Source organism: Sphingobacterium zeae (genome assembly GCF_030818895.1).
Lineage (GTDB): Bacteria > Bacteroidota > Bacteroidia > Sphingobacteriales > Sphingobacteriaceae > Sphingobacterium > Sphingobacterium zeae.
Window position 1 is genome coordinate 1,326,444 of the sequence record NZ_JAUTBA010000001.1, and the last position, 115,343, is coordinate 1,441,786.

At 39.9% G+C, this 115,343-nt stretch carries 98 protein-coding genes, 5 tRNA genes and 1 pseudogene (2 of these 104 cut by a window edge); 50 read left to right on the forward strand and 54 right to left on the reverse strand.

What is annotated here, in order from left to right; translation table 11 throughout:
- The 5 genes from thrA to QE382_RS05445 all read left to right on the forward strand — a co-directional run.
- Positions 1-385, forward strand: partial view of a bifunctional aspartate kinase/homoserine dehydrogenase I gene (gene thrA / locus QE382_RS05425; protein ID WP_307184998.1) — the 3' end only. The gene continues 2,063 nt to the left of window position 1, outside the view; the window shows 385 of its 2,448 coding nt (coding positions 2,064-2,448); its start codon lies beyond the left edge, outside the window; it ends in the stop codon at positions 383-385.
- 87 nt (positions 386-472) lie between these two features.
- Positions 473-1,429 (forward strand): homoserine kinase, encoded by a 957-nt coding sequence (locus QE382_RS05430; RefSeq protein ID WP_307188014.1) that lies wholly within the window; start codon positions 473-475, stop codon positions 1,427-1,429.
- Between the two features lie 131 nt (positions 1,430-1,560).
- The gene (gene thrC / locus QE382_RS05435; RefSeq protein ID WP_307184999.1) at positions 1,561-2,868 is read left to right on the forward strand and encodes a threonine synthase; all 1,308 of its coding nucleotides are present in this window, start codon (positions 1,561-1,563) and stop codon (positions 2,866-2,868) included.
- A 167-nt stretch (positions 2,869-3,035) separates the two neighbouring features.
- Positions 3,036-4,223, forward strand: a complete 1,188-nt coding sequence (locus tag QE382_RS05440) for a class I SAM-dependent rRNA methyltransferase (RefSeq protein WP_307185000.1) — start codon at positions 3,036-3,038, stop codon at positions 4,221-4,223.
- Between the two features lie 66 nt (positions 4,224-4,289).
- Positions 4,290-5,486, forward strand: a complete 1,197-nt coding sequence (locus QE382_RS05445) for an MFS transporter (RefSeq protein ID WP_307185001.1) — start codon at positions 4,290-4,292, stop codon at positions 5,484-5,486.
- Positions 5,487-5,570: 84 nt separating this feature from the next.
- Here the strand turns inward: QE382_RS05445 and QE382_RS05450 are convergent, their stop codons facing one another.
- The 12 genes from QE382_RS05450 to QE382_RS05505 form a co-directional block, all read right to left on the reverse strand.
- A complete protein-coding gene (locus tag QE382_RS05450) occupies positions 5,571-6,332 on the reverse strand; it encodes an SGNH/GDSL hydrolase family protein (RefSeq protein ID WP_307185002.1) in 762 nt (253 codons plus the stop codon).
- A 52-nt stretch (positions 6,333-6,384) separates the two neighbouring features.
- Positions 6,385-7,086 (reverse strand): aspartate aminotransferase family protein, encoded by a 702-nt coding sequence (locus QE382_RS05455; RefSeq protein WP_307188015.1) that lies wholly within the window; start codon positions 7,084-7,086, stop codon positions 6,385-6,387.
- A complete protein-coding gene (locus QE382_RS05460) occupies positions 7,070-7,573 on the reverse strand; it encodes an aminotransferase class III-fold pyridoxal phosphate-dependent enzyme (protein ID WP_307185003.1) in 504 nt (167 codons plus the stop codon). The genes QE382_RS05455 and QE382_RS05460 overlap by 17 nt, the downstream gene beginning before the upstream one ends.
- Before the next feature lie 62 nt (positions 7,574-7,635).
- Positions 7,636-8,055, reverse strand: a complete 420-nt coding sequence (locus QE382_RS05465) for a hypothetical protein (protein ID WP_307185004.1) — start codon at positions 8,053-8,055, stop codon at positions 7,636-7,638.
- Positions 8,055-9,008, reverse strand: a complete 954-nt coding sequence (locus tag QE382_RS05470) for a hypothetical protein (protein ID WP_307185005.1) — start codon at positions 9,006-9,008, stop codon at positions 8,055-8,057. Before QE382_RS05470 ends, QE382_RS05465 begins: the two co-directional genes overlap by 1 nt.
- A gap of 58 nt (positions 9,009-9,066) precedes the next feature.
- Positions 9,067-9,588: an RNA polymerase sigma factor gene (locus QE382_RS05475; RefSeq protein WP_307185006.1), complete on the reverse strand. Its 522-nt coding sequence runs from the start codon at positions 9,586-9,588 to the stop codon at positions 9,067-9,069.
- A 21-nt stretch (positions 9,589-9,609) separates the two neighbouring features.
- On the reverse strand, positions 9,610-10,563 hold the full coding sequence (locus QE382_RS05480) for a transketolase family protein (protein WP_307185007.1): 954 nt from the start codon (positions 10,561-10,563) through the stop codon (positions 9,610-9,612).
- 1 nt (position 10,564) lies between these two features.
- Entirely contained in the window at positions 10,565-11,413 is an 849-nt protein-coding gene (locus QE382_RS05485) for a transketolase (RefSeq protein WP_293888839.1), read from the reverse strand.
- Positions 11,414-11,696: 283 nt separating this feature from the next.
- Positions 11,697-12,251: a NifU family protein gene (locus QE382_RS05490; protein WP_209581510.1), complete on the reverse strand. Its 555-nt coding sequence runs from the start codon at positions 12,249-12,251 to the stop codon at positions 11,697-11,699.
- A 74-nt stretch (positions 12,252-12,325) separates the two neighbouring features.
- Complete coding sequence (purB, locus tag QE382_RS05495; protein ID WP_307185008.1) at positions 12,326-13,675, reverse strand: adenylosuccinate lyase; 1,350 nt, start codon at positions 13,673-13,675, stop codon at positions 12,326-12,328.
- A 128-nt stretch (positions 13,676-13,803) separates the two neighbouring features.
- A complete protein-coding gene (locus QE382_RS05500) occupies positions 13,804-14,028 on the reverse strand; it encodes a hypothetical protein (RefSeq protein ID WP_293881943.1) in 225 nt (74 codons plus the stop codon).
- A gap of 145 nt (positions 14,029-14,173) precedes the next feature.
- Positions 14,174-14,398 (reverse strand): PG1828 family lipoprotein, encoded by a 225-nt coding sequence (locus QE382_RS05505; RefSeq protein WP_307185009.1) that lies wholly within the window; start codon positions 14,396-14,398, stop codon positions 14,174-14,176.
- Between the two features lie 353 nt (positions 14,399-14,751).
- Here QE382_RS05505 and QE382_RS05510 point away from each other — a divergent pair, with 353 nt between their 5' ends.
- Positions 14,752-16,101, forward strand: a complete 1,350-nt coding sequence (locus tag QE382_RS05510) for an acyl-CoA dehydrogenase family protein (protein ID WP_307185010.1) — start codon at positions 14,752-14,754, stop codon at positions 16,099-16,101.
- Positions 16,102-16,207: 106 nt separating this feature from the next.
- Here QE382_RS05510 and QE382_RS05515 read toward each other — a convergent pair whose 3' ends face one another.
- The 6 genes from QE382_RS05515 to rplS form a co-directional block, all read right to left on the reverse strand.
- A complete protein-coding gene (locus QE382_RS05515; RefSeq protein ID WP_307185011.1) occupies positions 16,208-16,561 on the reverse strand; it encodes an META domain-containing protein in 354 nt (117 codons plus the stop codon).
- Entirely contained in the window at positions 16,558-16,992 is a 435-nt protein-coding gene (locus QE382_RS05520) for an META domain-containing protein (protein ID WP_307185012.1), read from the reverse strand. The genes QE382_RS05515 and QE382_RS05520 overlap by 4 nt, the downstream gene beginning before the upstream one ends.
- Before the next feature lie 121 nt (positions 16,993-17,113).
- Positions 17,114-18,937, reverse strand: coding sequence for a membrane protein insertase YidC (gene yidC, locus QE382_RS05525; protein WP_307185013.1), 1,824 nt, complete (start codon positions 18,935-18,937; stop codon positions 17,114-17,116).
- A gap of 39 nt (positions 18,938-18,976) precedes the next feature.
- A complete protein-coding gene (gene pyrG / locus QE382_RS05530; protein ID WP_307185014.1) occupies positions 18,977-20,587 on the reverse strand; it encodes a CTP synthase in 1,611 nt (536 codons plus the stop codon).
- Between the two features lie 123 nt (positions 20,588-20,710).
- Positions 20,711-21,796, reverse strand: a complete 1,086-nt coding sequence (locus QE382_RS05535; protein WP_307185015.1) for a carbohydrate-binding family 9-like protein — start codon at positions 21,794-21,796, stop codon at positions 20,711-20,713.
- A gap of 244 nt (positions 21,797-22,040) precedes the next feature.
- Positions 22,041-22,388 carry a 50S ribosomal protein L19 gene (gene rplS / locus QE382_RS05540; protein ID WP_209581561.1) on the reverse strand — a complete coding sequence of 116 codons (348 nt, stop codon included), beginning with the start codon at positions 22,386-22,388 and terminating at the stop codon, positions 22,041-22,043.
- 342 nt (positions 22,389-22,730) lie between these two features.
- Here rplS and QE382_RS05545 point away from each other — a divergent pair.
- A tRNA-Pro gene (locus tag QE382_RS05545) sits at positions 22,731-22,804 on the forward strand.
- Between the two features lie 104 nt (positions 22,805-22,908).
- Here QE382_RS05545 and QE382_RS05550 read toward each other — a convergent pair.
- The 3 genes from QE382_RS05550 to QE382_RS05560 form a co-directional block, all read right to left on the reverse strand.
- On the reverse strand, positions 22,909-23,754 hold the full coding sequence (locus QE382_RS05550) for an ISAon1 family transposase (protein WP_307185016.1): 846 nt from the start codon (positions 23,752-23,754) through the stop codon (positions 22,909-22,911).
- A gap of 131 nt (positions 23,755-23,885) precedes the next feature.
- Positions 23,886-24,239, reverse strand: a complete 354-nt coding sequence (locus QE382_RS05555) for an ISAon1 family transposase N-terminal region protein (protein ID WP_307184523.1) — start codon at positions 24,237-24,239, stop codon at positions 23,886-23,888.
- Positions 24,240-25,081: 842 nt separating this feature from the next.
- Positions 25,082-25,789 carry a hypothetical protein gene (locus QE382_RS05560; protein WP_307185017.1) on the reverse strand — a complete coding sequence of 236 codons (708 nt, stop codon included), beginning with the start codon at positions 25,787-25,789 and terminating at the stop codon, positions 25,082-25,084.
- A 451-nt stretch (positions 25,790-26,240) separates the two neighbouring features.
- Here QE382_RS05560 and QE382_RS05565 point away from each other — a divergent pair.
- A tRNA-Pro gene (locus tag QE382_RS05565) sits at positions 26,241-26,314 on the forward strand.
- Between the two features lie 335 nt (positions 26,315-26,649).
- Positions 26,650-26,723: transfer RNA gene (locus tag QE382_RS05570), tRNA-Pro, on the forward strand.
- 422 nt (positions 26,724-27,145) lie between these two features.
- Here QE382_RS05570 and QE382_RS05575 read toward each other — a convergent pair.
- From QE382_RS05575 to QE382_RS05585, 3 genes are all read right to left on the reverse strand, one after another.
- Complete coding sequence (locus QE382_RS05575; protein WP_307185018.1) at positions 27,146-27,478, reverse strand: 2Fe-2S iron-sulfur cluster-binding protein; 333 nt, start codon at positions 27,476-27,478, stop codon at positions 27,146-27,148.
- Positions 27,479-27,549: 71 nt separating this feature from the next.
- Positions 27,550-27,780: a thioredoxin domain-containing protein gene (locus tag QE382_RS05580; protein WP_307185019.1), complete on the reverse strand. Its 231-nt coding sequence runs from the start codon at positions 27,778-27,780 to the stop codon at positions 27,550-27,552.
- Between the two features lie 183 nt (positions 27,781-27,963).
- A complete protein-coding gene (locus tag QE382_RS05585; RefSeq protein ID WP_307185020.1) occupies positions 27,964-28,464 on the reverse strand; it encodes a cupin domain-containing protein in 501 nt (166 codons plus the stop codon).
- A 462-nt stretch (positions 28,465-28,926) separates the two neighbouring features.
- On the opposite strand from QE382_RS05585, the gene glyA reads away from it, so the two are divergent.
- From glyA to QE382_RS05635, 10 genes are all read left to right on the forward strand, one after another.
- Positions 28,927-30,186 carry a serine hydroxymethyltransferase gene (gene glyA, locus QE382_RS05590; protein WP_307185021.1) on the forward strand — a complete coding sequence of 420 codons (1,260 nt, stop codon included), beginning with the start codon at positions 28,927-28,929 and terminating at the stop codon, positions 30,184-30,186.
- A 108-nt stretch (positions 30,187-30,294) separates the two neighbouring features.
- Positions 30,295-31,191 carry a pyridoxal kinase gene (pdxY, locus tag QE382_RS05595; protein ID WP_307185022.1) on the forward strand — a complete coding sequence of 299 codons (897 nt, stop codon included), beginning with the start codon at positions 30,295-30,297 and terminating at the stop codon, positions 31,189-31,191.
- A 188-nt stretch (positions 31,192-31,379) separates the two neighbouring features.
- Positions 31,380-32,033, forward strand: a complete 654-nt coding sequence (locus tag QE382_RS05600; protein ID WP_307185023.1) for a phosphatidylserine decarboxylase family protein — start codon at positions 31,380-31,382, stop codon at positions 32,031-32,033.
- 228 nt (positions 32,034-32,261) lie between these two features.
- A tRNA-Cys gene (locus QE382_RS05605) sits at positions 32,262-32,332 on the forward strand.
- Positions 32,333-32,811: 479 nt separating this feature from the next.
- Positions 32,812-34,908, forward strand: coding sequence for a cbb3-type cytochrome c oxidase subunit I (locus tag QE382_RS05610; protein WP_307185024.1), 2,097 nt, complete (start codon positions 32,812-32,814; stop codon positions 34,906-34,908).
- Positions 34,909-34,923: 15 nt separating this feature from the next.
- Positions 34,924-35,919, forward strand: a complete 996-nt coding sequence (locus tag QE382_RS05615) for a cytochrome c (protein ID WP_307185025.1) — start codon at positions 34,924-34,926, stop codon at positions 35,917-35,919.
- A gap of 8 nt (positions 35,920-35,927) precedes the next feature.
- Complete coding sequence (locus QE382_RS05620; protein WP_307185026.1) at positions 35,928-36,191, forward strand: hypothetical protein; 264 nt, start codon at positions 35,928-35,930, stop codon at positions 36,189-36,191.
- A 1-nt stretch (position 36,192) separates the two neighbouring features.
- The gene (locus QE382_RS05625; RefSeq protein ID WP_307185027.1) at positions 36,193-36,612 is read left to right on the forward strand and encodes a cytochrome C; all 420 of its coding nucleotides are present in this window, start codon (positions 36,193-36,195) and stop codon (positions 36,610-36,612) included.
- 194 nt (positions 36,613-36,806) lie between these two features.
- Positions 36,807-37,094: a hypothetical protein gene (locus tag QE382_RS05630; protein WP_307185028.1), complete on the forward strand. Its 288-nt coding sequence runs from the start codon at positions 36,807-36,809 to the stop codon at positions 37,092-37,094.
- The gene (locus QE382_RS05635) at positions 37,066-37,788 is read left to right on the forward strand and encodes a 3-keto-disaccharide hydrolase (protein WP_307185029.1); all 723 of its coding nucleotides are present in this window, start codon (positions 37,066-37,068) and stop codon (positions 37,786-37,788) included. The genes QE382_RS05630 and QE382_RS05635 overlap by 29 nt, the downstream gene beginning before the upstream one ends.
- A gap of 69 nt (positions 37,789-37,857) precedes the next feature.
- Here QE382_RS05635 and QE382_RS05640 read toward each other — a convergent pair whose 3' ends face one another.
- Together QE382_RS05640 and QE382_RS05645 are read right to left on the reverse strand one after the other, a co-directional pair.
- Positions 37,858-38,151 (reverse strand): Smr/MutS family protein, encoded by a 294-nt coding sequence (locus QE382_RS05640; protein ID WP_307185030.1) that lies wholly within the window; start codon positions 38,149-38,151, stop codon positions 37,858-37,860.
- Between the two features lie 45 nt (positions 38,152-38,196).
- On the reverse strand, positions 38,197-38,616 hold the full coding sequence (locus QE382_RS05645) for a hypothetical protein (RefSeq protein WP_307185031.1): 420 nt from the start codon (positions 38,614-38,616) through the stop codon (positions 38,197-38,199).
- 236 nt (positions 38,617-38,852) lie between these two features.
- Between QE382_RS05645 and QE382_RS05650 the strand changes: the two genes are divergently transcribed.
- Positions 38,853-39,599: a copper homeostasis protein CutC gene (locus QE382_RS05650; RefSeq protein ID WP_307185032.1), complete on the forward strand. Its 747-nt coding sequence runs from the start codon at positions 38,853-38,855 to the stop codon at positions 39,597-39,599.
- A gap of 34 nt (positions 39,600-39,633) precedes the next feature.
- Here QE382_RS05650 and QE382_RS05655 read toward each other — a convergent pair whose 3' ends face one another.
- A complete protein-coding gene (locus tag QE382_RS05655; protein WP_307185033.1) occupies positions 39,634-39,813 on the reverse strand; it encodes a spore protein in 180 nt (59 codons plus the stop codon).
- 33 nt (positions 39,814-39,846) lie between these two features.
- Positions 39,847-39,917, reverse strand: a tRNA-Cys gene (locus tag QE382_RS05660).
- Between the two features lie 448 nt (positions 39,918-40,365).
- Between QE382_RS05660 and QE382_RS05665 the strand changes: the two genes are divergently transcribed.
- Positions 40,366-40,995 (forward strand): porin family protein, encoded by a 630-nt coding sequence (locus QE382_RS05665; protein ID WP_307185034.1) that lies wholly within the window; start codon positions 40,366-40,368, stop codon positions 40,993-40,995.
- A 116-nt stretch (positions 40,996-41,111) separates the two neighbouring features.
- Positions 41,112-42,245, forward strand: coding sequence for an AI-2E family transporter (locus tag QE382_RS05670; RefSeq protein WP_307185035.1), 1,134 nt, complete (start codon positions 41,112-41,114; stop codon positions 42,243-42,245).
- A gap of 241 nt (positions 42,246-42,486) precedes the next feature.
- On the opposite strand, the gene QE382_RS05675 is transcribed toward QE382_RS05670, so the two are convergent.
- From QE382_RS05675 to QE382_RS05685, 3 genes are all read right to left on the reverse strand, one after another.
- Positions 42,487-43,335: a hypothetical protein gene (locus tag QE382_RS05675; RefSeq protein WP_307185036.1), complete on the reverse strand. Its 849-nt coding sequence runs from the start codon at positions 43,333-43,335 to the stop codon at positions 42,487-42,489.
- A complete protein-coding gene (locus tag QE382_RS05680; protein WP_307185037.1) occupies positions 43,332-43,949 on the reverse strand; it encodes a hypothetical protein in 618 nt (205 codons plus the stop codon). Before QE382_RS05680 ends, QE382_RS05675 begins: the two co-directional genes overlap by 4 nt.
- Before the next feature lie 424 nt (positions 43,950-44,373).
- Positions 44,374-45,594 (reverse strand): ROK family transcriptional regulator, encoded by a 1,221-nt coding sequence (locus tag QE382_RS05685; RefSeq protein WP_293881979.1) that lies wholly within the window; start codon positions 45,592-45,594, stop codon positions 44,374-44,376.
- A gap of 230 nt (positions 45,595-45,824) precedes the next feature.
- Between QE382_RS05685 and QE382_RS05690 the strand changes: the two genes are divergently transcribed.
- The 14 genes from QE382_RS05690 (at position 45,825) to QE382_RS05755 (ending at position 65,811) form a co-directional block, all read left to right on the forward strand.
- The gene (locus QE382_RS05690; RefSeq protein ID WP_307185038.1) at positions 45,825-46,934 is read left to right on the forward strand and encodes a DUF4434 domain-containing protein; all 1,110 of its coding nucleotides are present in this window, start codon (positions 45,825-45,827) and stop codon (positions 46,932-46,934) included.
- Positions 46,935-46,973: 39 nt separating this feature from the next.
- Positions 46,974-48,377 carry a sugar porter family MFS transporter gene (locus tag QE382_RS05695; RefSeq protein WP_293888856.1) on the forward strand — a complete coding sequence of 468 codons (1,404 nt, stop codon included), beginning with the start codon at positions 46,974-46,976 and terminating at the stop codon, positions 48,375-48,377.
- Between the two features lie 44 nt (positions 48,378-48,421).
- Entirely contained in the window at positions 48,422-49,615 is a 1,194-nt protein-coding gene (locus tag QE382_RS05700; RefSeq protein ID WP_307185039.1) for a n-acyl-d-glucosamine 2-epimerase, read from the forward strand.
- 58 nt (positions 49,616-49,673) lie between these two features.
- On the forward strand, positions 49,674-51,239 hold the full coding sequence (locus QE382_RS05705; RefSeq protein WP_307185040.1) for an ADP-ribosylglycohydrolase family protein: 1,566 nt from the start codon (positions 49,674-49,676) through the stop codon (positions 51,237-51,239).
- Positions 51,232-52,680, forward strand: a complete 1,449-nt coding sequence (locus QE382_RS05710) for a calcineurin-like phosphoesterase C-terminal domain-containing protein (protein ID WP_307185041.1) — start codon at positions 51,232-51,234, stop codon at positions 52,678-52,680. The genes QE382_RS05705 and QE382_RS05710 overlap by 8 nt, the downstream gene beginning before the upstream one ends.
- Positions 52,655-53,731: a glycerophosphodiester phosphodiesterase gene (locus QE382_RS05715; RefSeq protein WP_307185042.1), complete on the forward strand. Its 1,077-nt coding sequence runs from the start codon at positions 52,655-52,657 to the stop codon at positions 53,729-53,731. The genes QE382_RS05710 and QE382_RS05715 overlap by 26 nt, the downstream gene beginning before the upstream one ends.
- Positions 53,728-55,140, forward strand: coding sequence for a DUF4434 domain-containing protein (locus QE382_RS05720; RefSeq protein ID WP_307185043.1), 1,413 nt, complete (start codon positions 53,728-53,730; stop codon positions 55,138-55,140). Before QE382_RS05715 ends, QE382_RS05720 begins: the two co-directional genes overlap by 4 nt.
- Positions 55,141-55,300: 160 nt before the next feature.
- Positions 55,301-58,468, forward strand: coding sequence for a SusC/RagA family TonB-linked outer membrane protein (locus QE382_RS05725; RefSeq protein WP_307185044.1), 3,168 nt, complete (start codon positions 55,301-55,303; stop codon positions 58,466-58,468).
- An 11-nt stretch (positions 58,469-58,479) separates the two neighbouring features.
- Positions 58,480-60,063 carry a RagB/SusD family nutrient uptake outer membrane protein gene (locus tag QE382_RS05730; RefSeq protein ID WP_307185045.1) on the forward strand — a complete coding sequence of 528 codons (1,584 nt, stop codon included), beginning with the start codon at positions 58,480-58,482 and terminating at the stop codon, positions 60,061-60,063.
- A gap of 16 nt (positions 60,064-60,079) precedes the next feature.
- Positions 60,080-61,477 carry a DUF5018 domain-containing protein gene (locus QE382_RS05735; protein WP_293881999.1) on the forward strand — a complete coding sequence of 466 codons (1,398 nt, stop codon included), beginning with the start codon at positions 60,080-60,082 and terminating at the stop codon, positions 61,475-61,477.
- 67 nt (positions 61,478-61,544) lie between these two features.
- On the forward strand, positions 61,545-62,648 hold the full coding sequence (locus tag QE382_RS05740) for an SGNH/GDSL hydrolase family protein (protein WP_307185046.1): 1,104 nt from the start codon (positions 61,545-61,547) through the stop codon (positions 62,646-62,648).
- Positions 62,649-62,652: 4 nt separating this feature from the next.
- Complete coding sequence (locus QE382_RS05745) at positions 62,653-64,020, forward strand: hypothetical protein (protein WP_307185047.1); 1,368 nt, start codon at positions 62,653-62,655, stop codon at positions 64,018-64,020.
- 34 nt (positions 64,021-64,054) lie between these two features.
- Positions 64,055-65,596, forward strand: a complete 1,542-nt coding sequence (locus tag QE382_RS05750) for a DUF4434 domain-containing protein (RefSeq protein WP_307185048.1) — start codon at positions 64,055-64,057, stop codon at positions 65,594-65,596.
- 11 nt (positions 65,597-65,607) lie between these two features.
- A complete protein-coding gene (locus QE382_RS05755) occupies positions 65,608-65,811 on the forward strand; it encodes a hypothetical protein (RefSeq protein WP_307185049.1) in 204 nt (67 codons plus the stop codon).
- Positions 65,812-65,884: 73 nt separating this feature from the next.
- Here the strand turns inward: QE382_RS05755 and QE382_RS05760 are convergent.
- Positions 65,885-66,031, reverse strand: a pseudogene (locus QE382_RS05760) (30S ribosomal protein S10); the annotation flags it as partial.
- Between the two features lie 106 nt (positions 66,032-66,137).
- Here QE382_RS05760 and QE382_RS05765 point away from each other — a divergent pair.
- On the forward strand, positions 66,138-66,731 hold the full coding sequence (locus QE382_RS05765) for a porin family protein (protein ID WP_307185050.1): 594 nt from the start codon (positions 66,138-66,140) through the stop codon (positions 66,729-66,731).
- A gap of 70 nt (positions 66,732-66,801) precedes the next feature.
- Here the strand turns inward: QE382_RS05765 and rpsJ are convergent, their stop codons facing one another.
- The 4 genes from rpsJ to rpsL form a co-directional block, all read right to left on the reverse strand.
- Positions 66,802-67,107 carry a 30S ribosomal protein S10 gene (gene rpsJ / locus QE382_RS05770; RefSeq protein ID WP_028070501.1) on the reverse strand — a complete coding sequence of 102 codons (306 nt, stop codon included), beginning with the start codon at positions 67,105-67,107 and terminating at the stop codon, positions 66,802-66,804.
- 132 nt (positions 67,108-67,239) lie between these two features.
- On the reverse strand, positions 67,240-69,363 hold the full coding sequence (gene fusA / locus QE382_RS05775) for an elongation factor G (RefSeq protein WP_293888883.1): 2,124 nt from the start codon (positions 69,361-69,363) through the stop codon (positions 67,240-67,242).
- Between the two features lie 135 nt (positions 69,364-69,498).
- Positions 69,499-69,966, reverse strand: a complete 468-nt coding sequence (gene rpsG / locus QE382_RS05780; RefSeq protein ID WP_046671863.1) for a 30S ribosomal protein S7 — start codon at positions 69,964-69,966, stop codon at positions 69,499-69,501.
- A 19-nt stretch (positions 69,967-69,985) separates the two neighbouring features.
- Positions 69,986-70,399, reverse strand: a complete 414-nt coding sequence (rpsL, locus tag QE382_RS05785; protein WP_002993550.1) for a 30S ribosomal protein S12 — start codon at positions 70,397-70,399, stop codon at positions 69,986-69,988.
- Positions 70,400-70,815: 416 nt separating this feature from the next.
- Here rpsL and QE382_RS05790 point away from each other — a divergent pair, with 416 nt between their 5' ends.
- Positions 70,816-71,229 carry a hypothetical protein gene (locus QE382_RS05790; RefSeq protein ID WP_307185052.1) on the forward strand — a complete coding sequence of 138 codons (414 nt, stop codon included), beginning with the start codon at positions 70,816-70,818 and terminating at the stop codon, positions 71,227-71,229.
- A gap of 95 nt (positions 71,230-71,324) precedes the next feature.
- On the opposite strand, the gene rnr is transcribed toward QE382_RS05790, so the two are convergent.
- From rnr to fsa, 3 genes are all read right to left on the reverse strand, one after another.
- Positions 71,325-73,457, reverse strand: a complete 2,133-nt coding sequence (rnr, locus tag QE382_RS05795; RefSeq protein ID WP_307185053.1) for a ribonuclease R — start codon at positions 73,455-73,457, stop codon at positions 71,325-71,327.
- 265 nt (positions 73,458-73,722) lie between these two features.
- Positions 73,723-74,151, reverse strand: a complete 429-nt coding sequence (locus QE382_RS05800; RefSeq protein WP_209581612.1) for a Fur family transcriptional regulator — start codon at positions 74,149-74,151, stop codon at positions 73,723-73,725.
- Between the two features lie 271 nt (positions 74,152-74,422).
- Positions 74,423-75,082, reverse strand: a complete 660-nt coding sequence (gene fsa, locus QE382_RS05805; protein ID WP_307185054.1) for a fructose-6-phosphate aldolase — start codon at positions 75,080-75,082, stop codon at positions 74,423-74,425.
- A 182-nt stretch (positions 75,083-75,264) separates the two neighbouring features.
- On the opposite strand from fsa, the gene QE382_RS05810 reads away from it, so the two are divergent.
- Positions 75,265-76,485 carry an MFS transporter gene (locus tag QE382_RS05810; RefSeq protein ID WP_307185055.1) on the forward strand — a complete coding sequence of 407 codons (1,221 nt, stop codon included), beginning with the start codon at positions 75,265-75,267 and terminating at the stop codon, positions 76,483-76,485.
- Here QE382_RS05810 and QE382_RS05815 read toward each other — a convergent pair.
- The 7 genes from QE382_RS05815 to QE382_RS05845 all read right to left on the reverse strand — a co-directional run bounded on the left by QE382_RS05815 (position 76,471) and on the right by QE382_RS05845 (position 89,999).
- A complete protein-coding gene (locus tag QE382_RS05815; RefSeq protein WP_307185056.1) occupies positions 76,471-77,022 on the reverse strand; it encodes an aspartyl protease family protein in 552 nt (183 codons plus the stop codon). The genes QE382_RS05810 and QE382_RS05815 overlap by 15 nt on opposite strands.
- A gap of 125 nt (positions 77,023-77,147) precedes the next feature.
- Positions 77,148-78,086, reverse strand: coding sequence for a malate dehydrogenase (locus QE382_RS05820; RefSeq protein ID WP_307185057.1), 939 nt, complete (start codon positions 78,084-78,086; stop codon positions 77,148-77,150).
- A 373-nt stretch (positions 78,087-78,459) separates the two neighbouring features.
- A complete protein-coding gene (tamL, locus tag QE382_RS05825; RefSeq protein WP_307185058.1) occupies positions 78,460-80,790 on the reverse strand; it encodes a translocation and assembly module lipoprotein TamL in 2,331 nt (776 codons plus the stop codon).
- Positions 80,756-86,041: a translocation/assembly module TamB domain-containing protein gene (locus QE382_RS05830; RefSeq protein ID WP_307185059.1), complete on the reverse strand. Its 5,286-nt coding sequence runs from the start codon at positions 86,039-86,041 to the stop codon at positions 80,756-80,758. The genes tamL and QE382_RS05830 overlap by 35 nt, the downstream gene beginning before the upstream one ends.
- Before the next feature lie 216 nt (positions 86,042-86,257).
- On the reverse strand, positions 86,258-86,632 hold the full coding sequence (locus QE382_RS05835) for a MauE/DoxX family redox-associated membrane protein (protein ID WP_307185060.1): 375 nt from the start codon (positions 86,630-86,632) through the stop codon (positions 86,258-86,260).
- 19 nt (positions 86,633-86,651) lie between these two features.
- Positions 86,652-86,954 carry a DUF4342 domain-containing protein gene (locus tag QE382_RS05840; protein ID WP_307185061.1) on the reverse strand — a complete coding sequence of 101 codons (303 nt, stop codon included), beginning with the start codon at positions 86,952-86,954 and terminating at the stop codon, positions 86,652-86,654.
- Positions 86,955-87,362: 408 nt separating this feature from the next.
- Positions 87,363-89,999, reverse strand: a complete 2,637-nt coding sequence (locus QE382_RS05845; protein ID WP_307185063.1) for a valine--tRNA ligase — start codon at positions 89,997-89,999, stop codon at positions 87,363-87,365.
- A 549-nt stretch (positions 90,000-90,548) separates the two neighbouring features.
- Between QE382_RS05845 and QE382_RS05850 the strand changes: the two genes are divergently transcribed.
- Both QE382_RS05850 and QE382_RS05855 read left to right on the forward strand, forming a co-directional pair.
- On the forward strand, positions 90,549-92,168 hold the full coding sequence (locus QE382_RS05850) for an LTA synthase family protein (protein WP_307185064.1): 1,620 nt from the start codon (positions 90,549-90,551) through the stop codon (positions 92,166-92,168).
- A gap of 4 nt (positions 92,169-92,172) precedes the next feature.
- Positions 92,173-94,098, forward strand: coding sequence for an LTA synthase family protein (locus QE382_RS05855; protein WP_307185065.1), 1,926 nt, complete (start codon positions 92,173-92,175; stop codon positions 94,096-94,098).
- A gap of 271 nt (positions 94,099-94,369) precedes the next feature.
- On the opposite strand, the gene odhB is transcribed toward QE382_RS05855, so the two are convergent.
- The 3 genes from odhB to QE382_RS05870 all read right to left on the reverse strand — a co-directional run bounded on the left by odhB (position 94,370) and on the right by QE382_RS05870 (position 99,868).
- Positions 94,370-95,608, reverse strand: a complete 1,239-nt coding sequence (odhB, locus tag QE382_RS05860) for a 2-oxoglutarate dehydrogenase complex dihydrolipoyllysine-residue succinyltransferase (RefSeq protein WP_307185066.1) — start codon at positions 95,606-95,608, stop codon at positions 94,370-94,372.
- Between the two features lie 63 nt (positions 95,609-95,671).
- Positions 95,672-98,413: a 2-oxoglutarate dehydrogenase E1 component gene (locus tag QE382_RS05865; RefSeq protein ID WP_307185067.1), complete on the reverse strand. Its 2,742-nt coding sequence runs from the start codon at positions 98,411-98,413 to the stop codon at positions 95,672-95,674.
- A 180-nt stretch (positions 98,414-98,593) separates the two neighbouring features.
- Positions 98,594-99,868 carry a deoxyribodipyrimidine photo-lyase gene (locus tag QE382_RS05870; RefSeq protein WP_307185068.1) on the reverse strand — a complete coding sequence of 425 codons (1,275 nt, stop codon included), beginning with the start codon at positions 99,866-99,868 and terminating at the stop codon, positions 98,594-98,596.
- A 311-nt stretch (positions 99,869-100,179) separates the two neighbouring features.
- Between QE382_RS05870 and QE382_RS05875 the strand changes: the two genes are divergently transcribed.
- The 3 genes from QE382_RS05875 to QE382_RS05885 all read left to right on the forward strand — a co-directional run bounded on the left by QE382_RS05875 (position 100,180) and on the right by QE382_RS05885 (position 103,445).
- The gene (locus QE382_RS05875) at positions 100,180-101,049 is read left to right on the forward strand and encodes a hypothetical protein (RefSeq protein WP_307185069.1); all 870 of its coding nucleotides are present in this window, start codon (positions 100,180-100,182) and stop codon (positions 101,047-101,049) included.
- Positions 101,050-101,192: 143 nt separating this feature from the next.
- Positions 101,193-103,031, forward strand: a complete 1,839-nt coding sequence (locus QE382_RS05880; RefSeq protein WP_307185070.1) for a UbiD family decarboxylase — start codon at positions 101,193-101,195, stop codon at positions 103,029-103,031.
- Positions 103,032-103,109: 78 nt separating this feature from the next.
- The gene (locus tag QE382_RS05885) at positions 103,110-103,445 is read left to right on the forward strand and encodes a HopJ type III effector protein (RefSeq protein WP_307185071.1); all 336 of its coding nucleotides are present in this window, start codon (positions 103,110-103,112) and stop codon (positions 103,443-103,445) included.
- A gap of 199 nt (positions 103,446-103,644) precedes the next feature.
- On the opposite strand, the gene QE382_RS05890 is transcribed toward QE382_RS05885, so the two are convergent.
- Entirely contained in the window at positions 103,645-104,106 is a 462-nt protein-coding gene (locus QE382_RS05890; protein WP_307185072.1) for a VOC family protein, read from the reverse strand.
- A gap of 176 nt (positions 104,107-104,282) precedes the next feature.
- Positions 104,283-104,858: a Crp/Fnr family transcriptional regulator gene (locus QE382_RS05895; protein ID WP_307185073.1), complete on the reverse strand. Its 576-nt coding sequence runs from the start codon at positions 104,856-104,858 to the stop codon at positions 104,283-104,285.
- A 235-nt stretch (positions 104,859-105,093) separates the two neighbouring features.
- On the opposite strand from QE382_RS05895, the gene asnB reads away from it, so the two are divergent.
- The 3 genes from asnB (at position 105,094) to QE382_RS05910 (ending at position 109,645) form a co-directional block, all read left to right on the forward strand.
- Positions 105,094-106,578: an asparagine synthase B gene (gene asnB, locus QE382_RS05900; protein WP_307185074.1), complete on the forward strand. Its 1,485-nt coding sequence runs from the start codon at positions 105,094-105,096 to the stop codon at positions 106,576-106,578.
- A gap of 527 nt (positions 106,579-107,105) precedes the next feature.
- Complete coding sequence (locus tag QE382_RS05905) at positions 107,106-108,674, forward strand: M20/M25/M40 family metallo-hydrolase (protein ID WP_307185075.1); 1,569 nt, start codon at positions 107,106-107,108, stop codon at positions 108,672-108,674.
- A gap of 2 nt (positions 108,675-108,676) precedes the next feature.
- Positions 108,677-109,645: a polysaccharide deacetylase family protein gene (locus tag QE382_RS05910; RefSeq protein ID WP_307185076.1), complete on the forward strand. Its 969-nt coding sequence runs from the start codon at positions 108,677-108,679 to the stop codon at positions 109,643-109,645.
- Here the strand turns inward: QE382_RS05910 and QE382_RS05915 are convergent.
- The 3 genes from QE382_RS05915 to QE382_RS05925 all read right to left on the reverse strand — a co-directional run bounded on the left by QE382_RS05915 (position 109,642) and on the right by QE382_RS05925 (position 113,554).
- Positions 109,642-110,253, reverse strand: a complete 612-nt coding sequence (locus QE382_RS05915) for a CDP-alcohol phosphatidyltransferase family protein (RefSeq protein ID WP_307185077.1) — start codon at positions 110,251-110,253, stop codon at positions 109,642-109,644. The two genes, QE382_RS05910 and QE382_RS05915, sit on opposite strands and share 4 nt — an antisense overlap.
- A gap of 124 nt (positions 110,254-110,377) precedes the next feature.
- Positions 110,378-112,561 (reverse strand): S9 family peptidase, encoded by a 2,184-nt coding sequence (locus tag QE382_RS05920; RefSeq protein WP_307185078.1) that lies wholly within the window; start codon positions 112,559-112,561, stop codon positions 110,378-110,380.
- Positions 112,562-112,825: 264 nt separating this feature from the next.
- Positions 112,826-113,554 (reverse strand): 3-keto-disaccharide hydrolase, encoded by a 729-nt coding sequence (locus tag QE382_RS05925; protein WP_307185079.1) that lies wholly within the window; start codon positions 113,552-113,554, stop codon positions 112,826-112,828.
- A gap of 73 nt (positions 113,555-113,627) precedes the next feature.
- On the opposite strand from QE382_RS05925, the gene QE382_RS05930 reads away from it, so the two are divergent.
- The 3 genes from QE382_RS05930 to QE382_RS05940 all read left to right on the forward strand — a co-directional run.
- Complete coding sequence (locus QE382_RS05930) at positions 113,628-113,996, forward strand: dihydroneopterin aldolase (protein WP_307185080.1); 369 nt, start codon at positions 113,628-113,630, stop codon at positions 113,994-113,996.
- Between the two features lie 78 nt (positions 113,997-114,074).
- A complete protein-coding gene (locus QE382_RS05935; protein WP_307185081.1) occupies positions 114,075-114,785 on the forward strand; it encodes an AAA family ATPase in 711 nt (236 codons plus the stop codon).
- Positions 114,786-115,011: 226 nt separating this feature from the next.
- Positions 115,012-115,343 carry the 5' portion of an Hsp20/alpha crystallin family protein gene (locus tag QE382_RS05940; RefSeq protein WP_209578952.1) on the forward strand. It continues 112 nt past the right edge of the window, so the window shows 332 of its 444 coding nt (coding positions 1-332); the start codon lies at positions 115,012-115,014; its stop codon lies beyond the right edge, outside the window.

Consider the following 115,343-nt stretch of genomic DNA (forward strand, 5'->3'; position numbering starts at 1 on the left):
TAGGGATGCCGGATATCCTGTCGAAGCCGAGGACGTAGACCTGGGTTCAATACTTCCGCCGGCATGTTTGAAAGCTGAATCCGTAGATGCGTTTTACGCAGAATTGCAGCGCGAAAATGATTATTTCGAAGCCATGAAGAAGAAAGCTGAAGATGAAAATAAAGTAATACGCTACATCGGAAAATTGGAAAGTGGAAAAGTATCGATTGCGATTCAGTTTGTTGATGAAAACCATCCTTTCTATGCCTTATCGGGTAGTGACAATATTATATCATTTACAACAGAGCGCTATAAAGAACGTCCTTTAGTAGTAAAAGGCCCGGGGGCTGGGGCTGAAGTAACAGCTGCGGGTGTATTTGCCGATTTAGTAAATGTTGGAGCATAAAAACGATTCAAGGAACATAAAAATTACATGATGGCTAATAATTTAAATGTAGAGTATCTGAAAGATAAGATTATAAATTTAGACAGCATGCTGTCCGAAGTTCGTGTCTTTGCACCTGCAACTGTCGCCAATATGATCTGTGGTTTTGACATACTGGGCTTTGCAGTTGAGGCGCCAGGCGACGAGGTGGTTATGCGACGCACAACACAACCCGGGGTAACTATTCGTAAAATAACAGGCGACGATGGAAGATTGCCGCTCGATCCAGGTAAAAATACCGTTTCTGCCTGCGTTCAGTATTTATTACAGGCTCTGAATATTTCTTCAAAGGTCGGTGTGGAAATTGAATTACATAAACATATGCCTATCGGATCGGGATTAGGTTCTAGCGCAGCCAGCACCGTGGCAGGGCTTTTTGCCATCAATACCATGCTGGGTAACCCCTTGACAAAAGAAGAATTATTGCCATTCTGTGTCGAAGGTGAGCGCTTGGCCTGTGGTACGGGGCATGCTGATAATGTGGCACCAGCACTCTATGGAGGCATAACGTTAATTCGGGGAAATGAACCTTTGGATGTGATTTCCATTCCTTCGCCTAAAGAACTCGTTGCTGCAGTCGTTTTTCCACAGGTCGATGTTCCCACACGCGACGCTAGGCAACTTATTAAAGATAAAGTACTGTTAAAAGACGCCGTCACCCAGTGGGGTAATATCGCAGGATTGGTAGCTGCTTTGTTCAAAGAAGATTATGATCTCATTGCGCGAAGCATGAAAGACGTTCTTATCGAACCGACGCGCGCTATTTTAATCCCTCAATTTTATGAAATGAAAGAGATTGCTCTGAAACACGGTGCCTTAAGTTTCGGTATTTCTGGCTCTGGACCATCAGTTGTGACAATAACACGAGACGAAAAAATAGCAGAGGATATCGCAGACAAGATTCAAACTCATCTCAAAGAAAATGAAATTGATAGTTTTGGATACGTTTCCCGTGTTAATGTAGAAGGTCCACGCATATTAGATCAGAAGTTCTTTAAAGCATAGCGGTCTATCGAATCTAAGGTTAATCCATATTTACCTCTTAAAAAGATAACAAAGTGAAATGTCCATGTGAACCTATCAATTCTAATTAAAACGGGATGTTTCATATGGCATTTAAAAAAAGAATATTACATATGAAATTTTATAGCACAAATAATAAAACATTAAAAGTTTCCTTTAAAGATGCGGTATTCAACTCGCTACCAGCAGACAAAGGGTTGTATATGCCGGAAGCGATCCCTCAATTGGATCCATTATTTATAAAGAATATTCAGCAGCATTCTTTACAGGAGATTGCATTTGAAGTCGCTTATACGCTCTTGGGGGATGATATTCCCAAAGAAGATTTAAAGCAAATCGTGAACGACGCGATTAACTTTGATGCTCCCGTAAAATTTTTGACCGACAACACAGCTGTGCTCGAACTTTTCCATGGGCCTTCTTACGCCTTTAAGGATTTTGGTGCTCGGTTTATGAGCAGAGTAATGGGGTATTTTTCGCAGACGGATGACAAATTACTGGATGTGCTTGTTGCGACATCTGGTGATACTGGTGGCGCTGTTGCCTTGGGATTTTTGGGTGTTGAGGGAACGCGCGTAACCATCTTATACCCCAAAGGTAAAGTGTCCGAGGTTCAGGAATTGCAATTGACTACAAATGGACAAAACATTCGTGCAATTGAAGTCGAAGGTACATTTGACGACTGCCAGGCATTAGTGAAACAGGCTTTTAATGATTCCGAACTAAATGCCGTCTTACGGTTGACTTCAGCCAATTCAATTAATATAGCACGATTAATCCCCCAGACATTCTATTACTTCTATGCGTACGCGCAATTGAAGTCGCAAGGAATTAATGAGGTCGTATTTACAGTGCCGAGCGGTAATTTTGGTAATATTGGGGCAGGCCTATTAGCTTATAAAATGGGGTTGCCTGTTAAACATTTTGTTGCGGCAACAAATGTTAATGATACCGTACCTAGATTTCTTTCATCAGGTTTATATGAACCCCTGCCTTCTGTACAAACATTGAGTAACGCAATGGATGTTGGAAACCCGAGCAACTGGATTCGTATACAGGATATCTTTGGAGGAGATGTGGACGAATTAAAAAGTATGTTATCTTCTTATACTTTTACAGACGAAGAAACAGAAAGAGGAATGCAGAAGTTATTTGAAGAATCGAACTATATCGCCTGTCCACATACAGCAATCGCATGGCTTGGCGCTCGTGCTTATGCAAATGAGTATCCTGGTCACTATGCTTCGGTTTTCTTATCTACTGCTCACCCCTGCAAATTCCCTGATGCAATCGCTGCAGATGTGTTTGAAAAGATAGTTCTGCCTAAAGGAGCAGAAGATTTGCAAGGAAGGGAAAAGTTAGCTGAACCTTTAAAAGTCGATTTTGAAGCATTTAAAAAATATCTAATCAACCATAATTAAATGATGGGGGCTCCTTTAGGAGCCCTTCTTGTTTTCATTCACAAATAGCGGTTCTTTTACACGGAAGAAATAATTTAAAAAAAAGTATGACGTGGTGTTGAGAAAGAGCGATGTTTTATCCAGAAAGTTTCGTTATGATGTGGAATTAATACGTTAATTTTGCAGTAATGAAATCAGTTTATTTGAATAAGGGTAAGGATAAAGCTGCGTGGCAATTGCATCCTTGGGTATTTTCTGGAGCAATTAAATCATTGTCCGATAAAATTGAAGATGGCGAAGTTGTTGGTGTTTACAATGCTGAACGTGAATTTATTGCCTATGGGTTATTTCACAATAGCTCGCGCGTAGCCATTCGTTTATTAGAATGGAATCCTCAAACGCAGATTGATGCAGCGTGGTGGCGTTCACGCGTCCAAAAGGCTATTGCGGCGCGACAGCATCTATTGCAGAAAGATGAGACGAATACTGTTCGTCTAATCTTTGCTGAAGCAGATTTTCTTCCTGGACTTATTGCAGATAAATATGCAGATTTTATATCTATCCAAGTTCACTCGGTTGGGCTTGAGAAAGTTAAATCAATTATTATCGATGAATTGAATGCTCTGCTGCAGCCGAAGGGAATTTATGAACGTAGCGATCTGAAATCCCGTGAACATGAGGGACTACCCGATACCAATGGGCTTTTGTATGGAGAACTTCCACCAGAATTTGTTGACGTTGTCGAAAATGGTATCCATTTTAAGGTGAACATTATTGATGGACAAAAATCCGGATTCTATTGCGACCAACGAGAAAACCGTCAGCTCACAGCCAACTACGTTTCTAATAAGCGAGTTCTGGATTGTTTTTGCTATTCTGGTGGCTTTACATTGAATAGCCTGAAAAACGGGGCATCAGAAGTCATTTCCGTAGATAGTTCTGCGCTGGCTATTGAAACCCTGGAAAAGAATATCATTGAAAATGGTTTTGAACCTAGTCGACATAGCGCAATATTGTCTGATGTAAACAAGCAATTGCGTAAATTCATTGATGAAGGGGAAAAATTTGATCTTATTGTCTTGGATCCACCGAAATATGCACCCTCTCGATCTGCATTGGAAAGAGCGTCAAGGGCGTATAAAGACCTCAATCGCCGCGGTTTGATGTTGTTAAATAGTGGTGGTTTGTTAGCAACATTTTCTTGTTCAGGTGCGATGGATATGGATACCTTCAAACAAGTGCTTGCTTGGGCAGCGTTGGACGCAGGTAAGGAAATTCAGTTCATCAGACAGTTTCATCAACCTGAAGACCATCCTGTGCGCGCCTCTTTTCCCGAAGGAGAATATCTGAAAGGATTATTGGTCCGCGTATTATAATTTATTACATGGAGATCATTTGGGTTGGTTTGCGAAAACCAACCTTTTTAATTTTTAAACAACGTCATGATACAAGAAAAATCGAGTAGACCTATCTTTTCAATTTTATTTGCCGTAAGCATGGTGCACCTTTTGAATGACATGATTCAGGGAGTGATACCAGCAACATATCCCTTGCTCAAAGAAGAACATCATCTGAGCTTTTCGCAGGTTGGGATGATCACAATGGTCTATCAGATAGCAGCATCAATATTCCAGCCTGTTGTGGGCTCATTTACAGACAAACGTCCTGTTCCATATTCGCAGATTATCGGAATGTCTTTTTCCCTTCTTGGTATGCTTTTATTTTCAAAAGCAAACAGTTATGAATGGATCTTATGTTCAGTCTTTCTCGTTGGGGTTGGATCCTCAATTTTTCATCCCGAATCGTCTCGCGTAGCTTACATGGCGTCAGGTGGAAGAAGGAGTATGGCGCAATCTATTTTTCAGATCGGCGGAAATGCGGGGACCGCTATGGCCCCAATTATTGTCGCTTTTTTGATTTTACCGAGAGGGCAACAAGCAATCGCATGGATGTGCCTATTCACAATCATTGGCCAATTTATATCTTATTATATCGGGAGCTGGTATAAAGAAAAGCTTCGAAATACAGCTAAATCGACCAAGCGAGCGATACGCGTGCCAGATTTACCTAATGGGCGGATCGTTATGACTGTGATTATCCTCCTACTGTTGATCGTATCAAAATATTTTTATATCGCAAGTATCACAAATTACTTTCAGTTTTATACCATTAAAAAATTTGGAATTAGTGAAGTAGAAGCTCAGGTTTATCTCTTTTATTTTCTTATTGCAGTTGCTGTCGGAACCCTATTAGGAGGAGCATTTGGTGATCGATTTGGCCGAAAATATGTTATCTGGTTTTCTGTATTGGGCGTTGCACCATTTGCATTGGCATTACCGTATGTCGGACTTACTATGACGGGAATATTGATCGTCATAATCGGTTTAATTTTATCATCAGCTTTTCCAGCGATTATTGTTTATGCACAGGAGCTATTGCCGAAAAAACTAGGTATGGTTTCAGGTCTATTTTATGGCTTTGCATTTGGAATGGGCGGAATAGGATCAGCTGTACTAGGTTGGCAGGCAGATCACACTTCTGTCGAGTTTATTTATCACTTATGTTCTTATCTTCCCTTGATCGGTATCGTAGCTTATTTTCTTCCCGATCTGCAAAAAACGCAATACAAAGAGATTTAAATTTGAAAATAAACAATAGGCAATTGTGTCGTCTGTTAAAAATTGCGAGCGAATGTCTGGTACGATATCATCCGCTCGCCATTTTTATTTAATGCATTCCATCCATGCCGATGCCATCATCTGTGCGCCAGCAAGTGTGGGGTGAACTCCATCTGCTGCCCAGTACGCACCAGGAGCACTCTTTTGAGCATTATCAAATATTTTCTGATAGGGAATTAAGATTCCCCCAAATTCTTTTGCTATATCACGGGCAGATTCTTGATAAGCCAAGAATTTTGGATACCAAGCATCAGTAATGTGGCCCACCCCTTTGACCGCAAAGGGTTCTCCAATGATCAGTTTGACATTTGGGAGCTTTTGTAGCGTCTCATGCAATAACTGTTGATATTGGGATTTATATTCATCAACTGTAGTTTGTGCTCCCCGATCAATCGTGCGCCAAAAGTCGTTTACACCAATCAGAATGCTTAATACTGTTGGTTTAATGGCCAATGTGTCTTCCTGCCAACGCTTTTGTAGGTCTGGTACACGGTTGCCACTGATACCTGTGTTATAAACTTTGAGGTTCTTTGCTGGATATTTATTTAAAAGTTGACTAGCGGCCAATAAAGCGTAACCGTGACCCAACGCACCAGTGTCATTGGCATTTCTGTTATTCCTATCCCGACCCACATCTGTAATGGAGTCGCCCTGAAATAAAATAATGTCGTCGTTATTTAAACTTATTTTTGAGGCACTGGATGTTGATTCATGGGCGAAAACTTCGTTTCCTAGTAAACTGGCGCCACTTAAAAGCCCGGTGCCAATGATACTTTTCTTGATAAATGATCTGCGGTTCGTATTCATTATTAGGTTCTTGTTTATTATGAGGATTTATTATGTTTAAAGTTACATACTTTTAAGCATACTTTTCCAAACCTTTTACAAGGATGTTACACGCTTTTTCGATTTCAAGTTCTGTAATCGTCAATGGCGGAGCTACACGCAGGGCCGTTTCACAATGCAGATACCAATCAATCATTACCCCATTCTCAGCACAGTACCTGCTCACATTGTAAACCTGATCAAAAGAGTGCAGTTGAAGACACATCATAAGACCTAATCCGCGAATTTCTTTGATCGCAGGGTGCTTGAGCCTTTCTTTGAATAAAAGAGCTTTTCTCTCTACTTGCTCAACTAAATTTTCTGTTTTGATCACCGCTAAAGAAGCGCGAGCGGCGGCACAGCTCACAGGGTGGCCACCAAAAGTGGTGATGTGCCCCAGCATAGGATTATCTTTAATAACATCCATCACTTCCTTTGCTGCAACAAATGCACCCAAAGGCATACCGCCACCGATGCCTTTGGCGAGCATCAAGATATCGGGGACAATATCAAAATGTTCAAAAGCGAAAAGACGGCCTGTCCGGCCGAAGCCAGTTTGGATCTCATCAAAGATGAGCAAGGTACCAGTTTCATCACAGCGTTTTCTGACGGCTTGCATGTAAGCGATGTCTGGTACCCGAACACCAGCTTCCCCCTGAATAGCTTCGAGTATAATAGCAGCAGTTTTTTCGGTAATCTTTGTTAGGTCTTCCAGCTCATTAAATCTCGATAAAATCTATCTCGGGTAGGAGAGGAGCATACGCTTGACGATACGCGTCGTTTCCAATCAGACTGAGTGCACCCTGTGTGCTGCCATGATAGGCTTTTTTTGCAGCTATAATCTGCCTCCGGCCAGTGTATTTCTTTGCTATTTTCATGGAACCCTCTACCGCTTCAGTCCCGCTGTTAGTGAAGTAAACAGATTGAAAATGAGCAGGGAGTTCAGCAAGTAATTCTGTTGCAAACTGCACTTGAGGAACCTGTACAAATTCACCATAAACGGTAACATGTAAGTATTTATCTAATTGTGAATTTATGGCCTCTAACACTTTTGGATGACGATGGCCTATATTACTGACATTAAATCCGGAGACTAAATCCATGTATTCTTCTCCATTGGGGCCATAAAGGTAAACACCTTCAGCCTTTACCACTTCAACCAATCTAGGGGAGCTAGATGTTTGAGCAGTATTCATTAAAAATAATTCTCTGTTGCTTAACATGATTTTACAAATGTCCGAAAATAAAAAAGAAGTCTTAAAGACTTCTTTTTTATTTTTCAAGATTATTTTCTTCTATTCTGCAGGGATTTGTAAAGATGTTCCCTAAACTCTTGCTCAACTTCGAAAAATTGCGATGCCCGCGCGTTGCCAATCACTTTGGCAAATTTAGCCCGGTATTCCTTTTTGACCTCCACTTCCTTCGCATCGTACTGTAGTATATCTCTCGAACCATTTCTAAAGCTATTTTTAGGAGTACCATTTAACTTTTCTTTTCTGATATCCCAAAGTGTTTGACTATACTCATTATAGAGTGGGAAGAATTGCTGAGCCTCTCTTGGCGTTAAACCTAGTTCTTTAGTAATGTAAGCTATTTTTTCATTTTCTATAGCTTGAAAACGATTTTTGTCTTGCGCAAAGCTCAAGGCAATAGAAAATATACTAAAGAACAATGTTATCCATATGTATTTTTTCTTGAACATCATTATAAGGTATAATTTAGATAATCTTCTATTTCTTGTTTAGATAAATTGCTGCCAAATCCTTTAGTAGGGAGATTAGCTTCATCAGTATATTGGGACATATATATCATATCATCACCAGATGCTGACGCCGCAAGGTAATTAATGATTTCTTGCTTAGGAATTTCAGATAAATGCTGGCTCAGTTGCTCCTCTGTGATACCCTCTGCAGCAACAGCATCTTGTTGTAGATATTGATATCCCCAGTATCCCCCGATACTCAACATGGCTGCAAAAGATGCAGCAACAGCATAACGCGCGTACCATTTTTTCGGCCTGCCTATGCGGTGGACAGGTGTAAAATCTTTTTCAACTTCCTGTACAGCGTTAATAATTCTACCTGAAAGATTCTCAAAATAGTGTTGCGGTACATCAAAATTGGTAGTACCAACAGTTTCTTTTAATTTTTCTTCAGCAATACGCGATAAAATGGTCAATTCTAAGGTTTTCTCATAGTCTACTGGTGCGACGAATCCATCTGTAAGAACTGCATCCTTCAATTCTTGTTCAGCTATCCGTGAGAAAATAGAATTTTCAAGGATGCGGTTGAAATCAGAAGGCACAGCAAAACCATCAGATGAAACTTTTTCTTTCAATTTTTCTTCTGAAATTTGGCTGAGAATAGATGCTGATAGTTCCGAACTATAATTTTCAGGAATTTCGAAACCGTCCACAATGACGTGACTTTTTAAATTATCTTCCGAGATTTTACACATAATGGTCTCCGGAAGGTTGTCAAAATACCCCTCTGGAACCTCAAAGACGGTGTCTTTGCTTTCAACCAATTTGACTTGCGTAATTATTTTTGATTCTAGATCATTGAAATAATTTTCTGGTAAGCCAAATGGATTTTTACGCAACGATGCTGGAAGATTGTTAGGCTCCAGCCCATCATGATATGTGCCATTTTCCTTCATAGTATCTTTTAGAGCCCAATTTAGCCAAAAGGTTTAATCGTTGTTGTTAAAAAAAGCTTCAATTTTTGTTGACGGCCAAATGATAGGAAGCTTTAAGTGCTCCAACACTTGTTCCGAGAACTTCCGAAATCTCTTCATATTTCATGTCTTCAAAATACTTCATATTGAAAACCAATTTCTGTTTCTCCGGCAAGGTCAACAGTGCCTGTTGTAATTTCATTTGAGCCTTGTCGCCGTTGAAGTAGTTTCCATCTGCAAGTGTTTCAGCCAAATAAGCAGTCGTGTCGTCATCCAACGACACGTTCTGCTTTTGTTTTTTCTTATTTAAGAAGGTGATACATTCATTTGTTGCAATGCGATAAAGCCAAGTATATAGTTGCGAGTCTTCTCGAAAGTTTCCAAGATTCCTCCATACTTTCACAAAGATATCCTGCACAACATCGTCCGCATCGTCATGATCGATGACCATTCTTCGCACATGCCAATAAATCTTCTGTTGATATTTCTTCAACAATAAACGGAAAGCTTCTTCTCGCGTACTCTCTTCAGCGAATTTTGCTATAATTAAAGCGTCATCCATATATTGACCTGCGTAGTATTTTTATTTTCTTTTGATTACTTTTTGAGCGGCAGCAACAATAGCCGCTGCATTCAAACCGTATTTCTCCATCAACTGAGCAGGAGTACCTGATTCCCCAAAACTATCATTGACAGCAACATATTCTTGTGGAGTAGGTAACTCCCTTGTTAGCACCTGAGCCACGCTATCACCTAAACCACCAAGACGATTATGCTCTTCTGCCGTCACGACACATTTGGTTTTCGCAACAGATTTCAAAATAGCCTCCTCATCCAAAGGTTTGATGGTATGGATATTGATAATCTCAGCGTTGATACCCAATTCAGCTAATTTCTCACCAGCTTGGATAGCTTCCCATACTAAATGACCTGTAGCAATAATCGTAACATCCGTTCCTTCATTTAATAATACCGCCTTACCAATCACAAATTCCTGATCAGCAGGAGTGAAGTTAGGGACAACAGGACGGCCAAAACGCAAATAAACTGGACCTTCATATTTTGCTGCTGCAATAGTAGCCGCTTTTGTTTGATTAAAATCGCAAGGATTGATTACCGTCATTCCTGGTAGCATTTTCATCAAACCGATATCTTCTAAGATTTGGTGAGTTGCACCATCTTCACCCAATGTCAAACCCGCGTGCGATGCAGCAATTTTTACATTTTTGTCCGAGTATGCAATCGATTGGCGAATTTGATCGTAAACACGGCCAGTAGAAAAATTCGCGAACGTACCCGTGAATGGAATTTTACCGCCAATAGTCAACCCGGCAGCAATACCCATCATATTTGCTTCCGCAATACCAATTTGGAAAAAGCGCTCCGGAAACTCTTTAATAAAATCGTTCATTTTTAACGAACCGATCAAATCGGCACATAATGCAACCACATTTTCATCTTGCTTTCCCGCTTCCAATAAGCCCGCTCCGAATCCTGAACGCGTATCTTTTGACTCTGTATAAGTATATTTTTTCATTCTAGTAATCTCCTAAAGTTTCTGTAAGCTGATTCAACGCCGACGCCAATTGTTCGTCACTTGGAGCAACACCATGCCATTTGTGAGAACCCATCATAAAATCAACACCACTACCCATCTCGGTATGCATTAGGATGATGACAGGTTTACCTTTTCCTGTACGTGATTTAGCTTCCGCCAAACCAGCTACAACAGCGTTCATATCGTTGCCTTTCGCAATTTCCATTACATCCCAGCCGAACGCTTCCCATTTTGCACGAAGATCACCAAGAGATAATACTTGATCCGTAGATCCGTCAATTTGCGCTTTGTTGTAGTCAACAGTAGCGATCAGATTGTCTATTTTGTTGTGTGGTGCATACATTGCAGCTTCCCAGACTTGGCCCTCCTGCAATTCACCATCACCCATTAATACATAAACTAGATTATTGTCTTTATTCAATTTTTTTGCCTGTGCGGCACCAATTGCAACAGATAATCCTTGGCCCAAAGATCCCGAAGCAATACGAATGCCCGGAAGGCCCTCGTGTGTTGTTGGGTGACCCTGAAGTCTGGAATTGATTTTTCTGAACGTTGCTAATTCGCTCACTTCAAAATATCCCGCATGTGCCAATGTACTATAAAATACAGGAGAGATGTGTCCATTTGACAGGAAGAATAGATCTTCTCCTTTTCCATCCATGTCAAAGGAAGGATTGCGTTTCATTGCATTGAAATAAAGCGCCACAAAGTAATCTGTACAACCTAACGAACCACCTGGGTGTCCTGATTGACAAGCGTGTACCATACGTACGATATCACGTCTTACCTGTGATGCAATTTGTTCTAGTTTGATAATATCTGCACTCATTTTTTTTGTTGGTTTCACAATTGGTCGTAAAGTTAACTATTTTTAAGCTAGATGCTTGTTAAAAAATGAATTTATATTGACTTATAACCGAATCTCAAGCCGCTTTAGAAGTATGTTCGCCGGATACCACTCAAAATGCTATTGGAGCCAGGGAGTTTTGCCTACCTGACCAGTATATCGATACGCTGGATATTTTCATGCCTTTTACATGACCGGACATAAAAAAAAGGATTCGGCCATTAGTAGTGCTGAATCCTTTTTTATTATAAATGTGAAGCTAAGATTACATGGCTTCAGCAACAACTTCGGTCACTTCCGGAACCATGCGCTTCAACAATCCTTCAATGCCTGCTTTTAAAGTAATTGTCGATGATGGACAACCACTACAAGAACCCTTTAGTTCAACCGTTACTACACCTTCATTAAATGATTTATAATGTATGGCACCCCCATCTTGTTCAACAGCAGGTCGTACATAGTCGTGTAAAACTTGTTGTATCTTTACTTCAGTTTCGGTACCCTCAAAATTCACTTCTGTGTCGTGGTGTACCGTTTTTACAGCAAGTTCAGACTCTACAGCACCTTTTACAAAATCTTTCAACAAAGCTTCGATGTCTTCCCATTCCGCATCTTCCGTTTTGGTAATAGTGACGAAGTTACTCGCGAAAAATACGCCATTTACAAAATTAAATTTGAACAATTCAAGTGCAAACGGTGAATCTTGTGCTGCCTCTTTATTTGGAAAATCCACACTACCGTTGATCAATAACTTATTGACCAAGAATTTCATGGTAGAAGGGTTGGGTGTAGATTCTGTATATACGTTAATCGTAGCCATGTATTATCTATTTTTTTATTCCAAGCAAATATATATCAAAAGGAGCTTTATTAAGGTCATTTATAAGTAAAAGCTTATAAAGTGACCCCCGTATAGTTAGCAGGACTGATCGCTTTCAGTTCTGCTTTAACTTTATCGGAAACATGGAGCTGATCGACAAACGTCGCTATTGTTTCTTTCGTTACCCGCGTGTTTGTACGTGTAAGATCTTTCAGCGCTTCGTACGGTTTTGGATAGCCTTCTCTTCGTAATATGGTTTGCAATGCTTCGGCAACAACAGCCCAGTTATTTTCAAGGTCATCAGCCAACGCCTGTTCGTTTAATATCAATTTTCGTAAACCTCTCAATGTCGATTTAACGGCAATGAGTGTGTGTGCAAATGGAACACCAATATTACGTAAAACTGTCGAATCTGTTAAATCACGCTGAAGACGTGAAATCGGTAATTTAGCGGAGAGATGCTCGAAAATAGCATTTGCAATGCCCAAATTTCCTTCTGCATTTTCAAAGTCAATGGGGTTGACCTTATGGGGCATAGCAGATGAACCGATCTGTCCGGCAGTGATTTTTTGTTTAAAATAATCCATCGAAATATAAGTCCAGATATCGCGGCATAAGTCGATCAGGATATTGTTTATGCGTTTTAAAGCATCACAGCTCGCCGCAAAGTTATCGTAATGTTCAATTTGCGTTGTGGTTTGTGACCGGTCCAAACCCAAGACATTGTTGACGAAATTATTTCCAAAATTGATCCAATTGGTTTCTGGATAAGCAACCTGATGCGCATTGAAATTACCTGTTGCGCCACCAAATTTGGCAGAATATGGTACTTGATTGAGTAGTTGTAACTGTCGCTCTATTCGTTCAATAAAAACATAAAATTCTTTGCCCAATCGAGTTGGAGATGCAGGCTGTCCATGGGTACGGGCCAGCATCGGAATGCCTGACCATGACGTCGCTAATGATTTTAATTCATGAAGCAACTCCTCAATCGCTGGCGAGTAGCTCTCTTTTATAGCTTCTTTCCAAGAAAGCGGAATAGCTGTGTTATTGATATCTTGGGATGTTAAACCAAAATGAATAAATTCAAGGTAGTCTTGTAATCCTAATTTTTCAAATTGGTCTTTCAGAAAATATTCAACGGCTTTAACATCATGGTTCGTAACTTTCTCTGTGTTTTTGATCCAAACAGCATCTTCCTCAGAAAAATTTCTATAAATATCACGCAATTTCTCATTTAGACTTTTGTCAAATTGTTGCAATTGTGCAATACCTGATTCACCTAATGCAATAAAATATTCCACTTCCACGCGTACGCGATATTTTATTAAAGCAAATTCAGAAAAAAATGCTGAAAGTTCATGAGTGTTATTGTAATAGCGTCCGTCGATAGGAGTAACTGCTGTTAAAGATGATAAAGCCATAGATTGAATGATTTTTTGGCAAAGGTAAAAAAATGCTTGGAGCTTAGCAATTTAATTGGCGCAGATATAAAAAAAGCCTCCTTGGTGAAGGAAGCTTTTTTATCAAGTCTAAATTCTATTTCAGAAAATTAGTGAGCAGCTTTAGTTGAATCAACTTTAGACTCAGCTGAATCTACAGCTGATTTTGCTGAATCTACAGCAGTTTTTGCTGAATCCAATTGTGTGTTAGCTGAATCTAAAGCAACATTAGCTGAATCAGTAGCAGCGTCAGTTGTTTTACCAGTTTCACCACATGATGCGAAAGCTAATGTTAAAGCTAAACCTAAGAAACCGAATTTGAATGCGTTTTTCATTTTATTAAAATTAAATATTTTTAAATCTTGTTATTTAGGGGTTAATACCGATAAATTAAAAAGGTAACCCCAGATTTTTCTCTTTTTGAAAAAAGAAAGACCTTTTGTTAAAAAAGGCCTTCCAAAAGCGTTATTCAGTCCTAAATTATTTTTTAGTAGCAGCTGAATCAACTTTAGCAGCAGCAGAATCAACTTTAACAGCAGCTGAATCTACGTGGTTAGCAGCTGAATCTAAAGTGTTAGCAGCTGAATCAACTAAAGCAGAAGCTGAATCTGCAGAACCTTCAGCTTTTTTCTCTGAATTGTTACAAGATGCAAAAGCTACAGTTAAAGCTAAACCTAAGAAACCGAATTTTAATGCGTTTTTCATTTTCTAATTTTCTAATTTAAATTGAAATAATTTTCTTTTTCATCTGTTAATACACGTAACCAAAAAAGGTAACCCAAAAAATACATTTTTTTAAAAAATTTATATAATAGATTGTTTTTCAGTTGTTTAATTTATTTAAAATAAAATGTTATCCCACAAGTCTCGGCTTGTGTCATCCTTTAGCTTAACAAGGGCTAAGAAAGGGTGATCGTTGTGCCGTTCTTGTGTGTTTGTTGTGCTGAGCTTGTGTGAACTTATTTTTAGCCAATCTGGGGATAAGATGGTACTGATAACAAACAATTTTCGATTATTTTGCTTATTTTAAGAAGTAAACGCTTTAAAGAAATTGCAATATGTTTGATAAAGTAAAGAATATAATGGATTTGGCAAAATCAATAGACTTTGGCAAATTGGAAGAAATATCGAAAAAAGTGGATTTGGGCGCAGTAATGGATGCTGTATCAAAAATGGATGATAAGCAGCTTCATGGTTTGATGAAAATGCTGAATGCTGGAAAGCAAAAGCGAGAATTGCCTCCTATCAATGGTGATTTCTATGCGATGGACAGTAAATTAAACGATACTGACCGCGCTTTACAATTGAAGGTGAGAGAATTTATGGAGACCGAAGTCAAACCAATAGTCAATAAATATTGGTTGAGAGATGAATTTCCTTTTGAAATCGTACCCAAACTTGCGGCTTTAAATATTTGTGGCTATACATACAATGGATATGGATGTATGGGCGGAAGTTCCTTGATGGAAGGAATTATAGCGGCTGAGATAGCACGTGTGGATGCTTCAGTAGCAACTTTCTTTGGCGTACAAAGTGGTTTGGCAATGGGGTCAATCTATCTTTGCGGATCTGAAGAACAAAAGCAAGAGTGGTTGCCCAAGATGCAACAGATGCAGGTGATAGGTGCGTTTGGATTAACAGAACCTGAAGTGGGCTCGGGAGCTGCAGGCGGACTGACGACAACTTGTAGAAAAACAACAGAAGGTTGGATTTTGAATGGTCAGAAAAAATGGATCGGAAATTCTACTTTTTCCGATATTACAATTATATGGGCTAGGGATCTCGAGGATGGAGAAGTCAAAGGTTTTATTGTAAGGAAGGATAACCCAGGTTTTTCTGTCGAAAAGATCAAAGATAAGATGGCATTGCGTATTGTGCAGAATGGCCTCATTACTTTAAATCATTGTATCATTCCTGAAAGTGACCGTTTACAAAAGGCAGACTCCTTTAAAGATACAGGTAAGGTTCTTCAGATGACGCGGGCCGGGGTCGCCTGGATGGCTGTGGGCTGTGCTAGAGGAGCCTATGAAAATGCATTGGATTATACCCGAAAAAGGAAGCAGTTTGGTAAGCCAATCGCCTCTTTTCAGCTTATTCAGAATCACCTGGTTGAAATGTTGTCCAATTTGACCGCTATGCAAACGCTAGTCTTTAGGCTATCTGAACTTCAGGATAAAGGTGAGCTAAGAGATGAACATGCTTCGCTGGCAAAAGTGTTCTGCTCTTTGCGTACGAGAGATATTGTTTCCAAAGCCCGTGAAGTGATGGGGGGCAATGGCATTTTGTTAGAGTATAATGTCGCGCGATTTCTGGCGGATGCAGAAGCAATTTATTCCTATGAGGGTACAAAGGAGATTAATTCCCTCATTGTTGGTCGAAGTATAACTGGATTTAGTGCTTTCGTGTAGCTGCTTTCCGGCTAACTTTTCGTTTCTTGATGTCGAGAATTACTAAAAAGGACTTTGTTAAACAACAAAGCCCTTTTTAGCTGAATTAAACGCAAACCGAACTTGACTATTTGCGTTTAAACCGCATCATGGCGATATCGCCCATGATAAATGTTAGGGTATTCTCGCTGATACTGTATGTGTTCACCTTTTCTAAGGTAGAGAAAAAAGTTGCTTCGCCATTCCCTTCGCAAGCCATTTTTGTTGACATAATTGGGCCGAAATTAATACTATTACCATTGGTTTTAAACGTCATATTATAGTTGTTACAGCTACTATTGCCATTTACCTTTCTGCTGACCGCGTCAAATATCATTGTTGGTTTACGGTCGGGATATAGACCATCGAAAGCAATGCGTGCGCCCGATATATAATCAAGCTCCCAAGTTCCAGAAAGCTGCTGCTTGTCGTCCTGGATCAACTTAAATTTGCCAATGGAGCCATTTTAGCTTTGTTCAGACTAAGAATACCATTGTTGACAGTGTAATTATCTGCAGCGATCAAGTTTTTTGACAGCGCTTGTTCGATAGACATATCCGGACAGGCCATCATAGTTGACATTCCCTGAGCAAATTTAATTTTTCCATTTTTTGATATTACCAAATCTCCTCCGATACCATTGCAGCCCCCACTTGCACTGTAGCGTTTTTCTTCCAGTTGCAGGTAGGGCATTTTACCGTTGATTTGATCCGCTACGGCCTGACCATTGATTTCAATTAATTGCCACTTTTTTCCAACGACAGCTGATGTCGAACTGTTTTCACTTTGATCAGTCGACTTCTTGTTGACGACAGAACAACTACCAAGACCAATACTTAAGATGGCCAATATTGCGAAGTTTTTAAAGTTCATATTTTAAATTTTAACCTATTAACATCCCTTTTAACGTTTGGTTTGGCAAAGTGCTACAAAAGTTTACAAACAAATAAGGCTTCCAATCTGGAAGCCTTATTTATCAATCGAATAAATGTTACTATTTATTTTTATTTTGTTGTGCCTGCTGTTGAGCACGCATCATTTCTTCCATTTTAGCCTGGAAACTTGATTTTTTTTCTGCTTTTGGATTCTTTTTGTTCTCCTCCAATTTAGCTAGTATTTTCTCATCGTTCACCATGGTGCGGATTACCAATTGCGTCAAGAATGTAAATAAAGCACTCAAGAAGTAATAGTAATTCAAACCAGCAGGGAAGCTGTTCAACACAAAGAAGAAAATCAACGGCATGATATAGCCCATGTATTTCATTTGACCTGTAGCGCCTGATGTAGCATTGTTATACCAAGTGGTCAACAACGTTGTTAACGTCATCAAGATACACATCAAAGAAATGTGGTTAAACGATCCAAAGATGGGAGCAAATGTGAATAATGTATCATAGGTTGACATGTCCTTCATAAACAAGAAACTCTGTCCTCTCAATTCAAACAAATTTGGGAAGAAATAGAAGAATGCAATTGTAAAAGGCATTTGTAATACGAGGGGAAGGCATCCACCAAGAGGATTGACACCGACCTGTTTGTACAATTTCATTTGCTCCTGTTGCATCAACATTTGGTTGTCTTCGCCGACTTTTGCTTTGATCTCGTCCAGCTGCGGTTTTAATACGCGCATTTTGGCCATAGAAACATAAGATTTGTAGGTCATTGGCGAAAGGATCAATTTCAACATCAGTGTCAATAAGAGTATAACGATACCGTAGCTCATATGGAAACCATCCAGGAAGTTGAATACCGGTACCGTAATCCATTGGTTGATCCAACGCATAGGGCCCCAGCCCATATTGATGATCGATTGATAATCATTACCCTCCGCTTTCAGCACATTGTATTGGTTGGGACCAAAGAAGAAGTTCAACGAATAGCTATTGTCCTTATGGTTATCAAATGCTAATTCCGCGTTCGTATTGTAAAACTTGATGACATCCGATTCAGTCGCATGTTTTACATCCACTTTAGCATTCACAAAACCATCTTTGGCGTTCAAGATACTAGAAAAGTAATGTTGCTTAAAAGCAATCCATTCCACTTTTTTCTCCAATGCTTCATCAGCGTCTTTTGATTCTGAAAGATGATCTACCTTATTGTCTTCTTTATAGTAAAGAGTAGATTTTTGTCTTTCAGACTCTATATTTTGTTCCTTCTGTCTTAACGTGGTATTCCAGTTAAGGGTCAACGTTTTTTGACTTTGTGGAACTAAATTCTGTATCCCTTTTGTATGGATGTCCAGCGCTACATTATAACCTTTGCCGGCAATAGAGTATATATATTCAATGTATTGGTCGTCATTGTAATTTAGTCTGAATTTTACCGATTGTTTTCCTTCACCAGAAATTTGAATATCCGAAGATTCTGTATTGAAGTACAAATCGTTTGTTGCCACGTTTTGACCCGCTGCATTAAACAGAAAACCAAATTTATTGTCCTCACCTTCAAAAAGCATCAACGGTTTTCCATTGAAATTCTTTTCACCTTTTAGTTCGACAGATTTAACTTTGCCGCCTTTCGTGCTGATCTTGGCAATGATTTTCTCATTTTCAATCGTGATGACTTTTTCGGTTCCAAATTTTGTGGCACCAAAAGGCTTTCTCAGTTCCGCCGAATCAGCAATCACTGCTGTTTGTGCTGTTTTGGCTTTCGCGGTAGAGTCACTTTCAGCAGGAAGTCCTTTTTCTGCACGCGCTTTAGCCTCTTGTCGCGCTTGTTCTTGTTTGATTTCTGATTCTGAAGGCTTCATCAGGTAAAATGAACCAGTGATGATAGCAAACATCAGGACCAAACCAATTAGGGTATTTCTATCCATTTTTAATAATTAAACTTAATTAATTGTATCCTTCTATTACTACTTTGATTTCTTGTTTGCCAAAGCAGCGGCTACAAAGCTAACAAAAAGTGGGTGAGGATTTGCAACTGTTGACTTTAATTCTGGATGAAATTGTCCGGCAACGAAAAATGGATGGTTTTTCAGTTCCACAATTTCTACCAATCCAGTCTCTGGATTGAAGCCTGAAGCAATCATTCCGGCCGCTTCATATTGCTTCAAATAGTCGTTGTTAAATTCATAACGGTGACGGTGTCTTTCAGAAATTTTTGTTTTGCCATAGATTGCAAAGGCTTTCGTTCCTTTTTTAATTTCACAATCGTAAGCGCCCAAACGCATGGTACCACCCATATCGGTGATGTTTTTTTGCTCCTCCATCAGATTGATAACCGGATTAGTCGTGTTGGCATCCATCTCAAAACTGTTGGCATCTTTCAGTCCCAATACATTTCTTCCGAATTCAATTACCGAACATTGCATCCCTAAACAGATCCCAAAGAAAGGAATATTATTTTCACGAACGTATTGGATAGCATTTAACTTACCATCCAGACCACGTTCACCGAATCCTGGAGCAACCAAAACGCCGTCCATTCCTTTTAGCTTTTCAGCAACATTTTCTTTTGTAACACTTTCGGCGGCAATGTAACTCACCTTTACTTTACACTCATTTGTAGCGCCTGCATGGATAAACCCTTCGGTAATGGATTTATACGCATCTGGAAGTTCAACATATTTACCAATCAATGCAATATTAATTTCATTTGTCGGGTTTTTAAGCTTACCTAAAAAGTTTTTCCAGTTGTCTAGATCAGGCTCATTTTTGTTGGAAAGTTTCAGTTTTGTTAATGCTGTTTTATCCAAGTTTTCCTTCAGCATCAGTAAAGGCACATCGTAAATTGTTGAGGCATCGATGGATTCGACTACTGCATTGATATTGACATTACAGAATTGTGCTAATTTTTTACGGATTTCCTGAGATAATTTATGTTCTGTGCGACAAACCAGGATATCAGGTTGTACCCCATATTCCAATAAAGTTTTAACAGAATGTTGAGTAGGTTTTGTTTTCAGCTCGCCAGCAGCAGCCAGGTATGGAACCAAAGTCAAATGGATAACCAACGAATTATTGGCTCCCAATTCCCAACGGAGTTGTCTTACTGCTTCCACGAAGGGTAAAGACTCAATATCACCAACTGTACCACCTAATTCGGTGATCACAATATCATATTGACCAGACTCTCCCAGCAACTGCATTCTGCGTTTTATCTCATCTGTGATATGCGGAATGACTTGAACGGTTTTTCCTAAATATGCACCTTCACGTTCCTGTTGGATAACGTGTTGATAGATGCGGCCTGTTGTGACATTGTTTGCTTGTGAGGTAGGGACATTCAAGAAACGCTCGTAATGACCCAAATCAAGGTCAGTTTCGGCGCCATCTTCAGTCACATAACATTCACCATGTTCATATGGATTTAGTGTTCCTGGATCAATGTTAATGTAAGGGTCAAATTTTTGAATGGTAACTTTATAGCCACGCGCTTGGAGAAGTTTAGCAAGGGAGGCAGCAATAATACCTTTCCCCAACGACGAAGTAACGCCGCCCGTAACAAAAATATATTTAGTCATAACAATTAAAGGATTTTCAATTTTATGTGGTCAAAATGACCAATAATAGTTGCTTTATGTACGGGATACAAAGGTAGCAATTATTATTAAAAATTAGCATTGAAGATTGCTCTAATAATTAAATTAAAAATAAATATTACCTCGGCTATCTATAGTTGTCTTTAATGTAGGCTTTGTTTTTGACTTGATTTCAACACGATAGAAATTATTACTATTTGAAAATATGATGTCATATTTTTTCCGCTCACTCAAAATTTCAGGATATAGTTTGCTCAATTCCAAAATAGACGTCGCATAGCGTTTTTTATCGTTTCTAAAGATTTGTTGTAAATAAGAAATATTCCAGGCCATTTTTTCAAGAGATAAGAATTGCTCATCGATAAATAGCTGATTGGAACTATCGATAAATTTGATATGTCCCCATCGTTCAGGATAATGCATATTAACAAGCCCAATAGGAGACCATACCCAGTTCTCCTCGGCAAGAGTCTTTCCAGTATCGTCTTTTTTCTTGCTATAAGTTGTTCCCGTATTCTCATAAAGCCATTGAACGCGGGAGAAATTTATCTTCCAGATCTCATTGGCCTTAATCTGATCTCCTTCGCCAAAGTATTTCAGACTCTTAACCGGTATTTTCATTTCCACTGTCCAATATTCATCTTTATCTTTTGGGTTGTTGATTGTTCCTGAATGATAAACGGCACTTTCAATATCTTTTGTGTCCCAATTTAGATTAGCCCTACCACCAAAGCGATACGGTTTAGTCATCAAAAGATCCATGACCGTATTTAAAGCATTTACTTCAATCTCTATATATTCCGGAGATAGTAAATTTGGTTTAATAAAAACCTCAAAGTCATTGTCATGATAAATGATGGTGTCCTTTTGTTTTAAATATCCTTTAATATGAGGCTCTTCAAGCTTAGCAAATAAATATAGGTTTTCTTTGTCCCAAAGCATCTTGACTTTTGTTTCCAATATGGGATGAGGTTTTTGCGCTCCCTCAATATCCTTGAATGAATCTGTCCATACGGCCTTAGACCACGAATCTTCACTGTCTTTGCCATCTATAATAATAGCATCTGTTATTGGCTGCACATAATACACTTGAGGCTGCGGCTGTAGTTGAAGAAATTCTTTCATATTCCGCTGTGCGAAAGCAAAGTTCGGATAGATAATAAAAATAAGGATAAAAGCGATAGTTCTCATCGATATATAGTTTAATTATATTCGTGCCAAAAATAAAGTGGAGATAATACGGTATTAAAAGTAAGTAAAATGTTTTAGCGCGGCAAAAAGAGCAGGCTATTTTAAAGAGCAAGCTATAATTATCCTAAATTTATTACAGAAGGAAGTTGGTAATGTGGCTTGGGGATTAAAAAGGAAATCTATAGTCCATAAAAAAAGGCTTTGAATGATTTCAAAGCCTTTTTTTATGCCGTGGTAGTCGTAATTAGATTCTTTTCGATTTAATACGAGCAGCTTTACCAGTAAGGCCGCGTAAATAGAATAATTTCGCGCGACGAACTTTACCGTAGCTGTTTACTACAATTTTTTCAATGTTTGGTGAGTTTACAGGGAAAATACGTTCAACACCTACACCGTTTGAGATTTTACGAACGGTAAAAGTAGCGTTAGCACCTTCGCTGTTTAATTGAATTACTACACCTTGGTACACCTGTACACGCTCTTTATTTCCTTCGCGAATTTTATAATGAACGCTGATGGTATCTCCAGCTTTAAAAGCGGGAATTTCATTCTTTACTACCGCTTGTTCTTCTACAAATTTTACTAAATCCATGATTTCGAGTAATTATTAACGATTTATATCCTGTAAAAATCGGAATGCAATATTACGACTTATTTTCTGAATATAAAAATACTTTTTTAAAAAACTATTGACTGATATTCAAATCGGATGCAAAGATATGAAAATGAATTGGATAATTTAAAGATATTTTGAATATTCCTTTGTCAGTTATTTAGGCGGGGTTTTCGACAAGGAAAGGCTAGAGAATATATTATTCCTGTAAAAATAGTATGCAATTAATCAGTTGGTTAGTGATTATTTTTTGGTTGACTGTTGACAAAGTCAAAAAATGATTAGATATTTGTGGCACACAAAACAAAGGTGATACCTTTTCGGGGTGTAGCGTAGCCCGGTATCGCGCCACATTTGGGATGTGGAGGTCGTAGGTTCGAATCCTGCCACCCCGACTTAAAAGCTCGACATTCGTCGAGCTTTTTTTGTTTTGTCTATTATTCGTCTCGTAAACTATTTACAGGATGGATCATACCGAAAGTTTGGGGGGGAATCATTTTTAAGCATACAATTTCATTACCCTGTATAGGAAAAATGTGGTGTCTCTTACGCCGCGGAATACGCTCCTGAAAGCTTTGAGTTTTGCATTGAAGGACTCTGCGGGTGCATTGGTGCTTCTGTTGTCGAAGTAGTGGAGAATGTATTGATGATGCGCTGCAATGGATCTTGCGACACTCTCGAATGAAGCAATACCCGCGTTCTCAACCTGGTTGTGCCACAATCCTAACTTTGTGAAAGCAACTTTTTTATCGCTGCATTTATTGAAGATATCACCTAAGGCAATTCCAAGATCATAAGCCTGTTTTAACTTGGGGAACCTGATAAACAGCAGTTCTGCACGGCGTTTTTGGCTTTCTGACCATCGGCTTGAATGCTGGAACAGCAGGTATCTCGATCTAGCTAATAGCTGTTTGAGCGTATCACCATTAGGTAACAACTCGGGCTCATATGGAATACCTCGTTTTCGCAATTCCATTATTTTCTTGCTTTCTGCATCCAAGACTTCCCATCGATATTTGATACGGAGTTCCTGCACGGCATCATATGCAAGCTTTTGGACATGGAAGCGATCGACTACACGTCTAGCATTCCTGAAACATCTACGGATTGCCTTAGCCATGTTCGGCGCCATATCCATGGTCACTTCTTTTACCTTATTCCTTGAGCGCAGGGGAATCCGTTCAAGAACAGTGATAATATCTTCGGCCTTTGTTCCCTTGATAGTTGCCAGAATAGTCCCTTTTCGGCCTTTAGCCGACTTACCGCTTATGATCGTGTAAAGTTCACCGTTACTAAAGCTGGTCTCATCAATGCTTAGCTGTTCGGAGATGTTTTCTGCAAACAATGTTCAGCTCTCGGCATGCGCCTTCTGGTTCCAGTCATGGAAATCACTGAGATGGTTCCTTGTATTGATCCTGTAGCTGCTTACCGTCCATCTGGAAGAATAATCCTACCAGTTGGGCACTTACAGGATGGTTATCCAAATATCTTCTTTAAAAAAAGCCCGAATTCCGTAGTCATTCGAGCACCCTCACGTACTAGGTTCCAATTTCTTGTGATGATCTCTCCGGTATCAAGGACTGTCCATCGACGGCGGCGGATATGTAGCGTAACTTTCTGACCTCGAATGGGAAAGTCTGAAATCTCAGTGGAAGGAATGAAGCCCTTTGACTCCAACTTGCTGTTCTCATAGCCTGTCGGTGCAATATTAAGCTCATCTAAATAAATGTGGAGCTGGTTGTCAACCTGATCGACTGCTAAAATCTGAAAGTATTCCAAAAGCCCTTCGGGCATCAATAGAGACAGTAATTTACGTTCCGCTTCTTCCAAGAGATATCTGTATTAAAAGTGCTAAACTAAGAAATTTTTGACATTCCCCCCAAACTTTCAACTTGATCCGATATGACAATTTGCAAATATTGTATGATAATCTAATTTAGCTTTACAAATCCGTGGTTAAATCTTATGCTATCTTCAGGGGGGATTGAGAACAGTGACGATGCATCGTTCTATTTTCCTTTACTTTTTCCGCTGTTTGTTAAGAGATGGATTATAGTGGCTCGGTAAACTGTAAAATATCATTAGGTTATTTCTAAAGGTAGTTTTGAACGTTCTTTATCAAGTTAATAAATTTGAAAAAAGGAATAACATTCTCAAGCTTTTGCTACTTTGTAATTAGCCTAAAAAAAGTAATTCCCCATGAACTTTATATCTGTAGGTCGTTAGGTTAAGCTGTTATTGAAATTCTCTAAACTTCTAATAATGAATGAGTCTCAATCTACATAAATCCAATATATAACCGTGTTTTAAATTCGATGTGTACATTTCAGACTTCCATCTACAGGTGTAAGCTGTAAATAGAAGGTCGAAAATGTTTAGAAATTTGGAAGATTTATTCAAACAATAGCTCTATTGGAATAAACGCCTATTATTATAAGTCTTAATTGCATCCTTAGAACTACGTCTTTTTCAAAAACGGTACTATTAAACCCAACAGAATGAGTATAGCTAATGAAGAAAATGATACAAATAGCAATGTGGTTCCTGCAAAGTATAACTTGTGCGCTGCACGGAGAAATAGCCCACTAATGAGCCCTGTGACCGCAAGAATTAGTAGGACGTTTTTAATTCTTTTTAATTTTTTTTTCAGTATTAAGATCATCGTGATAAAATCAATTAAGTGGTGTGAAAGTGACTTGTGCGGTTGCTATTTTTGTATAGTGTAAATATTTTACGTTAACTTTAGCAAGCCATGTTTTAGAATAAACGACAACACTTCCTACAGTCACCCGTTCAATAAAAATATAAAAACCATAAATAGTAAATTGCTGTCTAAGCCCTGATATGTAAGCGTTTTTTGGTTCTACCGAATAATCAAGTCCAGGAAAATATTCTTCGCCAAAAGTTAGGTCCATTGAGCCTAATAGGGGGGTACCTGTGCCCTGAAAAGCCACATTTACGGTAAGCAAATACGGAAAATATCTTCCCTCTGCAAGGCCTGGAAATTTCAAATACCAGGTTCTAAAACCATCTTCGCCGCCAAATCGATCGTGCCAAGTATCTGTAAGTTCTGACTTATTTCCAGTTGTCATTTTCAGCTGTTTGTTTTCAATCTTCGATGTAGCAAGCTTTAAAGTGTCAACAAAGGTTGAAGCCTTTAAAGTGTCAGCAAAGGTTGAAGCAGTAGCAATATATCTTTGAGCTTCTTGAATTGTATTAAAATTCCTTGTTATTACTGGTATATTTTTTTCTTCAGGTTGGAGATTTTTTTCGAGAGAAGTCTCTTTGGAACAGCTACTAAAAACAGCCACCGAAAGGGCTAATAAATTGACAACTACACAAGCGTGCAGCTTTAAAGTTGAAAGTGTTATAAATTTCATGTGTTATTGATTTAGGGTAAATATAGTAATTTTATTATACGGTAAATATAGTAATTTTATTATAAATCATAGCAACTATGAAATTTCTATTTATCAAATATAGATAATACTGGTTAAGCTATGAATAATATTTTAATCTACAGACTTTTAAAGATATTGATTTCGGTCAGTTCCAAAAAAATGCCAAATGAATAAATATCTAGTAGTGAATAAATTACATTTTTTTTATAATTTAAGTGTTTGTATATGAACACCTGATGTTCATATCCGAACATGTAAGGTGCGCAAATAAAACAGAATTATGTGAGAGGTGCTGTGAATAGAAAAAGCAGCTGCGAGTAAAAATATATCGCAATGAAACAATAGGTTAGTTCAATTTTGTAGTTTTTCATTTGCAAATAAATTGTAATAAGCGTATATTTGTGCACACAAAACAAAGGTGATACCTTTTCGGGGTGTAGCGTAGCCCGGTATCGCGCCACATTTGGGATGTGGAGGTCGTAGGTTCGAATCCTGCCACCCCGACTACAAAAAGCTCTAACGAAAGTTAGGGCTTTTTTTGTGTCGGGTCAGAGTGACGATCTCGTGTCTTTAAGATACGCTATTGCTCGATCTGTAGCAGATTTAACCGGTCCTGCCTTCCAAAATAGCACTATTTTAATCGTTTGCTCTTGTATTTATTCTAGACAAATTAGAGGATGTAATATTTGTTTTTATATCAAAATTGATTGGGGCGTTAAATCTTTTGTAAATTATTTTACAATAAATCAGTTTGTTAAGTGTTTTGTGAAGAATATTCTTGAAAGATATCCATATTTAATGTACTTTTGTGCCACACAAAACAAAGGTGATACCTTTTTCGGGGTGTAGCGTAGCCCGGTATCGCGCCACATTTGGGATGTGGAGGTCGTAGGTTCGAATCCTGCCACCCCGACTAAAAAAGCTCTAACGAAAGTTAGGGCTTTTTTTGTTTCCGGGAAGAATGCGAACCTACGACCTTTAAGATATTAGGAGGTTCGATCCGTAGCCGTAACTTACATTAAAGTAACGCAAGACCAGTAAATTCTATGGATTTGCTATTTTTTTAATCTCATAAAACCCCAAAGAATAGCAATGCAAATATGGACCCTTTAAAATACAATAATTTGTTTATCTATTTTAGTGTTGTTTAATGCTGTTTGACTTTGTTTATAATATACCCGCAAAGGATAGAATGTCAGAGCAGGTCGGGTTCCAAATTTTAGATTGCTATCAGGAGTTGATCCGAAAACGTCAGCGCGTAACTGTAGAGGCTGCTCATGTAACGGGCATTTTGATCGTTTAATGAAGTAAAAATAGACGTTTTAATGAACGTGATTAAAAAACATCATAGTTTATTTTAATTCGATTACTCACAGGAACAGCTACACAAGTCAAGATTAGACCTTGTTGAACGTGAGTTTCGGAAAGGACAAAATTCCTCTTTAAACGTACTTCGCCCTCTTCTAATTTGCATACACAAGTACCACAATTTCCTCTACAGCAAGAGTGAGGAACATCAATTCCAGCGTAAAGTAGCGCATCTAATAAAAGCATGCTATTATTCCAATTAATATGTTTTGTTTTTCCGTTAAGAGTAATAGTAACTGTCACTTGGTTGGGGTCTGCAATAGCATTTGTTAATTCGTTAGACTTAGTTTCATTATTCATATCAGATACATACATTTTTAAAGTATAAATATAAAGCCCGCTAAGGTATTCCTTTCGGGCTTTATGGCTAATTACTTAAGATCTTCTATAGAAGCACCAAAGTTAATGTGCAATACATTTCCGCTAGACAATACCAATGCCGGAACAGATTGCACTCCTTTCTTTTCTGCATCAATAATTTTTGTTTTGTCTTCGCCCAAATGGATAACCTCCACCTGATTTTCAGGTATAAGTTTTAAAATGTCCTTTTCTGCACTTACACAAACGGGACAACCTGCATGATAAAAAATGACTTTGTTCATTTTATTCTATTTTTAATTGTTAATACTGATAAACTTTACTTTTTATACCTAAAAGTATTGAGTCCAATTCTGCTATTTCATTCTTAATAATCTCTTCATCCGTTAATTTCCAATTGCTCATGGGGATTATCATAACTGCTGTTTTCGTTAAGTGTCACCAAGACGAGAACACAAATTAGGTTATTAGAAATCTCTTCCTTCTTCTTCACGCAAGGCAACCCCTAAGTTTTGGAGTTGGGGAGCATTTTCGCAGGCAATATATTTAGCATGCTCTGTTTCGCTCAGGTTTTGATGTTGATGCCAAGCCCAAGAAGGAATATAAACAGCGTCGCCAGCTTCCCATTCTACGATCTCATCTTCCACTTTTGTCCAACCTTTACCCGCTATGACATACAGTACGGTTTCATAAGTATGGCGGTGCAGATGTGTTTTCTGCCCAGGTAACAAACCTCCAATGGTCATACTAACATTTTTGCTGGGTAAGTCTACAAAAAAGACAGGGTGCTTTCTTTCTTCGGAAAATTGGTCATGGACACCTGCATTTTCAACATTTTTGTGAATAACGTGGGATGGCTTTACAAATGTCGGCCTCGCGAAAGTTTGATGGAAATCTTTAGAGCTGAATTGTTTTTGCTTCGCGTAAATCGGCTTTTTGACTTCTGTTTCTCCTTCTAGTTTTGACATAGCTAATAATATTTAATTGTTATTTGCACTGCTGCATCACAAATATAGCTCAACTTTGGACTGCTTTTATGATGCAGTTTTTGAAATTTTAGGTAGTCCAGTTTCTGTGCAAGATGAAGTTATTTATAGTGCTATAAAAAGTACACCAGAAAATTTATCGAAAAATCGCCCATACGATAATCGTATTGTTTCAGTCATTTTTAAATTGATGATGCTTTCTATGTGAGTACGTTCATCTCCAATTTAAAGGTATACGTCTTTATAGAATTTATATTCTAATCGAATTTATAAGTTTTTACTGCTTGGACTATTTAAAATTCTCCAAACTGTGTCAGTTCGACCGTCCAAAGGTTCAGTATTTTTGTAGAATCTTAAAGGTTTTTTTGAGCTATTTGATTACAGGCGATTTATATGTGAAGGTTTGAGGAGTACTGACTGAATTTACAACAAAATTAATAGACAATGATTGAAGATGACATCTTATTTGGATTAATAGAAAACGAGAACAGGAGACAGCATGATGGTATTGAGTTAATAGCTTCAGAAAATTATGTGAGTAATCAAGTTTTGAGAGCAGCGGGCTCCATTTTGACTAACAAATATGCAGAAGGATATCCTTCTAAAAGATATTATGGCGGTTGTGAATACGTAGATCAAATCGAAAGACTTGCGATTGATAGGGTGAAAAAGATATTCGATGTAGAATATGTCAATGTACAACCCCATTCGGGATCTCAAGCAAATGCCGCAGTTTTTGCAGCTTGCCTAAATCCTGGCGATAAAATATTGGGCTTTAACTTATCTCATGGAGGTCATTTAACACATGGCTCATCTGTAAATTTTTCAGGAAAAATTTACGAACCATATGATTACGGTGTTAATTCGGATACTGAAATGATTGATTATGACCAAATATTACAGGTAGCAAAAAAGGTAAAGCCACATATGATCATTGCAGGTGCCACTGCATATTCAAGAGATATTAACTTTAAGAAGTTTAGAGAAATAGCCGATTCCGTAGATGCATTGCTACTAGCTGATATTTCCCACCCAGCTGGTCTCATTGCTAAAGGGCTGCATAGTAATCCTGTTCCTTACTGTCATGTAATTACCACAACTACACATAAGACTCTTCGTGGTCCTAGAGGAGGAATGATAATGGTTGGAAAGGATTATGAATACAATAAGGGAACCGGGCGTCCAAAACTGATGTCGTCGCGATTAGATTCTTCCGTATTTCCCGGAATACAAGGTGGCCCTTTAATGCACATTATAGCAGCAAAGGCAGCAGCTTTTGGAGAGATTTTAACGGATGAATTTTCTTTATATGCCAATCAAATAATAAAAAATGCCAAAGTGTTAGCGGATTGTTTTATAAAAAGAGGGTATAAGATAGTCTCTAATGGTACCGATAATCACTTGATGTTATTGGATCTTTCGAATAAAAATATTTCGGGTAAAGATGCTGAAAAACAGCTTGGACGTGCTGGTATAACAGTTAATAAAAATATGATTCCATTTGATAGCAAATCAGCATTTGTAACTTCAGGAATAAGAATAGGAACATCTGCATTGACAACTAGGGGGTTAGTTGAAAATGATATGATACAAATTGTGGATTACATGGATGAAGTTATCAGTAGTCCCTATCATACACCAACCCTTAATCGAATAAAGGATAGAGTTTTAAACTTTATGGCTGATAGACCACTATTTGTATAGTTTGTAAACACTTATAATTTAAGATGTTGAGATATAAGTCAAATTTAAATATCTATGATGCTGATATGTCTTTCTATGACTTTGATCTATGTATAAAATGTAAATCAAATGAATAAAAACCTATCTACAATAATGACAATTCAAAGTCAACTTGCGTATGGTTATGCAGGTAATAATTTAGCAATCTTGGCGATGCAACTAAATGGTTTTGATCCTATTCAGATTCCAACAGTATTTTACTCCAACCACTTAGAATATGATGTCGTAAAAGGTATTAAAATGAATGGTTATTTCCTCAAACAAATTTTATGTGGTATTCTAAAGAATAACCTTTTGGCGGATGAAAGCTATATCGTGAGTGGCTTTTGTAATAGCATATCGGTGGTGGAATTTATCGCAGATGTCGTTAAGTCTTATAAAAAAAATAGTCATGTTAAATATATTTATGATCCAGCATTTGGTGACTTTCGAGCTGGAGGTTTGTATAATGCTAAAGAAGTGGTGTCGGTGGCTTTGAAAGAACTGATACCAATTGCTGATATTATAACACCCAACCAATACGAATTAGAATATATATTAGGCATTAAGATTGTCAACCCTGAGACGCTATTGCATGTCATAAAAAACCATACTGAGCTCAGTTCAAAAATTATTATAATAACAAGTGTGAATTTTGACAATACACCAAATGACAGAATTGATGTAGTATTGTATTCTCAATATACACTTAAAATATTTTATACACCAAAGATTAATATTGATTTAGTTGGTTGTGGTGACTTATTTACAGCTTTACTCGTATGCCAGTTAAAGTTGAACGGCAGTAATATAGATAAGGCAATAGAATGTGTAAATAAATACATCCATCAGGTAATGCTATTTATTTATACTAATAATATGAGTGGTTTTACAGCGCAAGTATTATTGAAGTATAGGAGTATTCTTTATGAAGAGCAGCAGCTTGAAGAGGTATTTGACGAGCCGAGAAATAATAATAAACACTGAATTCCGTATCGGTATATTGTACTGCCGCTGTAAAAACTGAGCATTAGCTTAATTAACAATATTTAAAAAATGCTAAATACATATGGTTGATCATTGGGTTGTTATTGATCTGGACCACCATCTTTTTTAAAATCTGCATCATATTTTTAGTCCAATATTTGGTTAGTTTAACATTATAATTAATTGCTATGCATATACATAAAGAAGGTTTTTTTTCAATCACATTAGCTTTTTTGCTACATGGAATTTTTCTAACTTATCTATATTTTGTCAATGATATACTAAGTGTAATATTATCCATAGTTTCCGGTTTAGCCCTCTTAGGGATAGTGGGATTTTTTAGAATACCTAAACGAGAACACCCCATTAAATCAGAAAGTATTCTAGCACCATGTGACGGGAAAGTTGTAGCGGTTGAAGAAATAGAGCCAGATGAATATTTTGCAGAAAAGCGTCTTCAAATTTCTGTATTTATGAGTGTGTTCGACGTACACGTGAATTTAAATCCCGTGACTGGTAGGATAGTATATAATAATTATCACCCTGGAAAACATTTGGTAGCATGGCATCCAAAATCATCGAACGATAATGAAAGACATGTTGTCGTTTATCAATTAAGTAATGGCAGAGAAATAATGGCTAAACAAATAGCTGGGGCATTAGCACGTAGAATAGCAAACTATTTACCTGTCGGTACATATGGAATTCAGGGAGATGAAATGGGATTTATAAAATTTGGGTCTCGCGTTGATCTTATATTGCCAACCGATATTGATGTCAACGTTGTAATTGGAGAGAAAGTTAAAGGGGGTATTACAGCGTTGGCATTCTGGAAAAGTTGATTTTCCTTTTTTTATCTACAGAGCAGATTTATATTATATAGATAGCGATGAGAATAAATACTTTGGTGATTTCTTCGTTGGCGAAGATCCAAACAGGATATATGCTAGGTATAATAGAAGAGAGTATAAAAGTCTACAATCATAACTTATTACTGGACTAGAATAAAATGATAAAACTGTATCAGGATAAGTGTCCTCTTGTATAATATATTTGTCGTGTAATATAAAGGTCGGGTGGCTGAGTGGTGAGGCGAGAGTTTGCAAAACTCTTTACAATGGTTCGATTCCATTCCCGACCTCTACTAAACCAATCATCATTATTGAAATTATTTTGCACTTAAATTAGGTAAAAAAACGCCATCACACTATATAAGCAAAGCCGGTTACGTAAATAAATATCCGCTGATTTAGATGAAGTCCTGAATTCACCAGAAGTATGGACTTTGAGGAAGTTGGCAATGGTACAAATACGTTCCAATATGTCGCAATATGTTAAATATAACATTGCAATAGAATTAATTTTTTTCCTACCGATTCTTTCCTTCTTTCAATTAAAGCCCATTCAATTTTTTGGATAATAGCATGTTTATATAATGCAATTTCTGGACTATTATTTATTGTTAAAACTGAACCATGATGATGGTCCAAAAGTGTGTTACATTTGTTTCGTAATCTAAAGTATATCAATGACTCGGAAAGCTAAGTAAGCGGCATAGTACCTTGGGATAATTTTCAGAAGTGTCTGATGCTATTTAGTTTGATAAATAAACAATCGAATATGAAAATAATACAACTTTTTATCACGTTATTCCTTTTAATGACAACATCTGTACAAGCACAGGAAATGTTGCCCTATGAGTTTTCTTTTACTTTAAAAGGTGTTTTGGTGCTTATCATTTTTGTATGTCTAATCACACTTTTGTTGGTCGCACTATCAATAAAGTCTAAAGCGGTTGATTTATTAAAATACTTTTTTAAAATTAAGACACCAATTGTGGATGAATTACCTAAGACACACATCCAAAGATTAAATAAAGAGCAGCTACAACGTTTATTTCAGAAAAGAAATGACAAGATTTCCAAAGGAGTAACGGTACTTCTTATTGCTTTAAATCTTGTCATTTCTAATCCTGTAATCGCACAGACTACAGTTAGACCTGAAGGAAATTCTTTGTTCGGTGAAACTGGGATAATAATAACATTACTGCTCATACTCTTACCTATTATAGTTGGCATACTAATACTTATCATAAAAGTTCGCGGTATTATTTCTCAACAAAAAGATAATCTGAAGATAAAGGAGACAGAAAAGTTAACAGAATATTTTAATACATTATCGGAGGAAGAACTAAGCTGTTTAGAACGTCGGAAGAAAGCACTCGAATATGCGCTCTCGAACGATGAGTTATCAGGTACGCAGGCGCCCAATGACATACGAGGATTGTTGCAATATCAGGAATTAGAATCACTGCCAGTTTTTTCATTAAAAAAGAAAGCATTAACCCGTTCCAATATTGATCCAGCGTTATCAAAAATAGTTTTATGGTTTTTAGGTACTGCTGTATTCTGGTTAGTGTTTGGAACAACGGTTGGGGAGTATCTGGGTATAAAGTTTATAGCTCCCGATGCTGACCAAATAAGTTGGTTGAGCTTTGGTAGATTGCGACCTGTGCACACCAATGCTGTATTTTGGGGATGGGCATCACTCGGAATGATTGGCTTAGGATATTACATTGTTCCTAGAGTAAGTAACACCTCATTGGCGAATGTTAAATGGGCCTGGTACTCTCTTTTTTTAATTAATGGGACGGTTTTGCTAGGTTCTTTAAGTTTAATGGCAGGTATCAATAATGGCGGTGGAGAATACAGGGAATACATATGGCCAATTATGCTACTATTCACCTTAGGATTAGGTTATACATTGATAAATTTCCTCAAGACAATTGCTAAACGAAAGACCGAGGAAATTTATATTTCAAATTGGTACATTGTTTCAGCGCTGATTTTTATATCAATTGTAGCCTTGGTGGGTTATCTTCCCAATTGGCAAAACGGTCTTGGCGAAACTATTGTGCAAGGATACTATATGCATCAAGCCGTTGGTATGTGGTTTATGTTTTTTACGCTAGGCATAGTTTACTATTTCCTTCCACAACATCTTAACCAGCCAATCTACTCCTATAGTCTTGGGATATTAGCATTCTGGACGCAAATATTGTTTTATACACTGATTGGTACACACCATTTTGTATTTAGTGCTATTCCCTGGTGGTTGCAAACAGTGGCTATAGTTGCAAGTGTTGGAATGGTAATTCCAGTAATAGCAGGTACAACAAATTTTTTAATGACATTTCAAGGAGCTTGGCACAAGCTAAAAGACAGTTATACATTACCTTTTTTTCTAGTAGGTATCATCTTCTACTTTACAGGCTCATTGCAGGGAACGGCAGAAGCGTTCCGGTTTACCAATCTTGTTTGGCACTTTACTGATTTTACGGTAGCGCATTCCCACCTTACAATGTACGGTATCATTACATTCCTACTTTGGGCCGGCTTCTATACCGTAATACCGAGGATTACAGGTAGGGAAGCCCCACAGATTACTGTAGGAGTACATTTCTGGTTGGCTTTGATTGGACTTATGTTCTATACGATTCCTCTTATGTACGGTGGTACTCTTAGAGGTCTAGCTTGGATGGAAGGAAAACCTTTTATAGAAACTGTTTCCATGATGATGCCTTATTGGTTGTGGCGGGCCATAGGAGGCACGCTGATGTGGTTATCTCACCTTTTTTTTGCTTATAATTTTTATAAAATGGTCAGTAATCCGGTTGCTGAAGCAACACCAACTGATAACTTAAATACTAACCTATAAAATATTAAATTAAAGATGGATTTATTCAATAATCATAAGAAGCTTTTTGGAATTGCTACACTGCTATTTCTAGTGCTTACATTCTTCGTTGCCATTGGTCCTGCGTTACATAATCAAGCAATAAATCGTCCTTTGCCCGATACCGAGCCATTAAGTCCTGAAGCCGTGAAAGGAAAAAGTTTATTTATCTCAAACGGATGCGTTGCCTGTCATACGCAACAGGTAAGAAATGTAGAGATGGATAAGGTTTGGGGAAGTCGCCCCTCACTCGCCGCAGATTATGCGGACAGTAAAAGAACCGACTTTTGGCGAAATACAGCAACACTGATGGGAACAGAAAGGACAGGTCCGGATCTAACTGACCTGGGTAATCGTCAGCCGAGTAGAGATTGGAATCTAGTACACTTATACAATCCACGAATAGTCGTAAAAGAATCAGTGATGCCAGCTTATTCATTTCTGTTTACCTACAAGGAAGAAACCGATAAAAATGATGTTATTGTAAGTGTGCCTGGCAAATATATGAAAGGAAAAAGTGGTAAGGTCGTCGCTACGCAAGATGCCTTGCATCTCGTGGCCTATTTGCAATCTTTAAAGCAAACTAAATTACCGGAAACAAGAAAGTCTCCAGAATTTCTTTACAAAAGAGAAGTAAAACCTTTGGCCACGGGACAATCCCCTGCGGTTGATGGAAAAGCGCTCTATACAGCTAATTGTGCAAGCTGTCACCAAGCAGGTGGTGAAGGTCTTGCAGGAGCTTTCCCTCCTCTTAAAGGGAGTCCGATTGTAAATGGAGATAATCTGCAATTATATGTAGATATTATTATGAATGGGTATGACTCTCGTCCTGAATACGGTGCAATGGCAGCGGTAGGAACTAACCTTGAATGGACAGAGGTCGAAGTGGCGGCAGTCATCAACTACGAACGTACCGCTTGGGGAAATAAAGCCAAAGAAGTATCTCATGAAGAGGTAAAAAAGATTATGGACTTCCTCAAGCAAGTAAAGTAATAAACGATATGAAGATTAGAACGGTATTAGTATTAGCAGCATTGTTCGCTACATGTGTTGCTAAAGCATGCCCAGTTTGTGAACGGAATCAACCTGAACTGTTTAAAGGCATAGCTCATGGCGTTGGGCCAGAGAATAAATGGGATTATGTTGTTATAGCTGTAGTTACAGTAGTTGTGGCGATAACCTTATTTTATTCTGTAAAATGGTTAATGCAACCAGGAGAAAAGGAAAGCTCACATATTAAAAGGACCATATTAAATAATGATTAAAATGAGCGCAAAAAGCAAAATAAGAGTATTTATCGATAATGATGAACAGCCTCTTGCGGATGTTTTTGCACCGGCTGTTTTTGAGTTAGATACACGTAAATTGACAGATGGTGATCACGTTTTAAAAATTGTTAGCAAAGACCCAAGCGGCAAAGAGGGGGTTCGTACCATCCCTTTTGTAGTTCGTAATGGGCCAGCCATCGCAGTTGAGGGTATAAAAGAAAATGATTCGGTTGATGGTGTCGTTCCTCTTATGATTAATGCGTATGGCAAGGGTGACCTAAAATCTTTTTTAATATCTGGAAGTGAAACACCCCAAAGTATTCCCTCTTGGGTGTGGATTATAATCATAAGCTTCGTGGGTTGGGCCTTGTACTATTTTGTTAGATATTTAGCTTCGCCTATAGCAAGTAATTTATAGAAGCAATTGTGGAGTAGATTACTGTCGGAAATTTGATTTAAAACTACAAAGCCGCGGACACCCTATAGTTTGGTTAGCGGGGACGCAACAGTAAGTACATTCTTCCTTTTTTAACATAATATCCTTGTAAACCCGCTGTTAAACAGTTAAATTGCTTTAAATTTACTGTGAATTCGAATATAAACATAAATAATATGAACAGAAAAGCGGCATTTCTTTTAGGAATTTTGGCCTCTTGTGCATTACCGCAAGTAACCTTTGCTAACCATTCAGTTAGAGAGGCTTTCCATTATCAACAGGATGTAGAGGGTAAAGAGCTGATAGGACGATGGGATATCGAAGTGGATGTCAATGGTACACCTGCTCCATCCTGGTTAGAGGTGAAATTGTCGGGCTATAGAACGTTAGTTGGTCACTATGTGAGTACTTCTGGGAGTGCCCGGCCGGTTTCTCATGTGTTCTACCGAAAAAGGAAAGTTTAAGTTTTCCATCCCCCCGCAATGGGAGAGTGGTAAGATGAATTTGATTGTGGAGGGCGAACTTGTCAATGGTGTTTTGGAAGGAACAATAACAGAGCCGGATGGCAAAACATATCGCTTTAAAGGTACCCACGCTCCAGAACTAAAGCGCACCGCTGCCGTCAAATGGGGTAAACCTATTCAGCTATTCAATGGAAAGGATCTATCCGGATGGAAAGCTACAGGTAAGACAAATCAATGGCTGGTAAAAAATGGTATTTTGACCAGTCCGCAGTCCGGATCTAACTTAGTTTCAGAACAAAAATTTGAAGATTTCAAATTACACGTTGAGTTTAAAATTCCAGCAGGAAGCAACAGTGGTGTCTACCTGAGAGGTCGTTATGAAGTTCAGATAGAGGATAGTCCCAAGGATGCACATCCAAATGCGGTGCTTTTCGCAGGGGTATATGGCTTTTTAGCTGCCAATGAAATGGTTAATAAAGGAGCCGGACAATGGCAAACATTCGATATTACACTTATTGGACGTCTCGTAACGGTAGTGGCAAATGGTAAGACTGTGATCTGTAATCAAGAAATCCCGGGCATAACTGGGGGTGCATTGGATAGCAAAGAGGCAGAGCCAGGGCCGATCTATTTCCAGGGGGATCACGGCCCAGTTGAATTCCGTAAGGTGATTATTACACCAGCAATTAAGTAACAGCACATCACACTAAGGCTTCCTGAATTGCATTGCCCCCAAAAAGTTAAACACTTTCTGGGGGCATTTTTAAATTCCTATGACAACGACCACAATATCTTCATTCTGGTAGGATGTATAATAACGTTCAATAGATCCATTATCCTTATATTCCTTCAATTCTTCAAAAACCATTTTCTTAAGCATTCCCTTTCCCTTACCATGAATAAACCTTATTTCGTTCATTTCCCAATAAATAGCTGCGTCTAGATTAGATCGCATAAAATCAATGGATTCCTGTAAAAGTTCCTCTGGTGAATAATCTTCCCAATCATCAAGGAAGGCATCGGTGTGTAAGTCAACAATAGCTGAAGGTTTGCGCATTTCTCAATATTTTACGATGCTGCAAAAGTATAATAAAACGGCGACTTAATAGGTGAAGTCATTTACGAAATAAATCGCTTGTGAGAATTTTTCATGCCATTTCTTGATAATGGCTGCCATTTCATATTCTTCCTCATCGGCATGGCTGAGCATCAATGATTCGATCGACTGTAGTAACTGCTTGACGTCAAGAAAATGCCCGTCAAAATCCATGAATGCAGAAATTGTGTCACGAACCTGCAGCATCACATCATGACGAAGTGTTATCATGTCGTAACGCGAAGAAATTCTATCCAGCAACCACTCCTTTTGAAAATTGGAATCAATATGTCTGTTGCACGCCTGATTGAAAAGTAGCTCAAATTCAACGAGTTGATACTTAAGGTCATAAATAGCTTTTTGGAGCTCTTCAAAAGTGCTGATCATTTTCTCCTGCGTCTCCATATTCTTCGATACAATTGCCATGAAAATTTATTTAAAATGATATACAATTGATTTTTAGCTGTTTAAATAACAATGTCTTAGGTAAATACAAATAGGTAAGCGCAATGTTTTAACTGGTTTTAATTTGCATGCATAACTTTTACTTTTACCCCTTCTTAACCTTAATATTAGTATTCGCTAAATACAGCGAAGAGCGTAGGTTATTTGCTATTTTTTTACGTTATTCGCATAAACGAAAAATAGAATAATAAAATCAAATGAGGGAAAAGGCGATTGGGAATTACCAATTAGAAATCTGTTCAAATTCTGTAGCGTCAGCTATAGAGGCTGAAAAGGGTGGGGCAACCCGCGTAGAGTTTTGTCAAAATTTAGAAAACGGGGGAACTACACCTTCGTTTGGCCAGCTACAGTTAGTACGAAAATTGGTTAACATTGGAATTCATGTGCTTATCAGGCCACGTGGAGGCGACTTCCTTTATACCGAGACTGAGGTTTTGGAAATGATCGCAGATATTGAAATATGTAAGCAGTTGGGGATGGATGGCGTTGTAATCGGTATGCTGAATGCAGATGGTACGGTCGATAAAGTCAATACCTTGCGGTTGGTTGAAGCTGCACGCCCCATGCATGTTACGTTCCATCGCGCCTTTGATCGCGTAGAAGATCCTTTCAATGCGTTGGAAGACGTTATTGATATGGGGATAGATCGTATTTTGACATCCGGTTTAAGAAATTCTGCACTCGCTGGAGTTTCATTACTCAAGGAGTTGGTTCAACAAGCCAATGGCCGTATTGTGATTATGCCTGGTGCAGGGGTCGACGCGTCTAATATCGTTCACATTTTAAAAGAAACGCGTGCAGTTGCGATACACAGTTCGGCGAAAGAGCTGCATGTATCGGATATGAATTTTAAGCAGACACAGGTTAATGGAATGGATGAAGCACAGTGGATGAGCTCAAAAGAAAAAGTCCACCATTTGGTGGACCTATTAAAAAGCCTTTAAAGTTATACTTTAAAGGCTATTAAATTCTTCTTACTTATTTAGCTTCTAAAGCTAATTGATTCAAGATAGCATCGTTTTTAACGATTTGGTTGCTAGCTTTCATTTTTGATCTAGAACCTAACTCTACGTTAGTTCCTAATTTCAAAAACTGAACTTCAACACGTGAAACAGTTTTATTTCTTCTATCTTTTCTTTTTAAACGTGTAACTCCCATTTTGATAATATTTTTATTGTTTAAAATAAAACGAGGTCGGAAGCGGATTCGAACCGCTGTAGGAGGTTTTGCAGACCTCAGCCTAGCCACTCGGCCATCCGACCCTATTTTTTTCCTTTTGAAGGTCTGCAAAAATAAAACTTATAATTGGAATTAAAAAATCTTTATGATAAAACTTTTGAGTTTTTAAGCATTGCTCTGAAAACCAAGCTTGTATTTTCAATCAGTAGCCTCAAGCGCATGTTTATGAAAATGTGTTTAACAATTTAAAGTGAAATGTTAGCCGCTTTATTTCAATAAAGTGACCCGCTGTTTACGAAGGCTTTTTAAGATGATTATTACCAACATAGTAAGATGAACTTTACTCCACCAATTGTCTTTTTTAAAGGACATTCGTAAGTATAGTATTTTTGATTTCTTATATTTTTTTAATTTGAAAATGAACGTGTTATATATTTTGGAATAGATATTGCAAATTACGTTGTCAGAAATCTCATACAGGAAATATATGAGAATAAAAGATAAAAGAACAAAGTAATTAAATTGGGAAACATGAAAAAATTATTATTATCTGCAGCAATTTTATTTGGATCAGTGGGCGCATTTGCACAAGGAGGATTGGGTTACGGATTACGTGCGGGTGTAAATATCCCTAAATATTCCTATGAGAATGGAAGTTCAGAATCAAATACCGGCTTCTTTGTAACCGGTTATTTGGATGCCCCTGTGTCTCCATACTTCTCCATTCAGCCTGGATTGTCTTTGCAAAATAAAGGTGGCAAGAGAACAATAAGTGAGGGATCAAGTTCTGGTGAATTTAAACAGAGTATCATGTCGTTAGACATCCCTGTAAATTTAGTAGCTAAATTGCCTACGGGCGAATCTGGTAATTTCTTTGTTGGTGCTGGACCATATGTTGGCTTCGGACTGAGTGGTAAAAACAAAGTTAAAGGTAATATTGGAAATTGGGGGGCAGAGGGCGAAACTGACGTAAAATTTGGAAGTGGTAATGACGATAATCTTAAACGCACAGATTTCGGTATTAATTTCTTAGCAGGTTATCAATTGACCAATGGCTTCCAGATTAATGCCGGTTATGGTTTAGGTTTGACAAATTTAGCTCCCAATAGTGGCTCAATAAAAAACCGAGTTTGGTCCGTTGGTATCGGTTTCGGACTATAAGAAATATAAGTACTTAAACTTATTATGAGGAAGGAGTCCCTACAGTTGTGGGGGCTTTTTTAATGGATTAAACTTAAATCGACCTAAATTGTTATTTTTATGCAAAAGATAGCTGTATGAAAAGATTTCTTACTTTACCATTCTATGTGAAGTTGGCCAGTGTACTTATTAGTATTCTCCTGCTAGGTTATTTAGCAAAAATTGGCGATACCATTTTGGTCCCGATGATCCTGGGATTACTATTCTCCCTACTTTTAATACCGTTGAGCAATTTCATGGAACGTAAACTACGCTTCCCGAGAACATTAGCGGGCATTTTAAGTGTAATATTATTCTTCGGAGTTTTGGGGTACGGGCTTTTTCTATTAGCTTCCCAACTCACACTCCTGAAGGAAGATTTTCCAGCATTTAAGGAGCAGATAATGGATGGTGCGAGCAAACTGCAAAGCTGGGTCAGTGAACAATTTGGCATAAGGCACAAAGAGCAAATGGAATTTATCAATAAGACGGCCTCGAAGTCCGTGGATTCTGGTACGCTGTTTCTAGGAACGGCATTGGTTTCTCTTTCATCCATGTTTATATTATTTGTTTTTACTTTCCTTTATACGTTTTTTCTCCTCATCTATAGAGGGCATATTGTTAAGTTTCTTCTATTTGTCAATCGTGTCGAAGACAGGCCCATTGTGGTCGATGTAGTACAGCAAGTACAGTATGTGGTCAAAAAGTATCTCATTGGTCTATTGATCCAGATGAGCTTAGTGTCGCTTTTGGTCTTTATTGTTTTGTCATTGATTGGTGTCAAATATAGTTTGCTTTTAGCATTGATTACAGGGGTGTTCAATGTGCTACCCTATGTCGGTATTTTTTCCTCTATACTTATTATTTCCATTCTTACTTTCGCGACATCATCGTTGACCCATGTGGTTTTGGTCATCTTAGCGTTGATTATTGTACACATGATTGATAGTAACTTTATCGTCCCCAAAATTGTGGGGTCTAAAGTTAAAGTAAATTCATTGTTTGCGATGTTGTCTATCATTATTGGTGAGATGATATGGGGTATTTCCGGGATGTTTTTAGCCATTCCTATTTTGGCAATAGTTAAGATTGTGATGGATCGCATTAGAGAGCTTAAGCCCTGGGGATTTTTACTGGGAGAAGAAGATAGCAAAGATGAAGTATATAAGGATTTATTTGAGACGCTCAATCCGATAGAGAAGAATATTATTGACAATGAAGTGAAGGAGTAACTTGATTCTACATTATGTGCCTCATGCTTTTGTATGCCTTGTCTCGCCCTTGGATCGTACCATCTTCGGATTGCCCCCTATAGCTTGCCTGTAGATAATATGGTAAGGCGGCGGGGGAACAAATTGCGAAGCATCCCCCAATTGAATATGAATAAACACTAAACTATTTGCAGAAAATCTTATCCTCTTAATTTTATCGGCTTTATGGACGTTGTCTATAGATGGCGGTCCACAGATGGTGCTAAGGTGTAATTACCATATCGCCATCGTTTAAATTAATGCCGCTGATCCATATTGGTCTTAGAAAATCTTCTTTTGTGATAGGGGCAGTCATATAACTACATATAATCTGAAAAGGGTCTCCATCAAAAAGGTCTACCTCTTTTGTATCCGATATTTGAAAATGTATTGTTGAGTTTGCAAGGATAGCCTCGTCCTCTTCCATTAGTTTTCTTTTAAAATATTTTCTATCTACCAGATTTTTCATAGTTTCATAATCTGCGTCGGATTCAATGAAAATTGATGCTGCTCGCCCGAAGGTGATTTCATTGACATACATTAAATCTTTAGGGTCGAGCTTCGCTAGAGCGGAATGTGCTTTTGCTTTGGCAATATCCGTCATACACGTCAAACTATAGATCAGATTGGTGAAACTTACAGCATAGAGGTATTTAGAACCTTTAGATTGTGGGTTAACAGCAAGCATGACCTCCGAGTTGATCTTTTGACCAAAAACTGCTCCTAATTTTTCGTAAGATGCGACCCTTTGAACTTTGGGTATTGATTCGCTGACTATGCCTGCTAGGTCATCGCCTTCAATATTTTTGAGAATGAAATTAACCATTGCAGCTTTACTGGGCATGATTACCGCGTCAGCTGTCTTTGTATTAACCTTCACGGTTGGAAGATTCGAAGCTTCAATAAATTCATAATTATCCTTATGGAGGGAGCTGATTTTCATAATGGCACCTAGGTACAATTTGCCAATATTTTTATTCATGAAAAATCGGTTAGCTTCAGCTTCTATCTCCTGTGCGGCAATGTTTAAACTAAATAGGCACAATAATGCAATTAGAATTTTTATTTTCATGACTCTTTATTTTGGGGGACATACATAACCTGGATTTTTAACCAGATCGTTTTCATATCGGCTCGGCTTTTCTCACTTAATATTTCATTTATGGACGCGGGATTATAAAGCTGCCCGCTTCGCAATGCATTGGAGTTGGTACTTTTTATTTGGCTGTTATAGAGTACAACATTCAATAAAATCTGGTTTTTATCATTTTTGGTAGCGAAATGTCGCCAATCTTTTTCCTGGTCCTGATAGATAAATAATTTTTCCTTTTCCCATTTTATCTTGTGGGATTCCTTATAACCACCTAGTTTGGAAATGTACAATGAATCCGTCTTAATGGTCATTGTCTGAGGTCTGAAATATTTTGCGCGGTTCCCAAATTTTTTTTCCTCGTCAAATACTTCAAATGATGATTTAAGGACGTCATTTTGATAAAGGCTGAATTCCAATTGATTTTCCGAGCTATAAACATAAGTTAGCGCCTTTACCTCATCTGGGCCGTCCTCTGGCTTTGTTTCTGTTTCTTCTTCTTTAATTTCGGGCGTCGTTTTTGTGCAAGAATGAAATACTACACTTGAAGCGAAAATTAAAAGAATACAGCGAAAATTTATTGTAAATATTTTCATTTCTTTAGAATTCAATAATTGGTCACTTTATAGGTTCTTTTATCTTCCTATATTTTATTTAAATATATTGATTATAAATTTAGTAACAAAATGCATCACCTATAATAAATACTTTTCGTTGAATAGTGTTTTCAAGATATGTTAGATAAGTAGTATTGATGGTTAATGCCTTTAATAAAAGCTATATGATTTGACTAGTTGTAGCTAATCAGAGATTGAGCAAAAGATTTTTTTCGTATCCATGAAATGGAAGCATGTCATTTTATCCGCTTGCATAGGCTACAATCTCCATATAGAATAATTTTATAAGGCGCAAAGTTTCGAGTTCCAAAGAAGTTTTTAATTACTATGTAATCTTGATGATTTGTTTATTTGAATAAATGTATACTCCAACAATTTTTTGAAATTTATTAGTATAAAACGGTTATGGGTTAATATCTAGAAGTCTGTCTCTTACAAGTAGGCATGCTCCGATCACCCCTGCCTTTTCTTGTAGCTGTGATAATTTTATTTTGGTATCTGTACTCACAAGATTTAATGAATACTTGTTGATTGCACTCTTTATAGGGAGTAGGATATAATCGTTAGTTTGTGCCAAAGGACCTCCGAGAACAATCAATTCTGGATTGTATAGGTTTATCAGAATTGCTATAGCTCTGCCGAGTTTTTCACCAATTTTTGCCAGTAATTCAATGGCTAGCACATCATCCGAGTGAATTGCCGAAATAATGTGGTTTAAATTGATATCTTCGATCTGAACGGTTTGTGTTAAGGTGGTGGCATAGCCTTCAGCAACTTTTTGTATAAAAAGATCCTTTAAAGCGCGGCCAGAAGCCTCAGTCTCAAGACAACCTTTCTTGCCACAGTGACAGATGATTTCATTGTCAAACATCGGGATATGGCCAAACTCACCCGCAAATCCAGATTGACCGTAATAAATCTGTCCATTGATAAGCGTGCCCATCCCAATACCATAATCGAGATTTAAAAAAAGTACATTTTTTTCCTGTTTCACTACCCCTGACATAAACTCTCCATATGCCATTGCTCGTGAATCGTTCTCAATGAAGGTCTTTATTTTTAAAGTTTCTTCAAGGTATTTGCTTAGCGGTGTCTCACTGAAATAAAAGAAACTATAACTATACCCTGTCTTGTAGTTAATCCGGCCACTTAGATTCATGCCCAAGGCTAAAATCTTTTCTTTCGGAACAGTGGATTTCTTTATGAAATCCTGAATGATCTTACAGAGATGATCCAAAGAAGCTTGATTATTGGCCAACTTATAGGGAAGGTGCTCGGCAATAGATATTACATTTTTGTTGAGATCAATAAGCCCTATATTCACATGGTTGTGCTTGACATCAACTCCAACAAAGAAGCCTGAAGTGGGAAGTAGTCCGTAGATATTTGGTTTCCTTCCACTGACAGATGTCGACTTTCCATAATCTTTTACCAGTCCTTCTTCGATTAGTTCATTGATTACATTCGTGATTTTTGGTACGCTAAGCTTCAGTTCCTTACTTAAATCTGCGATCGTACTGTTGCCATTCATAGAAAGGATCACAATAATATGCTTCTTGATGGAATTGTTTTTGTAGGCAACGCCAGAAATATTCTCGTTTTCGATATGCTCAAAAAATGTCATCGGATATAAATTGTAAAAAACAAATCTAACAAATTTAAATGTATATATTGAATCTTAACTGTCTTTAAGGCTTAAATAACATTATTTATTTTTATATAGAAGCTATTTATTAAATTATTTTATTAAATACATTGCATTATTAAAATTTATTTTTAATTTAGCATTGTCTTCTGCTGGGTAAGCCTTATAACCTAGTTCAGAAATTCGCAAAAATGCCAACTAATAACATTATGGATAAGCAGAATCGTAGAAAATTTTTAAAACAATCATTTCGTACCGCCCTTGCCGGAGTGGGAAGCTCGATTCTGTTGCAGCGTTGCGGTATAGAAGATGGGGCTGATTTGGAAAAAATCCCCACGATCAATACAGAGATTCGAGATACTTACTTGGTAAATTCCAACGATGCTCTTCCAATAACGGCAACTTTTCTTGATGAAATATCGCATGATATTCCACATCAGAATTGGGGCGAGCCAGAATGGGACTTAGATTTTAGGCATATGAAAAAAATGGGGATAAATACCGTTATTTTGATCCGATCTGGCTATCGCAAATTCATTACCTATCCTTCGAATTATTTACTTGCGCAAGGCTGCTATAAACCTAGCACTGATTTGCTTGATATGTTTTTACGGTTGGCGGACAAATACAACATGTTGTTTTATTTTGGCCTGTATGATTCTGGTGCATATTGGGATACAGGCGATTTGTATAAGGAGGTAGAGCACAACAAGTACGTGGTGGATGAGGTGTGGTCGAAATATGGGGTAAAGCATAAAAGCTTCGCCGGTTGGTATATCAGTGGCGAGATCAGTAGAAAAACCAAAGGGTCCATCCGCGCATTCCGCGATTTGGGGATCATGTGTAAATCAATATCAGATGGTTTACCGACCTTTATCTCTCCTTGGATTGATGGCAAAAAAGCGGTAATGTCAGCTTCCGCAGGTCTTTCCAAGTCAGATACCGTTAGCGTTAGGCAACATGAAGAAGATTGGTCGGAGATATTTGATGGTATACGGGGCGTTATAGATGCCTGCGCATTTCAAGATGGACACATAGATTACAATGAACTCGATGCTTTTTTTACAGTAAATAAGCAACTTGCGGATCGTTATGGCATCGCCTGTTGGACAAATGCCGAAACATTCGATCGTGATATGCCCATTAAGTTTATGCCAATAAAATTCGATAAGTTGCGCTTGAAGTTGGAGGCAGCCAAGCGGGCCAGCTACGAAAAAGCGATTACCTTTGAGTTCTCCCACTTTATGAGTCCGCAATCTGCTTATCGTCAGGCGGCGAATCTTTACGACCGTTATATGCAATTCTTTAACCGTCGATAACAATAAATACCTAGTTACCTAATGAATAATATCATCGATATGAACAATAACCAAATTAACTTAAATTATATCAGCTTCCTCTCGGTCGTGGCAGCTATAGGCGGATTTCTATTCGGATACGATACAGCGGTTATATCTGGAACGATCGCACAGGTAACGACACAATACGGCTTGGATAACGTTTCTCAGGGATGGTACGTAGGCTGCGCATTGGTAGGTTCCATACTGGGTGTCACCTGTGGAGGTTACCTTGGTGATCGCTTTGGCCGTCGTAAAATGTTGTTTATCAGTGCTGTTCTGTTTTCTGCTTCGGCGCTTTACTGTATGCTTTCTTCTGGTTTTCAACAGCTTATTTATGCACGTATCATCGGAGGGATAGGTATTGGGGTGGTTTCGATCATATCGCCTATGTATATTTCAGAGCTTGCCGTACCCCAATATCGAGGCAGATTAGTGTCTCTCTATCAACTGGCGGTTACGATCGGGTTTCTGGGTGCTTATATCGTGAACTATTTACTTATGCAATACGCGATCGGTGATGCACAAAATTTACAAGGTGATTGGCTTCGGCTCATATTCTATCAGGAAGTATGGCGTGGCATGCTTGGGATATCTGGATTGCCGGCTGTTTTTTTCTTTCTCATTATCTTCTTCATTCCGGAAAGTCCACGTTGGCTGGTGAGACATGGTCGATCAGAAAAAGCACATGATATATTCCGGCGGATCTATGGCTCGGAGAGTGAGGCCAGAACAGAACTCAATAAAATTCAGGATGCAAGTTCCAAAGAAAAAAAAGTCGATTGGAAGCTGTTGGCTCAACCCGGTGTACGTAAAGCTGTGTGGATCGGAGCTGCAATAGCCATCCTCGGGCAGTTCATGGGGGTAAATGCCGTACTTTACTACGGTCCTACCATTTTTGAAAGTAGTGGCATTTCTGGTGGCGACTCACTCTTCTATCAGGTAATCGTTGGATTGGTCAATGTCTTGACGACCGTACTGGCTGTTTTTATCATTGATAAAATAGGGCGCAAGAAGCTGGTATACCTAGGTGTTTCAGGAATGATCGTTTTTCTTTTGCTTATTGGTGTATATTTCTTTTGGGGCAAAGTCCTTGGCCTCCCAAGTTTGTTTATGTTAAGCTGCTTTTTAGCTTATGTATTTTGTTGTGCCATTTCTATATCAGCGGTAATCTGGGTATTGCTCTCGGAAATGTATCCAAACTCCATTCGCGGACTGGCCATGTCCATAGCAGGTCTTTCCCTTTGGTTGGGGACCTACCTGATCGGACAGCTTACCCCATGGCTATTGGATAATTTAAGCCCCGGCGGAACTTTTTTCCTTTTCGCAGCAATGTGCGTACCCTATATGCTCATTGTGTGGAAACTCGTGCCGGAAACAACAGGCAGATCCTTGGAAGATATTGAACGACATTGGATTCATTAACCTGCTTATTATAAATGAAAGTATAAAGAATTATTAGATTATAGATGGATTTTAAAAAACTTAGTAAACAGTACAAATCGGAACTGTTAGAGAACGTATTGCCCTTTTGGTTGGAAAATTCGTTGGATAGGGAATATGGTGGATATTACAGTTGCTTGGACAGGAAAGGGCAGGTTTTTGACACCGATAAGTTTATCTGGTTGCAAGCGCGTGAGGTTTATATGTTTGCGAGCATGTATAACAAGACGGAGAAAAAGCAGGAGTGGCTTGAGGCAGCGGAACATGGCGCCGCCTTTTTGCTGGAGCATGGCCATGATGGTCACTACAATTGGTACTTTGCAATAGATCGGGTAGGTAACCCGCTCGTAGAGCCGTACAACATTTTTTCCTATACATTTGCGACCATCGCATTTGGACAACTTCACTTGGCAACAGGCAATCCACGTTATGCTGAAGTAGCGAAGGAAACCTTTAGACTGATCTGTTCGAAGCTTGACAATCCCAAGGGGAAGTGGAACAAAGCGGTTCCTGGCAGCCGTAGCCTCAAGAATTTTGCCCTTCCCATGATCCTCTGCAACCTAGCTTTGGAAATTGAGCACCTGCTTTCAGCGGAGCTGTTGGATGGCTTTATTGATAACTGTTTGCACGAAGTGATGGCGGTTTTTTACAGACCGGAACTCGGTGGTATTGTCGTAGAAAATGTCACCTTGGAAGGGCAGTTGTCGGATACCTTTGACGGGCGCTTAATCAATCCTGGGCATGCGATCGAAGCAATGTGGTTTATCATGGATCTCGGCAAACGCCTAAAACGCGACGACCTGATTCAGAAGGCCGTAGAGATAACGCTCAATATGGTCGAATATGGATGGGATCATCAACATGGTGGAATTTTCTATTTCATGGATCGTTCGGGCAATCCCCCGCAACAGTTGGAATGGGATCAAAAGCTCTGGTGGGTGCATATTGAAACCTTGATTTCGCTTATTAAAGGCTATCAATTGACCGGATCGCCGGAATGTCTAGCTTGGTTTGAACGTGTCCACGATTATACATGGGCGCATTTTAAAGATACAGAATATCCAGAATGGTTCGGATATCTTAACAGACGGGGAGAGGTGCTGTTGCCACTTAAAGGTGGTAAATGGAAAGGTTGTTTCCATGTGCCGCGGGGCCTTTATCAATGCTGGAAAGTACTCGAAGATATTGCCTGTAAAGATTTGTTTGTTCAAGTTGTTTAGTTTGGAGCCGGCCTTCGCCCTTCGGGGCCGGCCTCTCTTATAGTTAATTTACCTATTTATGATGAAGTCAGTTTTGTTACTTTTATTCAGGCTTTCGCTCATTTGCGCTATACCCTTATGTACTTTTGCACAAAGAGCCAAAAAATACCCTTTAGCCTTATCGTTGGAAAAAGCGGTATTGGAAGATAAAATAAAGGGCGGATGGGCAGGTCAAACAATAGGTGTAACTTATGGGTGGCCTACAGAATTTCTCTATCAAGGTACGTTAATTCAGGATTACGAACGTATTCGCTGGGAAGATGATTATGTAAATCGCGCCATTCGCGAGTTTCCTGGATTATTTGACGATGTGTATGTGGACCTTACGTTTATGGAGGTACTGCATCGATTGGGATTAGATGCTCCGGTAGATTCCCTTGCACATGCTTTCGCAAAGAAAGAGTATGAACTTTGGCATGCCAACCAGGTAGCACGATATAATCTCAATAACGGCATTACGCCAGATAAATCCGGACATTGGTTGAACAATCCACATGCTGACGATATCGATTTTCAGATTGAAGCTGATTTTGCAGGCCTGATCAACCCGGCTATGCCGGAGGCTGTTACAGCCATCTGTGAAAAGACCGGTAAAATGATAGCCTCCGGTGATGGGTATTATGGCGGGCTCTTCGTTGCACATCTATATGCCCAAGCATTTCGGATGAATGAAGTGAAACCCCTGATCGAAGAGGCGTTGCAGGTGTTGCCGCCGCAAAGTAAATTCTACCAATGTATACGTGATGTGTTAGCATGGTACGCCCAGGATCCGTCTGATTGGAAAGAGACTTGGTGGCAGATCCAGAAGAAATGGTCGGAGGATCACGGCTGTCCAAACTTTGTTTTTCACCCGCTGAATATCGATGCAAAACTTAATGCCGCTTATGTCGTCATGGCATTACTTTATGGAAATGGTGATTTCTTTCATACCATGGACATCGCGACCAGAGCGGGGCAAGATTCGGACTGCAATCCTGCAACAGCTTGTGGTATACTCGGAACCATGCTGGGATATAGTCAAATACCGAGCACTTGGATAGACCCACTAAAAAAAGCAGAGGATGTGCCCTTTAGTTATAGTAACTATTCCCTCAATGATGTATATCGTGTCAATGTGGACCTTGCAATGGCAAGCATCGTTAAGGCAGGTGGTGTAGTGGGCAAAAATCGCGTAACCATCCCGTACCAAAAAATAGTGCAAGTACCTTTCGAAGAAAACTTCGCCGGGCATTACCCAAAAGAGCGTGTAAAGGTTGCGAAATCTTTTCCTCAAAGCTATCAATTTAATTTCGAAGGTTGCGGTCTGGTGCTCAGTGGATACGTGCAAAAAGTGGATAATGCAGTGAGCGATAGGGCGGTACAGTTGGGCTTGTATATCGATGATCAATTAGTAGAAACGGCAAGTCTTTTTTCCAATGCGAATATGCGTCGTCCGGAATTATGTTGGCGGTATCAAATGCCCGATAAAAAGCATCGGGTAGAAATAAAACTATTGATGGAAGAACCGGGGTATCAGCTCTACGTCACTGACTACTTGGTTTATGCATCTCATCCGCAAACGCTAATCCCATACCATCATGATTAAAATAACACTTTTGTTTACGGCGTTACTGTCGATGATCTGCCTATCAACAGCATGTTGTGCAAGGGGATTGGAAGTGCAGGGGCAGGTGCGACAGGTCGACGGCCAGCCGGTAGCAAAAGTGGCCGTTACTGATGGATATAAAATCGTCTTTTCTGACCATCGGGGACACTATCGTATCATTCCTTCACCTTTGGCCCGTTTTGTCTATATCACGGTTCCTGCTGGCTTTGAGATGTCCGCAAAAAATAACGGAGGTAATTTTTATATCCCATTGCCCAAAGAGGGGACCACAGATGCTTTCAATTTCGTTTTGGAACCTATAGGAATTGATTCAACGCATGCATTTTTCGTATTGGGCGATCCGCAGGTATATAACGCTGCTGATGTGCAACGTTGTGCGCTGTTTGCAGCGGATATAAAAAACTACAAGGATAGCGCTTTGCGCAATATTCCCGTGCATGGAATGGTGGTGGGCGATATGGTGGGTGATAGGCCAGACCTCTTTGTTGGAGTAAAACAGGTATTTGAATTGGCAAATATGAACTATTTCTTTAGCAAAGGTAACCATGATCTACGTACAGACCAACGTTCAAATACGACGGCAAGTATGTTATACGAAGAAAATTTTGGTCCACGTTACTATGCATTTGATCGCGGTTCCATGCATTACATTGTGCTTGACGATGTTTTCTATTTGGGGCGCGGTGGCGAGTATGTAGGGTATATCTGTGAAGAACAGTTTCGTTGGCTCAGGCTGGATCTTCAAAAAGTGCCCAAAGGTAATACGATCGTCATGATGTTCCATATTCCGACGGCTAGTAAGGATTTTCGAAAAATAGAACGAAAGCAACAAGTCGTTAATGCTAAACATCTGTATACGATGTTGAAGGACTATAAGGTACATATATTGTCTGGACATACTCATTTACACGACCATTTTCAGCCTGCGCCCCGTATTATGGAGCATAACCAAGCCTCGATTTCGGGCATCTTTTGGCAAGAGAAAAATTCCTGTGCGGATGGAACACCAGTTGGTTATTCCGTTTATGTGGCTAAAGGCGACAGCCTCACTTGGAGATATAAATCGCTCGGATTGCCGGACAATATCCAAAGCAGGGCATATGGTCTAGGAGAAAATCCAGAGCGCCCGAATGAGCTCACAGCTTTGGTATGGAATTATGATAATGTCTGGCGAGTCTCTTGGTATGAAGACGGTGTTTATGCAGGGGAAATGCAGCAGTTCATCGGACATGATCCGCAGACAAGAAAGAAAATCGTCGAAAATAAAAATAAATACGCTTACGATTGGATTTGGACGACAACAACAGACCATTTGTTTGCAGCGAAACCACTGAATCCAGATTCAGAAATGATGATTTTGGTAGAGGATAGATTTGGAATTAAATACAAAACATATGTTCAACAGAAAAAAGATAGATAGCTTGTTCTTGATGGCCCTAGTGATCCGTTTATGCATCGCATCCCCATCAATCCTGCTAGCTCAAACACCGTTGATTTCGCTTAGCAATTACACAATCCCACTTAACAGCAAGGGAGCTTATGTCGCCACCATTCATGCTCCGTTGCCGCTGAACCAGCTGCGGATGAAGATTGTCTGTGATACGGCAAAGCTTTTTACTTTGGACAAAAACGGGAAAATTTATCTTCGAAAGTCAAAGCTGGTGCCCGCAAATGATGGTATCCGCGCGTATAGTATAACGGTAGAATTTGACAAAAAAAGGTACGAAGTGGAACTGGTGAAGGATGAATTCCTGCGCAACAAAGTAATCGCACATCGTGGGGCATGGCGTGCAGAAGGTGTCATGCAGAACTCCATCCGTTCTTTTCAACAAGCCGTCGCCCTAGGCTGTGCCGGTTCTGAGTTTGATGTATGGTTGTCTAAGGACCGACAGGTTGTGCTGTCTCATGATCCACATATCGGCGGTCTCGCTGTAGAAGAATCTACGGCACAAGAACTTTATACATCAACGCTCAAAGGGGGCGATCCTGTACCCACGCTAATCGAGTTCATCAAGCTGGCAAAACAGCAGAACAAAACGAAAATGATCCTGGAGATAAAATCTTCGCCAACGGGTAGAAGCCTGGAGCTTGCGGATTCGGTTTTAGCTGTCGTGCACCGCCTTAAAGCACAGGGTTATATCGAATATATTAGTTTTGATTATGCTGTTCTCTGCCATATCATTAAAAGTGATCCGAGTGCTCGCACGGCTTATTTATATGGGAACAAGACTGTCGATGAACTTAAAGTAGATGGGCTCGCCGGACTCGATTATGATTTCTACCAGTATAGGAACGACCCTACATTGATAAAGCGCGCAAAGGAAGCAGGTCTATGGACCAATGTGTGGACAGTCAATACCGTAGACGAACTGCGCAAGTTTCTAGATAGCGAAGTAGACTGGATTACCACTGACGAACCCGAGCTACTGTTAAAACTAAGCCATGAAAAAAAACTAAAATTTAGACTATGAATAAGCTGAGAAAACTTTTGCTGTCCTGGATGCTAATCCTTATCATGGTACCATTTGCTGTGATTGCACAGGAAGGTATATCCCTTACGTTAATTCCACCGACGACGATTACTAATCAGGTTGATCTCGACATCCGTGCGGGTTTAAGAAATGAGGAAGGAACGGCTAAAATTGTAGAACTATCTGTTTACTTAGGGAAGGAACGACCCGAAAACCTGTTGCATTATTCAAAGAAAGAAGTAATGCCCCAAACAGCGTACGAAATCAAGCATATCCTCTCGACAAAAAATTTGGTGGGAAATCAAAAGATTACCCTTGTGGTCAAGTACGGTAATAAAAAATACCGAAAAGTTCGCGATATAGAAGTTATCGCTTCCCAGCAACGTTCCACCGGGCTTATTGATGGCGCATGGGCGGGCATCTATCATTGGAGTGAAACTGAAGGTAAGCACTGGAATAATGATATCAAACAGATGACCGATGAGCAGTGGCGTGAAATGGTGCGCGCCATGCACAAATTAAAAATGGATATTGTTGTTGTTCAGGAAGTTTTTCGAAATGAAGAATATGTAGGCAAGCATGAGACGACGGTAGATTCCTATAAAGGCAAGGCATTTTATCCATCTGTATTGTATCCCGAGCGGGTTCCGATCACGTCAAAAGATCCCGTGGAGTCCATTTTAGATGAAGCCGATAAGCAAGGTATGCATGTTTTTGTAGGTGTGGGGATGTTTGCTTGGTTCGATTTTACCAAAGAATCACTGCTTTGGCATAAGAAAGTGGCCCAAGAGCTTTGGGAAAAATATGGACATCATCCATCGTTCTATGGTTTCTATGTTTCGGAAGAAAGTGGTGGTAACTTAGATAATTGGGAGCATAGCGAAGTGATGCGAATGCAGCGCAAAAAAGAGATTGTTGACTTCTTTCGTGAATTCAAAGCCTATTGCAACCAAATTGCGCCTGCAAAGCCGGTCATGCTGGCCACGAATAGCATGCAGGTGCCCGTGGGGCTAGATACTTATCCAGCACTGCTACAGAATCTGGACATTCTTTGTCCCTTTGGCTTCGCTCGGATGCCCGAAGGTGACTTGACGGGCAAAGAAGCTGCCGATCTATTGCAGTCCCTATGCAACCAAGCGGGAGCTCATCTTTGGTTTGATTTGGAAACCTTTTTGTTTAATGAGGATCAATCCCTTTATCCGCGTCCTATGGAAGAGATTGTCCGCGACCTTAATCTTTTCCAAAACTTCGAAAAAATACTTTGTTATCAATTTCCAGGTGTATTTAACGATCCTAAAATGTCTATCCGCATCGGTGAGGAGCGCACATTAGATCTCTTTAGGGCATATCAGCGCTATCTGGAAAAAACAATGAAAGATCGCCTGTCAAAAGACAAACGTATCCGTTAGGAAGGGTGGTGCGGCAGCGTTGTTAATTTCAGATGAATTTTTATTAAAGGAATTTATTCAGTTTATTTTATATTTTAAAACATTTTAATATTGTATAGTTTTATAGATATATTTATTAATAACTATGCGATACCACTACAACTACTAACCAAAAACTTTTATGAAGCCATTTAAACAAAAGCAATTAAGCAAAGAGGGGCAGAGGCGTGATCTTAGATTCTCGCGTTCCTTATTTGCGCTGTGTCTCTTGTCTTGTACCTTCGCGAGATCCTACGCACAACAGTCACGACTTGAAGGTGTCGTTCGAAACGCCACTAACAGGCAGCCATTAGAAAGGGTAAGCATACGCGAAACAGCAACAAAGCTCAATGTAGCGACAGACCTATCGGGTCGCTTTTCGTTACCAGTGGAAGGAAATAAGGTACGCCTTTTACTAACGGCAATTGGGTACGTTTCAAAGGATACTATAGTCACAGTGGGTAATAAACCCATTGAGTTTCTGCTGAAAGAAGATAATACCAAATTGGATGAGGTTATCATTGTGGGGTATGGGCAAATGAAAAAAGCGAGTGTTACAGGAGCTATTGCCCAGATGAGCGGCGATGAATTGAAAACAGCACCGACGGCCAATCTTTCTTCAATGCTGCAAGGGCGTTTACCCGGATTGGTAACTCGCCAAAGCAGCGGCCAGCCGGGGTCCGATGGTGCTTCGCTCATGGTGCGTGGCTATAATACACTGGGAAATAATTCACCGCTGATTATCGTGGATGGTATAGAACGCGAGTTTCCGCAGATCAATCCCGATGAGGTAGAAGCGATCTCGGTTTTAAAGGATGCGTCAGCGGCTATTTATGGTGTGAGAGGTGCTAACGGTGTAATCCTAATAACCACAAAAAAAGGAAAACAGCAGAAACCTACCTTAAATTACAAGGGATCCTATGCCCTAAGTAAAAATACCGCTTTTCCTGAATTTTTAAATGCAGCGGATTATGTAAAATATTACAATAAAGCACAGGAACTCGATGGTGTTGCCGAAACTTCGCGCCGTTTCAATGTTGATGAGATTGAACGCATCACCCATGGTGACCCGCAAGGGATATTTGGCAATACGGATTGGTTTAATATGCTTTTTAAAAGTAGCGCTCCAACGGTGACCAATAACTTGACTCTCAATGGTGGCTCAGACCGATACCGTTATTTTGTGTCAACGGGTGCTTTTAATCAAGATGGCATCATCGATCGCACGTCCTACGACCGGTATAACGGTCGTATAAATTTCGATGCCGATATCCTTGATAACCTCAAACTTTCACTAAACATTGCTTATCGGGATGACATCCGTAAAGAACCAGGCTTATCTGCGGGCTTGGGAAACAGCTATGCCTCGGTATTTGCACAGGCTATGATGTCCTATCCGTTTTTACCAGCTTACAATGCTGCAGGCATTCCCGTCGGAAGCCTGAATCCAGGGAACGGTAATCAGAATCCGCTGGCCGCGAGAGATTTATCGGGCGAAAACTCAATACGATCCAACCGTTTCCAAAGTAATCTTTCTCTTGAGTACGAGGTGCCTGGCGTGTCTGGCCTTCGGTTGAAAGTAAATGGCGCCTTTGATAAAGGATATACGATGCGTAAAGCCTATTTGTTACCTTATCAATTGGATGTATACAATAATGCTACCCGGCAGTATGCATTAGCTTTTGCACGGCATGCAAATGGTGGCGTAGCAAGTTTAAACCAATGGTTTACCGACTCATGGCAAAAGACGATCCAACCATCAATAAGCTATGCGAATAAGTTTGGAGCACATTCGGTCAATGCACTATTTCTCTACGAATATATGCGCACAGATAATAGCTCGTTATCTGGCGGGCGCCGTGGTTATCCGATCACAGATATTATGGACTTGAACTTTGGTGAGGAAGTTATTGATAATCTAGTAAAAGGAGGGCATGGGATGTTCAGTAGAGCCGGTTATTCTTTCCGTTTAAACTACGACTACGCTGATAAATACTTGTTGGAAGTGTTAGGACGTTATGATGGCTCGCCGATGCTTCCCGCTCATACACGCTGGGACATCTTTCCAGCCGTATCTGCCGGTTGGAGAATCTCTAAGGAGCCCTTTTTCCAAGAAGCGCTTGACGTGGTAGATGATTTAAAAATCCGTGGATCGATTGGCAAACTTGGAAACGACAGGATCGGAGACTATCAGTTCTTACGGACGATGAGTCTCGGGGCTGATCCCGTGGTCCTCATCGGGAATACGTTAGGAAAACCGCTTAATGTCACCACGGTACCTAATTTTGATATAAAATGGGAAACAACCACCACTTATAATGGTGGTCTGGAAGCTACCTTATGGAAAGGCCTTCTCGGCGTGGAAGCCGATGTATTTTATAGGGTCACCAAAGACATCTTGCAGGGTCAGTCAAATCTAAATCCACCATCATTTGGCGGATATTTTCCCAACTATATCAACTCGGGGATAGTAGATAGCAGGGGCTTTGAGCTTGTTTTGTCGCATCGGAACACTATCGGTGATTTTAATTACAATGTACGTGGAAATGTAAGCTTTGCACGTAGTAAAGTAATCGAAACAACTGAAAATGCCAATGTACCCGATTATCTTCGTCGTACCGGAAGACCTATCGGTCTGAAATATGGTTTCGTAGCAGACGGATTTTTTCAAAGTGAAGAGGAAATTATGAGCAGTGCACTTTTTGGTCCTACGCGGGTAGGAGAGATTAAATTGAAAGATCTGAATGGCGACGGACGTATTACGTTCGATCAGGATTGGACTGTGATTGGAAAAAGTGACTTGCCAGAAATGATGTTTGGACTAAATTTGGGAGGCTCTTATAAAGGTTTTGATTTCAGTGCTTTCTTTCAGGGAGCAGCACGTTCGGATGTCGCTTTGTCAGGTCTTTATACCAATTCAGGAATCTATGATAATACCTTCTATACGATGCCTTTTTATCAGGATGGAAATTCGCCAAAATATTTAGTGGAGAATGCCTGGACACCGGAGAACACAAATGCGAAATACCCTCGTTTAAGTACGCAGTCGGCACAGAGCGGCGGCAAGTTCTCATCTTTCTGGATAAAAGACGGCGCTTATCTACGTCTAAAAACCGCGCAGATCGGTTACACGTTGCCGGCATCTTGGTTGAATAAAGCCAAAATTCAACAAGTACGCTGTTTTGTTTCGGGTAGCAACCTGGTTACATGGAGCAGTTTGCCCTATCTGGATCCCGAAATGCCGAGTGTGAATCAAGGTTATTATCCGCAACAGCGCGTTTATGAATTTGGCTTATCTCTTACCTTTTAACTAGTAAAACCATGAAATTGATATATAAATATAGCATACTGGCTTTGACCGTAATGCTTAGTTTTCAAAGCTGTTCGATAGAACCGGAACTTACCGATGTATATGATGAGCGGGTCGCCTGGAGTGGGGAAGCCAATGTGGAGCTTTCTCTAAATAAGTTCTATCCATTGATAGGACAATCCTATTATTCTGCACATGTCAATCAGGATGCGTATGCCGACTTGCTAAAGAAGAATACACCGAATGACGAGGTCAACCTGTTGATCTTAGGTTCATCTACGATCACACCGGGAGCCAATCCGCTCGATAACTGGTCTTGGGGATACACCTGGATCCGACATTGTAATGAGTTTTTAGACGGGCTGCAAACAAAGGGTGTCGGGCTGCCGACAGAATTTTATCAACGTGCAGAGGGAGAGGTTTTGTTTTTTAGAGCTTACGTGTATTTTGAATTGGCAAAGCGATATGGGGCTAGCGTAATTTTGTATGATGGCCTGAGTGATGGAATGGGACGCTCGCTTAGCAAGCCAGATGAGGTGTGGAATTTTATTGCTGCGGATCTGGATAAAGCGGCTGCGCAGCTGCCCGCGACTGTTCCAGCTGCAAAAAGGGGAAAGATAACCAAGGGGGCAGCATTAGGTCTTAAGGCACGTGCCATGCTCTATGCAAAACGATGGAAGGCCAGTTCTGATGCGGTAGCGTCCTTGCAGGCACTTAACCTGTATGATCTTTATCCTGATTACAGAGCTTTATTTAACCAACGCCGGAGCGAGGGCGCTGAAAATAAAGAGAGCATTTTGGAGTTCGGTTTCTTGGCACCTAACTTTACTTATTCTTTTGACTATTTCTTTGGTCCACCATTGGATGGTGGATATGCCCAGATTAGCCCCACAGAAAATTTGGTAAAGGAATACCAGATGGCAGACGGGACAGATTTTAGTTGGAACAACCCTGTACATGCAGCTAATCCGTACCAAGGGAGAGAACCTCGTTTTTATGCGTCAATACTCTACAATGGAGCTACTTGGAAAGGGCGTACTTTGGAAACTGTAGTGGGATCGAAAGAAGGGTACGCCATTGGGGGCGGAACGACCTCAACAGGTTATTACATGCGTAAATTGTTTGATGAAAAACTGACGGATCTTGGAAGGGGCGAACTAACATTCTATTTCATGCGGTACGCAGAAGTTTTGTTAATCCAAGCCGAGGCGATGGCCGAGCAAGGGCAATTGTCGGCAGGACTGGAAGCCTTGAACAAAGTGCGTCGTCGCGCTGGCTTTACAAGGGATCTAACCGCGACAAATACCGGCCAGTTGTTGAGCTTAATTCGTCGGGAGCGGATGGTGGAGCTCGCATTTGAAGGGCACCGTTTTTGGGATCTTCGCCGATGGGGACTCGCAACGAGCGTATTGAATGGTACACATGCTACAGGTGTTAAAATCACCAAGGGGACCAGCGGAAACTTAACTTATGAATTGGTGGATGTTGATAATGGACGTAGCCGTGTTTATCCGGAAAAATACAATCGCTTCCCTATTCCTATAGCAGAACTGCAACGGAATCCAAATATTGAACAATTTAATGAGTGGAAATAAACCAAGATATAGACCGATGAAAAATTATCTAAAATATACACTGCCGCTGTTGTTTATCCTCAGTTTGCTATCCTGCCAAAAAGTGGAATTGCATAAAGATGCGGAATTTAATCGTGGATTGTTAAATTTCATGTTGGCTATTCCAGGACAGACTACAGAGTACATGGCTAAAAATACTGGACCTTATGCGGATGGAGATACCATCTATGTCGAAGTACCAACAACAGAGGAAGAACCTATTGACATTTCCAAGTTAAAAGCTACAGCTAGCTTGGAAAATAATGCCCGCATGGAGCCGGCGCTGACAGGTGTGATGGACTTTACCCATCCGCTAGCGGTACGGGTGATTGATGGTGACGGAAATAGCAAGCGCCATATTATCAAGGCTGTGCCGACCCTTCCACGCACAACATTCAAGAAACGCTGGTTCTATACTGCTGACAAAATGGGGATACTTCGCACCAATATCTCTGGAATGACAGTGGTAAAAGATCAACTATTGGTTGCCGATTTTTCGGGTGGCAATTTGGGAGAAACAGTAGGTGTGCGGGTGTACAACGCTAGCGACGGAGCCTATGTGAAGACTATCCCTGCGCCAACAACATTCTGTATGCAGGTGAGCGCAGATGACGCGGATCACTTTGTGGTCAACCGATACAATATCTATTCGGCAGGATTGATGTTATATTACTACGAGGATGTGGATAGTAAGCCGAAGCTTATCTTGAACTATACTGCTGCAGATGGAGCTCCAGCCGAGCTAGGACGTAAAATCTCTATCATCGGTAATTTAAAGCAAGGGAAATCGTATGTTTATGCAACAGCACCGGCGGTCAATAATCAGATTTACTATTGGGAGTTTAACGACGGTGTGGTCGTGAATTCAAACCCAACGGTTATTCGCTATGCAGCGGCTGCTCCATGGACATTTGCAACCGTACAGCGTAAATCTTTGGACGACAATTCTGATCACTACCTGACATACTGTAACTACGTGGCTTCAGATGCCAACCGGGAAAAAGGAAGCCGCTTTGTTAAATTTACACCGACAATGGATGTCGTTCAAATGGCCTCATCAAACCATTATTATAAAATCTTAGACTTCGAAGTGTTTAATGTCGATGGAAATCAGTTTATGGCTATCCTTACACAGGGCTTTTTCGCTTGGGATGCAACCCACATTAAGGTCTATGATATTACAGACCCAAACAAAATGCTGCTGCTAGCAGATTCTCCATCTTACCGTGATTTTATGTTATTCGAATCGGACGCCTATGGTGGTACAAACTACAATCGCTACGGCGATATCGATGTACGTGTGGTGGGTAAAAAGATTTCAATCTTCGCTACCATGGCAACAAATGATAAAGCGTACGCCGGCGTGATGGCCTACGACATGAGTTATAACAGGTAAATTAGATAAAGCAACAAAATTCAACACGTTATCCTTAGAGATAACGTGTTACCTCTTTTTTTATAAGATGGAAAAAATAGCAGCGATTTTAATCTTTGTTTTGGGCTGTGTTTGCAAATGCTTTTCACAGGACAGAACGGTGCGACAGCTCCCAGCAAATACACCACAAGTCACATACGTCGGACGGACGATTACCAATGCATCTAACGAGGTGACTTTTGATTGGGTTGGAACTTATTTTGAGTTTAAGTTGACCGGACAATCTGTCGCCATGCGGGCTTCGGATACAGGGGAAAGTTATTACAATGTTTTCGTTGATGGTAGACTAGAGAAGACTTTTCTGATCAATAGCAGGGATACAGTGATTACGATCGTTTCAAACCTGAAAGGCAACAAGGCATATCACGTACGTGTACAAAAACGCTCGGAAGGCGAGTTCGGTTGCACGACGATAAAAGGTTTTATGCTCGGCAATAAGTCTTTACTCGATGGTGTTGTGTCTCGACCAGCTCGATTTATAGAATTCATCGGCGACTCTTTTACGGTAGGATATGGCGCAGATGGAACGAACAGAGAGCAGGACTTTAGTGTGGAAACTGAAAATGCGGACAAGACCTACGCTTGCATACTGGCGCGGTACTTTCAAACAGACTATGCCCTGATTGCACATTCAGGACGTGGTGCAGCTAGAAACTATGGCGATACGTTAACGAGTTCTCGATACACCATGAAGGATGCCATGTTGAATACCTTGAATAGCGATTCATCCACACGCTATAAATTTGATCAGTACAAACCTGATTTAGTTATTATCAATCTGGGATCGAACGATTTTTCTACGCAACCAATTCCTTCGCAAACAACATTTGAAAAAGCGTATCTCCGCATTATTAGACAATTGCGGAGTGTATATGGTCCCGAGGTGAAAATTTTATGTGTCGTATCTCGTTTAGCTGATCCGGTTGAACGCTACATTGCCGAAATTGTAGAACGCGCTGGAGACACCAATCTGCACCATACAGCTTCCTTAAAAAACGTGATGAACAATGATTCGGATATGGGAGCTGCTTGGCACCCTGGCGTACGTGGGCAGCAGAAGATGGCTACTTTTTTGGTGCCCTATGTGGCTACGGTAATGGATTGGTCACTGGAAGACCGAGTTATAAAATAACGTTATGATGATAATTTACAAATTTACATCCTATTGGCATAGATTATTATATCTAGTGCTGATCGTTGGTGTCCTCCCCAGTTGCGGTGCAACAGCACCAGACCCACCAATAATTCCTACGCCCGAACCGCCGAATGGTTCCGAAAAGGGATTATTTATTGAAACACCTGCACTAAAAAAGATAAAAGGCAACTCCATACAGATTGATCCGGAGATGCTTTACCAACAACAGATCTCCCCAGAGACGCTGGTTGCTGATCTTCGTATGGCCAATGTACGATCGGTACATTTTTTTATAGTTGGTAACTGGGATGGCAGTAGGAATGACCAATTGTTGAAGCCTGCGTATTTGCAGGCTCTTAAAGCAGAAAAAATTGCTGTTTGGTTTATGCTGCTCGGGAACTGTATCTATGGCAATTCTGACCTGCCGAGCGACTGGCAAATGGAGTTCCTTAAACCTTATCCAAATCCTGGTATCAAGTTTTTTTCTTTCCACAGACCGGAGTTTGTCGATTGGCAAATAAATCGCGTGAAGCGCATCTTGCAAAATTACGAGGTGGATGGCGTCGAATTTGCGGAAAGTTACTTTCCCGAATGGAAAACATTGAATGGAAATGGTTTTTATGGTGATGTGAGCGCGTTTGCGCGAAAAAAGTTTACCGAGAAATATATAGGATCTGGATTGGCCACTGTTTCTTTTGATTACATCGTAAAGAATCCGGCTGTTTATAGCAAGTGGATGGATTTTAGAGCAGACGCAATTTTGTCTTTTAACAAGCAGATAAAGAAGGCCATTAAAGAGGTTAATGCCGATGTCCTTTATGCGATATGGGGGATGGGCATTAGACAAGGCACCATTGCTGAAATTCGCGAACACTTTGGCTTAGATATGCCTGCACTTGCCGAAGAAGTACAGCCGGATGTCATGGTTTTGCAAACCGCAGCCCAGGATTGGCTGGATCCTAAACTTCCTTACAACTATCTACAGGATTATGCCACTTTTGCTAAGGCCATACAGGCAGCCAACCCAAAGGTTGCATTGAGTATCCAGGCAGATATCGTCTCCTTGGGCTACAGTAATCCGTCTGTAGAAAAGCGATACCCAATTTGGTGGTTGCCGTTTTTTGATCTAGCGCTGCAATCGGGGTACTATAGCAATGTGGCTTACGAATACGCCTTTTCAAAAAAAGAAGGTATCTGGCCAAAAAATAATATCGACAATCCGGTGCCAAGAAAACTCTATAGGGATCCTTCGCTGCAATCAGCTGTGATTAGCGATGCCATCGTACCATTAGCACTAATAAAAGAGGTAGATGCGCACTGGAAAATGGTTTATACAGAAAAAGGGCTGGGCTGGTTCTATATCAATTAATTATATTTTTATACTAAAATTTTGCCTAAATATCATGAAAAGATTATTCGTTAAAATAGGATGCTTTTTGTTTGTCGTTAGTTTGTTGACTGCCGCGGTTGCTGTAAAGCTCCAGGCACAGGACTTAAAACCATTAAAAGGTACATGGCTTAATTTACCCTACCAAGATGTACGCAATACATACATGAATCCGGCGCATGTCGATTGTCTTGCGCCAGCATTCTGGAAAACAAAAATTGAGGAATACGCGCAGATGGGCCTCAGGTATCTCGTTCTCATGGCGGTGGCCAACGACGGCAAAGCATTCTACCCTTCCTCTTTTATGCCGGCAGCGTATCCAGCGGGGCAACAAAGTCCTGTTGAGGCCATCATGGAGGCTGCAGATCAATATGGCATGCATGTGTTTATGAGTTGTGGTTGGGCTGAAAATCAGGATGATAACATACGTGATCCGAAGATTAAAGCATTGCAACAACGTATTATGCAAGAAACCGCCGCTCTATTCGCGAGAAACAAATCATTCTACGGCTGGTATCTTCCTGTGGAGGATAGCATGGAACCTATTCTTTCTGATGAAGCGGTCCATGCTGCAAATACACTTACAGGGATAGCCAAAAATTTAACTCCGGGTAAGAAAGTGATGATATCACCTTATGGTGTTTGTTACGCCGCGTTGGAAGATCCAAAGTTTGCCCAACAGATCAAGAAGCTAAACGTCGATATCATCGCCTATCAGGATGAAGTTGGCTGCGTGCGCGAACCGATGCCTTTGCCACGTGTTAGGGAAAACTTTAAAAAACTGGGCAAGATACATGAAGACACAGGGATAGAATTTTGGTCCAATATCGAATCGTTTACCTGGCAGAAGGAGGACAACTCTCGAGAATCTGCGTTGATTCCGGCTGCTTTTCCACGCTACCTGTCGCAGCTTGTTGCCGCTTCACTGGCGGGAGCAAAAAACGTGATCAGTTTTTCAGTTTATGGTATTATCGATGATGCAAACTCGATTATGCCAATTGGTCAGCCCATCGAGTCGGCACAGTCGTTCATCGATTTTACAGATTGGAAGCAGCGCAAAGGACGTTGGCCTTTGCTGGAGGCAACATTTAAAGGCGACGTAATGCACTATGCAATAGGTGCAGATATAAAGGTCGAAGGTAATTTTGCAAAATCCGTTGTTTATGATAAATTAACAGATGGTAAGTTGGGCGAGGAGCACACCGATGACTTAAATTGGGTGGATTTTGGAAATCAGAATATGGGTGTTATACTTGATCTTAAAAAACAACTGCCTATACATTTACTAGCAGCACGGTTTCTGCACTATCGTCCTGCGGGTATCTTATTGCCTGCAGCAGTACATTTTTATGTTTCTAAGGATGGAAAACAATTTAATCACCTGCAAACTATAAACCTATCTGCGTCAAAAAATGATAAACATGATTGTTGGATCGACATCGCTTCGACCGCTAAATTAAAAACAAGAGGTAGATACGTGAAGGTTGTCGCAGAACGAGAAGCTAATTTCCGGATAGTATGTGATGAAATATTGGTTAACCCTCGTATTGATAAATAGATTGGCAATAAATGAATTTTGCGAATAGTTGTGATGAGAACGGAGTGCAACGTTTCGATGCTGGGTTAAATTTATTGGGTGGTTACAAACTAACAAATGGTTTCTTGATCAATGCTGGTTACGGATTAGGACTTACCAATATAGCCAAAGAATCTTTCGATGGTGAATCGGTTAAAAACCGCGTATTCTCAGTAGGCGTCGGTTACCAATTCTAGTCAAAAAAATATAAACAACAAAAATGGGCTTTTCTTACGAAAGGCCCTTTCTTTTTTCAGTGATTGAAATCTATCACACTTTGATTTCTACTTCAACACCTGAAGGCAATTCAAGTTTCATCAATGCGTCAACAGTTTTAGCGTTTAATTAATAGATATCCAACAATCTTTTGTAAGCACACAATTGGAATTGCTCACGTGCATTTTTGTTAACAAGTGGTAGACCCATTATCTAAGATTTTTTTAGAATATCTTGCAGAGATTACTATTTTATTGTATTTAATTAAATTATGTTGTATTTTTGTTCATTATTTAATTTATTTTTAATGAAAAGAAAATTACTATCAATCGCTGCGGCATTATTTTTTGTTGCTGGAGCAAAAGCACAGACTTCTTATGGTTTAAAGGCTGGTGTTAACTTCGCAAAGTTAATAGCAAAAGGAGGAAACATTACTACTATATCTAATAACGCTACTAATTTTTATGTTACCGGATATGCGGATGTGCCTTTAGCGAATAGCTTTAGTATTCAACCTGGAGTGTCCTTCCAGGGTAAAGGTGGTAAAGATTTTGATGATACAAAATTAAATTTAATGTACATTGAAGTACCAGTCAATTTTGTATATTCTATTCCGACAGGAAATTCTGGTAACGTATTTTTAGGCGCAGGTCCTTATGCTGGATTTGGTATTCACGCTAAAGCAAAATTAGGGAATGTAAGTGAAGGTATGAGCTTCAGTGATGCTAATATAAAGACCTTCGATGCTGGTTTAAATTTATTGGGTGGTTACAAACTAACAAATGGTTTCTTGATCAATGCTGGTTATGGATTAGGACTTACCAATATGGCCAAAAAACCTGTCGATGGTGAATCGGTTAAAAACCGCGTATTCTCAGTAGGTGTTGGATACCAGTTCTAATAAAAAAAATATAAACAAAAAAGGGCTTTTCGCAAGAAAAGCCCTTTCTTTTTTCAGTGACTGAAATCTATCACACTTTGATTTCTACTTCAACACCTGAAGGCAATTCAAGTTTCATCAATGCGTCAACAGTTTTAGCGTTTGATGAATAGATATCCAACAATCTTTTGTAAGCACACAATTGGAATTGCTCACGTGCTTTTTTGTTAACGTGTGGTGAACGTAATACCGTATAGATTTTTTTCTCAGTAGGCAATGGAATAGGACCACTAACAACTGCACCTGTAGGTTTTACTGTTTTTACGATTTTTTCAGCTGATTTGTCAACCAAATTGTAATCGTAAGATTTCAATTTAATTCTGATTCTTTGGCTCATTTTTATTTATTTAAAATGACTGCTAATTAGAGCTATTCACAACTAGCAATCGGTGTTTATTTAATATTTTATTAAAGAACAAAGACAAATTACAACAGTACTTCATCTTTGTTCCTCTATCTATGTTCTATATTATTCTACAGAACCTTTGATTTTACCTTTTGATTTTGCAATCACCTCTTCAGCAACGTTACGAGGAGCTTCTTCAAAGTGATCAAATTCCATTGTAGATGTAGCACGGCCTGAAGTGATTGTACGTAATTGTGTTACGTAACCGAACATCTCAGAAAGTGGAACCAATGCTTTGATTACTTGTACACCATTACGTGAATCCAAACCTTGCATTTGACCACGACGACGGTTTAAGTCACCCATTACATCACCCATGTTTTCTTCAGGTGTTAAAACCTCAATCTTCATGATTGGTTCCATTAACACTGGAGAACATTTAGGCAATCCTTCACGGTATGCTTGACGAGCAGCTAATTCGAAAGACAATGAATCTGAATCGACAGCGTGGAATGAACCATCAATCAAACGAACTTTCATTCCTGATAATGGGAATCCTGCTAACACACCATTTTTCATTGAAGTTTCAAATCCTTTTTGAACTGAAGGAATAAATTCTTTAGGAATTTTACCACCAACGATTTCATTAACGAATTGAAGAGGTGATTTTGTTAAATCGAAATCTTCATCCGCTGGAGAGATAACAACTTTGATATCCGCGAATTTACCACGACCACCTGATTGTTTTTTGAATACTTCACGGTGCTCAGTAGTACCATTGATAGACTCTTTGTAAGATACTTGAGGAGCACCTTGGTTAACCTCAACTTTAAATTCACGTTTCAAACGGTCGATCAAGATCTCTAAGTGGAGCTCTCCCATACCAGAGATTACTGTTTGACCAGTTTCTTCATCAGTTTTTACAACGAATGTTGGATCCTCTTCAGCCAATTTACCAAGACCAATACCTAATCTATCAACGTCAGCCTGAGTTTTAGGCTCAATTGCCAAACCAATCACTGGCTCAGGGAAAGTCATAGACTCCAATACGATAGGAGCTTTTTCGTCACAAAGTGTATCACCAGTTTTGATGTCTTTGAAACCTACAACAGCGCCGATATCACCTGCCTCAATGAAAGGGATAGGGTTTTGTTTGTTCGCGTGCATCTGGAAGATACGAGAGATACGCTCTTTGTTTCCTGAACGTGTGTTCAATACATAAGAACCTGCATCTAACTTACCAGAATAAGCACGGATAAAACATAAACGACCTACAAATGGGTCAGTCGCGATTTTGAAACCTAAAGCAGCGAATGGTTCGTTTACAGATGGTTTACGTAATATTTCTTCGCCTGTATCAGGGTTAGTTCCTTTTACAGCCTCTACATCAAGAGGAGAAGGCAATAATTCCATCACCAAATCCAACATGGTTTGAACACCTTTGTTTTTGAAAGATGAACCACAAACCATAGGAACGATAGAGTTATCCAATACAGCAGCGCGTAACGCATTTAAGATCTCACGCTCAGTCAATGAATCTGGATCTTCGAAGAATTTCTCCATCAAAGTCTCATCATAACCAGCAACAGCTTCTAATAATTTCTCACGGTATTCGGCAACTTCTTCCACCATATCATCAGGAATAGGAACTTCAGTGAAAGTCATTCCTTTATCATGCTCATTCCAAACGATACCACGGTTGTTGATTAAGTCAACTACACCTTTAAAACTATCTTCCGCACCGATAGGCAATTGCAAAGCAACTGCATCAGAACCTAACATATCTTTAACTTGTTTTACAACTTTCAAGAAGTCAGCTCCTGAACGGTCCATTTTGTTAACGAAACCGATACGAGGTACTTTATAACCATCCGCTAAACGCCAGTTTGTTTCAGATTGAGGCTCAACACCATCAACAGCTGAGAACAAGAATACTAATCCGTCTAATACACGTAATGAACGGTTTACTTCAACCGTGAAATCCACGTGTCCTGGAGTATCGATTACGTTTACTTGGTATTTGCTACCACGGTAGTTCCAGAATACAGTTGTAGCAGCAGAAGTAATTGTGATACCACGCTCAGCTTCTTGCTCCATCCAGTCCATTGTTGAAGCACCTTCGTGAACTTCACCAATTTTGTGGTTTACACCTGAGTAATAAAGGATACGCTCAGTTGTTGTAGTTTTACCAGCATCGATGTGAGCAGCGATACCGATATTTCTAGTGAATTTTAAATCTCTTGCCATAATATTTTTAAGCAACTGGCCATACAAGGGCCTTATGTGTTTAAATGTAATGTTAAATAAGTACACCGACCTTGATAAAGGATTGTTCTTTTATCGGAGGTCGGTGTAATCATATTTTTTTGAATGTCTTCAAAATTAGAATCTGAAGTGTGAGAACGCTTTGTTAGCTTCCGCCATTTTGTGCGTATCTTCTTTCTTCTTAACAGCAGCACCTTCACCTTTAGAAGCTGAAATGATTTCTCCTGCTAATTTCTCGAACATTGTTTTTTCACCACGTTTGCGAGCGTATGAAATTAACCATTTCATACCTAAAGCGATTTTACGGTCTGGACGAACCTCCATAGGAACTTGGAAGTTTGCACCACCCACACGACGTGATTTAACTTCAACAGCAGGCATAACGTTGTTTAAAGCTTTTTTCCAAGCTTCTAAACCGCTTTCTTGTGTTTTTTGTTCTACTAATTCTACTGCATCGTAAAAAATAGAATAAGCGATAGATTTTTTACCATCTACCATCATATTGTTTACGAAACGTGTTACCTGAACGTCGTTAAACTTTGGATCAGGTAAAATGATTCTCTTTTTCGGTTTTGATTTTCTCATTTTTCTTTCCTCCGTTTAATTATTTCTTTTTACCTTTTGCTGGAGCTGCAGCTGCTTGTCCTGGTTTAGGACGCTTAGTTCCGTATTTTGAACGACGTTGGTTACGACCTGCTACACCTGAAGTATCTAATGCACCACGGATGATGTGGTAACGCACACCTGGTAAATCCTTAACACGACCACCGCGGATCAAAACGATCGAGTGCTCTTGTAAGTTGTGACCTTCTCCAGGGATGTAAGCGTTGACCTCTTTACCGTTTGTTAAACGTACACGAGCTACTTTACGCATTGCTGAGTTTGGTTTTTTAGGGGTAGTAGTATATACACGTGTACATACACCTCTTCGCTGTGGACATGAGTCCAACGCTGGTGACTTACTCTTATCAACCAGAGCTACTCTACCTTTTCTAACTAATTGTTGAATAGTAGGCATTTACCTGTTTTTGTTTATAAATTTTGTACCTAAATTATTTTAAGTTCGCAAAGATACTGATTCCCTTTTGAATATGAAATAGTTACTGTATAATAATTAGATTATTTTTTCGAAATAGGACCTCTAATTCGTCATTACGCTCTCCTATCCCTATGCGAACCTCTTTTGTCCTGAAATATAGACAGTCATATGCTAGTAATTGGTATATCCTGAATCAACAATAATTTTGGAATAATAGCTGCTGCGGATCTGTTTTCCCTTGGTATTACACTTAGCAATAGTCTTTTGGCCGAAATTATTTTTCTACTTGTTTCCAAGTATATTGTGTAGTCTGCATGTTTTTGCGTGCTGTTTGGCAAAGCATTTGATAAACACGGATAAAATTATTTAGTAAAAACAGATAAAGTATTCAAGTTATGAAAATGAAAATGAAATTAATGTATGCGGTTGTATTGGCCTTGGTAACTTTCGCCTTTGTTGGATGTTCGAAAGATGATGATAATACCGTTCCGACAAGTGGTAGTATTGATGTTGCTGTAGGTACCTACAAAGGTAAGGTACAAGTTGGGGGAAATGAATTTTTTGATCAAATGGTCGTTGTCTCTAAGGTATCTAATGAACGTGTCAAAGTATCTTTTAGCAATAAATCACTTAATGTAGCAGATAGAGAATTTAATGTATCGAATCAGAGCGGGATGTTTATTCAAGGCGCTGTTGGTGCCACAGGCGGATCATTCCTATTTGATATTAAAGAAAAAAGTTTATTAACTCAATTTACTGTCATGGCAGAAGGTGAACGTTTGGTGACTTTTACTGGTGATAAACAATAAATTTATATTTGTCGAGTTTAAGATAGAAATTAATATCTATTGAATCAGAAAGCCGTTTTGTATGTAATCAAAACGGCTTTCTATTAATCTATAATTTAACTCAACAACGTAAAATCAATCTGCCTTTTATCCAGATCGACTTTCTTCACGCGGATCTGAACCTCATCACCCAACTGAAATTTCTTTTTCTTCCGTTGTCCAATGATTGCATAGTTTTTCTCGTCAAGCACGTAAAAGTCATCGGTAATATCCCGCAAGCGTACCATACCCTCACATTTGTTCTCCTCAATCTCGACATACATACCCCATTCGGTCACGCCCGATACAATACCGGTATATTCGGTGCCAATCTGGTCCTGCAAATATTCCGCTTGTTTGTACTTGATGGATGCGCGCTCGGCCTCAGCCGCTTTTTTCTCCATTTGGGAAGAATGCTCAGCCATCTTTTCATAATGCTCTGCATTGATCTTCGTGCAGCCATCTAAATAAAACTGTAATAGACGGTGTACCATCACATCCGGATAGCGGCGGATAGGAGAGGTGAAGTGTGTGTAATAATCGAATGCCAACCCATAGTGGCTTGTCTTTTTCGTCGTGTAGATCGCCTTGGCCATCGAACGTACGGCAAGCGAAGTCAGCATGTTTTGCTCTTTGCTGCCTTCTATTTTGGTCATCAACGCGTTCAAAGATTTGGCCGTTTCCTTATCGGTCTTGATCGTCAATTTATGGCCAAACCGTGCAGCAAATTGAGAGAAGGTAGTGAGTGTTTCTGGATTAGGTACATCGTGAAAACGGTAAACAAACGTAAGCTTGTTTTTTCCGCGCCCTTGCTTACCGATAAATTCAGCAACCTTACGATTGGCCAATAACATAAAGTCTTCAATCAGCTTATGAGCGTCTTTCCGGACTTTGGTGTATACCCCCGTAGGTTTGCCATTTTCATCCAGCGTGAATTTCACTTCTTCACTTTCAAACGCTATCGCTCCATTTTTAAACTTCCGCTCGCGAAGGATATAAGCGAGTTCATTTAATTTCAGAATCTCCTCGCTGAAATCACCCGATCTCGTCTCGATCACCTCCTGCGCCTCTTCATAGCTAAACCGTCTATCCGAGTGAATCACTGTGCGCCCAAACCATTGATCGTGTACATTAGCTTTTTCATCCAGTTCGAAAACTGCTGAAAAACACAGCTTATCTTCATGTGGACGTAAGGAACATACACCATTGGAGAGGCGCTCTGGAAGCATAGGGATAACGCGGTCTACCAAATAAACCGATGTGCCGCGACTGAAGGCTTCTTTATCTAATTCTGTATCAGGCACCACAAAATGGGAAACATCAGCAATATGAACACCAATCTCATAATTGCCATTCTCCAGTTTCTGAAATGAAATTGCATCATCGAAATCTTTTGCATCTGCCGGGTCAATGGTAAAGGTCGTCACATTTCTAAAATCGCGTCTTTTCGCAACTTCCTCGTTGCTTATTTCTTCCGAAATATTATTGGCTTCGGCTTCCACTTTTTTCGGGAATTCCAATGGAAAACCAAAGTCGGCCAAAATCGCATTCATCTCGGTATTGTTTTCTCCTTTGGTACCCAAAACATGTTTTACAGTCCCCACAGGGTTTTTGCTTCCGCTCGGCCAGTCAATAATCGAAACCACTACTTTTTCTTTATCCTTGGCACCATTCAGGTTATCCAAGGGAATGAAGATGTCGTGCAACATCTTGCGATCGTCCGCAATGAAAAATGCAAAATTATTGGAGATACTGATGGTTCCCGTAAAATCGGTCTTTGCCCTTTGCAGGATTTCAACCACTTCACCTTCTTTTTTACGGCCACCTTTTCGTTTTTCAAAAGTATGTACCTTAACGATATCTCCGTGTAGCGCCTGCCTCAGCTTACGTGGGGCAATATAAATGTCATTTTCAAATTCGTCATCAGGAATGACATAGGCAGAACCATCGGCGGTCATATCGACCTTCCCTGTGACATACACTTTGAGTTGCTTCAGATTAAACTTGCCTCGCTCGACCTCAACAAAAAGTCCATTTCTAACATTATCATGTAAAATATCGGCGATAGCGACTTTAGAGTCGTTATCTGTGAGGTTCAATTTAGAAGACACTTGTTTATAGTTGAGCGGCTTGTTATCTGATTTTTCGAAAATATCGACGATCAGTTGTGTCAAGACCTCTTTATATGGATTTTCTTTTCTTGTTTTCATCCAATTTTTTTCTTAATTATTATTTATTTAGTTGTATCGATCCTCAACAACCTTCGGCTTTCTGCTAGCTGCCTGCGGTAATGGATCGCACAAAGCCAGCTTCTGAAGCGCAGCGTGAGAGTGTCGGATAGCAAGATCGATATTATGACAAGGTACAAAAAAAACAGCAGTTGGCACGACAATAACGAGCTAAACGGAGCATCTTTCGATAGCTGATGTATAGACACTTGAACCGACAAATAGTTTTAGTTTCGTATAGCCTGATTTATTTTTTGCAATGATTGCACACACCAAGCGCATTAACCGCTATGGCTTCGAGACTAAAGCCTTCAGGTATAGATACCTTCGGTAAAGTCATATCTTCCAGACAGTACACAGAATTGCACACCCGGCAAATAAAATGTACGTGTTGGTCGTGGTGATCATGTTCTGAACAGTTTGTCGAACACATGGCATATGTGGCCGTACCATGTAAGTCAAAGATTTTATGGATAATCCCTTTCTCTTCAAAACTGGCCAGTACGCGGTATAATGTAACACGGTCAATATCCTTGCCTAGTAATTTTTCCAGCTCCGGCTGAGAAATCGCCGAATCTTTACGGGAGATAATTTCAAGTACCTTCAACCGTGGCTGGGTAACTTTTAAACTATTTCGTTTGAGAATTTCTGGATATACAGTGTTGGAATCTTCCATGGATTTTTCTTCGTTAAGCCTTAGATCAGATACAAACTAAGAGAAATTTATGGTCATTTACAAGTTTTAAGAACTGTCTGACGAATTTATTCATCGCACTTTCCCCTTTTACCCTTCCCTAGATGAAACAAAAATTAAATCTTTTTCACTAGTCAGCTGAAGCTTTGATAAGACAAAAATACGGAATCTGATGAAATAAAGAAAACCGATAAGTTTAATATTCGTGTCATCTTACTTATCGGTTTTAACGCTATATGGAACTATAGATGCCTTATTTTCCTGCAGCTTTAGCGTGATCAGCTAAAAATGTTGCCAAACCGCTATCTGTCAATGGGTGTTTCAATAGGGAAAGGATCGCCGACAATGGACCTGTCATCACATCAGCGCCAATTTTAGCACATCCTAGAATGTGCGCACTGTGACGTACAGAAGCCGCTAATATTTGCGTTGAATAGTTGTAGTTATCGTAGATCAAACGGATATCTTCAATCAGCGCCAATCCATCTGTAGAGATATCATCCAAACGACCAATGAAAGGAGATACATAGGTTGCACCAGCTTTAGCAGCCAATAACGCCTGACCCGCTGTGAACACTAATGTACAATTTGTTTTAATGCCTTTTTTGCTGAAATATTTAATTGCTTTTACGCCATCTTTGATCATAGGAACTTTAACAACAATCTTATTATCAAGAGCTGCCAACGCTTCTCCTTCTTTGATCATTTCCTCATAAGTAGTAGAAATAACTTCTGCACTTACGTCGCCATCAACGATCGCACAGATCGCTTTATAATGGTTGATTACGTTTTCATCACCGCTAATACCTTCTTTAGCCATTAAACTCGGATTGGTCGTTACACCGTCTAATACGCCTAAATCTTGAGCTTCTTTGATTTGTTCTAGGTTCGCTGTGTCAATAAAAAATTTCATTGTGTATTGTGTTGAATGATAATTATTTGATTATTCTATTGTTGAAAATAACAGTACAAAGTTATCGATTATATTCCACTATTGAAGCATCGATTTTCACCTATTGCATCATAATCTTTGCAAAAAAAGAATCTCTTCGGCTAATTTTTTGTTATACTTTATTATAGTATTATCTTTAACGTATGCAGGTTTTCCGTTCGCTCCAATATAGAAATTTTCGTTTACATGTTATTGGACAGGCAATTTCCCTGATGGGAACATGGATGCAGCGTATCGCTATCAGCTGGTTGGTCTATGAAATTACGGGCTCTGTATTCTGGCTCGGTTTTGTTCAGTTCATCTCCTTATTGCCTTCGCTCATCCTTTCGCCATTTATTGGAAGTTTTGTTGATAAGCACAAAAAGTATAAATTGGTTTTGATGACCCAAATTGGTCTCATGATCCAGGCGGGTATTTTGACTCTGGTGGTGTATCTGAAGTGGGAGAGTGTGCTATGGCTTTCCGCATTGGGACTTATACAAGGGATCATTAACTCCTTTGACGTTTTGGGACGACAGTCCCTTATGATGCATTTGATTGGAGATCGTAAAGATCTGCCGAATGCCATCGCCCTGAACTCAACCATCTTCAATGGCGCACGCATGGTGGGCCCTGCAATAGGGGGGATTTTATTAAGTACTTACGGCGAACTCGCCTGCTTTGCACTTAACTTTATTAGTTTTGTTCCTGTCATTATTACGCTATTGATGATGCGGGTCGACGAAACTCATGCTCAGCTGAGCAAGGGGAGCAATTGGGAAGGCTTGGTCGAAGGTTTTCGCTATCTCAAACGGTCACCACATATCTCTTCGCTGATTATCATCATGACCTTTTCCAGCCTGATTGTCATTCCCTACACGTCGTTGCTACCGGCCATAGCCAAAGAAATGTTTCACGGTGATGAACGCACCTTTTCCTGGTTTGAAAGTGCAGCCGGATTGGGAGCTATGATTGGTGCCTTTAATATGGCTCGCTTAAAATCTGGTACCAATTTGCGGTATCAGGTGATGGGAGCTGCCGCACTGATGGGGATGGCATTGTTGTTTCTGGCGCATTCTAGCATGCTTCAGATGGCACTCGTTTATGTCATGTTGGTGTCTTTTGCCATGATGATGCAAACGTCAAGTATCAATACCTATATTCAGACCCACGCCATACCGATTTATCGTGCCCGCGCGATCTCCTATTACGTGATGGCCTTTCAGGGGATTTTCCCGATCGGCACATTGATGGTCGGTTCTCTGGCCAGCTATTGTGGCCTGAGAATAACATTATATGCGATGGGCGGGCTAGGTATTATGATAGCAGTCGTTTATTACGGTTATCTCCGGTTCCACATCCAAAAACGTTTATTTAAGTTTTAGTTTTCGGGTGCGCAATTTTAGCGTGCGCTTGGCATAATCGATGACAGCACCATAGTCTGCAAAAATATCTCCACCCAATACGCCAATCACAGGATCTAGATGCATTTGTTCGTAGGCATAATTAATGGAACTTAAGTCCAATACCGCAGTATGTAGTTTGTTGATCTCCCATTCGCCAATTTTCAGGCTCGGAATTGCCAGGTTAAAGCTTTCCATTGAATTGGTACCAAGTCCTGTTGATAGTGTTTCAGATGGTTCAAGCTCCAATTGATCCTCTAAAAGATGGCCCAATTGTGTTTTATCAAATACAGTTTTAGAAGCACCTGTATCAATCACCATCTTGAATGAACGACTATAAATTTCTACATCAACCAAAATGTGTGTGCCTTGGCCTTGTAAATCCAATAATTGAAATGGTACTGTTGTCATACCTCCAAACATAGCCAAAAAATCCATCAAAAAAGAAACTTTCCGCCGCTGGAAGCTTAAAATTGAGCTTGATGCTGCATGGTGTATCTGCACTTTTCCGCTTTTCAACGTTTTCAGGTAGGGATGCAGGTTTACTAAAAGCAACGACAATACAAGAAAGATAATAGATCCTAAAGGAGAGGAGACAGCGAAATAGGCTGTTATTTGTGTACAACAGCCTATTACTTTGTTGCCTATAGGGCTTTTATTTCTTTTAATACATTATTCATGTTACGGACTGCTTCCGCGCTTTTGCGAAATTTTTCTTCGTCCTCTTCATCCAAATGAAGTGGTACGATCCGATCCCATCCTTTTTTATTGATGATAACCGGTACGCCAAGCGTAATATCTTCTTGGCCAAATTCACCTTCCAAATAAACGGAAGCAGTAAATAATTTCCCTTGATCACGGACAATGCTTTCAACTACTGCAGCAGTTGCCGCGCCAGGCGCATACCATGCTGATGTTCCGATTAGGCTGGTTAATGTAGCTCCTCCAACCATGGTTTTGTGGACAATTTCATCCTGCTCTTCCACGGTGAGAAAATCCGTCACCGGAATACTGTTCCACGTGGAGTGCTTAATAAGCGGTATCATTGTTGTATCGCCATGACCACCAATGACTATCGCATTGAGATCCGCAGCGGAAGCATTCAGTTTATCACTTAATTGATATTTAAATCGGGCCGAATCCAAGGTCCCACCCATACCGATAATCCTATTTTTGGGTAAACCACTTGCCTTTAAGGCCAGATAGGTCATGGTATCCATCGGATTAGAAACGATGACAATGATAATATCTGGAGAATGTTTTACTAAGTTCTCGACAACAGACTTGACGATATTCGCATTTGTCCCGATTAATTCTTCACGTGTCATTCCAGGTTTACGTGGAATGCCGGACGTAATCACAGCAACAGTAGAACCAGCAGTTGAAAGATAGTCACTCGTTACCCCCTTGATTTTTGATTCAAAACCCAATAAGGCTGCAGTTTGTGCCATATCTTGTGCTTTGCCTTCTGCAAAACCCTCTTTAATATCCAACAATACAATCTCCTCTGCGACATTCCGACGGATTAAATTGTCCGCTGTAGTAGCTCCTACAGCTCCAGCACCAACAATAGTTACTTTCATATGTACTTTATTTGTTTATTTATGCGCTAATTATCCGACTAAGCCCAGGTTGCCTTTGGCAGCTTTATGCCATATAGAATATCCAGCCTATCCTCATCCGTGCGTGTATCTTAATGCTGCATGGATATTTCCTGAACATTTATGTGGATCAAAAAATAATGCTTGAATTTAATCAATTATTGTCAGTAAATCAATGCCGGCCGTGGGAATACTTCGTTTTTTGTCATAAAAAAGGTAACAGGATTTCGTCCTGAGCGAAGAATACCCGATAACATCGTTGCCAGTGTATGACTTAGTTAAAATGACCAAAAAAAGAACAGGTTTGAAATTCATTCAAGCCTGTTGTTATTAGGGCATATGCCGAATCGGTTGCTTAGAACGGATAACCAATGGCTAAGTTGAACATCAAGTTGTCTTTACGCCATTTAGAACTTCCAAAGTCAATATCGCTAAATACCCACCGTTCTCCTTTTGGAAGATAGGGGATACGGAATGGTATGGACATATCGGTACGGACAATCAGGAAAGTGAAGTCGAAGCGTAATCCCGCTCCACCACCAACTGCTAATTCATTTAAAAAATCTTTACTGAATTTGCCGCCGGGCTTGTTCACATCCTCCCGCTGCAACCAGACGTTTCCCGCATCAATAAATGCTGCCCAATGCACAAACCCTGCTAATTTTGCTCTATATTCCGTATTAAGTTCCAATTTAATGTCACCGGTTTGATCCGCAAAGAAAAGTCCATTGCTCAACTTTTCAGGGGCAACAGTTCCTGGACCAATAGCGCGGGCCCCGAAAGCACGGATACTATTAGGCCCCCCCACATAATACTGTTTTAAATAGGGAAGGGAGCGGGAATTGCCATAAGAATAGCTCAAACCCAAACTTACCCGCGAAGCAAGTTGTGCATTTTCCGATAACTTTAAATAATGTCGGCCATCGCCACTGATCTTGATATATTGTGAGAAATAAGCGTCAAACAATTTGAACGTTTTCCCTTTATTAAAATCTGCTCCTTTGATCAGCCCTAGTATGTTTCCCGACAGGTCCAAGTTGCCTTTGAAATAAAACGTATTTTTCAAATGCTGCTTCATGGTGTTTTGAAACGTAAAGTTGTAGTTTGGACCAATGGTAAACTGCGGGTCTATGGCATGTCGCAATGCAGGAATGGTATCCATTTGTTTTTGGTAGTTTTCCGAAATGCCTTTAGGCTGAACATAAGTAATCTCCATTAAAGCGAGATCATGCTGTTTTTCTTCAGATTCTTGCCAGATATAACCGTAATCCAATGCAATCGAATTTAGCGTATAAGCTTTGCGGCGATTTAAAAACTCATAGCGGCCTTTGATATAAGTCTTCGGAATAAAGCGCCGCGACGGCGAAACTCTTCCAAAAGGAGACAATATGCGAGGAAAAGTCAAGGTCGCCTCCATACCGTAGCGGTAATAACTCGAATTGAGGTCGGCCGATCCTCCCGTCTGGGTCTCATAACCGCCGAATACGTTAAAGCTGAGCTGCTCGGCACCTTTGAATGCATTTCGTAAAGTCCAGTTAACATTCACCTCAGTACCGTTGTATACCGAAGCCATTTTGCCTAAAAGCTCCACCCGAAGGGACTTTTTGGGTAATGGGGTCAAGTAATAGTAGACATCCAGTGCGTTGGGCACTTCTTTGCTGTCGACAAAATTGTTCTTTACAAATTTCCAGCTATTGAGGTTTACCAAATGACTGATGGTCTGATTGTGGGCATTACGGTTGTATGTATCGCCCGGTTTAAAGAAGATATGGTTTGCAATAACAGGCTTCCGGTAAAGATGCTGACGGTCTATAAAATAATAGCTGCTATCGTACAGTTCGGCATTCCGTGTAGACCGCTGATAACCGGAGCTTGTTTCCGTATAGTTCGGGAAAATGTAAATTTTATTGATCTTGGATGGGACTTTCGCCTGCGCCGGTGTCTCTTTTTTAACCGTAACATACATATCCACCTTGTTATTCCGGTTCGAACTGTCTACCTGAACCAAGATGTAATCTGGGCTGAAATAATAATAGCCTTTATTTTTAAGATCATTATCGATGCGGTCACGTTCGTTTAAGATAACATCTAAACTGTATTTCTTTCCTACCTGGAGAAGACTTTGATCAGAACTCGAACGAATATCTTTCCCCAACTGACTATTGCTGTCAACATCAAATTTAACAGACTGTATGCGGTAAATCAGGTTGGGCTTGGCGGTATAATTAATCGTTGCTTTTTTGTTTTCTACTAACGTATCGGATCTCACTTCCGCATTAAAGAAACCAAAATTTTCCAGACGATTGCGCAATAGATTTTCATTATATTCTCGATTAACATCCCGCAGCAACACGGGCTCTTCACCAATTTTTTTAAAGAATTTTTTTATGATGTTGTTCCCGGCTGAATCTCCAGCCATATTATTAAAATATAGCTTAAAAGGTACCCCCGCCAGTCGTTTATTCGGTTTGGGCATAAGGGCCTCTTCCAGGCGGGTTGATATCTTTTCCTTGTTTTCCTTAGAAATGGTGTCCGACTCGACGATGACATTCCCCTTCACATATAAGCTTTCTCCTTCTTTCAGATTTTTGGTTGACGAACAGGAGGCGATGAATGCAGCGAATGTTACTATTCCAACACTATACTTTAATCTAACCTGCATGATAACTCCTTTCCTCATCTTCATTTTTTATCGCTGTTGTTTTGATGGTATCTAAATTTGATTTTGGACCATTGCTTTTTGGTGATTTTTTGCTAGAGTCCAATTGCTGTTTACGTTTCTCTTGTTCTCTTTCCTCCATACGTTTTCTGTATGCTGGACTATGTAGCATCAAACTGTCACGGATGACCGTGCGCACGCTATCACGATAGGTTGAGTCGGTTTCCATGCGCTCCACATCGAAACGTTTTCTGAAACCTTTGCTATTCGTATCATAGTACTCTTTGAGTTTTTTTGAACTCATCCAGATTTCCTTAAATCTGTTGTAATCCATATTGATGATAAATCCAATACCTGTTTCTACATATTGGCCCTGCAGTGTAACCTGATATTGATTCTTTCGGTATACCCGTGCAAAATAACGGCCGTCTTGTGAAAGCTGATAATCCAATTGGATATCTCCGGCGATATTATTGGCAGTCTCTCCAGGCCGCGTGTTTCCTTCCACTTCAAAATTGGATCCAATAGTAATTTTTAAACGATCATTTAAGAGCATTTTCGATACACCTATATTCAGATCCGTGCGGGTTTGTCCAGCTCCGGTAGCATAATCCTCTTCTGAAGTTAAATTAAAATCCAGTTCTACTCCTGTAATAAGTTCGGAAGCCAAGCGGTTCAACTGACCACTTAGGAAGGAACTGATACTATTTCTCACAATAGCTTCGGTACCACCGCCACCCGAAAGACTCTCAAATGGATTGGTCGACATAAAGCGCCCCAATACAATAAGTGAAAAGACCTGCTTGTTAAGTTCAGACGGATTTTCACGTAACGTCGTCAATGCATTGTTTACCTTGCTGATTACATCTTGCGAAACAACCGAGTTGTTTTCGTCCAGGTCAATATCAAAATTCAGTTGCGGCTGGAACAATTTGTCTGTAATCTTTAGTAACACATTGAACGGAATACGCTGCTTATACAGATTGGCATTTTCTGAACCGAGTTGCGTCGCTACAAGCTCTAAAGTCGGTGCTTTGGTCGTATAGGCTGCTGTGATATTCAGCTGGGCATCCAAAGGATCCCCGTTCCAGGTGATCGTACTTCCTTTTCGGAACGTAAAATCTTTCTTCACAGGGCCAAAACTAAATGAATAGCTTCCCTTGTCAACGGTAAATGTACCTGACAAGGTAATTTTGCTACTGGCATCGATACCTGCATTCAGCTCGGCTTCTCCCTGTATGTTCAGGGCATCCTGCGAACCGGCATCCAGAAGGATCTTAAATTTAGCATCCTTATCTGTTTGAAGGTTGAGGTCCACATCGATCCCCGTTAAACGGGTGACAGTCATGGAATCTAATTTGGCAAAAACATTCGCTCTTGTTGTATCACTCTTATCAACAAATTCAACAACCCCTTTACGATCGGCCATCCCTGGATCGTCGTTTGGCATGACAAAGGTAAAATCGGTATCATCCAACACTTTGATTGTACCGTCCACGATAGGCTTATCGAGATTTCCGCGAATGCGCAGATTCGAAGTAAGATACATTTTACCATAGAACATGTCATTATCGCTTTGTGTTGAATTGAGCACTTCAAAATTGTCTGTATTGACATTGAGATTAAAATCAAAATCAGTATACGTTGTCGTGGCTATGGATCCCGTCAGCTTGGCAATATTTCCTTTCTTGTCTTCTAATGCAAATTTGGGGAAAGTAATGCCTCTTTCGTCCAAGTGAATCGTTTCATCTTTGGCTTTAAAGAGTGCATTGAGCATGGCAATATTAAATTGTGCATCTTTAAATTTAACATCGCCGTTAATGACCGGTTTAGATGGTGATCCCGTTATTTTCAATTGCCCTTCAAGATTTCCTTTCGAATCTTTAAGATAGCCGAGGCTGAATGCTTGCACGGTCTGCATGGAAAGCGGCGCAATATCTAAGGTGAAATCTAAGCGTGATTCTCCCTGAGGAGGGTTCACAAATTCACCATTTAAAACAACATTGTTGCCATTCTCGCTAATACTAATATTGGCATTGTACGTATTTTCTTTCTCATTGTTAACCTTAATATTGACATTCCCAACGGTATCCTGTCCGATGTAAAATTTATTGATAACAAGATCCGATACAAATACAGGGCTGCTCTCTAGACGGGATATCGTCGCCTGACCATTAATTCCACCCCCGAGCTCTACTGTTTCGCTTTCCAGCATTTTACTTAATGTCTCAATCCGGAAATTCTTAAATGCTATGTTTATCGGTGAATTGAGTACACTATCTTGTGAAGATATACTAAGCTCTTGTCCCTTATTGCTTAAGATAAATTCATTGGCCTGAATCCCAGTACTCCCAAATTTGAGCACATTGTTTGGATTTATTGTCCATTTGTCGTAATTCAGCATTAAGCCATCCTGCAGCAAACTAAAAACAAATGCCCCATTATCAACACGCATATTTGCGCCAAGGTGATACTGTTCTTTCTCTTTCTTATCTTTTATCCAGAGGCCAAAATCCAAATTGTTTTGGATGACTTTGCCACTGAATACGGTATTCACTAGTTCCAAATTGCTTACCTTAATTTTATTGATCAATGCCGAGTAATACAGTGTACTATCGAGGGTATTGATATCTAAGGTAACGTTATTTATTTCAGTGCCATTATAGATTATTTTCGGTGCATCCAGCTTAGCGAGAATCGTTTTTGATTGACTGTTGAACATACCATCCAAAGTGATATCCGACATCGCTGTCAGTTCTGGCAAGAAATCTCTGATGAACTTCGTTCGGGTCAGCTGCGCAGAAAACTCAATATTTTGCGGCTCGTATTTGGGCACTTTAACAGCTTTTCCAGGCTGGTAGTATACCTGTAGGATATCTTGAATAGCACTCTGCAATTCCAGAATTTTATATTTACCAACTAGATGAGCATTTAAAAAGTCAGATCTTAATAGCAATAAATTACGGCTGGTATCGGCTTTTGCTATAAGCGAAATGCTGTCTAAAGAATAATATGCACCACTGTAAAAGATCGAGGAATTTGTAATATGCGCTGCACCATTTAAAAAATTTGGATCGGCTGAACTGAAATTTCCGACGAGTTTACCCTGGTATTTGAACTCATCATCCATCAACTTTAAATTTTTAAGATTAATGGTATCTACCTGAAGTTCAAAATCCACCTGTGGATATTTAGACTTCATATTCGCTGTTGCGTTTAACTTCAATTGAATATTTGGATCAGGGCTAACCACAGCCGCTTTAATATCTCCTTTGTCTGCGGTCAGGTTCATGTCGATATTCTGATACCGATATCCCATGGCGTCCATTCGGTTTACTTTACCATCAAAGTTGGCTACAAGCTTCTTAGGGTCAGTTCCATGTCCTTTAATTTTCCCCTCAAATGAAAGTATACCCAAGGTACTGTCCATTTTCATGATCTTACCAATGTCAAAATCACGGATACTCACATAAGCGTCGTAGGTCGTATCGCGACCGATCATGCCCACTTTACCATTAAACTTAGCCGTTCCCTTTTCTGTTACCAGCGAAAGATTGGTGTTAAAGGCGCTCATTCCACCTTTAAAAGTTCCGGTGAGTCCGATCGTATTGGGCAATTCAATTCCGCTAGGCAGCATTTTTTTTGAAACCAGTTTCTCGATATCCGAGCGTCCGGTAGTCAATTTTTTTAAATTAAGATCTATGGACATTCTATCCACTTCGGGAAGCCCCCTTAAACGTAGGCTTGCAATGACACGTGTATTGGACAGGGTTTGGAAATCAATTGCTGGAATATTCAGATCATTTAATTTCCCCATAACACGTCCATCGATAGCAAATTTTTTGTCCATCAAGGGTTTCATCACCTGTATGGTATCCAAAAAAGGGGCAAAATAGTAAATGTCGCGCATATCGACATGACTCTTTTTGATGGTTGCATTCACGTAGAGGAGTTCCGGTTTTTTGGCGACAATATCCAACGATGGATAGGTTACTTTTACGTAATCCCGTAGGAGAGTACGTGGAGTTTCGGCATACAGATTTTTGATTTCAGCACCAGTGTTTGTGTACGTAAAATCTCCCTTTAATTGTTTGATTACAAAACCCGAGTGATCAGACGTTATGAGTTCGTTCAAGGATCCACTGATTGAGTCGGCACTGTAGTAAAGATCACTTAAGCTTGTTTTCATACCGGGGATCTTAATGTTAAAGTAATCAAAACCCTTCATTCGCACCTGATTGTCATCGCGATAAGCTAAACTTGTATTATTGATCTGAATATCTTTGGCCGATACAATCCAGTTTACTTTGGTCGTATCTGCTGTAGATTTAGCTGAGTTGTTTGCTTTTTTTAGGACCTTTCCAAAGAGCACACTGTTGTCCGAACCATCGAGGCTGATTGTTTGAATATCAACAACTTCTTTGTTGAGGTCGATCTTGTTAATGTCTGCATGAAGATTTTTGACATAAAACTTGGTGTTCAAGAGGCTGGACTGATCTTCATAACGGACTAAGATATTGGTCAAATCCGCAATCTGTATGCCAACATCAGGAAGCAGCGTGGTTGTTTGAGCCGTTTTATCCGTAATGCCAAAGTCCTCAACAGTGGGCGCTGCACCGTCAACGATCGGCCGCCATTGTTTGATGGTAGCACTCAGACCATCAATCTTTACTTTGGGAAGATTGAAAGCCATATTTTTTGTCAGATCAAACTTCTTAATGTTGGTATTTAGGCTGTTGAGATATACATCGGCGCTGGTTCCAATTACATCATCGGCATAGACAATATGAAATTTATCAAATTTTACTTTATCGAGGTTGAATAGGAGTGCTGAACTGCTGTCGGCAGTGGGATTGCTTTCTTTTTGCGATGCAAATGCTTTGACAATATAATCGAAATTGAACGAACTATCAGGTAATGTACGACGAATTTTTGCGGTGATACCCTCTGCTTCTATACTTTGAATTTCAACCGTATTTTTCAGCAGCTTCAGCATATTGATATCTACCGCTATCGATTTTCCAGCAACCAATGTATCCTTGCTTTGGTCCGCTAAATAGATATCCTGTAAAACTAGTTTCTTCGGAAAATCGATATTGATGTAGCCTATTTTAACGGGAGTACCAATTTTGCCTTCAACATATTGAGTGACTTTTCCGGCAATATAATTCTGAACCGACGGTAATCGAATTAAAAATACAATTAGAATAGCAAGCGCAATTATTACTCCAATAATCCACAAAATTGTTTTGAAAGCAACTCGGGTAAATCTGTTCAACGTGTAATTTGATTTAAATATCTACTAATAAACAATTAAAACGGAAAAAAGTTACATCAAATAATTGACCAAACCAGTATAGCCATATAAAGTTTTTAGTTTTTTAATTTTATGTTAATAAAAACATTAAATACCTATCAATTTGTCAAAAAATAGGTATTTAATAGTAATATATGCGCTATGCTGAAAGAGCTTGTTTGTCTAATATTAAGGCAATCATACAAGCAATTTTTTATACTTTCCCCAGTTTTCAAAAACTACCCATAACCAGATGATAAAAAGTACAGCCCAAATAATTAATCCCTGTTGACTATAGAAAATCATATTATGGGTAAAAATACCCATGAGAATTGGAAAGATGACCAATGCACCCAACGTTCTTGTCTTTGGGAAAATGAATAGTAGACCGCCAATGAGCTCAATAATTCCAACCAGTGGCATTAGCCATTTTATAGCATTAAAAGCCTCAAATACTTTTTTCATGTCCATATCCATTGGTGGAGTTGGCATATAATGAAAAAGTTTATCTAGACCCGCATTAATGAATAGCAAAGCAAATAGAATGCAAAGTATATTTTTTAAGATTTTCATAGCAGGCAGTCTGAGTTGATTAATTTACTGTTATTGTGCTTGGTGGATCCGTACTGTTGTCTTCCTTGTCATTTTCGTCCTTCTGGCTATTGCGTTCCACAGTAATGGTGCACTCTGTAAGTAATGCAGCGACAGCTCCGATCGCTGCAAAAACAGGGGCTAAGATCAAACCTATCGCTCCAACAGTCACTGGAAAGCTCATGATCTCCTTCCCATGCTTGTCCGAAATAGTAATTTTGTTTACGTTGCCCTCAGCAATAATTTCTTTGATTTTCTGCAAAAGGTTTTCACCGTTAATCTGAAATGTTTCTTTAAATCCCATAATAGTATAATTTAAGTTCGCTATTATAAAGTTATTCATTTTTTACAGAATTAGGATAAACTTTCCGGTATTGTTCCACTCGAAGTCAATTTTAAACTACCCGGAATCTCTCAGGAGACGACCATACCTTATTCATGAAGCTCTTTTTAGAAAACCCTTGAAATGAAATTTCCGATACTAAAAGGGGAATTGACGGGGGCCTATCTTTAATAAAACATGCATACCTGCTTCAGTCTTCACACGATCATTTGTCGTATATACTTCGGTACTCGTACGGTGTTTCTTCGGTTTTAACCGAAGAAGCACCGTACAAGCACCGAACAAGTACCGAAGAAAAGGCGAATTTGGTGTTAACAAAAAAAGGTCCCGTGCATTACACGGGACCTGATCAGCTGTATTGTTTAGGTGTTATCCTAATGCGATTAAACTTTCTTGCAGGATTTTAATCTTAGCTTCTGCGTCAGCTTTCTTGCTTTTCTCGTTTTCGACAATTTCAGGTTTTGCATTTTGTACAAATCGTTCATTGGAAAGCTTCTTGTCTACCGAAATTAGGAAACCCTTTAAGTATTCCAATTCTTTCTCAATGCGTTCGCGCTCGGCATCCGCATCAACATTGTTTTCCAAAGTCACATAACATTCATCTTTGCCGGCAAGGAAACTGGCTGCACCTGCAATTTTCTCAGAGACAAAAGTCACGTCCTCCAAATTTGCAATCTTAGTGATGATAGCAATGTATTGTTTTAAGTTGACCTCAGATTGCTGATTGATCGCTAATGGCAACGTAATTTTAGGGGAGATACCTTTAGAATTACGGATATTCCGAATCTCAGAAATAATCTGTTGTGCGACAGCGAAATCCTTGATAAGCTGCTCGTCAAAGGCATCTGCCGTCGGATAGGGAGCGACGATAATGCAATCTTTCTCCTCTTTTATTCCGAACAATTCGTCGTGCCATAATTCTTCCGTCAAGAAAGGCATGAAAGGATGCACCAATGTGAGGATACGTTGAAAAAATGATTTTACTGTATCTAAGGTTTCTCTAGAAATAGGTGAGCCGTAAGCCGGTTTCACCAATTCAAGATACCAGGCGCAAAAGTCATCCCATACCAATTTATAGGTTGTCATCAGCGCATCTGATAAACGATAATGCTTAAAGTTTTCTTCGATATCGACCAAAGACTGATTTAATCTTGCCTCAAACCAGGCAGCCGCAATTTTGTCAGATGCGGAAGCTGGTGCTGCGGTGGTTTCCCAGCCTTTCACCAAGCGGAAAGCATTCCATATTTTATTGGCAAAATTACGTCCTTGTACACAGAGTTCAACATCAAAAGGAAGGTCATTACCCGCTGGAGCAGTCAATAACATCCCCATTCTAGTCGCATCGGCACCGTATTCGTTCATCAAATCAATTGGGTCAGGTGAGTTGCCCAGCGATTTGGACATTTTGCGGCCGAGTTTGTCCCGTACAATCCCAGTAAAATAAACATTTTCAAAAGGCAATTGTCCGCGGAATTCATATCCTGAAACGATCATACGTGCTACCCAGAAAAAGATGATATCGGGCGCAGTGACCAAATCTTGGGTTGGGTAATAATAGTTTATTTCTGGATTTTCTGGTTCGTTGATACCATTGAAGACTGAAATTGGCCATAGCCACGCTGAGAACCAGGTGTCAAGGACATCTTCGTCTTGACGGAGATCTTCTGCTTGAAGATTTGCATTGCCCGACTTTTCTTGCGCTAATACAAGTGCTTCTTCAACTGTCTGTGCTACTACAAAGTCTTCGTTGCCATCGCCATAGAAATATGCCGGTATTTGATGGCCCCACCACAATTGTCTTGAAATATTCCAGTCGGTCAAATTCTCCATCCAATTGCGATAAATATTTTTGAATTTTGTCGGATGAAATTTGATGGTATCATCCATGACATTATCCAAAGCCGGTTTTGCAAGGTCTTCCATTTTGAGGAACCACTGATTGGAGATTTTGGGCTCGATCACCGCGCCTGTTCGCTCTGAAGTCCCCACATTATTGGTGTAGTTTTCAACCTGCTCCAACAAACCTTTTTCCTCAAGTTCTTTTTCGATCTCTTTACGGACTTTAAAACGATCCATACCAGCGTAATGCAGACCATTGTCATTTAGTTTTGCTTCGTCGGTAAAGATGTCGACAAATTCCAGGTTGTGCTTTTTACCAAGCGCATAGTCATTTACATCGTGTGCTGGGGTAACTTTAAGGCATCCGGTACCGAACTCCAAATCTACATATTCATCTTCAATGATGTTCACTTTTCTGCCTACAATCGGTACAATGACTTGCTTTCCTTTTAACCAGGTGTAGCGTTCGTCGTTGGGATTGATACAGACCGCTGTGTCACCAAAAATTGTTTCGGGACGGGTCGTTGCAACAACAATGTATTGATCAGTACCATCAACCTGATATTTCAGGTGATATAATTTACCATTTTTCTCTTTATAAATAACTTCTTCGTCAGAAATATTTGTTTTTGCTTCCGGATCCCAATTGACCATGCGGTAGCCCCGATAAATCAATCCTTTGTTATAGAGATCTACAAAGACGCGGATAACAGATTGATACAACTCTGGGTCCATCGTAAAACGCGTGCGATCCCAGTCACAGGAAGCACCAAGTTTTTCCAATTGTTTGAGAATAATACCACCATATTTCTCTTTCCATTCCCAAGCATGCTTTAAGAAATCTTCGCGGGATAACGATCGTTTGTCAATTCCTTGTTCTTTCAACATAGCGACCACCTTGGCTTCAGTAGCGATGGAGGCGTGATCGGTGCCCGGTACCCAACAGGCGTTTTTCCCCTGCATACGTGCTCGGCGAATCAAAACATCTTGAATGGTATTATTTAGCATATGCCCCATGTGCAACACTCCAGTGACGTTTGGAGGAGGCATCACAATCGTGTAAGGTTCACGTTCGTCAGGGGTGGAACGGAAAAATCCGTTCGCTTTCCAATAGCTGTACCACTTTTCTTCAGCTTCTTTTGGATTATAAGTTTTCGCTATGCTCATTTTAAATTTTCTATTCAAACTTTTAAGGAACACAAAAGTAAGTATTTCTATGTTATTTTCCTTAGGTATCAGCTGATCTTGTGCGCAAACAAAAAGAAGCTATCCATCATGTATCGGCAATTCATTCAAACACCATCCTCCTTTAGCAGAAGAGTTTGCTATTGATAGGGTATACTACCTCAAAGGGACTTTATAATTTTTTAATCTTTTATTCATATTACTAAGTAATTAGCCTGTATTTCATGTAAATTAATGTAAATTTGCCTGTTTTATTTTTACGCGAAAGGATGCAACAATTTGCTAAAGAGTTGAGAGCTTTAACACAGTATTTTCTATTCTGGTTAATGATCTGTTTTATAGATAGATTGATTTTTGTTACTGCTTTTTTTGAGAAAATTGGTTTTTCCAATTTTACAGAGGTTTTCAGAATTTACTATCATGGCCTCAATCTGGATTTCTCTGCTGTTTCTTATATATGTGCACTACCGTTCCTTGTGTATTGTATATTAAGTTTTTTTCCAAAGCTCAAACCCAAAAGGCGGTTCTTGGATGTCTATACCATTATTGTGCTGGTTGTTATTTTTTGTGACAAGCTTTATCAATGTCAATATCTACCGGGAATGGGGCGACAAAATCTCCAAGCGTGCGATCGATTCCTTTTTGGCCTCACCTTCAGGAGCTGTAGCTTCGGCAGAAGCCACGCCGGTATTCCTCCCAATCGTCGGCATGGTGATCGGCATATTGTGTGGCTATTTTTTATACCGCTGGATGTTTAAAAAGGTATTCTTTTTCAATATCAAATCTCCGGTTGGTAATATCTTTAAACTGGTCGTCGGAATGTTTGTCCTCTTCACGTTTATTCGAGGTGGTTATGGGCGGGCAACATTAAACCCCAGTAAAGCTTATTATTCGGAAGACACATTTTATAATCATGCGGCAGTCAATACGCAATGGGCTTTTTTACGCGATTTCTTTGCTAAAAATACCAAACTGAAAAACCCATATAATTACTTTAGCGATCAGAAAGAGATCGCAGAGAAACTACGGCCCGCCTTTCAGCATCAGCCCGATTCGGCAGTTCAGGTGCTTTCAACGACTCGTCCGAATGTGGTCTTTATTATGTTAGAAAGTTTTGTCGGCGACCTCATCCAGTCCCTCGGGGGGGAGAAGGGAATTACGCCACACATGGAAGAGTTGATCAAAGGGGGGATTTTGTTTGACCATATTTATTCTGCTGCTGATCGATCTGACAAAGGAATGGTGGCAATATTGAGTGGCTTTCCCGCTCAAGGGCCGGAAAGTATTATTAAATATATTGATAAACATGAAAATATGCCTGCAATTGGGCAAGAGCTCGATCATGCAGGTTACGAAACATCCTTTTACCACGGTGGACAAAGTGAGTTTTACAATTTTAAATCGTATATGCTGACCCATGGGATCGCTAGGGTTGTGGACAATGCTAATTTTGGCTTGGATGCCGAACGTGCCTCGTGGGGGGTATATGACCATGTGGTTTTTAATCGGATGATCAAGGACTTTAAAAAGGAAAAACAGCCTTTCTTTTCGACGATCTTTACCTTGGTCAACCACGAGCCATTCGATTTAAAAAACGGTTATAAGTTTGGCAATGCTACCAATGCAGATAAGTTTAAAAGCACAGCATATTATACGGATTCAGTAGTGTATGACTTTATCTCTAAAGCCAAAAAGGAAGCTTGGTATAAGAATACTCTTTTTGTTATTGTAGCTGATCATGGGCACCGCCTTCCTTCAGAAAAATGGGAGCTATTCCATCCCAATCGTTTTCATATTCCATTGATCTTTTTCGGAGATGTTATCAAGCCCGAGTTTCGGGGGAAAATTTTCAGCAGAATTGGCAATCAGACAGATTTGGCAGCAACGCTATTGACCCAATTGAAACTTCCAACCGAACGTTACCATTGGAGCCGGGATTTATTTAATCCAACCACACCTCAAATTGCCTTTTATAATTCCAAAGATGCCTTTGGAGTGATTACTCCAGAGCAAGCGGTTTCCTTTGATAACGTGGGAAGGATAATCAACTATAGGTCGAACAAGGAATATCCAGTGAGCAAAACAGATAGTTTGTTGAATATCGGTAAAGCGTATTATCAAGACGTATATCGTGAATTTTTAAAATATTAGGACTATGAAATTAAAAGGAGTACTTGCACCGTATTTTGCTGTCGCAATTCGTTTTATCTTTCTTTTGGTCATTTATGCGTTGTTAAGATTGGGGTTTTATGGCATCAATGCCTCCTTATTTCCACACATTGATGCGGGTAAGCTCCTGGTGATGTTTGCCGGGGGTGTGCGTTTCGACATCGTAGCCCTGCTGTATTTGAATATTCTTTATATTGTAATGCTGACTGTTCCGGGACCGTTTAAGGATAACCGGATCTATCAGCAAGTCGCGAAATGGATCTTCGTTGTGGTCAATTCAATAGGAATAGCCTTGAATCTGATTGATTTTGCCTATTATCCCTTTACACTCAAAAGAACTACAGGTACAGTAATCGATCAATTTTCAAATGAGTCAAACTTGGTGAAGCTAGCCTTTGATTTTTGTTTGGACTATTGGTATCTCATCGTACTATTAGCTCTTATCGTGTATGGTCTAATGAGATCCTATCAGTATATTCAGCTGGAAAAGATCACGAATTATAACTGGAAGTCATTTTTGATCCAAGTACCTTTGTTTCTATTGACCGCCTTTCTTTTCATCGGTGGGGTACGTGGGGGCTGGGCCCATAGCACGCGTCCCATTACGTTAAGCAATGCCGGAGATTATGTAGAAACCCCAGAAGAAATGAATATCGTACTGAACACGCCATTTAGTATATTAAAAACATTAAAGGCTGTCAGTCTTAAACCGGTGCATTATTATTCTGACCAAGAGCTTGAGCAGTTATACAATCCCATTCATATACCAAAAGCAGACCAGCCTTTTACAAAGAAAAATGTTGTCGTTCTGATTTTGGAGAGTTTTGCAAAAGAGCATTTTGGTGAATTGAACAAAGATATTCAAGGTGGAAAATACAAAGGTTATACGCCTTTTTTGGATTCATTGATCCGCCATGCGTACACTTTTACAGATACGTATGCCAATGGTCGTAAGTCAATAGATGCATTACCATCCGTGATTACCGGCATTCCTTCGATAGGTGAACCTTTTGTACTTTCCATATATTCGGGAAATGAAACCACGAGCTTAGCAAAGCTGTTGGGTAAGAAGGGGTATGAGACGGCCTTTTTCCACGGCGCACCTAATGGCAGTATGGGGTTTTCGGCTTATATGAAATTGGCCGGCATTCAGCATTATTTTGGTAAGAATGAATATAACAATGATGCGGACTTTGATGGCATATGGGGAATCTGGGATGAACCTTTTTTGCAGTTTGTCGCAAACAAGATCAATACTTTTCATCAGCCATTTTTCGCCAGTTTCTTCTCATTATCCTCCCATCATCCCTTTAAAGTACCCGAAAAATATCAGGGGAAATTTCCCAAAGGACCTTTGCCGGTACAGGAACCCATTGGATATACCGATAATGCACTGCGTGAATTTTTTGCAACAGCATCGAAAATGCCCTGGTACAAGAATACCGTATTTGTTATCTGTGCGGACCATGCTACTGTAAGCTACCTGCCGGAATATCAAACGGCGGCAGGGGGCTTCCAAATCCCTATTATATTTTATGCACCCGGTGATAATCTAGTTGGCAAAGCGGATAAACTGGTACAGCAAATAGATATTATGCCTACTATTTTGAATTATCTGCACTATGATGAGCCTTATTTCGCATTTGGTTCAGATGCCTTCAAACCAGGTAAGGATAATTTTGTGCTCAATAATAATGCAGGGAGCTATAACCTCTATTATAAAGATTATATGATGTCGTATGACGGGCTGAAAGCGACATCGTTTTACGATCTAAAGAAGGATCGGCTCATGAAACAGGATCTGCTGAAACAGCATCCCGCAGTATTGGATACGATGGAGAGCAAGATGAAAGCTTTTATTCAGCAGTATAACAACCGTATGATTGAAAACAAGCTGACGTATAAAAAATAGCATCAATTATTTGCAGGACTTAGATCGGATGCTTCTGTCGGTAATAAATAGAAGGAACTTGGCAAAATCAGGTTCGCAATTAGCAATGCCGAGCGGTATTTGTGACTTCGGGCATTTAGATCGCTACATCGGTTATGAAGGTATAGGAGCACTATTGTTCCGATCAGGGTGAGCAGCTGGGTTCGATAGGTATAAATAGGCTATCTTGCTAAAAAAAAGACCTATACCAAAACGGTATAGGTCTTTTCTTATTTACAGTCTTTAATCAGGCTTAAACACCCAATAATAAACGAGCTGGATCTTCTAATAATTGCTTTACACGTACCAAGAAGCTAACTGATTCACGGCCATCAATGATGCGGTGGTCGTAAGAAAGTGCTATATACATCATTGGACGGATCACCACCTGACCATTTTCAGCAATTGGACGTTGGATGATGTTGTGCATACCCAAGATTGCCGATTGTGGCGCGTTGATGATTGGCGTAGACATCATTGATCCGAATACACCGCCGTTGGTGATTGTAAATGTACCACCGGTCATTTCATCGATCGTTAATTTGTTGTCACGTGCCTTACCTGCCAACGCAGCAATTGCTTTTTCGATCTGCTCCAATGACATGGCATCTGCATTACGAATAACTGGAACTACCAATCCTTTAGGTGCAGAAACCGCGATTGAAACATCTGCGAAATCAGAATATACAATTTCGTTATCTTCAATACGTGCATTGACAGCAGGCCATTCAGCTAACGCAGTGGTTACTGCTTTTGTAAAGAACGACATGAAACCTAGACCGATTCCAAATTTCTCTTTAAAGGTATCTTTATATTTGGCGCGTAAATCCATGATCGGCTGCATATTGACTTCATTGAATGTTGTCAACATCGCTGTTTCGTTTTTAACGGCAACTAGGCGTTTCGCGATCGTTTTCCGTAAGGAAGATAATTTCTCACGACGTTCGTTTCTAGCACCTGCGACGGGAGCAACTGTCGCAGGTGGAGCCGCAGCAGGTTTTGCTGCTGGTGCAGCAGTTTTAGCAACAGGTTGAGCTTTTTCGGCATCTTCTTTAGTGATACGGCCTTCTTTCCCTGTTCCTTTTATTGTAGAAGCATCAATTCCTTTTTCTCTTAAGATTTTTGCAGCAGCAGGAGAAGCTGTACCAGCAGCATAGCTATCTGGATCTTCGTCTTTCGCGGCAGCCGCTGGAGCAGCAGTTGATGATGCTTCCTTAGCAGGGGCAGCAGCTGGAGCTGAATCGCCAGTAGGGGCAGCACCCTCTTCAATTGTACAAACAACAGCACCGATTTCTAAAGTATCACCTTCTTGTGCAATGATTCTTAAGATACCTGCTTTTTCAGCTGGTAATTCAAACGTTGCTTTGTCTGATTCCAGTTCGGCGATGTTTTCATCCATCTCCACATAATCGCCATCTTGTTTCAACCATTGTGATAAGGTTACCTCCGTGATTGATTCACCTACGGTTGGTACTTTAATTTCTAAGCTCATATATAATGTTCTTTATTGACAATTGCGTCCTAGCTATAGGACGCAATTGATTTTAAATTGTTTTTATTCGAATGATTTATTTAAGATTGATGCCTGTTGAGCAACGTGTTGTTTCATGTAACCTGTTGCTGTACTTCCACTTTCTTTGCGGGCAACAAAACCGGTGAATGCAATCTCAGTACCCATGAGTTTACGGCAATAATAAGACCAAGCACCCATGTTTTCGTTTTCTTCCTGAACCCAGACAAACTCTTTCGCTTTTGTGTATTTTTTGCGGATTGCTTTCAATTGATCTGTAGGGATTGGAAACAACTGCTCGATACGAACGATAGCAACATCTTTGCGCTTATCCGCCTCTTGTTTTTCTAATAAGTCGTAATACACTTTACCCGAACAGAACAATACGCGTTTAACATCTTTTGCTGAAACATTAACATCGTCGATTACCTCTTGGAAAACACCTTCTGTAAAGTCTTTTAAAGGCGACACGACTTTTGGATGACGCAACAATGATTTTGGTGTAAATACAATCAATGGTTTGCGGAACTCGCGTACCAGTTGACGACGCAACAAATGGAAGTAGTTTGCAGGTAAAGTACAGTTGGCTAAGATCATATTTTCATCTGCACACAGCTCCAAAAATCTTTCGATACGTGCTGAAGAGTGTTCAGGACCCTGACCTTCCATACCGTGAGGAAGCATCATCACCAATCCGTTGGAGCGTTTCCATTTCGTCTCTGCACTGGATAAATATTGATCAACGATAATTTGAGCACCGTTATAGAAATCTCCGAATTGAGCTTCCCAGATTGTCAACGAATTTGGATTAGAAGATGCATAACCATATTCAAAACCCAAAACAGCATATTCTGAAAGTAACGAATTGTAGATAGAGAATTTATCGCCACCTTTAATATTGGCTAAAGGAACATATTTCTCTTCCGAATCTTCAAGCGTCAATACCGCATGACGGTGTGAGAATGTTCCACGTTGTACATCCTGACCCGAGATACGTACACGGTTACCTTGATCCAATAATGTCGCGTAGGCCATCAATTCACCCATTGCCCAATCGTATGAATCCGTATCGATCATTTTGGCACGGTCTTCAAATAAACGCGTAATCTTACGGAAGAATTTTTTGTCAGCAGGTAAGGTTGTAATTTCTTTTGCTAATTTTAAAAATAGATCCTTTGCTACCTTGGTTTTATCGGAGGTTGTTAATACTTCACCTTTTTTAGCAGGACGCAATCCTTCCCATGCACCTTTAAACATCGGGATCTCTTCAGTCAATACCTCAACTGTTTTAGATTCCTCAAATTTAGTCTGTAGTGTAGCTTTAAATTCCTTCTCGATAGTTTTGGAATATGCTTCGTCAATACTTCCTTCAGAAATTAATTTTTTAGCATACACTTCTTTCGGGTTGGGATGCTTATCGATAAGTTTGTACAACAATGGCTGCGTGAATTTTGGTTCATCGGCCTCATTATGTCCAAATCTTCTGTAACATAAAAGATCGATAAAGACGTCAGTTTTGTATTTCTGACGGTACTCTACAGCTAAATTGATGGCGTATACCACTGCTTCAGCATCATCACCGTTGACATGGAATACAGGTGAAGAAGTGATTTTTGCGACGTCGGTACAATATGTACCCGAACGGGCATCCTTATAGTTTGTTGTAAATCCGATCTGGTTGTTAATGACAATATGTACAGTACCACCAGTTTTGTAACCATCTAGTTTCGACATCTGGGTTACTTCATACACGACACCCTGGCCAGCAATTGCCGCATCACCATGGATGATGATCGGTGCAATTTTCGATGAATCACCATCATATTTGAAGTCGATTTTAGAACGTACCATACCTTCTACAATTGGATCTACCGTTTCCAGGTGTGAAGGGTTAGGAGCCAAACTTAGGTGGACAGATTTGCCATCGTTGGTTTTGACTTCAGAAGAGAAACCCAAGTGGTATTTTACGTCACCACCAAAGTTCACTTCGGGATCGTCGGCATAAGTCTTACCTTCAAATTCAGAAAATACTGACTTGTAAGATTTACCCATAATATTGGTCAATACATTGAGACGGCCACGGTGAGCCATACCAATAACAAATTCCTGAATACCGATTTCTGCTCCTTTTTCGATAACAGAATCTAGCGCAGGGATTAAACTTTCGGCACCTTCAAGTGAGAAACGTTTTTGACCTAAAAACTTAGTACCCAAAAAGTTTTCGAATACGACAGCATGGTTTAATTTGTTTAAGATTCTCTTTTTGGTATCTAAAGAGAATTTAGGCATGTTACGATCCGCTTCCATACGGTCCTGTAACCATTTAATTTTCTCTGGGTTACGGATATATTTGAATTCTGCACCAATGGAACGGCAGTAAGTATCCTCTACCAATTGACGGATGTCTTTTAATGTTGCTGGACCTAAGCCTACTTCAACACCGGCATTGAAAACGGTACTCATGTCTGCTTCAGCAAGACCAAATGTCTCCAATTCCTTGCCAGGATAGTATTTACGTCGCTCACGCACAGGGTTTGTGTGTGTGAATAGGTGACCACGATCGCGGTAGCCATTAATCATGTTCAGCACGTTGATTTCTTTCAAAACGTGCTCAGGAGTAGCTTCACCTACTGAACTTGTTGTTCCACCAGCATTTTGACCGAAATCAAAACCTTCAAAGAATTTTTGCCATCCGAAATCTACCGATTGGGGATCTTGCTTGTACGATTGATATAAGCCATCGACATAAGCCGAATCAGCATTACTCAAATATGTCAGATTGTCCATTTACAATTAAAACTATGAAATTTGTCAAAGTTATGAATAAAAAAAGAGTTTCTAATACTGAAATTGAATAATTTAATCAATAAATCTATCCAATTCTTAACATTTTTAGCATGATTTTAAAGGAGATTCCGGCGTGCTAAAAAGGTCTTTTCCTTCGGAATATTTATTTCCGACGAAGATTTATTTAACCATTATTTCATCCAGTTTTGGAAGTCCATTCGGGAAATGAGTTTTGATCAATTTTTGCCAATCCAGTGCCTTATTATCTTTTTCACTCGTACCTACGCCAGCGACATGAGACCACTGTCCATATACGGTGGCAGGAGAATAGTCCAGCAGGTGCTCTTCATACCAGGAAGCTCCACGAAGCCAATTGACACCATACTCATGCACCAGATAGCTGGCGGCAATAAAGCGTGCCTGATAGGGGATGTAGCCCGTCTTCTGCAATTGAATCATCACACTGTTTATAAAATCATGTTCTGTACGGCCTGATTTCCATTTATCAAATCGTTCGTCATCGCCGTCAGCGGTTGGAAAACCCTGCGGTGCACTAGTGTTAAAGCCCTGTGGTTTAAAAAATATATTCGGATATTTTTTTAGCATAAACCTAAAGTAATCACGCCAAAGAAGGATGTCAATAATCTTCTCAAACCGTTTGTCCTTTTTGCCTTCACCCAATTTTTTGATATTTTGATATAAAAGGATTGGGGATAAGGCGCCTGAGGCAATAAAAGGACCGAGGATGAGTGGATCCTGATCCGTCTCTGGGTAGGTTGACAATAGTGCATGCATAATACTGAGTGCGGTATCTTCGCCTCCGAGAATGTAGATGTCGTCAACAGATTTGATCTCCTCTGCTGAATAACCTAAGTCTTTCAGTGAGGGAATTTTGGTGTCCTCTAAATGGGGGGACGTAAGAAAGTTGGTCGGTAACGGAATCGGTTGCCGAACTAAACTTTCCCGCTCAACTTTTTTCTTGAAAACAGAAAAAGCATTGGGTATATCCTTAATCGGAAATGGAAGGTCTTCTTTGTGATAAAGGGTATGACCGATGAAATGACGGAGATTTATTTTGCTGCTCCAAAGTCCACTTTCTACTTTTTCGGAAATAGAGGTCTCCCGAAGTGCGACTTCGCGGTGGTGATAAACTTCGTGAACTTGATACTTTTGCGCGATTCTAGGAATAATGTCTTCAGGCTTGCCTACATAAGTCAACAAGTCGCTACCATGGCTCTTTAATTTTTCTTTTAGAGCCGTAACCGCTTCGATAACAAAGGCCGCTCGCAGAACACCAGTCTTCAAGTTGCCAAACTGATTTCGGTCGAAATATCGCGGATCAAAACAATATACCGGGATAATAAATGAACTTTTTTCAGAAGCTTGATAAAATACTTCATTGTCATGAAGTCTTAAATCATTTCGAAACCAGATCATTGTAGCCCTTTTGTCCATAGAGGTGAAGATAAATACTTTTTAGTGCAGCCTATTTTCAGAAGATTTACAAATATATAAGGATATTGTGTTCTTGAAAGTATTTATTCATGAATTGACAAAAAAAGGACAATGACAGTTGTCATCAAGCTGTCGTAGTCTTTTTTATCGAAAAAATAAAAATTAGTGTTAAACTTATTTGGCGTTTTTCTGTTCTAAAATCAGAGTAAACACAGCTTACTAGCGGGGGTAGGATCATGTTTCATGACCACTATAGTGAGAACGAATTATAAAATCGGGATGGTTTCATAGCCATAAAATAGAGCATTCGAATGAAAAAGGTTTTAATCAGCGGGCTAAATACCTATTTGGGACGACGGGCATCCTGTTATCTGCAATCCAGCGATTTTGATGTGACGGGATTAGTCCGCAACTTATCTCTTTTTAATAGAATCGTGAAAGAACAGGTTACGGCTAAGCTTTTTGAACTCGACCTCTTGCGGAAAGGTGAGGCTTATGAGAATTTTGAAATCTCAGATCTTAATTTTGGAATTTATTTTACCCAAGTCCCTTCGCTGGATAATGATATACAGCTTCAGCTTGAATTGCTCGGTCTGCGCAATTTCGTGGAGCTATGTAAGCGGGGAGGCAATAATCGTGTTATTTACGTCGCGCGGCTAATGGACGAACATTTTCTGGAGCCCGTGCGCAGTCTTCTTGAAAATTTACGTGTGCAATATACCATTGTGATTAAAAGCAGTGTGGTGGGAAAAGAGAGTGTACTGAACCGAATATTTGCTAAGCTTGCGCGACGGCAAACTATATTTTATTGGAATTGGGTAGCTTCCCTAAAATTTAGACCACTTCCTCTGCTCGATGTATACCGTTGGCTGCGGGAAATGCCCTGGGAAAATAATTTTATATCCGAGATCATTTACCTCGGCGGCAATGAGGAAATGACTTTTAGAGGGTTATTTTACCATTTTCTGAATTGCTCATCCGAACGTCCTAAAAAAGAGATCGGTGTCAATAAATTCTTTGCTAAACTTTTGTTGACAAGATTGAATGATATCAATAAAGAAGATATCGATGAGTTTAGAAGAGTGCTTTATTATGAAAAGAATGTCGATAACACAACTTGGCAGAAAATACAGGCATTTGAATTTACTCCTTTGAAAACGTATGTCTGCGTAGACACCTAATCTACCGTTCAGGGGATATGAGAACAATAGTTTTTATCGCGGTTTTTCAGATAGGCGTTTTCGTATGTTCTAACGGTTTTTATCCTGTTTAATAAATTATTCTGTTAAATTTGTGGATTAACATGTTGAAGCAGATTTAATATATGGGGTACAATAGTTTAGAAGCATGTGTTGCGGATCTTGAAAAGCATGGACATTTGATCCGGATCAAAGAAGAGGTTAATCCTTATCTCGAAATGGCCGCCATACATATGCGGGTATTTGATGTTGAGGGACCGGCCTTGTATTTTGAAAATATCAAAGGTACCACATTTCCTGCGGTGTCCAATTTGTTTGGTACGTTAGAACGTTCGAAATTTATGTTTCGCGATTCGCTGGATCACTTAAAGAAATTGGTGGACGTTAAAATGAATCCTGCCGCGGTGCTGAAAAACCCTTTCCAATATATTGGTTCGTCTATGACAGCGTTAGGGGCGCTACCTTGGAAAAGGAAGTCGGGTGCTCCTATTCTTCATGGAAAGACATCCATTAGTAAACTTCCACAGATTGTCAACTGGCCTATGGATGGTGGTGCTTTTGTGACGATGCCGCAAGTATATACCGAAGATGTCAGCAAACCTGGTATCATGCATGCTAATCTCGGGATGTACAGGATTCAGCTTTCTGGTAACGATTACCTACCGGATCAGGAAATTGGTTTGCATTATCAGTTGCATCGTGGCATAGGGATACATCAAACAAAGGCAAATGCACTTGGTAGACCTTTAAAGGTGAGTATTTTTGTCGGTGGACCTCCTGCACATCCGTTAGCTGCTGTAATGCCATTGCCCGAAGGACTTTCTGAGATGATCTTCGCGGGCGCATTGGGTAATAGAAGATTCCGTTATTTCTATGATGATGAAGGGTTTTGTATTTCGGCAGATGCTGACTTTGTGATCACAGGTACTGTTTATCCGAATGAAAATAAGCCCGAAGGTCCTTTTGGTGACCATATCGGCTATTATAGCCTGACCCATCCATTCCCATTGATGAAAGTACACAATGTGTACCATAAGAAAAACCCGATTTGGTCTTTTACCGTTGTGGGGCGTCCACCGCAGGAAGATACCAGCTTTGGCGCCTTGATCCACGAAATTACAGGTACTGCTATTCCACAGGAGATTTCAGGCCTTCATGCTGTTAATGCTGTTGATGCCGCTGGGGTGCACCCCTTGCTCTTCGCCATAGGTTCTGAACGATATACGCCTTATCAGCGTGTGGATCGACCGCAGGAAATTTTAACGATAGCCAATCAGATACTGGGTAAAAATCAGCTCAGCCTTGCTAAATACTTGTTTATTTCAGCAAATGAAGATAATCCGCAATTGGATATTTATGATATTCCGGCTTTTTTGGGTCATATCCTTGAACGCATAGACCTTACGCGGGATGTTCATTTTCAGACCAATACGACTATCGATACTTTAGATTATTCCGGAGATGGATTAAATGCCGGTTCCAAGGTGGTTTTTGCTGCCGCTGGTACAAAGAAAAGAGAATTGGGCCGTGAATTGCCGGCTGGTTTTGAACTACCCCGACCTTTCAATCAGGCAAAATTTGTCCTACCCGGTGTGATAGCGATCGATGGTCAGGCATTCTCTGGTTACGAGAATGAATCGAATATTATGGCGGAATGGTGTCGCGCTGCCGCTTCAAGCTCTTGGGAAGGTTTTCCATTGATCGTTTTATGCGATGATGCTAACTTTACCGCTGCTACTGTCAATAACTTTGTTTGGACAACGTTTACCAGAAGTAATCCTGCATTTGATATTTATGGAATAGGTAGTTTTACAACATTTAAACATTGGGGTTGTAAAGGTCCCTTGATTATTGATGCGCGAACAAAACCCCACCATGCCCCGGCTTTGGTCAAGGACGAAGCGGTGGAAAGACGTGTGGATCGGCTTGCTGCAAAGGGAGGCTCACTTCATGGCGTTATTTAAGAGCGTTTAATGCCTGTTCATTCAGGTTTATGGGGGAGAAATTAAATTCGAATAGATTTTAAAAGGTATAACATTAAGATGAATACAGCAGAATTATTGATTAAATCAAAAGGAAGCGAATTACAGTTTCAGGAAGTATTGGCGCATATTGCCGATCACTACAGCTATAGTCCCAGTGCATTTCAGAATGGGACGCTTAAAAACTCAAAAGAAGAAAATCAAGGTAGTGCAAAAGTGTTCTATTTTGCGCAGTTAAATAATCTTTCCCAAGAAGATACATTGCGCCTTTTTGCCGAGCATTATCAAAATGTACTCGATAATCCAGACGGAGATGGCCATCAGAACATTCGTCAATTTAGGACAAATGGCTGGGATGGGATCCTGTTTGAGGAAGAAGTACTGGTAAAAAAATGATAGATTAAACCTGGTAGCGGTAAAAATTTGAGATGCACAGGAAAATATCTTGTTGTGGCAGTTTTGAAAAGACAAAATTGAAATGGCCGTTCCACAGGGTAGCATAGGTGCTACACGATAACGAAACCAAGGGAATAGAAAGGGCAGTAGGAGTAGATTACTGCCCTTTTTTGCCAATATTGTCTGTTGAGCAGTTGGCTTAAGCGTTACTTTCGCAATCTTCTTCTTTATTTCCACCAAAGTAAACCATCCAGCAAATGCCGAACTGGTCTTGAAAAGCGCTGTATAGTTCGGCAAAAAATGTTTCTCCGAGGGGCATTTCGACCAACTTTGCATCGGTAGTTAACGCATCATATAATGTTCTTGCCTCTGTCTTGCTTTCACACATGAGCATGACATAGCTGTTGTTTCCTTGAATATACTGTTGTCCAAAAGCGGAAACAACATCAGCGCCCATCAGCATGCTATCTCCATTGATGGAAATTGCGGTGTGACAGATTTTATTTTTTGCGTCGTCTGGAACAGGGGGCATTTGTGGATCAGCAGGAATATCTCCGTAACGCATATAACCGGGGTTCTTGGTGTTGAACACTTTTTCATAAAAATTGAAAGCTTCTTCGCAGTTTCCGTTAAAATTCAAATAAGCGTGTAATTTTGCCATAATTTCTGGTTTTGAATGTATATTACTTTTTGGGCTTCCTATATTCCATCCTGTTATCCTATTGAAGCAGACTACATGCGGCCGGGAAAGCTTAAGTAAAAATAACCTCAAAACTGCTTAAAAAACTTGCCTTAAGACAAGTTTAAAAAAAAAGAGCACGCTTGTCAGGGAAAGGGTCAATTACCTTGAGCAATTTCTTTGCGGATACGACTCAAAGAAGTATCAGTAATGCCCAGATAAGAGGCAATGTGCTTAAGTGGTGCTTGCTGTAATAATAGGGGCTTTTCTTTCATGAGGTGCAGATAACGTGCCGTTGCCGGTTCAGTAATCATAGCGGTCGCTCTATTTTTACTGTGAACAAGCTCTTTTGCCATCCAGGATCGTCCCCATTCCCTAAATTCAGGAATCTGATGAAAGAGCTCCTGAAAATCTTCGAATTTTATTTTCCAAAGGCGGGTTTCCACGAGTGCCTGAATATTTTCTACCGTTGGACTACGTTGAAAAAAGGACGCCACTTCAATGACTACCTCTTTGTCAATACAAAATCCGGTAGTGACTTCATTACCATCGTAATCGTGTAAAAAAGAACGTGTGAGTCCGTGCTCAATCAGGTAGTAGGCATTTGAAACCTGCCCTCTGGTCAATATAAAGTCGCCCTTTTTGACCGTTATGGCCGTATGTTTTTCAGTGATAGCAGTCAATTCCTCTGCTGTGAGCGCTAGCTCGCTGTAAAAGGTTCTGATTGGATCCATGTCTTGGTTATTTGATTATAAGTCCAATTTAATCATTAATGTCCAGACCGACTGCTGATCTTTTGTGTGATTATTTTAAACAAACATGTGTTTCATTGATAATTTTGTTTGTTTTGAAAACTATTTTTAATAAAAATATAAAAAAATTTGAAAATTATTGTGAAATTAGTTTTTAATTGTTTTACTTTGTGTCAATAACATAATGTAAAAAAGAAATCTTTAAAAAGTTCATAATATGTGTGGAATTATTGGCGCTTTTGAATTAAAGCAACCTGCAAGCTCATTGAGATCTCAAGTATTGGAAATGTCAAAACGTATTCGTCACCGTGGTCCTGACTGGTCGGGTATTTTTACTGGCGAAAAAGCGTTGTTGGCACACGAGCGATTAGCTATCGTTGATCCTAAATCGGGAAGTCAACCTTTGTACAGTCCGGATGGTCAAGTTGTACTGGCAGTTAATGGCGAGATCTATAACCACCATGAATTAAGAAATAGTCTTCCCGATTATGAATTTTCGACACAAAGTGATTCTGAGGTTGTGCTGGCTTTATATTTAGCCAAAGGGCCTTCATTTGTTGACGAATTGAATGGTATTTTTAGTTTTGCACTATATGATTCGCGTGACGATTCTTTTTTTGTTGCCCGTGACCATATGGGAATAATTCCATTATATTATGGTAAAGATAAAGAGGGGCAGTTTTTTGTCGCATCGGAATTAAAATCACTGGAAGGTTTCTGTGAGACGATCGAACAATTTCCTCCGGGTCATTACTTGTATAGTAAAACCGGAACAGTTCCGCAGCGCTGGTACCAACGCGATTGGGAAAGTTATGACACAGTAAAAGATAACGAAACGGATATCGCTGTATTGCGCAAAGGATTGGAAGATGCGGTGCATCGTCAGTTAATGTCAGATGTGCCCTATGGTGTATTGCTCTCTGGAGGATTGGATTCATCTGTTATTGCTGCCGTAACGAAGAAGTTTGCGTCTAAACGTATTGAGAGTGACGATCAGGAAGATGCTTGGTATCCTCAATTGCATTCATTTGCGGTAGGTTTGAAAGGTGCACCAGATTTAATTGCAGCGAAAAAAGCTGCTGATCATATTGGCACAATACATCACGAAATTAATTTTACGATCCAAGAGGGATTGGATGCTATCCGTGATGTAATCTATCACTTGGAAACGTACGACGTTACAACAGTCCGTGCTTCGACACCGATGTATCTATTGGCGCGTGTAATCAAATCGATGGGAATTAAAATGGTATTGTCTGGCGAAGGTTCGGACGAACTTTTTGGTGGGTATCTCTATTTTCATAAAGCACCCAATGCACAGGAATTTCACGAGGAAACTGTACGCAAGCTGAAAAAACTTTATCTATATGATTGTCTGCGCGCAAATAAATCACTTGCGGCTTGGGGAGTTGAGGGACGTGTACCTTTCTTGGACAAAGAATTTATGGATATCGCCATGCGCATCAACCCTTCCGATAAAATGATCCGCGACGGAAGAATGGAAAAATGGGTGGTACGTAAAGCGTTTGAAGATTATTTGCCCGAGAGCATCGCTTGGCGCCAGAAAGAGCAATTTTCGGATGGTGTAGGCTACAGCTGGATCGATACCTTGAAAGAGCAGGCTGAAAATAAAGTTTCTGATCAGGAATTTGCCGAAGCTTCGACGCGCTTCCCGGTAAACACGCCGAAAAATAAAGAATGAGTTTTTATATCGAACAATTTTCGAGTCACATTTTCCGTCAAAAGCGGCGGCACAAACTGTTCCTTCAGTAAAATCTGTTGCATGTAGTACGCCCGAAGCGTTGGCATGGGATGCTTCTTTCCAGCATCTGAACGACCCTTCGGGTAGAGCAGTGGCTTCTGTGCATCAAGAGAGCTACGAAAAATCGAAAGTGGAAGCTGTGTAACTAATCAACCTTCATATCTATATTTTTAGTAAAGCCTGGAAAGTATCTTTTCAGGCTTTTTTATCCCTTCTTTTGGCATTTCCGAGCGAAATAAAAAGATATGATTGAGCTACTCTAAAATAATGTGTGTTTTTAAATATTCTTTAGTAATTTTCGGAAACGCCATTCACTGGAAACTCTGGTTTGTCGAATTAATTCCAGTTGATCAAAGTGCTGTCTTTTTTGAAGCTCCTGATTGGAGCTAATGGAATGTACACGAGGCAGATCACGCTTGCGGTGTCTGTTTGTTGACGGATAATTATAAAATAAGTAATAATAACATATGAAAATAGATGCAATGATACCATTCGGAATAAAATCTTTTGGATTAGCACTTCTTTTATGGAGTACTCCCCGGGTTTTTGCTCAGCATAAGGAAGCGATGGTCTCGTCGATTGTCCAGGAAGCACATGCAAATTCGCAATTGGAAAAGTATGCATTTGAGCTGATCGACATGATTGGTCCTCGTCTTGTTGGGAGTCCACAAATGCAACAGGCGCACGACTGGGTTGTTAAAAATTATAATTCGCTTGGAGCGCAGGCCCGTAATGAGGCGTATGGCGAATGGCGTTCTTGGGAACGGGGCACCTCGCAGGTGACGATGACCTATCCGCGGGTGAAGTCCTTGGAAGGTACACAATTGGCCTTCAGTCCGATGACAAAGGGGAAAGGTGTCGAGGCGGAGGTGGTGACTATGCCTTTGTTTCAGTCTCAGTCCGACTTTCAGTCGTGGCTTAGAACTGTCAAAGGGAAAATTGTGCTTATTGGCATGAATCCATTGTCGGGACGTTCAGATGCCAACTGGAAGGAATCTGCTACTGCTCGAGGTTACGAAAAATATCAAACCTTAAAAAACGATCAGCTAAAAATGTGGGAGCGCAGTATGGTCTACACGGGAAGCACTCGTCGGACATTGCCTTTAGCATTGGAAGAAGCAGGTGCAGTTGGTGTCATAGATTCTTACTGGACAGAGTTGCCGGGTATCACGCGTATTTTTGATGCAAAATCTAAACAGATTCCCGTCTTTAATGTGGGACTGGAGGATTATGGTCTTTTATACCGAATGGCAGAACATGGGGTCAAACCCCGGGTGTTGCTTCAGGGAAATTCAAAAGAACTTGGAATATCAAAAACCTATAATAGTATCGCCGAGATCAAAGGTAAGGAAAAGCCCAATGAATATGTTGTACTGTCGGCACATTTAGATTCTTGGGACGGGGCCTCTGGCGCGACCGATAATGCTACCGGTGTGATTACCATGATGGAGGCCGTCCGTATTTTAAGGAAGGTTTATCCGGATAATAAAAGAACAATTTTGGTTGGGAACTGGGGGAGTGAAGAGCAAGGACTGAACGGTTCTTCTGCGTTTGTCGAAGACCATCCTGAGCTTGCAAAAAATATACAGGTGGTGTGGAACCAGGATAATGGAACAGGTCGAATTGTTCGTATTGGGGGAAGTGGTTTTGAAAAATCTTACGAATACATTGGTCGTTGGTTGCGTTATCTACCTGAAGATTTTCGCAATGAAATTCAAACGAGTTTTCCCGGTATGCCAGGGACCGGAGGAAGTGATCATTCTTCGTTTGTTCAAAAAGGAATTCCGGCATTTGGACTTTCTTCGACTTCTTGGGACTATGGTAAATTGACCTGGCATACCAACCGTGATACCTACGATAAGATTGTATTTGATGAGGTGAAGCAAAATGCCATTATTGTTGCAATTTTGACTTACTTGGCCTGTGAGGAGCCGACATTGGTTTCACGCGACAAAATCACATTACCTATCGATAAAGATGGTAAGCCAGCAGCATGGCCAACGAATCTTCAGTCGAAAAGAACAAGCGGCAATTAGTTATGAAACAACTCATCTTAGTTTATCTATTTCTCGTATGCGGTCTTTTTTCTTTTGCACAGACTTCATTTGTCAATTTAGAAAACTACAGGACAGAGTGGCTGATCCTTCGTGAAAATGACCGATCTTTGGTGGGTATTCGTAGTTTTACATCGAACGCTGTAAAATATTACCTCACGGTAGATCCTACTACACTTCAAACGCGTGTAGTAGGGGATCGATCGGTAAGCGTGCGCTATAAAGATGCGAATCAGGTTAATAAAAGTTTAAAGGGTTCTGTATATGAAAGGTGTTTTTCCTTCGTTAGAAAAACCGAGAATAACTTACAGGATGCTGGTCTGAATTTTAGCCTTCCTAAAGAAGCGGGTATTAATTTGACAATCGATTTATGCCCTTCACATAAGCCCTTGGATAAAGCTATTTTTGAAGATCTTCTATTGGCGTTTAGGGGTGTCGATGGTACTTTGCCATTGGCTGTTTCTGTTTCGGGTAAATGGATGCTGAATCATGGGGCTGATCTGGAATGGCTAAAGTCGCTGGCAGGAAAGGGTATCAAGATTACCTGGATCAATCATACGTATGACCATGTCTTTAACAATCATCCACTGTCGTCCAATTTTCTGCTTTCTAAAAATACGGATCTAAGGTTTGAAGTGTTGGAAAATGAAAAATTGATGCTGAAGAATGGCCTTATGCCTTCGGTGTTTTTCCGATGTCCGGGCTTGGTTTCAGATCGCCGAATTATTGAACACCTGATATCTTATGGTCTCCTTGCCGTTGGATCGGATGCCTGGCTGGCTAAGGGGCAACAGGCGAAGAATGGGAGTATTGTCCTGATTCACGGTAACGGAAACGAGGAGCTTGGGGTACATGACTTTATCAAATTACTCCAGGCAGAATCGGAGGCAATAAAAACGAAGCACTGGACATTGTATAGTTTGTCTGAAGGCTTAGATCAAAATGAGCACTAGCCATTAAATAGCTTATTTCTTACGATCGTTTTACCTTGACGGAGTAAAATAGCATGATAAAAGCTGGGTATATCATTTGACCAGTTTTTAAGTATTAGGATGATTGCAACAATCTCCAGGCGGGTTATTAATCCTATCCAGATTGTTAATTGGAATAGAATGGTGGATTGGCCGTGGAGTAGCAATTCGATTAAAAATGCGAATAAAAAAAGTGTCCAGACCTTGGCCCCGATAGAGTGTGTTGCGATTTCTTTTTTGAACTTGATGAAGCTAATGACGTAGGTTAATGCTTCTGATCCGATCAGGGTCAAGATCAATGCGGCATTATCTTTAAAAAAATCGGGACTGCTCAGGTAGGCTGCCAGGCAGATACAGCAGAAAAATAACAGGTCCACACTAGAATCCCAGCGTCTTAACAAGGCAGTAGCGACACCCAACCTTCGGGCAATGATACCGTCAAAAATATCACTCAGTAATCCGATGATAAGGAAAGAAACAGCATACCAGTTGAAATGATCAATCTGGAGCCAATACAAGAGGATAAGCAACGGTCCTAGAATAAGGCGAAGTAATATCAGGATAAATGGAATGTGTCTTTTCGATAGCAATGTTTACTTGGTTAAAGCAGTGTGTTTAAAGATAGTTATTGTTGGTTAAAAATACAAAAAGGCCAATCAGTTGATTAGCCTTTTTGTTGTATTAAAAATCGTGACGCTTCTTTGTTTTTTAAAACTAAGAAGGGTTTTTAAGATGTTGATTAAAATAGTCAGCAATTTTTTCGTACATATGGATACGGTCTTTACCCATCACATTGTGTTCGTGCGTAGGGTATAGAAAATAATCTACTTGCTTACCGGCTTTAATGCAGGCTTCTAAAAACTCCATGCTATTTTGCTGTACAACAACAGGGTCTTGTGCACCGTGAATAATCAATAGCCTTCCTTTCAGCTGATTGGCTTTATTGAGCAGTGATGTTAATTTATAGCCTTCTGGGTTTTCCTGTGGTGTGTCCATGTATCGTTCTCCATACATCACTTCATAATACTTCCAGTCGATGACTGGACCTCCGGCTACAGCTGCCTTGAAGATGTCGTTGTGGTGCAGCATGAAGGAAGTGGTCATGAATCCACCGAAGCTCCAGCCAAAAATGCCCATGCGTTGTTGGTCAACAAAAGATTTTGATTTCAGGAATTCAATTCCTTTCATTTGATCGGCCATTTCATTTTGGCCGAGGTTGCGATGAGTAGCGGTGTAAAAATCCCGACCTCTGTAATTTGTGCCGCGATTGTCCATCGTGAAGACAATGTAACCCTGCTGGGCCATATACATGTCGAAGTAACCTGCTCCGCCTAACCATTTGTTAGACACCAACTGTGAGTGTGATCCGCCATATAAATAGTACATGACCGGGTATTTCTTGGCAGGGTCAAAATCGTTGGGATAAATGATACGTCCTGTCAACGGGTATTTTCCATCTGCAGAAGTTAACTGTACAAATTCGATTTTAGGATCATTTATTTTCCCGGTAAAAGGATTTTCAGCATTGACTAAGGTCGTTTCTTTAGCAGATTTGACATTCTTGATCTGAACTTTATTAGGTGTTTTTAAATTGCTGTATTGATCGTAAATATATTTGCCGTCGTCACTTAAGGCAGCATGGTGCATACCAGATTCATGTGTTAACTGAATCGTCTTACCCGATTTTAGATCAACTTCGAATAACTGGCGATCTAAACCATTATTGGTTACGCCGGTATAACTTACTTTGTTGCCATCGGCCGAGAAATCGAGTAATGTTTCCATGACGATGTCTTTGTAGCCTAACTTTTTAATTAAATTACCGTTGGTATTGTATAAGTAAAGCTGATTGTAACCATCCTTGTCAGATTGATAAAGAAATTGATCTGGTTTGTTTGGTAAAAATGTTAACGGGCTTTCAGGTTCAACCCAGGTTGTTGCGGTTTCTTCAAATAATGTTTTGATCAAGGAACCGTTTTCAGCATTGTATTTGTTGACTTTAAGGTCATTTTGTCCGCGGTTAAGGAGTCCGACATAGATGTATTTTCCAGAAGGATCCCAGGTAACCATGGTTAAATACTGCTCTGTATGCTCACCGGTTTGAAGTGTCACTTTTTGTCCAGTTTTGGTATCGTAAACGACTAAGGAAACTTCTTCTGATTTTTGCCCTGCCATTGGGTACTTTATCCATTTGATGTCCGCAATTCTGGAGCTCCATTGTGGCAGAGGATAATTGGCTACCATAGTTTCATCTTTACGGTAGTAAAGCAGTTTGTCATTCTGATTGCTCCACCACATTCCTTTCTTGATACCAAATTCCTGACGGTGTGTGTAATCGCTTCCATTGACAATTCCTTTATTGCTATCATCTGTTACAGCAGTAATTTTGCCATTCTTGTCAATAATTTCAATGTTGTTTTCGACTAAGTAAGCGATTTTAGAAAAGTCCGAACTTACCTCACGATTCGCACCTTTGTTGTCATTGCCGATAAAGCTTTCAATAGTTTTGGATTGAATGTTGTAAGTTACGGTGTACGTTTTATCTTTTCCTTCAACTTGGAGTAAGAGCGAATTTCCGTCATGCCATTTATATTCAAAAGGAAACATCCGAAGACTGAATGCGTCATTTGGAATAGCCGCCTTTAAAGCGGTTTCGAGGTCCGCTTTAGATGCCAGAGTTGTCTCACTCCAATTGTTTGTTGAGCTTTTCGATAATAGATTTTGGTATGATTTATCGAGATAGGAGATGGTGCTGGATTTTGGGATCCACGACGCACCAACGATCGATGTCGGTGCATAGGTGCGGGGACCAAAGACTGTTTCTTCTAAATTGAGGTTGCGTTGTGCATAGCTGCCTAAGGAGCTTGCCAACAAGAAGAATAGCGCAATTCTTTTCATTAAACTGTAATATTTTGTGAAAGTTTATTCTCAACGGCATACGTGAACCCGTTCCGACGGTTATTTTGCGTTTTGCTGTACTCACTTCGAACGAAGAGGTCTGCTGCGGGCAAAAAAATAATGCAGAAAGAACGTATTATATTCCGTTTTATTTTAACATTTATAGGGCTAAAATTAGGGAAATAGCCCTATAAAACCTAATACAGAATTGTTGCTTTCGTAACTAAAATTGCTTGCTGCAAACCTCTACTTCTTGCTGCTTAGCTACAATTTGCGTAGCCATATGTTTCGGAATTGAACCAGATCACCATGATCCTGTAGCATGATCGGGCCTGGACCGTGGCTTACTTGTTTGGGCAGCCCTATATACTCTGTAGTACCCTCGATTTGGGTATTGTTTTGCACTAATACCCCATTATGTAGCACGGTTACAGTTCCTTTACAGATTAATATTCCATCTTTACTGAATTGGGGGGCTTTGTAAATAATATCATACACATGCCATTTGTCTGGCGCAATTACCTGTGCCAGTGGTGGACGCTGCTTGTAAAGACTGCCTGCTCCACCGTTCACATAAGTCGGATTGTTGTTGTTGTCCAGTACCTGAATCTCATATAGCCCTTGTAAAAAAATTCCACTATTGCCTCTTCCTTGACCCTCACCTTTGATAACTTCGGGGCTCTTCCATTCCACATGCAGTTGGAAATCGGTGAAATGTTCGTTGGTTTCAATGGCTCCAGCTCCGGGTTTTACTTCGAGTACATTATTGTTCACCGTCCAGTTGGCTTGCCCTTTCTCACCTTTCCATTTACTGAGATCCTTGCCGTTAAAAAGGATAATGGCATCGCTCGGTATACCGTGATCGATTGTTATGGTTGGAGGGACAGGACTGTAGTATTCCGTGTCAGTAGGTTTCATATTGGTCTGAGCACGTAGCCCTGTCGCGCCAAATAAAAGTGTTAATGCTATCGCTGAGGATAAAAAAGAGTTCATCTGTTGGTTTTTTGGTAATGGTTAAATATACAAATAATCCCCTTTGTATGGAACAATTTCCTTAGGTTTGTGCATGGCAACCATTTTACAGACAGTATCACTAAAAGAAGCACGATTCTATGCACCGATAGGGTATTATGAAGAAGAACAGGTGTTGGGTAACGAATTTTTTGTCTCTATTGACGTATGTTTTCCCTTTCTGAATTTGGAGACGGAGAATTTGAAAAATACGCTTAATTACGAGGAACTTTACCACATTACCGCCAGCGTAATGCGACCTAAACGAAAATTGCTTGAATCTGCTGCGTCAGAAATATTGGACCAGATTCGAAATCGGGTATCCCATGCTGTAACGATCACAGTCGTCATACGAAAATCAAATCCTCCTTTCGGCGGCGATCTTGCCTGCTCACAAGTCAGTCTTAACTATTTCAAGGATTAAAACCAAACTGGATCAGCCGTATGTCGACTGAAAGATTTAGTTTTAGCAACCATTATTTGAATATCTTAAAAGTATACTATGAATATTTTTGATCTGGTCATTGCTGATAAAGAAAAGATCGCTTTGGAAACGGTTTTCTTACAGGAAGAAAGTCGTCAGAAGCTTTTGCAGCTCATTAAAGAGCATCGTTATATCAAAGAGCTTGCACAATTAGGTCTGCCGGTCAGCAATAAGATTTTACTGCATGGTTATTCTGGCTGTGGAAAAACCACAACGGCCAAAGCCCTGGCAACAGCGCTCGACAAACCCATTTATGTGTTGAATTTGAGCAATCTTATTTCGTCTCGTATTGGGGAGACTTCCCAACACCTGAAACAGGTCTTCGACAAAGCGGGGCGCGAAAAGGCCGTTTTGTTTTTAGACGAATTCGACCAGATTGGTAAGGCACGGATTAGTGAAGAGAAAGATGTGGGTGAAATGCGCCGCCTTGTTAATTCCATTATCCAGCTGATCGATTATTTTCCCGCTGAAGCGGTATTGGTTGCTGCTACCAATCATCCTGAGATATTGGACACCGCTATCATTCGACGTTTTCAGCTTCGTCTGGCGTTTGAGTTACCGACCAACGGGCAGTTAGATGCCTATTATGAGAATCTGTTTATGCCATTTCCACAGTATGCTGAAGTCGTTCCCAGGCGTTATGGGATTTCTTATGCAGAGGCCAAAGATTATATTTACGATGCCGTCAAATCCTTGGTGATTGCTGCGCTAGAAAACCCTAAAATTTAACGTTTTTTTGAATAGCTCCGTCGCTGTGCTTTTCTGTGCATAGCAAGGCGATGGGGCGTATAATCAATACATACTAATAACTAACATATAGACAAAATGGCATTAATTCTTTATTAAAAATGTCATTTTGTCTTTAAAATGGGTGTGGTACGCAAATTGAATAATTCCTCTCAAATAGTTAGAATAAAAAGCTTAACAATAAAACAAAAATTAGGAGGACAAAAAAATGGCATTAATTAAATTCCCATCGAAAAGTTTAAATACTGATGCAGTAAATCCGTTTGTAAACACTGTATTTGATAATTTATTCAATGATAATTTTATTTCAGATCGTTTGGTATCTCGTGTTCCGGCGGTGAATATATCAGAAACTGAGAAATCTTTCAAAGTTGAAATGGCTGCGCCAGGATTGGATAAGTCTGATTTTAAGATTAATGTAGATAAAAATCTGATTACAATTTCGGCTGAGAAAAAGGAGGAAAGTGTCAGTGAAGAGAAATTATACAGTAAAAAAGAATTCAATTATTCATCATTCTCGCGCTCGTTTACTTTGCCTGA

Excerpts from the sequence above, each read along its gene's own strand:
- QE382_RS05680 (WP_307185037.1), bottom strand. The coding sequence starts at position 43,949 with ATGAAAATATTTACAATAAATTTTCGCTGTATTCTTTTAATTTTCGCT.
- QE382_RS05765 (WP_307185050.1), top strand. The coding sequence starts at position 66,138 with ATGAAAAGAAAATTACTATCAATCGCTGCGGCATTATTTTTTGTTGCT.
- QE382_RS05800 (WP_209581612.1), bottom strand. The coding sequence starts at position 74,151 with ATGGAAGATTCCAACACTGTATATCCAGAAATTCTCAAACGAAATAGT.
- QE382_RS05845 (WP_307185063.1), bottom strand. The coding sequence starts at position 89,999 with ATGAGCATAGCGAAAACTTATAATCCAAAAGAAGCTGAAGAAAAGTGG.
- QE382_RS05450 (WP_307185002.1), bottom strand. The coding sequence starts at position 6,332 with ATGAATACGAACCGCAGATCATTTATCAAGAAAAGTATCATTGGCACC.
- QE382_RS05520 (WP_307185012.1), bottom strand. The coding sequence starts at position 16,992 with ATGAACTTTAAAAACTTCGCAATATTGGCCATCTTAAGTATTGGTCTT.
- QE382_RS05600 (WP_307185023.1), top strand. The coding sequence starts at position 31,380 with ATGCATATACATAAAGAAGGTTTTTTTTCAATCACATTAGCTTTTTTG.
- QE382_RS05580 (WP_307185019.1), bottom strand. The coding sequence starts at position 27,780 with ATGAACAAAGTCATTTTTTATCATGCAGGTTGTCCCGTTTGTGTAAGT.
- QE382_RS05645 (WP_307185031.1), bottom strand. The coding sequence starts at position 38,616 with ATGGCAATTGTATCGAAGAATATGGAGACGCAGGAGAAAATGATCAGC.
- QE382_RS05445 (WP_307185001.1), top strand. The coding sequence starts at position 4,290 with ATGATACAAGAAAAATCGAGTAGACCTATCTTTTCAATTTTATTTGCC.
- fsa (WP_307185054.1), bottom strand. The coding sequence starts at position 75,082 with ATGAAATTTTTTATTGACACAGCGAACCTAGAACAAATCAAAGAAGCT.
- QE382_RS05685 (WP_293881979.1), bottom strand. The coding sequence starts at position 45,594 with ATGACATTTTTTGAGCATATCGAAAACGAGAATATTTCTGGCGTTGCC.
- QE382_RS05920 (WP_307185078.1), bottom strand. The coding sequence starts at position 112,561 with ATGAAAAGAATTGCGCTATTCTTCTTGTTGGCAAGCTCCTTAGGCAGC.
- QE382_RS05490 (WP_209581510.1), bottom strand. The coding sequence starts at position 12,251 with ATGGCTACGATTAACGTATATACAGAATCTACACCCAACCCTTCTACC.
- tamL (WP_307185058.1), bottom strand. The coding sequence starts at position 80,790 with ATGAAGATGAGGAAAGGAGTTATCATGCAGGTTAGATTAAAGTATAGT.
- QE382_RS05500 (WP_293881943.1), bottom strand. The coding sequence starts at position 14,028 with ATGAAAAACGCATTCAAATTCGGTTTCTTAGGTTTAGCTTTAACATTA.
- QE382_RS05460 (WP_307185003.1), bottom strand. The coding sequence starts at position 7,573 with ATGTTAAGCAACAGAGAATTATTTTTAATGAATACTGCTCAAACATCT.
- rnr (WP_307185053.1), bottom strand. The coding sequence starts at position 73,457 with ATGAAAACAAGAAAAGAAAATCCATATAAAGAGGTCTTGACACAACTG.
- QE382_RS05610 (WP_307185024.1), top strand. The coding sequence starts at position 32,812 with ATGAAAATAATACAACTTTTTATCACGTTATTCCTTTTAATGACAACA.
- QE382_RS05650 (WP_307185032.1), top strand. The coding sequence starts at position 38,853 with ATGAGGGAAAAGGCGATTGGGAATTACCAATTAGAAATCTGTTCAAAT.
- QE382_RS05670 (WP_307185035.1), top strand. The coding sequence starts at position 41,112 with ATGAAAAGATTTCTTACTTTACCATTCTATGTGAAGTTGGCCAGTGTA.
- QE382_RS05715 (WP_307185042.1), top strand. The coding sequence starts at position 52,655 with ATGTTCAACAGAAAAAAGATAGATAGCTTGTTCTTGATGGCCCTAGTG.
- QE382_RS05485 (WP_293888839.1), bottom strand. The coding sequence starts at position 11,413 with ATGAGTGCAGATATTATCAAACTAGAACAAATTGCATCACAGGTAAGA.
- glyA (WP_307185021.1), top strand. The coding sequence starts at position 28,927 with ATGATTGAAGATGACATCTTATTTGGATTAATAGAAAACGAGAACAGG.
- QE382_RS05505 (WP_307185009.1), bottom strand. The coding sequence starts at position 14,398 with ATGAAAAACGCATTAAAATTCGGTTTCTTAGGTTTAGCTTTAACTGTA.
- QE382_RS05585 (WP_307185020.1), bottom strand. The coding sequence starts at position 28,464 with ATGTCAAAACTAGAAGGAGAAACAGAAGTCAAAAAGCCGATTTACGCG.
- QE382_RS05835 (WP_307185060.1), bottom strand. The coding sequence starts at position 86,632 with ATGAAAATCTTAAAAAATATACTTTGCATTCTATTTGCTTTGCTATTC.
- QE382_RS05470 (WP_307185005.1), bottom strand. The coding sequence starts at position 9,008 with ATGAAGGAAAATGGCACATATCATGATGGGCTGGAGCCTAACAATCTT.
- QE382_RS05820 (WP_307185057.1), bottom strand. The coding sequence starts at position 78,086 with ATGAAAGTAACTATTGTTGGTGCTGGAGCTGTAGGAGCTACTACAGCG.
- QE382_RS05735 (WP_293881999.1), top strand. The coding sequence starts at position 60,080 with ATGAAAAATTATCTAAAATATACACTGCCGCTGTTGTTTATCCTCAGT.
- QE382_RS05640 (WP_307185030.1), bottom strand. The coding sequence starts at position 38,151 with ATGCGCAAACCTTCAGCTATTGTTGACTTACACACCGATGCCTTCCTT.
- QE382_RS05865 (WP_307185067.1), bottom strand. The coding sequence starts at position 98,413 with ATGGACAATCTGACATATTTGAGTAATGCTGATTCGGCTTATGTCGAT.
- QE382_RS05535 (WP_307185015.1), bottom strand. The coding sequence starts at position 21,796 with ATGAGAACTATCGCTTTTATCCTTATTTTTATTATCTATCCGAACTTT.
- QE382_RS05730 (WP_307185045.1), top strand. The coding sequence starts at position 58,480 with ATGAAATTGATATATAAATATAGCATACTGGCTTTGACCGTAATGCTT.
- QE382_RS05665 (WP_307185034.1), top strand. The coding sequence starts at position 40,366 with ATGAAAAAATTATTATTATCTGCAGCAATTTTATTTGGATCAGTGGGC.
- QE382_RS05905 (WP_307185075.1), top strand. The coding sequence starts at position 107,106 with ATGAAAATAGATGCAATGATACCATTCGGAATAAAATCTTTTGGATTA.
- QE382_RS05560 (WP_307185017.1), bottom strand. The coding sequence starts at position 25,789 with ATGAAATTTATAACACTTTCAACTTTAAAGCTGCACGCTTGTGTAGTT.
- QE382_RS05675 (WP_307185036.1), bottom strand. The coding sequence starts at position 43,335 with ATGAAAATAAAAATTCTAATTGCATTATTGTGCCTATTTAGTTTAAAC.
- QE382_RS05695 (WP_293888856.1), top strand. The coding sequence starts at position 46,974 with ATGAACAATAACCAAATTAACTTAAATTATATCAGCTTCCTCTCGGTC.
- QE382_RS05440 (WP_307185000.1), top strand. The coding sequence starts at position 3,036 with ATGAAATCAGTTTATTTGAATAAGGGTAAGGATAAAGCTGCGTGGCAA.
- yidC (WP_307185013.1), bottom strand. The coding sequence starts at position 18,937 with ATGGATAGAAATACCCTAATTGGTTTGGTCCTGATGTTTGCTATCATC.
- QE382_RS05880 (WP_307185070.1), top strand. The coding sequence starts at position 101,193 with ATGGGGTACAATAGTTTAGAAGCATGTGTTGCGGATCTTGAAAAGCAT.
- QE382_RS05890 (WP_307185072.1), bottom strand. The coding sequence starts at position 104,106 with ATGGCAAAATTACACGCTTATTTGAATTTTAACGGAAACTGCGAAGAA.
- fusA (WP_293888883.1), bottom strand. The coding sequence starts at position 69,363 with ATGGCAAGAGATTTAAAATTCACTAGAAATATCGGTATCGCTGCTCAC.
- QE382_RS05700 (WP_307185039.1), top strand. The coding sequence starts at position 48,422 with ATGGATTTTAAAAAACTTAGTAAACAGTACAAATCGGAACTGTTAGAG.
- QE382_RS05710 (WP_307185041.1), top strand. The coding sequence starts at position 51,232 with ATGATTAAAATAACACTTTTGTTTACGGCGTTACTGTCGATGATCTGC.
- QE382_RS05430 (WP_307188014.1), top strand. The coding sequence starts at position 473 with ATGCTGTCCGAAGTTCGTGTCTTTGCACCTGCAACTGTCGCCAATATG.
- QE382_RS05480 (WP_307185007.1), bottom strand. The coding sequence starts at position 10,563 with ATGAAAAAATATACTTATACAGAGTCAAAAGATACGCGTTCAGGATTC.
- QE382_RS05745 (WP_307185047.1), top strand. The coding sequence starts at position 62,653 with ATGATGATAATTTACAAATTTACATCCTATTGGCATAGATTATTATAT.
- rpsG (WP_046671863.1), bottom strand. The coding sequence starts at position 69,966 with ATGAGAAAATCAAAACCGAAAAAGAGAATCATTTTACCTGATCCAAAG.
- QE382_RS05630 (WP_307185028.1), top strand. The coding sequence starts at position 36,807 with ATGAACAGAAAAGCGGCATTTCTTTTAGGAATTTTGGCCTCTTGTGCA.
- QE382_RS05635 (WP_307185029.1), top strand. The coding sequence starts at position 37,066 with ATGTGTTCTACCGAAAAAGGAAAGTTTAAGTTTTCCATCCCCCCGCAA.
- thrC (WP_307184999.1), top strand. The coding sequence starts at position 1,561 with ATGAAATTTTATAGCACAAATAATAAAACATTAAAAGTTTCCTTTAAA.
- QE382_RS05910 (WP_307185076.1), top strand. The coding sequence starts at position 108,677 with ATGAAACAACTCATCTTAGTTTATCTATTTCTCGTATGCGGTCTTTTT.
- QE382_RS05870 (WP_307185068.1), bottom strand. The coding sequence starts at position 99,868 with ATGGACAAAAGGGCTACAATGATCTGGTTTCGAAATGATTTAAGACTT.
- QE382_RS05475 (WP_307185006.1), bottom strand. The coding sequence starts at position 9,588 with ATGGATGACGCTTTAATTATAGCAAAATTCGCTGAAGAGAGTACGCGA.
- QE382_RS05895 (WP_307185073.1), bottom strand. The coding sequence starts at position 104,858 with ATGGATCCAATCAGAACCTTTTACAGCGAGCTAGCGCTCACAGCAGAG.
- pyrG (WP_307185014.1), bottom strand. The coding sequence starts at position 20,587 with ATGACTAAATATATTTTTGTTACGGGCGGCGTTACTTCGTCGTTGGGG.
- QE382_RS05840 (WP_307185061.1), bottom strand. The coding sequence starts at position 86,954 with ATGGGATTTAAAGAAACATTTCAGATTAACGGTGAAAACCTTTTGCAG.
- QE382_RS05930 (WP_307185080.1), top strand. The coding sequence starts at position 113,628 with ATGGCAACCATTTTACAGACAGTATCACTAAAAGAAGCACGATTCTAT.
- QE382_RS05790 (WP_307185052.1), top strand. The coding sequence starts at position 70,816 with ATGAAAATGAAAATGAAATTAATGTATGCGGTTGTATTGGCCTTGGTA.
- QE382_RS05510 (WP_307185010.1), top strand. The coding sequence starts at position 14,752 with ATGTTTGATAAAGTAAAGAATATAATGGATTTGGCAAAATCAATAGAC.
- QE382_RS05740 (WP_307185046.1), top strand. The coding sequence starts at position 61,545 with ATGGAAAAAATAGCAGCGATTTTAATCTTTGTTTTGGGCTGTGTTTGC.
- purB (WP_307185008.1), bottom strand. The coding sequence starts at position 13,675 with ATGGCTTTATCATCTTTAACAGCAGTTACTCCTATCGACGGACGCTAT.
- QE382_RS05935 (WP_307185081.1), top strand. The coding sequence starts at position 114,075 with ATGAATATTTTTGATCTGGTCATTGCTGATAAAGAAAAGATCGCTTTG.
- QE382_RS05690 (WP_307185038.1), top strand. The coding sequence starts at position 45,825 with ATGGATAAGCAGAATCGTAGAAAATTTTTAAAACAATCATTTCGTACC.
- QE382_RS05875 (WP_307185069.1), top strand. The coding sequence starts at position 100,180 with ATGAAAAAGGTTTTAATCAGCGGGCTAAATACCTATTTGGGACGACGG.
- QE382_RS05810 (WP_307185055.1), top strand. The coding sequence starts at position 75,265 with ATGCAGGTTTTCCGTTCGCTCCAATATAGAAATTTTCGTTTACATGTT.
- asnB (WP_307185074.1), top strand. The coding sequence starts at position 105,094 with ATGTGTGGAATTATTGGCGCTTTTGAATTAAAGCAACCTGCAAGCTCA.
- QE382_RS05720 (WP_307185043.1), top strand. The coding sequence starts at position 53,728 with ATGAATAAGCTGAGAAAACTTTTGCTGTCCTGGATGCTAATCCTTATC.
- QE382_RS05885 (WP_307185071.1), top strand. The coding sequence starts at position 103,110 with ATGAATACAGCAGAATTATTGATTAAATCAAAAGGAAGCGAATTACAG.
- QE382_RS05625 (WP_307185027.1), top strand. The coding sequence starts at position 36,193 with ATGAGCGCAAAAAGCAAAATAAGAGTATTTATCGATAATGATGAACAG.
- QE382_RS05855 (WP_307185065.1), top strand. The coding sequence starts at position 92,173 with ATGAAATTAAAAGGAGTACTTGCACCGTATTTTGCTGTCGCAATTCGT.
- QE382_RS05750 (WP_307185048.1), top strand. The coding sequence starts at position 64,055 with ATGAAAAGATTATTCGTTAAAATAGGATGCTTTTTGTTTGTCGTTAGT.
- QE382_RS05705 (WP_307185040.1), top strand. The coding sequence starts at position 49,674 with ATGATGAAGTCAGTTTTGTTACTTTTATTCAGGCTTTCGCTCATTTGC.
- pdxY (WP_307185022.1), top strand. The coding sequence starts at position 30,295 with ATGAATAAAAACCTATCTACAATAATGACAATTCAAAGTCAACTTGCG.
- QE382_RS05925 (WP_307185079.1), bottom strand. The coding sequence starts at position 113,554 with ATGAACTCTTTTTTATCCTCAGCGATAGCATTAACACTTTTATTTGGC.
- QE382_RS05725 (WP_307185044.1), top strand. The coding sequence starts at position 55,301 with ATGAAGCCATTTAAACAAAAGCAATTAAGCAAAGAGGGGCAGAGGCGT.
- QE382_RS05655 (WP_307185033.1), bottom strand. The coding sequence starts at position 39,813 with ATGGGAGTTACACGTTTAAAAAGAAAAGATAGAAGAAATAAAACTGTT.
- rplS (WP_209581561.1), bottom strand. The coding sequence starts at position 22,388 with ATGGATTTAGTAAAATTTGTAGAAGAACAAGCGGTAGTAAAGAATGAA.
- QE382_RS05755 (WP_307185049.1), top strand. The coding sequence starts at position 65,608 with ATGAATTTTGCGAATAGTTGTGATGAGAACGGAGTGCAACGTTTCGAT.
- QE382_RS05620 (WP_307185026.1), top strand. The coding sequence starts at position 35,928 with ATGAAGATTAGAACGGTATTAGTATTAGCAGCATTGTTCGCTACATGT.
- QE382_RS05575 (WP_307185018.1), bottom strand. The coding sequence starts at position 27,478 with ATGAATAATGAAACTAAGTCTAACGAATTAACAAATGCTATTGCAGAC.
- QE382_RS05850 (WP_307185064.1), top strand. The coding sequence starts at position 90,549 with ATGTCTATACCATTATTGTGCTGGTTGTTATTTTTTGTGACAAGCTTT.
- QE382_RS05465 (WP_307185004.1), bottom strand. The coding sequence starts at position 8,055 with ATGATGTTCAAGAAAAAATACATATGGATAACATTGTTCTTTAGTATA.
- odhB (WP_307185066.1), bottom strand. The coding sequence starts at position 95,608 with ATGAGCTTAGAAATTAAAGTACCAACCGTAGGTGAATCAATCACGGAG.
- rpsJ (WP_028070501.1), bottom strand. The coding sequence starts at position 67,107 with ATGAGCCAAAGAATCAGAATTAAATTGAAATCTTACGATTACAATTTG.
- rpsL (WP_002993550.1), bottom strand. The coding sequence starts at position 70,399 with ATGCCTACTATTCAACAATTAGTTAGAAAAGGTAGAGTAGCTCTGGTT.
- QE382_RS05615 (WP_307185025.1), top strand. The coding sequence starts at position 34,924 with ATGGATTTATTCAATAATCATAAGAAGCTTTTTGGAATTGCTACACTG.